The organism is Burkholderia sp. AU45388 (assembly GCF_030481585.1).
Lineage (GTDB): Bacteria > Pseudomonadota > Gammaproteobacteria > Burkholderiales > Burkholderiaceae > Burkholderia > Burkholderia sola.
In genome coordinates, this window is the sequence record NZ_JAUJPV010000003.1 from 114,246 (window position 1) to 228,518 (window position 114,273).

99 protein-coding genes and 5 pseudogenes (1 of these 104 cut by a window edge) are annotated in these 114,273 nt (G+C 68.0%); 50 read left to right on the top strand and 54 right to left on the bottom strand.

The window, feature by feature from the left end:
- The 4 genes from QZM72_RS07990 to QZM72_RS08005 form a co-directional block, all read right to left on the bottom strand.
- Positions 1–1,361: the 5' portion of an acid phosphatase gene (locus QZM72_RS07990; protein WP_089469874.1), read on the bottom strand. Its footprint begins 304 nt before the window's first position; the window shows 1,361 of its 1,665 coding nt (coding positions 1–1,361); its start codon is at positions 1,359–1,361; the stop codon falls past the left edge of the window.
- Positions 1,362–1,895: 534 nt separating this feature from the next.
- The gene (gene otsA, locus QZM72_RS07995) at positions 1,896–3,302 is read right to left on the bottom strand and encodes an alpha,alpha-trehalose-phosphate synthase (UDP-forming) (protein WP_301737764.1); all 1,407 of its coding nucleotides are present in this window, start codon (positions 3,300–3,302) and stop codon (positions 1,896–1,898) included.
- 401 nt (positions 3,303–3,703) lie between these two features.
- Entirely contained in the window at positions 3,704–5,323 is a 1,620-nt protein-coding gene (locus QZM72_RS08000) for a methyl-accepting chemotaxis protein (protein ID WP_089469872.1), read from the bottom strand.
- 460 nt (positions 5,324–5,783) lie between these two features.
- A complete protein-coding gene (locus tag QZM72_RS08005; RefSeq protein WP_089469871.1) occupies positions 5,784–7,868 on the bottom strand; it encodes a TonB-dependent receptor in 2,085 nt (694 codons plus the stop codon).
- 429 nt (positions 7,869–8,297) lie between these two features.
- On the opposite strand from QZM72_RS08005, the gene adhP reads away from it, so the two are divergent.
- Positions 8,298–9,326 (top strand): alcohol dehydrogenase AdhP, encoded by a 1,029-nt coding sequence (adhP, locus tag QZM72_RS08010; protein WP_089469870.1) that lies wholly within the window; start codon positions 8,298–8,300, stop codon positions 9,324–9,326.
- Between the two features lie 70 nt (positions 9,327–9,396).
- Here adhP and QZM72_RS08015 read toward each other — a convergent pair whose 3' ends face one another.
- The 3 genes from QZM72_RS08015 to QZM72_RS08025 form a co-directional block, all read right to left on the bottom strand.
- A complete protein-coding gene (locus QZM72_RS08015) occupies positions 9,397–10,842 on the bottom strand; it encodes a sialidase family protein (protein WP_089469869.1) in 1,446 nt (481 codons plus the stop codon).
- A 453-nt stretch (positions 10,843–11,295) separates the two neighbouring features.
- Positions 11,296–11,727 (bottom strand): MarR family winged helix-turn-helix transcriptional regulator, encoded by a 432-nt coding sequence (locus QZM72_RS08020; protein WP_089469868.1) that lies wholly within the window; start codon positions 11,725–11,727, stop codon positions 11,296–11,298.
- Positions 11,724–12,641 (bottom strand): alpha/beta hydrolase, encoded by a 918-nt coding sequence (locus QZM72_RS08025; RefSeq protein WP_089469867.1) that lies wholly within the window; start codon positions 12,639–12,641, stop codon positions 11,724–11,726. Before QZM72_RS08025 ends, QZM72_RS08020 begins: the two co-directional genes overlap by 4 nt.
- 309 nt (positions 12,642–12,950) lie before the next feature.
- Here QZM72_RS08025 and QZM72_RS35615 point away from each other — a divergent pair.
- Positions 12,951–13,675: pseudogene (locus QZM72_RS35615) on the top strand (hypothetical protein); the annotation flags it as partial.
- Between the two features lie 148 nt (positions 13,676–13,823).
- Positions 13,824–14,384: a hypothetical protein gene (locus QZM72_RS08040; protein WP_089469866.1), complete on the top strand. Its 561-nt coding sequence runs from the start codon at positions 13,824–13,826 to the stop codon at positions 14,382–14,384.
- Between the two features lie 48 nt (positions 14,385–14,432).
- On the opposite strand, the pseudogene QZM72_RS08045 reads toward QZM72_RS08040, so the two are convergent.
- The 3 genes and pseudogenes from QZM72_RS08045 to QZM72_RS08050 form a co-directional block, all read right to left on the bottom strand.
- Positions 14,433–14,608, bottom strand: a pseudogene (locus tag QZM72_RS08045) (ABC transporter substrate-binding protein); the annotation flags it as partial.
- Positions 14,609–14,677, bottom strand: a pseudogene (locus QZM72_RS35620) (GNAT family N-acetyltransferase); the annotation flags it as partial. It lies immediately after the preceding pseudogene.
- A gap of 189 nt (positions 14,678–14,866) precedes the next feature.
- Complete coding sequence (locus QZM72_RS08050; RefSeq protein ID WP_089469865.1) at positions 14,867–15,790, bottom strand: recombination-associated protein RdgC; 924 nt, start codon at positions 15,788–15,790, stop codon at positions 14,867–14,869.
- A 175-nt stretch (positions 15,791–15,965) separates the two neighbouring features.
- On the opposite strand from QZM72_RS08050, the gene QZM72_RS08055 reads away from it, so the two are divergent.
- Positions 15,966–17,036, top strand: a complete 1,071-nt coding sequence (locus QZM72_RS08055; protein ID WP_089469864.1) for a zinc ribbon domain-containing protein — start codon at positions 15,966–15,968, stop codon at positions 17,034–17,036.
- Between the two features lie 59 nt (positions 17,037–17,095).
- On the opposite strand, the gene QZM72_RS08060 is transcribed toward QZM72_RS08055, so the two are convergent.
- Positions 17,096–18,127 (bottom strand): succinylglutamate desuccinylase/aspartoacylase family protein, encoded by a 1,032-nt coding sequence (locus QZM72_RS08060; protein WP_301737766.1) that lies wholly within the window; start codon positions 18,125–18,127, stop codon positions 17,096–17,098.
- A 595-nt stretch (positions 18,128–18,722) separates the two neighbouring features.
- Here QZM72_RS08060 and QZM72_RS08065 point away from each other — a divergent pair.
- Positions 18,723–20,126, top strand: coding sequence for an OFA family MFS transporter (locus tag QZM72_RS08065; protein WP_089469862.1), 1,404 nt, complete (start codon positions 18,723–18,725; stop codon positions 20,124–20,126).
- A gap of 18 nt (positions 20,127–20,144) precedes the next feature.
- A complete protein-coding gene (locus tag QZM72_RS08070) occupies positions 20,145–20,276 on the top strand; it encodes an oxalate:formate antiporter (RefSeq protein WP_089469861.1) in 132 nt (43 codons plus the stop codon).
- 272 nt (positions 20,277–20,548) lie between these two features.
- On the opposite strand, the gene QZM72_RS08075 is transcribed toward QZM72_RS08070, so the two are convergent.
- The 3 genes and pseudogenes from QZM72_RS08075 to QZM72_RS08085 form a co-directional block, all read right to left on the bottom strand.
- Complete coding sequence (locus tag QZM72_RS08075) at positions 20,549–20,824, bottom strand: hypothetical protein (protein ID WP_301737767.1); 276 nt, start codon at positions 20,822–20,824, stop codon at positions 20,549–20,551.
- A gap of 251 nt (positions 20,825–21,075) precedes the next feature.
- Positions 21,076–22,632, bottom strand: coding sequence for a sensor domain-containing diguanylate cyclase (locus QZM72_RS08080; RefSeq protein WP_301737769.1), 1,557 nt, complete (start codon positions 22,630–22,632; stop codon positions 21,076–21,078).
- A gap of 35 nt (positions 22,633–22,667) precedes the next feature.
- Positions 22,668–23,075, bottom strand: a pseudogene (locus QZM72_RS08085) (RNA-guided endonuclease TnpB family protein); the annotation flags it as partial.
- 429 nt (positions 23,076–23,504) lie between these two features.
- On the opposite strand from QZM72_RS08085, the gene QZM72_RS08090 reads away from it, so the two are divergent.
- From QZM72_RS08090 to QZM72_RS08100, 3 genes are read left to right on the top strand one after another with little or no spacing between them, the layout of a single operon-like run.
- Positions 23,505–26,381: a xanthine dehydrogenase family protein molybdopterin-binding subunit gene (locus QZM72_RS08090; RefSeq protein ID WP_301737771.1), complete on the top strand. Its 2,877-nt coding sequence runs from the start codon at positions 23,505–23,507 to the stop codon at positions 26,379–26,381.
- Positions 26,378–27,073, top strand: a complete 696-nt coding sequence (locus QZM72_RS08095; RefSeq protein ID WP_089469857.1) for a (2Fe-2S)-binding protein — start codon at positions 26,378–26,380, stop codon at positions 27,071–27,073. The genes QZM72_RS08090 and QZM72_RS08095 overlap by 4 nt, the downstream gene beginning before the upstream one ends.
- A complete protein-coding gene (locus tag QZM72_RS08100) occupies positions 27,070–28,329 on the top strand; it encodes a cytochrome c (RefSeq protein WP_301737772.1) in 1,260 nt (419 codons plus the stop codon). Before QZM72_RS08095 ends, QZM72_RS08100 begins: the two co-directional genes overlap by 4 nt.
- Before the next feature lie 90 nt (positions 28,330–28,419).
- Here the strand turns inward: QZM72_RS08100 and QZM72_RS08105 are convergent, their stop codons facing one another.
- The 8 genes from QZM72_RS08105 to QZM72_RS08140 form a co-directional block, all read right to left on the bottom strand.
- Positions 28,420–28,584 carry a hypothetical protein gene (locus QZM72_RS08105; protein ID WP_301737774.1) on the bottom strand — a complete coding sequence of 55 codons (165 nt, stop codon included), beginning with the start codon at positions 28,582–28,584 and terminating at the stop codon, positions 28,420–28,422.
- Between the two features lie 131 nt (positions 28,585–28,715).
- Complete coding sequence (gene pal / locus QZM72_RS08110) at positions 28,716–29,207, bottom strand: peptidoglycan-associated lipoprotein Pal (RefSeq protein ID WP_089469855.1); 492 nt, start codon at positions 29,205–29,207, stop codon at positions 28,716–28,718.
- Between the two features lie 410 nt (positions 29,208–29,617).
- Positions 29,618–30,829 carry a porin gene (locus tag QZM72_RS08115; protein WP_089469854.1) on the bottom strand — a complete coding sequence of 404 codons (1,212 nt, stop codon included), beginning with the start codon at positions 30,827–30,829 and terminating at the stop codon, positions 29,618–29,620.
- 181 nt (positions 30,830–31,010) lie between these two features.
- Positions 31,011–31,616: a GNAT family N-acetyltransferase gene (locus tag QZM72_RS08120; protein WP_179233513.1), complete on the bottom strand. Its 606-nt coding sequence runs from the start codon at positions 31,614–31,616 to the stop codon at positions 31,011–31,013.
- 26 nt (positions 31,617–31,642) lie between these two features.
- Positions 31,643–33,070 (bottom strand): helix-turn-helix transcriptional regulator, encoded by a 1,428-nt coding sequence (locus QZM72_RS08125; protein ID WP_301737775.1) that lies wholly within the window; start codon positions 33,068–33,070, stop codon positions 31,643–31,645.
- 120 nt (positions 33,071–33,190) lie between these two features.
- A complete protein-coding gene (locus QZM72_RS08130; protein ID WP_301737777.1) occupies positions 33,191–34,375 on the bottom strand; it encodes a cytochrome P450 in 1,185 nt (394 codons plus the stop codon).
- A gap of 16 nt (positions 34,376–34,391) precedes the next feature.
- A complete protein-coding gene (locus QZM72_RS08135; protein ID WP_301737778.1) occupies positions 34,392–35,348 on the bottom strand; it encodes a hypothetical protein in 957 nt (318 codons plus the stop codon).
- Positions 35,349–35,407: 59 nt separating this feature from the next.
- On the bottom strand, positions 35,408–35,617 hold the full coding sequence (locus tag QZM72_RS08140) for a hypothetical protein (protein WP_301737779.1): 210 nt from the start codon (positions 35,615–35,617) through the stop codon (positions 35,408–35,410).
- A gap of 23 nt (positions 35,618–35,640) precedes the next feature.
- Here QZM72_RS08140 and QZM72_RS08145 point away from each other — a divergent pair, with 23 nt between their 5' ends.
- From QZM72_RS08145 to QZM72_RS08205, 13 genes are all read left to right on the top strand, one after another.
- Entirely contained in the window at positions 35,641–36,126 is a 486-nt protein-coding gene (locus tag QZM72_RS08145) for a lytic transglycosylase domain-containing protein (protein ID WP_301737780.1), read from the top strand.
- Positions 36,123–36,728 (top strand): adenylyl-sulfate kinase, encoded by a 606-nt coding sequence (cysC, locus tag QZM72_RS08150; protein ID WP_301737781.1) that lies wholly within the window; start codon positions 36,123–36,125, stop codon positions 36,726–36,728. Before QZM72_RS08145 ends, cysC begins: the two co-directional genes overlap by 4 nt.
- Before the next feature lie 38 nt (positions 36,729–36,766).
- A complete protein-coding gene (locus QZM72_RS08155; RefSeq protein ID WP_301737782.1) occupies positions 36,767–38,143 on the top strand; it encodes a DUF4915 domain-containing protein in 1,377 nt (458 codons plus the stop codon).
- Positions 38,144–38,246: 103 nt separating this feature from the next.
- On the top strand, positions 38,247–39,884 hold the full coding sequence (locus QZM72_RS08160; RefSeq protein WP_301737783.1) for a hypothetical protein: 1,638 nt from the start codon (positions 38,247–38,249) through the stop codon (positions 39,882–39,884).
- 164 nt (positions 39,885–40,048) lie between these two features.
- Complete coding sequence (locus QZM72_RS08165) at positions 40,049–42,466, top strand: FAD-dependent oxidoreductase (RefSeq protein ID WP_301737784.1); 2,418 nt, start codon at positions 40,049–40,051, stop codon at positions 42,464–42,466.
- 272 nt (positions 42,467–42,738) lie between these two features.
- Complete coding sequence (locus tag QZM72_RS08170; RefSeq protein WP_301737785.1) at positions 42,739–43,638, top strand: nitrilase family protein; 900 nt, start codon at positions 42,739–42,741, stop codon at positions 43,636–43,638.
- A gap of 80 nt (positions 43,639–43,718) precedes the next feature.
- Complete coding sequence (locus QZM72_RS08175) at positions 43,719–44,873, top strand: substrate-binding protein (protein ID WP_089469842.1); 1,155 nt, start codon at positions 43,719–43,721, stop codon at positions 44,871–44,873.
- Between the two features lie 72 nt (positions 44,874–44,945).
- On the top strand, positions 44,946–45,779 hold the full coding sequence (locus tag QZM72_RS08180; protein ID WP_301737786.1) for a branched-chain amino acid ABC transporter permease: 834 nt from the start codon (positions 44,946–44,948) through the stop codon (positions 45,777–45,779).
- Complete coding sequence (locus QZM72_RS08185; RefSeq protein WP_301737787.1) at positions 45,772–47,622, top strand: branched-chain amino acid ABC transporter ATP-binding protein/permease; 1,851 nt, start codon at positions 45,772–45,774, stop codon at positions 47,620–47,622. The genes QZM72_RS08180 and QZM72_RS08185 overlap by 8 nt, the downstream gene beginning before the upstream one ends.
- Positions 47,619–48,326: an ABC transporter ATP-binding protein gene (locus tag QZM72_RS08190; protein ID WP_089469839.1), complete on the top strand. Its 708-nt coding sequence runs from the start codon at positions 47,619–47,621 to the stop codon at positions 48,324–48,326. The genes QZM72_RS08185 and QZM72_RS08190 overlap by 4 nt, the downstream gene beginning before the upstream one ends.
- A gap of 24 nt (positions 48,327–48,350) precedes the next feature.
- Entirely contained in the window at positions 48,351–49,634 is a 1,284-nt protein-coding gene (locus tag QZM72_RS08195; protein ID WP_301737788.1) for an amidase, read from the top strand.
- Positions 49,635–49,680: 46 nt separating this feature from the next.
- On the top strand, positions 49,681–50,856 hold the full coding sequence (locus QZM72_RS08200) for a transporter substrate-binding domain-containing protein (protein ID WP_089469837.1): 1,176 nt from the start codon (positions 49,681–49,683) through the stop codon (positions 50,854–50,856).
- On the top strand, positions 50,853–51,473 hold the full coding sequence (locus QZM72_RS08205) for an ANTAR domain-containing response regulator (RefSeq protein ID WP_301737789.1): 621 nt from the start codon (positions 50,853–50,855) through the stop codon (positions 51,471–51,473). Before QZM72_RS08200 ends, QZM72_RS08205 begins: the two co-directional genes overlap by 4 nt.
- 124 nt (positions 51,474–51,597) lie before the next feature.
- Here the strand turns inward: QZM72_RS08205 and QZM72_RS08210 are convergent, their stop codons facing one another.
- Positions 51,598–52,701 carry a type IV pilus twitching motility protein PilT gene (locus tag QZM72_RS08210; RefSeq protein ID WP_301737790.1) on the bottom strand — a complete coding sequence of 368 codons (1,104 nt, stop codon included), beginning with the start codon at positions 52,699–52,701 and terminating at the stop codon, positions 51,598–51,600.
- Between the two features lie 161 nt (positions 52,702–52,862).
- Between QZM72_RS08210 and QZM72_RS08215 the strand changes: the two genes are divergently transcribed.
- The 14 genes from QZM72_RS08215 to QZM72_RS08280 all read left to right on the top strand — a co-directional run bounded on the left by QZM72_RS08215 (position 52,863) and on the right by QZM72_RS08280 (position 69,586).
- Positions 52,863–53,855, top strand: coding sequence for a TcpQ domain-containing protein (locus QZM72_RS08215; protein ID WP_301737791.1), 993 nt, complete (start codon positions 52,863–52,865; stop codon positions 53,853–53,855).
- Positions 53,855–55,534, top strand: a complete 1,680-nt coding sequence (locus QZM72_RS08220; protein WP_089469836.1) for a PilN family type IVB pilus formation outer membrane protein — start codon at positions 53,855–53,857, stop codon at positions 55,532–55,534. The genes QZM72_RS08215 and QZM72_RS08220 overlap by 1 nt, the downstream gene beginning before the upstream one ends.
- 22 nt (positions 55,535–55,556) lie before the next feature.
- Positions 55,557–56,822, top strand: a complete 1,266-nt coding sequence (gene pilO2, locus QZM72_RS08225; RefSeq protein WP_301737792.1) for a type 4b pilus protein PilO2 — start codon at positions 55,557–55,559, stop codon at positions 56,820–56,822.
- The gene (gene pilP / locus QZM72_RS08230) at positions 56,812–57,525 is read left to right on the top strand and encodes a type IV pilus biogenesis protein PilP (protein ID WP_301737793.1); all 714 of its coding nucleotides are present in this window, start codon (positions 56,812–56,814) and stop codon (positions 57,523–57,525) included. Before pilO2 ends, pilP begins: the two co-directional genes overlap by 11 nt.
- 16 nt (positions 57,526–57,541) lie before the next feature.
- Positions 57,542–59,176: a GspE/PulE family protein gene (locus tag QZM72_RS08235; protein ID WP_089469833.1), complete on the top strand. Its 1,635-nt coding sequence runs from the start codon at positions 57,542–57,544 to the stop codon at positions 59,174–59,176.
- Positions 59,166–60,242, top strand: a complete 1,077-nt coding sequence (locus QZM72_RS08240) for a type II secretion system F family protein (protein WP_012339980.1) — start codon at positions 59,166–59,168, stop codon at positions 60,240–60,242. The genes QZM72_RS08235 and QZM72_RS08240 overlap by 11 nt, the downstream gene beginning before the upstream one ends.
- A gap of 46 nt (positions 60,243–60,288) precedes the next feature.
- On the top strand, positions 60,289–60,897 hold the full coding sequence (locus QZM72_RS08245) for a type 4 pilus major pilin (protein ID WP_301737794.1): 609 nt from the start codon (positions 60,289–60,291) through the stop codon (positions 60,895–60,897).
- Between the two features lie 18 nt (positions 60,898–60,915).
- A complete protein-coding gene (locus tag QZM72_RS08250; RefSeq protein ID WP_301737795.1) occupies positions 60,916–61,884 on the top strand; it encodes an ATPase, T2SS/T4P/T4SS family in 969 nt (322 codons plus the stop codon).
- On the top strand, positions 61,885–62,361 hold the full coding sequence (locus QZM72_RS08255; protein WP_089469829.1) for a type IV pilus biogenesis protein PilM: 477 nt from the start codon (positions 61,885–61,887) through the stop codon (positions 62,359–62,361).
- Between the two features lie 40 nt (positions 62,362–62,401).
- Positions 62,402–64,006 carry a type II secretion system protein J gene (locus tag QZM72_RS08260; protein ID WP_089469828.1) on the top strand — a complete coding sequence of 535 codons (1,605 nt, stop codon included), beginning with the start codon at positions 62,402–62,404 and terminating at the stop codon, positions 64,004–64,006.
- Positions 64,007–64,138: 132 nt separating this feature from the next.
- The gene (sctC, locus tag QZM72_RS08265) at positions 64,139–65,908 is read left to right on the top strand and encodes a type III secretion system outer membrane ring subunit SctC (protein ID WP_089469827.1); all 1,770 of its coding nucleotides are present in this window, start codon (positions 64,139–64,141) and stop codon (positions 65,906–65,908) included.
- A gap of 178 nt (positions 65,909–66,086) precedes the next feature.
- The gene (locus QZM72_RS08270) at positions 66,087–67,256 is read left to right on the top strand and encodes a HAMP domain-containing sensor histidine kinase (RefSeq protein ID WP_089469826.1); all 1,170 of its coding nucleotides are present in this window, start codon (positions 66,087–66,089) and stop codon (positions 67,254–67,256) included.
- A gap of 21 nt (positions 67,257–67,277) precedes the next feature.
- Positions 67,278–68,027, top strand: coding sequence for a response regulator transcription factor (locus QZM72_RS08275; RefSeq protein WP_089469825.1), 750 nt, complete (start codon positions 67,278–67,280; stop codon positions 68,025–68,027).
- Complete coding sequence (locus tag QZM72_RS08280) at positions 68,024–69,586, top strand: secretin N-terminal domain-containing protein (RefSeq protein ID WP_144030149.1); 1,563 nt, start codon at positions 68,024–68,026, stop codon at positions 69,584–69,586. Before QZM72_RS08275 ends, QZM72_RS08280 begins: the two co-directional genes overlap by 4 nt.
- A 73-nt stretch (positions 69,587–69,659) precedes the next feature.
- On the opposite strand, the gene QZM72_RS08285 is transcribed toward QZM72_RS08280, so the two are convergent.
- The 11 genes from QZM72_RS08285 to QZM72_RS08335 all read right to left on the bottom strand — a co-directional run bounded on the left by QZM72_RS08285 (position 69,660) and on the right by QZM72_RS08335 (position 78,823).
- On the bottom strand, positions 69,660–70,115 hold the full coding sequence (locus QZM72_RS08285; protein ID WP_012339989.1) for a hypothetical protein: 456 nt from the start codon (positions 70,113–70,115) through the stop codon (positions 69,660–69,662).
- A gap of 61 nt (positions 70,116–70,176) precedes the next feature.
- On the bottom strand, positions 70,177–70,341 hold the full coding sequence (locus tag QZM72_RS08290) for a hypothetical protein (RefSeq protein ID WP_012339990.1): 165 nt from the start codon (positions 70,339–70,341) through the stop codon (positions 70,177–70,179).
- Between the two features lie 123 nt (positions 70,342–70,464).
- Positions 70,465–70,728, bottom strand: a complete 264-nt coding sequence (locus QZM72_RS08295) for a hypothetical protein (protein WP_089469823.1) — start codon at positions 70,726–70,728, stop codon at positions 70,465–70,467.
- A 44-nt stretch (positions 70,729–70,772) separates the two neighbouring features.
- Entirely contained in the window at positions 70,773–71,795 is a 1,023-nt protein-coding gene (hrpD5, locus tag QZM72_RS08300; RefSeq protein WP_089469822.1) for an HrpD5 family protein, read from the bottom strand.
- A 158-nt stretch (positions 71,796–71,953) separates the two neighbouring features.
- On the bottom strand, positions 71,954–72,910 hold the full coding sequence (locus tag QZM72_RS08305) for a hypothetical protein (RefSeq protein ID WP_089469821.1): 957 nt from the start codon (positions 72,908–72,910) through the stop codon (positions 71,954–71,956).
- Positions 72,907–73,170, bottom strand: coding sequence for a type III secretion system export apparatus subunit SctS (sctS, locus tag QZM72_RS08310; RefSeq protein ID WP_012339994.1), 264 nt, complete (start codon positions 73,168–73,170; stop codon positions 72,907–72,909). The genes QZM72_RS08305 and sctS overlap by 4 nt, the downstream gene beginning before the upstream one ends.
- Positions 73,171–73,177: 7 nt before the next feature.
- A complete protein-coding gene (gene sctR / locus QZM72_RS08315; RefSeq protein ID WP_089469820.1) occupies positions 73,178–73,828 on the bottom strand; it encodes a type III secretion system export apparatus subunit SctR in 651 nt (216 codons plus the stop codon).
- Positions 73,815–74,909, bottom strand: coding sequence for a type III secretion system cytoplasmic ring protein SctQ (sctQ, locus tag QZM72_RS08320; protein ID WP_179233512.1), 1,095 nt, complete (start codon positions 74,907–74,909; stop codon positions 73,815–73,817). The genes sctR and sctQ overlap by 14 nt, the downstream gene beginning before the upstream one ends.
- Positions 74,910–74,979: 70 nt before the next feature.
- Positions 74,980–75,654 (bottom strand): type III secretion system protein SctP, encoded by a 675-nt coding sequence (gene sctP, locus QZM72_RS08325; protein WP_301737796.1) that lies wholly within the window; start codon positions 75,652–75,654, stop codon positions 74,980–74,982.
- Positions 75,655–75,675: 21 nt separating this feature from the next.
- A complete protein-coding gene (gene sctV, locus QZM72_RS08330; RefSeq protein WP_089469817.1) occupies positions 75,676–77,730 on the bottom strand; it encodes a type III secretion system export apparatus subunit SctV in 2,055 nt (684 codons plus the stop codon).
- Positions 77,731–77,749: 19 nt separating this feature from the next.
- Positions 77,750–78,823 carry an EscU/YscU/HrcU family type III secretion system export apparatus switch protein gene (locus QZM72_RS08335; RefSeq protein WP_301737797.1) on the bottom strand — a complete coding sequence of 358 codons (1,074 nt, stop codon included), beginning with the start codon at positions 78,821–78,823 and terminating at the stop codon, positions 77,750–77,752.
- A 260-nt stretch (positions 78,824–79,083) separates the two neighbouring features.
- Here QZM72_RS08335 and QZM72_RS08340 point away from each other — a divergent pair, with 260 nt between their 5' ends.
- The 9 genes from QZM72_RS08340 (at position 79,084) to QZM72_RS08380 (ending at position 86,397) form a co-directional block, all read left to right on the top strand.
- The gene (locus QZM72_RS08340) at positions 79,084–79,689 is read left to right on the top strand and encodes an HrpB1 family type III secretion system apparatus protein (protein WP_301737798.1); all 606 of its coding nucleotides are present in this window, start codon (positions 79,084–79,086) and stop codon (positions 79,687–79,689) included.
- 33 nt (positions 79,690–79,722) lie between these two features.
- Entirely contained in the window at positions 79,723–80,148 is a 426-nt protein-coding gene (locus QZM72_RS08345) for a hypothetical protein (RefSeq protein ID WP_089469815.1), read from the top strand.
- A gap of 2 nt (positions 80,149–80,150) precedes the next feature.
- Complete coding sequence (gene sctJ, locus QZM72_RS08350) at positions 80,151–81,014, top strand: type III secretion system inner membrane ring lipoprotein SctJ (protein WP_301737799.1); 864 nt, start codon at positions 80,151–80,153, stop codon at positions 81,012–81,014.
- A gap of 25 nt (positions 81,015–81,039) precedes the next feature.
- Positions 81,040–81,729 carry a type III secretion protein HrpB4 gene (locus QZM72_RS08355; protein WP_301737800.1) on the top strand — a complete coding sequence of 230 codons (690 nt, stop codon included), beginning with the start codon at positions 81,040–81,042 and terminating at the stop codon, positions 81,727–81,729.
- Positions 81,726–82,604, top strand: coding sequence for a type III secretion system stator protein SctL (sctL, locus tag QZM72_RS08360; RefSeq protein WP_301737801.1), 879 nt, complete (start codon positions 81,726–81,728; stop codon positions 82,602–82,604). Before QZM72_RS08355 ends, sctL begins: the two co-directional genes overlap by 4 nt.
- On the top strand, positions 82,601–83,950 hold the full coding sequence (gene sctN / locus QZM72_RS08365; RefSeq protein WP_301737802.1) for a type III secretion system ATPase SctN: 1,350 nt from the start codon (positions 82,601–82,603) through the stop codon (positions 83,948–83,950). The genes sctL and sctN overlap by 4 nt, the downstream gene beginning before the upstream one ends.
- A gap of 55 nt (positions 83,951–84,005) precedes the next feature.
- Positions 84,006–84,524 (top strand): hypothetical protein, encoded by a 519-nt coding sequence (locus QZM72_RS08370; RefSeq protein WP_301737803.1) that lies wholly within the window; start codon positions 84,006–84,008, stop codon positions 84,522–84,524.
- Positions 84,521–85,330, top strand: coding sequence for a type III secretion system export apparatus subunit SctT (sctT, locus tag QZM72_RS08375; protein ID WP_089469809.1), 810 nt, complete (start codon positions 84,521–84,523; stop codon positions 85,328–85,330). The genes QZM72_RS08370 and sctT overlap by 4 nt, the downstream gene beginning before the upstream one ends.
- Positions 85,331–85,431: 101 nt before the next feature.
- Positions 85,432–86,397, top strand: coding sequence for an alpha/beta hydrolase (locus tag QZM72_RS08380; RefSeq protein WP_301737805.1), 966 nt, complete (start codon positions 85,432–85,434; stop codon positions 86,395–86,397).
- Between the two features lie 290 nt (positions 86,398–86,687).
- Here the strand turns inward: QZM72_RS08380 and QZM72_RS08385 are convergent, their stop codons facing one another.
- The 10 genes and pseudogenes from QZM72_RS08385 to QZM72_RS08430 form a co-directional block, all read right to left on the bottom strand.
- Positions 86,688–88,112, bottom strand: a complete 1,425-nt coding sequence (locus QZM72_RS08385) for an ISNCY family transposase (protein WP_301737806.1) — start codon at positions 88,110–88,112, stop codon at positions 86,688–86,690.
- Positions 88,113–88,342: 230 nt separating this feature from the next.
- Entirely contained in the window at positions 88,343–89,707 is a 1,365-nt protein-coding gene (locus QZM72_RS08390; protein ID WP_301737807.1) for an FAD-dependent oxidoreductase, read from the bottom strand.
- Between the two features lie 52 nt (positions 89,708–89,759).
- Positions 89,760–89,963: pseudogene (locus QZM72_RS08395) on the bottom strand (alpha/beta fold hydrolase); the annotation flags it as partial.
- A 2-nt stretch (positions 89,964–89,965) separates the two neighbouring features.
- Positions 89,966–90,973, bottom strand: coding sequence for a zinc-binding alcohol dehydrogenase family protein (locus QZM72_RS08400; protein ID WP_301737957.1), 1,008 nt, complete (start codon positions 90,971–90,973; stop codon positions 89,966–89,968).
- A 37-nt stretch (positions 90,974–91,010) separates the two neighbouring features.
- On the bottom strand, positions 91,011–91,865 hold the full coding sequence (locus QZM72_RS08405) for an alpha/beta fold hydrolase (RefSeq protein WP_301737808.1): 855 nt from the start codon (positions 91,863–91,865) through the stop codon (positions 91,011–91,013).
- Between the two features lie 44 nt (positions 91,866–91,909).
- On the bottom strand, positions 91,910–92,629 hold the full coding sequence (locus QZM72_RS08410) for a hypothetical protein (protein WP_301737809.1): 720 nt from the start codon (positions 92,627–92,629) through the stop codon (positions 91,910–91,912).
- Positions 92,626–93,672, bottom strand: coding sequence for an alcohol dehydrogenase (locus tag QZM72_RS08415; RefSeq protein WP_089469803.1), 1,047 nt, complete (start codon positions 93,670–93,672; stop codon positions 92,626–92,628). Before QZM72_RS08415 ends, QZM72_RS08410 begins: the two co-directional genes overlap by 4 nt.
- 308 nt (positions 93,673–93,980) lie before the next feature.
- The gene (locus QZM72_RS08420) at positions 93,981–94,835 is read right to left on the bottom strand and encodes an alpha/beta fold hydrolase (RefSeq protein WP_301737810.1); all 855 of its coding nucleotides are present in this window, start codon (positions 94,833–94,835) and stop codon (positions 93,981–93,983) included.
- A gap of 105 nt (positions 94,836–94,940) precedes the next feature.
- The gene (locus QZM72_RS08425; RefSeq protein ID WP_089469801.1) at positions 94,941–95,309 is read right to left on the bottom strand and encodes a response regulator transcription factor; all 369 of its coding nucleotides are present in this window, start codon (positions 95,307–95,309) and stop codon (positions 94,941–94,943) included.
- A gap of 139 nt (positions 95,310–95,448) precedes the next feature.
- Complete coding sequence (locus QZM72_RS08430; RefSeq protein WP_301737811.1) at positions 95,449–95,886, bottom strand: DUF3331 domain-containing protein; 438 nt, start codon at positions 95,884–95,886, stop codon at positions 95,449–95,451.
- A 401-nt stretch (positions 95,887–96,287) separates the two neighbouring features.
- On the opposite strand from QZM72_RS08430, the gene QZM72_RS08435 reads away from it, so the two are divergent.
- Entirely contained in the window at positions 96,288–97,529 is a 1,242-nt protein-coding gene (locus tag QZM72_RS08435; protein ID WP_301737812.1) for an ATP-binding protein, read from the top strand.
- An 18-nt stretch (positions 97,530–97,547) separates the two neighbouring features.
- Here the strand turns inward: QZM72_RS08435 and QZM72_RS08440 are convergent, their stop codons facing one another.
- From QZM72_RS08440 to QZM72_RS08480, 9 genes are all read right to left on the bottom strand, one after another.
- Positions 97,548–98,183, bottom strand: coding sequence for a response regulator transcription factor (locus QZM72_RS08440; RefSeq protein WP_089469798.1), 636 nt, complete (start codon positions 98,181–98,183; stop codon positions 97,548–97,550).
- Between the two features lie 380 nt (positions 98,184–98,563).
- Positions 98,564–99,523 (bottom strand): GlxA family transcriptional regulator, encoded by a 960-nt coding sequence (locus QZM72_RS08445; RefSeq protein WP_089469797.1) that lies wholly within the window; start codon positions 99,521–99,523, stop codon positions 98,564–98,566.
- A 528-nt stretch (positions 99,524–100,051) separates the two neighbouring features.
- A complete protein-coding gene (locus QZM72_RS08450) occupies positions 100,052–101,497 on the bottom strand; it encodes an NAD-dependent succinate-semialdehyde dehydrogenase (protein ID WP_089469796.1) in 1,446 nt (481 codons plus the stop codon).
- Between the two features lie 159 nt (positions 101,498–101,656).
- Complete coding sequence (locus tag QZM72_RS08455; protein ID WP_301737813.1) at positions 101,657–102,961, bottom strand: cytochrome c; 1,305 nt, start codon at positions 102,959–102,961, stop codon at positions 101,657–101,659.
- 15 nt (positions 102,962–102,976) lie between these two features.
- Positions 102,977–105,196 carry a xanthine dehydrogenase family protein molybdopterin-binding subunit gene (locus QZM72_RS08460; protein ID WP_301737814.1) on the bottom strand — a complete coding sequence of 740 codons (2,220 nt, stop codon included), beginning with the start codon at positions 105,194–105,196 and terminating at the stop codon, positions 102,977–102,979.
- A gap of 1 nt (position 105,197) precedes the next feature.
- Positions 105,198–105,653 (bottom strand): (2Fe-2S)-binding protein, encoded by a 456-nt coding sequence (locus QZM72_RS08465; RefSeq protein WP_089469793.1) that lies wholly within the window; start codon positions 105,651–105,653, stop codon positions 105,198–105,200.
- 145 nt (positions 105,654–105,798) lie between these two features.
- Positions 105,799–106,098 carry a putative quinol monooxygenase gene (locus tag QZM72_RS08470; RefSeq protein WP_089469792.1) on the bottom strand — a complete coding sequence of 100 codons (300 nt, stop codon included), beginning with the start codon at positions 106,096–106,098 and terminating at the stop codon, positions 105,799–105,801.
- 91 nt (positions 106,099–106,189) lie between these two features.
- Complete coding sequence (locus QZM72_RS08475) at positions 106,190–107,248, bottom strand: NADP-dependent oxidoreductase (protein WP_301737815.1); 1,059 nt, start codon at positions 107,246–107,248, stop codon at positions 106,190–106,192.
- A 234-nt stretch (positions 107,249–107,482) separates the two neighbouring features.
- On the bottom strand, positions 107,483–108,103 hold the full coding sequence (locus QZM72_RS08480) for a TetR/AcrR family transcriptional regulator (protein WP_301737816.1): 621 nt from the start codon (positions 108,101–108,103) through the stop codon (positions 107,483–107,485).
- A 284-nt stretch (positions 108,104–108,387) separates the two neighbouring features.
- On the opposite strand from QZM72_RS08480, the gene QZM72_RS08485 reads away from it, so the two are divergent.
- The gene (locus QZM72_RS08485; RefSeq protein ID WP_301737817.1) at positions 108,388–109,959 is read left to right on the top strand and encodes a hypothetical protein; all 1,572 of its coding nucleotides are present in this window, start codon (positions 108,388–108,390) and stop codon (positions 109,957–109,959) included.
- A gap of 103 nt (positions 109,960–110,062) precedes the next feature.
- On the opposite strand, the gene QZM72_RS08490 is transcribed toward QZM72_RS08485, so the two are convergent.
- The gene (locus tag QZM72_RS08490; protein WP_301737818.1) at positions 110,063–111,082 is read right to left on the bottom strand and encodes a DNA-binding protein; all 1,020 of its coding nucleotides are present in this window, start codon (positions 111,080–111,082) and stop codon (positions 110,063–110,065) included.
- A 476-nt stretch (positions 111,083–111,558) separates the two neighbouring features.
- Between QZM72_RS08490 and QZM72_RS08495 the strand changes: the two genes are divergently transcribed.
- The 3 genes from QZM72_RS08495 (at position 111,559) to QZM72_RS08505 (ending at position 114,152) form a co-directional block, all read left to right on the top strand.
- Positions 111,559–112,224, top strand: a complete 666-nt coding sequence (locus QZM72_RS08495) for a cation diffusion facilitator family transporter (RefSeq protein WP_301737819.1) — start codon at positions 111,559–111,561, stop codon at positions 112,222–112,224.
- 177 nt (positions 112,225–112,401) lie between these two features.
- On the top strand, positions 112,402–112,809 hold the full coding sequence (locus QZM72_RS08500; RefSeq protein WP_089470574.1) for a helix-turn-helix transcriptional regulator: 408 nt from the start codon (positions 112,402–112,404) through the stop codon (positions 112,807–112,809).
- A 2-nt stretch (positions 112,810–112,811) separates the two neighbouring features.
- Complete coding sequence (locus QZM72_RS08505) at positions 112,812–114,152, top strand: type II toxin-antitoxin system HipA family toxin (RefSeq protein WP_301737820.1); 1,341 nt, start codon at positions 112,812–112,814, stop codon at positions 114,150–114,152.
- Positions 114,153–114,273 lie beyond the last annotated feature (121 nt).

Genomic DNA, 114,273 nt, shown 5'->3' on the forward strand with positions numbered 1-114,273 from the left:
GGCCCGCGCCGGATATGGTCGATCACGGTCGCGATGTGACGGTCGCCCGATTCGATGTCCGCATAGCCCGCATGCATGTTCAGGTTGCCCTGCGGCTTGTAGAACGTGACGGCCGGCAGGCGGCCCGCGTCGATGTCGGCGATGAAGTGATTGGTCGACGGCTCGTCGCCGAGCCCCGCATCGCGCAGGTGCTTGCGGCGCGCTTCGGTGCCCGGCGCGTAGTTCACGAAGTAGTTGAACGGCTGGTGGTGGTACTGGAAATCGGGCACCGTGCCCGTGTCTCGATGCTCGATCGCGTACTGCCACGCGCCGCTGTACCACGCCCAGTCGACGTTCTTTTCCGACAGGCGGTCGCCGATCGTCGCGTAGCCCTGCGGCGGCATCACGCGATGGTCGGCCGGATCCGCATACGCGGCGTTGCCCGGATCGGGCGGCGGCACGTAGCTCGGCTGGTACGGCGGCGCCATCGTGTTCACGCCGTAGCCGTCCGGCGTGAGCGGGCCGTCGACCGCGAATTTCGGTGGGCCGTCGAGCGCGGACGCGGGCGAATCGTCGGCGAGCTTCAGGCGCGTGCCGGCCGGATCGTCGCCTTCGACCTTCGACAGCAGTTTCGCCGCATGCGGATGCTTGTGCGCGTCCGGATAGAGCGGCGGCTGCGCGGAAATCAGGAACATGTGGTTCATCCACGAACCGCCGAAGGCCGCCATGAAGAAGTTGTCGCACAGCGTGTATTGCCGCGCGAGATTCCACAGTCGCAACGTGTCGGCCGAATTGCGGTAATGGCCCATCACGAGGCCGCCCGAATCGGCCCAGGCGGCGAACTGGTTGTTGCGGCCGCCCGCGATCTGCATCTGGTTCTGGTAGAAGCGATGCCACAGGTCGCGCGTGATCACGCCGTTCGGCAGCGGCTTGCCTTGCGCGTCCGAAATCCGGAACGGCGCATTCGGCAGCTTGTCGATGTCGCGCTCGGCGATCGCGTAGCGCTTGCCGTTCACTTCCTGCGCCTGCGGCACGAGCCCGCCCCAGATCTTCGGCAGTACCGGCAGCGGCGTCTTGCCGTCGCGATCGAGCTGCTGCGCGTGTTCGGGCCGCACTTCGCTCAGTGGATGACGCACACCCGGGAAATCGCCGTACAGGTTCGCGAAGCTGCGGTTTTCCGCATAGATCACGACGATGTGGCGCACGCGCGCGCGCAACGCTTCGTCGATGCGCAGGTCGGCCGCCGAACGCGGCGCGTTGCCCGCGGTGGTTTCGCAGCCGGTGAGCGCGACACCGGCGCCGAGCGCGGCGAGGCCGCCGAGCACACGGCGGCGGTCGGGATCGGCGGGAAGGTCGTCGGGGCGATCGGGGGTGTCGTTCACGTCGTGGGTTCCTCGAATGGGCGGGTGGCGTTGTCGTTCGATGCGCGCCGGCGCCGCGCGGGCTGCCGCGACGCGGGACGGGATGAGACGGCCGGCCTCGCGCGGCGGTGCGAGGCAGCTGTCACAAAAATGTCATGCACGCGACTATAACGCGGCAAGGGGGCGGATGAAAACCGTTCGTCGGACGATTCGATGCTTGCGCGGCGAGCGATGCGAGACGCCCGCGGGCGAACTAGACTGGAATCGAGGGCGGTGCCACCGCGACCTCGTCGGGCGACGACGCCGGTGCGCGCGGCGCCGCGATCGAAACGGAGCCGGCGTCCACCGTCGAGCGCGATTTCGTCGCGTGCGGCCGGTCGCCCGAATCGGATCGCTGAAGCCGCCGCGTGGGCCGGCGACCTGCGCGCGCCGATATCCCGACGCCGCACGCCTTCTTTACGGTTTTCCCGCCACGGCGTCGCCATGCGCGGCGCGCACGAACCAGTCGAACGACATCGTGCTCGAACGCACGACGATGGGGGGCGTGAGCGCGCGTCAGGATTCAGTCGCGGCCGCGACTTCGGCCGCTTCGGTGAGCGCTTCGAGAAAACGCGTGCGCCACCAGTGCACGTCGGTCTTGCGCATGATCGCCATCAGCGCGGCGTGACGCTGCCGGCGCTCTTCGAGCGGCATCGTGAGCGCGCGCTGGATCGCCTGCGCGGTGCCTTGCGTGTCGTACGGATTGACGAGCAGCGCGGACTTCAATTGCTCGGCGGCGCCCGCGAAACGCGACAGCACGAGCACCCCGGGGTCGGCCGCGTCCTGCGCGGCGAGAAACTCTTTCGCGACGAGATTCATCCCGTCGCGCAGCGGCGTGACGAGGGCAACGCGGCTCGCGCGGTAGAGGCCCGGCAGGCGCTTGCGCGCGACGGTGCGGTGAATGTAGCGCATCGGCATCCATTCGAGCTCGCCGTAGTCGCCGTTGATCGCGCCGCACAGGCTGTCCATCTCGCGCCGCAGATCGTCGTATGCGCCGAGATCCTCGCGGCTCGGCGCGGCGATCTGGATCAGCGTCGCACGGTCGCGGTTCTCCGGATACTGTTCGAGCAACTCGCGGAACGCATGCACGCGCTGCGGCAGCCCTTTCGTGTAATCGAGCCGGTCGACCCCGACCAGCAGTTGGCGGCGCGAATATTCGTCGCGCATGCGTTCGAACATGTCGAGGCCGTCGCGATCGCGCGCGAGCGCCTCGAATTCGTCGACGTTGATGCCGATCGGGAACGCGCCGGCCGACAACGTGCGGCCGAACGCGCGCAGCCGGCCGTCCGGCAGCCGCGCGGCACCGGCTTCGGCTTCGACGTAATGCTCGAAGTGGAGCAGATCCGATTCGGTCTGGAAGCCCACGAGGTCGTACGCGAACAGCGAACGCATCAGCCATTCGTGTTCCGGGATCGCGGCCATGATCGGCGGCGGCGGCATCGGGATGTGCAGGAAGAAGCCGATCGGATTCGTGCAGCCCATCGCGCGCAGCTCGGCCGCGAGCGGAATCAGCTGATAGTCGTGAACCCAGATGACGTCGTCGGGGCGCAGCAGCGTGCGCAGCTTGCGCGCGAACAACTGGTTCACGCGCCGGTAGCCGTCGGCGAAACGCCGGTCGAACTGCGCGAGATCGAGCCGGTAGTGAAACACCGGCCACAGCACGTTGTTCGAATAGCCGAGATAGTAAGCGTCGTAGTCCTGCGGGTCGAGATCGACCGTCGCGAGTTGAATGCCGCCGACGTTCTGGATCTGCACGTCGTCGCCATGCGTGGGGCGATCGTCGCCGCCGCGTAGCTTGCCGCTCCAGCCGAACCAGACGCCGCCGGTTTCCTGCAGGCTGTCCTTCACGGCGACGGCGAGCCCGCCGGCCGCGGCTTTACGGGGATCTGCGATGCGATTGGATACGACGACGAGTCGGCTCACCAGCTCTCCTGACGATTGTTGGGGAAGGGTCGTGCGGCCGGGGCGCGAGAGGCATACGCCGCCATCGGCGCGCGCTGCGCGATACGACGGGGCCGCATGGCGATCGGACGGGAGTCAGGGCATGCGATTCGCCGTCCGGTCGAAAAGTGCTTTTTTAGGATACTCGTCATTCGTGCGTTTTAAAAGTCTGTGTCGACGAATGGCGCGGCCGAGCACGCGGGCCGATATCCATCACGGCGGTGCGGCAACGGGTGATGTCAGAGCGGGACCGAAAATTGCGGCACGCGACGAACGCCGTGTGCGCAAGGGCGGGCGGCGAGCGGCCGAATCGCGGGGAATCGTGCTGACGAGGGGGATGCGTCAGCACGATATGCGCATCCTCGTTTCCGTCGCGTAGGCCGTTACGCGGCAGCCGGTTGCCAGTGACGCGGGTCGGCTTCCCCCGCATGCGTGCCCGCCGACGCCCCATGTACGCCGGACGGCATCCGGAACGCGGCGACCGTTTCGGCCAACTCGCGGCCCTGCGCCTCGAGCGACTTGGATGCGGCCGCCGCCTGCTCGACGAGCGCCGCGTTCTGTTGCGTCGTCTCGTCCATTTGCGTGATCGTCAGGTTCACCTGGTCGATGCCGCGGCTCTGCTCGGCCGACGCGGCCGCGATCTCGCCCATGATGTCAGTCACGCGCGCGACGGCTTGCGTGACGTCGAACATCGTCTTGCCGGCTTCGCCCGCGAGCGCCGAGCCGTCGCGGATCGTCTGCACCGATGCGGAGATCAGTTCCTTGATTTCCTTGGCCGCCGTCGACGAGCGCTGCGCGAGATTGCGCACCTCGCTCGCGACGACCGCGAAGCCGCGGCCCTGTTCGCCCGCGCGAGCGGCTTCGACCGCCGCGTTGAGCGCGAGGATGTTGGTCTGGAACGCGATGCCTTCGATGATGCCCGTGATGTCGGCGATCTTCGACGAGCTGTCGCCGATCTCCGTCATCGTGTCGACCACGCGGCCGACCACCGAGCTGCCGCGCTGCGCGACGTCCGACGCATTCGCGGCGAGCGTGCTCGCCTGTTGCGCGTTTTCCGCGTTCAGGCGCACCGTCGACGTGAATTCCTCCATCGTCGCCGCGGTTTCCTGCAGCGACGCAGCCTGTTCCTCGGTGCGCTGGCTCAGGTCGAGGTTGCCCGATGCGATTTCGCCCACCGCATGTGCGATGCTGTTCGACGAGTCGCGCACGCGGCCGACGATGCCGATCAGCCGCTCGTTCATCGTCCGCAGCGCGTCGAGCAGGTCGCGCGTTTCGTCGTTGCCGCGTACCTCGATGCGGCTGCCGAGATCGCCGTTCGCCACCGTGCGCGCGACGTCCACGGCCGAGCCGATCGGCGCCGTGATCTTGCGCGTCAGCCACAGGCCGCCGCCGGCCGCGATCGCGACGGCGATCAGGCAGATGCCGGCCAGCAGGTTGCGCTCCACCGTGTAGCGATCCGCGAATGCCTGCGCGATCTCGATCTCGCGTTCGTGCGTATAGGTCGCATAGGCGTCGGTCGCACGCACCAGTTGCGCGAGCAACGGGCGGCAATTGTCGTCGATGTCGGCGATCGCGTCGTCCTTCTTGCCGGCCTGCGCGAGCCCGACGATGCGCAGCGCAACGGGCCCGTAGCCGGCCTCGATGCGCACGATGTCGGCCACCAGTTCGCGTGCGCGATCGGAGGTGTCGGCCGCGTTCGCCATGCGTTCCTTGAGCTTCGCGAGACGGTCCTGCACGTCCTTGTGCGCCTGGTTCACCTCGGCCAGTTCGGCTTCGATGTCGGACGGCCGGGTGACGAGCACGAGGTTGCGCGCGGCGATCGCGCGCCGGTCGACCGCGGTGCGGATTTGCGCGGACAGGTTCGCCCGCGCGTTGATGCCGTTTATGTAGCGTGAAAACTCGGTGTTCGTATCGGACAGCGCCTTGAGGGCCACGCCCGACACAATCACGACGACCGCGGCGAGCAGGCCGAAGCCGCCAAGGAGTTTTGTTTTGATGCTCATTCTGGCGATTTTCACGTTGTGCCCCTGCGCGTGTGGTTGGCAATTTGGAATTTATCGTTCGACCAGATACGGGCTCGTGCCGGCTTTAACGGGTAGTCGGAATGATTCTTTACCCTTCAAAAACCCTGATGTTCGTTTTTTTACTGAAGCGGGCTTTCCGGATAGGCATTATTGATCCAGATCAATAAGTTGCATGCATCCGTAATTCACTCGTTTATGCATGAAATTTGAAATTGTTTTTGCTGGCGAAATAAAAACCACCCCCTTTAATACAGTCATCTGGGAGTTGTGTTTTGATTTATGGATAACCGGCGGAATTTCGGGGGATTGAGTCCGGAAACCGGTATCGAGAACCGGCGTGCGCCGCCCGACGGGCGCAATGAAGGAATGAACGGCCCCCGGCGTGCCATGTCGGCACGCCGGATGGAGCCCGCGGCGGGCGCCGCGAGCCATGTGAGGGTCAGAACGTGGTGTGCAATCCGGCCATCACGCTGCGGCCGCCGGCCGGTGCGAAGCCGCGCACCACCGACGTCGAGTAGCGGATCTCCTGGTTCGTCAGGTTGTCGCCGCGCAGGTACGCGAGCCAGTGCGTGGGGCCGACGCGGAACTTGTACGTCAGCATCACGCCGAGCGACGTGTAGCCGTCGGTCGAGAAATCGTCGTCGGGCACGCGATGCTGCGACCACGCGTGCGTGACCTGCGCCCGCGCACCGAACGGGCCGTAACCGTAGTCGGCCGCGAGCGTCGCGCGCAGCGGCGCGATGCGCGGCAGCGGCTGGCCCGTGTCGACGTTGCGCGCGTGCGTGTAGTCGGCGGTCAGTTCGAGATCGACCGTGTGGCCGCGCCGTGCGAATGCGCGCCACTTGCCGTCCAGCTCGATGCCGTAGAACTCGGCGCGCACGCCGCGATAGATCGCCTCGTTCAGCGAGCCGTCGGTGCCCGGCGCGACCGGTTCGCCGTCGTCGTCCACCACGCGGCCGGTGTTGTACTCGGTCAGGTAGTTCGAGAAGCGGTTGTAGAACACGCCGATGCTGCCGCGGTTCGGCCCGCTCGCATAGCGCAGCGACAGGTCGGTCGACACGGCTTTTTCCTTCGACGCGTTCGGGTTGCCGATCAGGAACTGGCCGGTCGCATCGTGCGGGCCGTTCGAATACAGCTCGTAGAAGGTCGGTGCGCGTTCGGTGTACGCGACGTTCGCCGCGACCGACCAAACCGGCGTCAGCGAGAACAGCGCGCCGGCCGACAGGCTGCCCGCATTGAAGTCGCGCGGCTGCGCACCCGCGAATTTCTCGACGCCGGCCGGATCGGGATCGACCTTCACGTGCTCGAAGCGGCCGCCGAGGCTCAGCTTCAGCGCGGGAACGACCTGCCATTCCTCGAGGCCGAACAGCGCGACGCTGTTGGTGCGCGTGGACGGCACGAGCATTTCGTCACCGAGGGCCGAGAACGTGTTCTGGCCGAACTGCACGCCGATCGCGCCTTCGAATGGCCCGATCTTGCGATGGCGCGCCTCGATGCGCGCCTCGTAGCCGCGGTTGCGGAAGGTGGTCGCCGTCTCGCCATTGTCGACTTCCTTGTGGCGGTAGTCGGTGTACGCGAAATCGAACTTCAGCTTCGTGAACGGCCCGCTCAGGTTGCGTACCTCGGACGCGAACGCGAGGCGTTCCTGGCGCATCCGCAGCCGCACGTCGCTTTCCGCGACGGAGCCGTAGTTCGATTCGTAGCCGCTGTACGAGAGGCCGGCGAAGCCGTCCGCCCACGTGTACGACGCGCCGACCGCGCCGCCGTGCACGCGCCCGTCGCTGTTCGGCACGTTGCCTTCCGGTTGCGGCGTGTCGGGGCCGTCGATCGCGCGTTGCTGGCTGCTGCGCGCGTAGCCGGGAATCCGCAGCTTGCTCGTTTCGCGGTCGAACGCATCGACGTGGAACGCGAAGCGGCCGTTGCCGCCTTCGACTTGCGCGGCCCCCGCGCGCACCGAATTCGCGCCGCCATAGCGCGCGTCGAGCGCGCCGGTCACGCCTTCGATCGCCTCGCGCGGAATCCGGTTGTCGATCGTGTTGACCACGCCGCCCACCGCGTTGCCGCCGTACAGCAGCGCGGCCGGGCCGCGCACGATCTCGACGCGCTCGATCGACAGCGGATCCTCGGGCACCGCATGGTCGTACGACAGCGACGACGCGTCGTAGGCCGCGACGCCGTTCTGCAGCAGCCGGATCCGGTCGCCGTCCATCCCGCGGATGATCGGACGGCCGACCATCGGCCCGTAGGTGGTGGTCGACACGCCGGGCAGCCCGTTGAGCGTTTCGCCGAGCGAATCGGCCTGGCGGCGCGTCAGCGCATCGCCCGAAAGCTGGACGGTCGGCGCGATCAGTTCGGTGTCGCCGAGCGGGTTCGCGGTCACGAAAATCGGCGCGAGCGGCGCGGCGGCCGGCGTGGGTGTGCCGGACGCGGCGGGCGCATCGGCCTGCGCATGAGCCGCGGCGGCGAACAGGATCAACGACAGGGACGAGAGCGGGCGAAGCGGTAAGCGAGGAAGGTCGCGCATGGTCGGTGAATCGGTTGGAATCGGATCGGATAACGAGCGAGGCGGGTCACCGCTGGATACGATATATTGTTGCGCCTGTGACGCGCAATGACCCGTTGGAACATCGCTCGGCGAGGCCCGGCCACCTGGGTTCGGACGGCGTCAGGCGGACGAGCACGCGAAATGATATGTTATATCATTTCAAATTCCAAGCCGAATGGCGGGATTCCGTCGGCTTTCTGTCGGATCGGTGAAATGGTCGCGTGGGCGGCGAAGCGGCGTGCGTGCGCCGGGTCGGGCTTTCGCGCCGCACGACGCCGCACGACGCCGCTCGTGGCGAAGCCATGTCGGCCGTTGCATCCGATCCGTTCCGATGCGTTGACGCGTATCAACGTGCGCCGATGCCGAAACCGGATACTGGGTCGCTCATCGACCAGACAGGAGCAACGCATGACCCAGACCATGAAAGCGGCCGTGGTACACGCGTTCGGCGAGCCGTTGCGCATCGAGGAAGTCCCGATCCCCGCACCGGGGCCGGGCCAGATTCTCGTCAACATCAAGGCGTCGGGCGTCTGCCATACCGATCTGCACGCGGCCGACGGCGACTGGCCCGTCAAGCCGTCGCTGCCGTTCATCCCGGGCCACGAAGGCGTCGGGATCGTCGCGGCGGTCGGCGCGGGCGTCACCCACGTGCGCGAGGGCGATCGCGTCGGCGTGCCGTGGCTCTACACGGCTTGCGGCCATTGCGAGTACTGCAGCACGGGCTGGGAAACGCTGTGCCATGGCCAGCAGAACACCGGCTATTCGGTGAACGGCAGCTACGCGGAATACGTGCTGGCCGATCCAGATTACGTCGGCCAGTTGCCCGCGCAGGTGGCGTTCGACGAGATCGCGCCGATCCTGTGCGCGGGCGTCACGGTCTACAAGGGCATTCGCGTCACCGACACGCGGCCGGGCCAGTGGCTCGCGATCTCCGGCATCGGCGGTCTCGGGCACGTGGCCGTGCAATATGCGCGTGCGATGGGCCTGCACGTCGCCGCCATCGACATCTCGCCCGACAAGCTCGCGCTGGCGCGGCAGCTGGGCGCGCACCTGACGATCGATGCGTCGGTCGACGACCCGGCGAAGGTGCTTCAGAAGGAAATCGGCGGCGCGCATGGCGTGCTCGTCACGGCCGTGTCGCGCAGCGCGTTCGCGCAGGCGCTCGGGATGGTCCGCCGCGGCGGCACGGTGGCGCTCAACGGCTTGCCGCCGGGCGATTTCCCGTTGCCGATCTTCTCGACCGTGCTGAACGGCATCACCGTACGCGGGTCGATCGTCGGCACGCGGCGCGATCTGCAAGAGTCGCTCGATTTCGCGGCGGAAGGCCTGGTGCGCGCGCACATCCATCGCGACCGGCTCGCCAACATCAACGACGTATTCGCGAAGCTGCGGGAAGGGAAGGTCGACGGCCGCATCGTGCTGACCGACATGCATTGATGCCGTGAACGTGCGCACGCCGCCGCGCGACGCATGGCATCGCGGCGGCGGCGTGACGGTCATCCTCGCATCACGGCGCGAAGAATACGTCGGTGCGGTTCGTCAGGTTGCCCGCGTTGGTCTGGACGAAGAACGGATGGAACGACGATGACGGCAGCACGTCGAGCCCCTGGTAGTCGCCGATGAAGAACCCTTCGGCGTTGGGCGCGAGCTTCATGTCGAACGGGCCGCCGACGCGCCGCTCGTCGGCGAACGTGGCGCCGGCGTCGTGCGAGATCTTGCGCCAGAAGCCGGTCGGCAGCGTCGTCGTGTTGCCGGCCTGCAGGTCGCGGAAGTCGTAGTACGTGACCATGACCGCCCCCGTGTTGTCGACGCGCACCGACGGATTGAACGCGGGGCGCCCGGTCGGCGTGTTCACCTGTTGCGGCGCCCTCCAGGTCGCGCCGCCATCCTTCGACGTCGATAGCGCGATCTCGTCGTACGTGCCGCCGTTGAAGCGGCTGTCCTGCCACGCGACGTAGAGCTGCCCGGATGCCGGGTCGATCGCCGGCTCCGGAATGATGTCGCCGGTGCGCACGGGTTCGCCGGTGTTCGGATCCGTGACGCCGGCCGTCTGCAGCCCCGCGATGATCCGCGGTTTGGTCCACGTCGCGCCGTCGTCGGTCGACTTGACGAACGCGACCTTGCCGGCCGCCTTGTTGAACGGCGGCTGGATCAGGTCGAAGAAATCGTATAGCGTGCCGCTCTTTGGATCGACGACGATCTGGTTGCCGATCGTCTGCTGGCGCGACGGCACGTCGACGATGACCTTCGCGGCGCTCCACGTCTTGCCGCCGTCGGTCGTCTTCGAGAACAGCGTCGGCCCGCGGTACGCCTGCGTGTGCAGGTTCGCGTACGGGTTGCCGTTCGGCAGTTCGAGGCGGTCCCATACCGCATATGCGGTGCCGGCCTTCACCGGGTTGGCCGTCACCGATTCCTTGTCGTTGAAGAACTGCGTCGTCGGCTCGTCGTTCGCGATCAGCACGGCCGGGTTGCTCCACGTCTGCCCGCCGTCGGTCGACACCGACGCGCCGACCGCGTTGGCGTTGTTCGACTGATTGAACGAGATCGACACCGAGTAAGCGGTGCCGTCCGGCCCGAACGAGACCCACGGATCGGACGCACGTTCGTACTTGAGTCCGCCCGGCGCGCAGGCGCTGAACGGCTGCGGCGTGCGCGCCCAGGTTGCGCCCGCATCGAACGTGTAGCCGGCGACGAGCCCGTGGGCGCCGCCGTTCGACCAGCGGTCCTGCTGCCACACGCCGATCATGTTGTTCGGGTTCGCCGGGTTGACCGCGAGCCACGGTTCGACTTCTGCATTCACGTAGTTGGTGCCGGGGCCGCCGACGGTGCACGCGGCGAACGGGCTCGGGCCGGACACGACGACGGGCTCGGCATGCGCGGCGGCAGCGGCGGCCAGCGCCATCGCGGCGGACAGGCGGGTGACAAGCGGATGGGACACGATCATGCGTCGCATGGACGACTCCTCGGTGAGGTGCGAATGCGATGGCGGGGCAAGACGAGACGACGCGAGCCGGGGCGCGGTCAATCGTGCCGCGCACGTCGTGACGTGCCATTCAGCGTGCCGCTTCAGTCATCGCCATCCGCGTGCGCTGGATGCCGCCAGCGCTTCGGTTAAGACTCCTCTTCGTTTTCAATGCTTGTCGGGTGTGTCTGCGATGTCGACCCGACGGGAACGCCAGTGCGGGCATGCGACGAATGTGTCGAAGTGGATTGCAATGTAGGCGATTCGAATGTCGCGCGACAGGCGGTTTTTTGTAACAGGACGTAGCCGGAAAGCGTTGCCGGAAGCCGGTGGCCGGCACGCAAGATTTGCCGTTGCGGCGGCATGAAAGTCGAATCGAAGACGCGAATCGCAATCGCTTGCGATGGAGGCCGGCGCGCGCCGGTCGCGAGCGCGATGCGCTGTTCAGCGCTCCGCCGGAAACCGCTCCTGCAATGCGTGCAGCCAGCGTGCGACGACGTCGAGTTCGTCGTCGGAGAAGCCGTCGCACAGCTTGCCGTTGAGTTCGCGCAGCAGCACACGCGCACGCTTGAGTGCCGCGTGGCCTTCGTCGGTCAGGTACAGCCGCGTTGCGCGGCCGTCGTCCGAATCGGCGTGACGCGTAATCAGGCCGGCCTTCGCCATCCGGTCGGCGAGCCCCGTCATCGCGGAGGGCGCAAGCTGCAATGCGGCGCCGACTTCGCCGATCAGCGCGCCGTCCTGCTTCGCGAGACAGAACAGCGCACCGGCCTGCGCGGCGCTCGCGCGCGTGTCGGCCTCGGCCTTGCGGTCGATCCAGCGCTGCACGCGCCGCTGGCCGATGTTCAACAGGAAAAACAGTCGTCGGTCTTCGCTCAAGCTGGGTTCCCGGCTGCAACGGAAAGGGAGGGACGGCCCGCGGTGCGCGGCGTGTCGAGCGCCTGCGCGAGCCAGTCGGCGACGTCGGGCCACAACACGGCGCCGGGCCGGCTGCGAAAGAAGCCCATGTGCCCGACCGGGCCGCTGCCCGCCGCGCGCGGATCGATCTGACGGCGCTCGACCTTCGCGCGGGTCAGATAGCTTACCAGCAGGCCGATCGCGGCCGGGTTCGCCCACGGATCGTCGTCGAAGCCGAGCGCGAGGATCGGCAACTGCTGCTTCGAGAAGCGTTCGGCCGCGCCGAGCGTCGGATCGTCGAAGAAGTAGTGCGGCAGCGTCGTCCAGTGGCTCCATTCGCGGAACACGCCGGCCGGCAGATCCTCGCCGAGCCCGAGCCGCCTGCCGGGCACGTAGCCGAGCAGCGCGGACGTCAGCGGGCCGAGCACGCGCAGGATCAGCCGCACCTTCAGGCGTTCGGCCGCGTGCGCGATCAGCCGCGTGCTGCCCGCATGCGCGGCGACCAGCACGGCCGCGCGCAGATGCGTCGTCGCGCCGGACAGGCCGATCGCGTGCCCGCCGACGCTGTGGCCGACCGCCAGCAGCGGCAACCCTTCATAGGCGTGCCGCGCCCACGCGGTCGCGGCGCCCACGTCGAGTTCCATCCAGTCGCGCATGCGGGCCCGCAGCGCGCCCAGGCGCGCGGGCCGCGATGCGCCGATGCCGCGATAGTCGTAGGTCAGCGCCGCGAAACCGCGCTCGGTCAGGAACCGCGCGAAGCCCGCGTACAGCCGCTCGGGCACGGCCGTCGCCGGATGGATCAGGACCAGCGCGCGCGGTGTCGCGTCCGGCGACCACAGCGTGCCGTGCAGCACGTAGCCGTCCGCGGCGGAAAACTCGATAGGTTGGGAGGGCATGGTCGTGCTCGCTCGGGCAGTTATTTCGTATGCGAAATATAGTCGGGAATTTATTTCGCGCGCGAAATATCTATCGAGAAATCCTTCGAACTTCACGGGGTGGCGGCCGGCGGCGAGCACCGGGCATGCACCCGTACTTCATAAAATATTTGCATCTTTGCAGAGAAGAAGATTGCATTTGTGTCATGTCGTGGATCGACAGATCTTCACCGGTTCCATCCATCTCGCCGGCGGTTTCGCACGGCGGACAAAACGGACAAAAGGGCGTCGCCGCCGTCGCGCGGCTGCCCGCCAACTTTCCGGAGGATCATGTTGCTGAGCCGAATCGTCACGGCGCTCTTGCTGGCGCTCGCCGCGCAGCCGGGCATCGCCAAGGACACCGTCACGCTGCGCGTCGGTGAACAGAACGACTTCAACACCCAGGCGTCGATGGAAGCGTCCGGCGTGCTGAAGGACCTGCCGTACACGATCGAATGGAAGCACTTCCAGGCCGCCGCGCCGGTGGCCGAAAGCCTGAACGGCAACGCGATCGACCTCGGCTTCCTCGGCGATTCCGCGCTGCGTACCTGATGCCGATCGACGCGGCCAACGCGCTCGCGAACGGCTCGGTCGATGCGGTATCGCGGTGGGAGCTGTTCGTCAGCACGCTCGCGTTGCGGCAGGGCGCGCGGCCCGTGACGACCGCGCAGGGGCTGATGCCGGCGCTGAGCTTCGTCGCCGCGAACGAGCAGGCCGCGTCGCGCAAGCGCGCCGAGATCACCGATTTCCTGCGGCGCGTGGTGGCCGCGCGCCAGTGGGTCGACAGCCATCCGCGCGAGTACGCGGACCTGTGGGCGAAACGCGCGAATCTCGAAGCCGACGTCGCGTATCGCTGGCTCGACAACGCGAAACAGCGCGTGAGCCCGGTTGACGAGACGGCCGCGAAGGATGCGCAGAACACGGCCGACTTCCTGCACAAGTCAGGCGTGATTCCGGCTGCGTACGACACGTCGAAGCTACTCGACCGCTCGTATGCGGGCGCGTTCGCGGCGCCTCCCCGAGTCGGGGCTGAACCGCCGCCGGTTACAATCCGCGAATCGGACCATGGGCCATGGCCGACGAGAGCGGGATCGCGAGGCGCCGCACGGGTAGCGCCGTCTTACGATTCGAAATCAGAAATCGAATAACGAAGCGAAGCAATCGATGCGAAAGATGGCAGGGGTTTTACTGGCATGCGGGGTGCTGGCCGGTTGTGCGAATACCGGGGCGAATCGTGGTGGCGCGTACGATCCGGCAACGGAAGCGCGGATTCGGGTGTATCTGGGCGCCAGTTCCCATTTTTATTTCAACACCACCTGCGAACCGACCGACGACTGGTTTCTCAAGGGGCCGCCCGGCATGGATGTAGCCGTGCCGGGTTTTACGCGCGCACTGGCGGGCAACACGACGATCGGCATGCCGCTGCCGGATGACGCATACAAGTACTACGACGAGTACGTGGTCAAGGCGAACCTGCCGCTCACGATGACGTTTCAGATCGGCGGACAGCGGATCATCGACATGGGCGCGGCGGGCACGACCACCATCAGCCAGCGCGTCGAGCATGTTGCGCGGTCGTTCGTGCCGCAACCCGGTCTCGACTATGAAGTGTTCCCCTACGAAGCGAAATGGGGAATCGAGGCCAAGCTGCGGCAACTGCATGTGAACGGCAAGCAGGTGTCGACGACCGACGTGGACCTGGCTCGCGCGCCGCGCTGCCCGTGACGGACCTCGCCGAAACCTGGCCGGATTGGCGCGCCGCGCTGCCGCGCGTCAGAACGACGGCAACCCCGGCGGATTGGTCTGCGCCCGTGCGATCGCCTCGCTCTGCAATCCCCAGCGCGCGAGCGCCTGCCCGTCGCGGCCGTTGCCGATCAGCGCATTGGCGCGAGCGTCAGCGCGGGCGCGAGCCCGCTGCCGCGACGCGTCGCGATCGCGACATCCGCATTTAGCACGAACGCGCCGTCGGGCGGCGCGAACAGTTCGGCCGGGTAGCGCGCGAATTCGCCGCGCGCCGATAGCGCCTCCCCGCCGGCACGCCGCTCCCATCTGGTTACCGGCTCAACGCGCCATGCCGCTCACGCGACATTCGGCACGTGGCCGTCAGGGGCGCGAGTGCCAGGCCGGAGTCCGCCGCCAGCGTGGCGACGGATGTTCCTCGAATTGTCGCGTCAGCGCGGGGCGACGATCGTCAACGACGACGGCGTTCAGGCTGCCGCCGCCTGAGGAATCGCGTCCTGCCGATCGCCGCCCAGGATCTCGACAAGGCTGGTCAGCATCCGCGCCAATTCACCCGTCATCAGCGTGAAATCCGAATCGAAGCGTTCATCGTCGTTCTGCGCGGTGGGATCCGCCGCCTCCTTGATCACGTCGAGCGGCGTGACGCGCTTGATCGTCAGCGACGGTGTCAGCACGAACGAGATCCGGTCATCCCAGGTCATCGCGAGGCGCATGCACTGTTTGCCGGCTTCGATGTGCCGGCGCATGTCGTTCGCTTCCAGCGCGTGGCCGACGTATCGCACCGTGGCGCCGCCTTCGCCGCTCGAGCGCAGCTCGGCGTCCTGATCGACGGTGAATCCGCCCGGCGCGTCGCCGGACAGCAGCCAGTCCGTCATCGCGGCGACCGGCGAACGCGCCACCTGAACGCCGGCGAGCGGCAACGGGTCGATCGATTTCACGAGCAGGCTGCGAACGTCGTCGGCAAGCGCCTGGGCCGCCGCATCGATGACGAGCCAGCCGTTCGCCGTGTCGATCCACACGCGGGTATCGCGGCGAATGCTGAATGCGCGCGGCAGCAGTTCGTCGGTCACCTGTTCCTTGAGTTCGCGCAATTGCTTCCGGCCGACCTTGAAGCCCTGCTGCTCCTCGACTTCGAGGGCGCGCGCTTTGGTCACCTGATTGACGACCGACGCCGGGAGCAGCTTCTTTTCGGCACGAAACAGCAGCAGCATCTGCCGGTTGTTCGAATACACGAGCGCGCCGTCGTCACGCGGCGACGCCCATCCGGCACGCTGCATCTCGACGCTGCCGCCCGGCTGGAACGCGTGGGGCGCCAGCCATTTTTCCATCTGGTCGGGGGTAACGGCCCAGGGTGCGGGAAGACGATGAAGCTGAAGGTTCTTGAACCACATAGGCGTACGGGCAAAGCGCGTCATTCTAGCTGACGAGGCGGTTAGCGGCCAGTTGCGGACATTTGATGCATCGATCCACGATCGTGGGCAGTCCCGCTATCGGAAAAGAGAGACCATCGACGGCTGCGTCAGGATTGATGACAATGAAAGCCATTCCAACAAGAGGGCAAAAACAATGATGACTTCCGGCGACGGCCTGACCAGCCCGGCGCGGCTCCTGCGACTCGCCTCCTGGGCGATTGCGATCATCTTCGCCGTTTTTCTGAACATGCTCGGCAGTCTCGTGATCCGCGACATGGCGTTCGCCCCGAGGGGCGGTCCGCCGGTCGTCGAGCAATTCGCCGATGCGCCAGCGAAAGCGCGGCTGGACGCGGCACGGCGCCAACTGCAGACGCAGCGCGACGCGCTTGCCGAGAAGGCCGACACGATGGAAGTGGCGCGCGGCCGCGCCGCGAAGGAATACGCGGCCGAGAAGGAAAGCTTCCGCAACTGGCTGGCCACCCGCGCGGTGACAGGGGATGGGGCGAGAGATCCGGACATTCTGGCGAGAACCCGCAAGCTAGATGCGCTCCAGGCCGTGGTGGTCAACTGGCAGCATCAGATCGACGCGATCGGCGACCAGCAACGGGCACTGGCATCGCAGCAGGCTCGAGTCGACACGCAAATCGCCGAAGCGGACGCAGCCGCCGAACGGCGCTTCGACGACGCGACGCGGCGCTACGAGATGCAGGTGTTCGGGCTGCGGCTCGCGCTGACGCTGCCGATCCTGCTCGTCGCGACCTGGCTGTTCATCCGCTACCGGAAGGCGCGCTACTGGCCGTTCGTGTACGGTTTCGGCCTGTTTGCATTGAGCGCGTTTTTCATTGAACTGGTGCCGTACCTGCCGAATTTCGGCGGCTATGTGCGGGTCCTGGTCGGCATCGTGCTGACGGTATTCGCCGGCCTTTACATGATGAAGGCATTTCAGCGCTATGCCGAACGCAAACGGCTCGAGTTGCAGCAGGACCAGGGCGAACGGGCGCGCACGATCGGATACGAAAAAGCCGTCCGGTCGCTCGAGAAAAAGCGCTGCCCGTCATGCGACAAACAATGGAATCTCGGCGGCGACGACTCCACGTTCTGCGTGCATTGCGGATTAAGGCTTTTCAACGTATGCGAATGCGGCGGCCGGAATTTCTTCTTTTTCCCGCATTGCCATCAATGCGGCGTTGCGCAGGGGAGCGAGTCGCCGGCGTCGTCCGGCTGACGGCAGCGTGCAGCATCGGCATCCGCGCACGACGGTCATGAACGCGTCAGTCGGCTGCCTCACTCGATGACGCGCGGCGGCGTCGACAACTCCGCCAGCTGAAACAGGCAATCCCCGCGCTGGACCTGTGCCGGCACGCGCTTGCACACCACCTCGCCATCGCCGTTGAACCGGTGCAGCACCGGTTCGCGCAACGGCGTATCCGGGAAATGCACCCACGCGGCAGGCTGCCCGGCCTTCACCTGATCGCCGAGTTCGACGAGCGGCTCATACAGCCCGCGCTCGTACGCATAGACGAAATGGCGATCGCCGTCGACGCGCATGAAGCGCGTGACGGTCGGCGGCGCGTCCGGCACGAGCACGCCGTGCAACAGCCCGATATAGCCGAGGTAGTGCAGCAGCCCCTGGCGGCCGAGCCGGATCAGCGACGGATCGGCCATGCCGGCGCCGCCGAGTTCGGTCACGATCGAGATCGCGCCTTGCCGGCGCGCGGCCGACGCCGAATGCACGGGATTCGGCGCGTGCAGCAGCGCGTTCTGCAACCCGAACGCGACCAGCAGCCCGTGGAGCTTCTCCGCTTCGTCGGCGTCGAGCGGATCGATCGCGAGCATGTTGCCGCCCTGGTACAGCAGCGAGCTGCCGCCCGAATGCAGGTCGACCAGATACTGCGCGCGCGACAGCAGCGCGTGCTCGATGTAGTGGGCGATCATCTGCGTCGGCGTGCCGGTCGGCTCGCCGGGAAAACTGCGGTTCAGGTTGCCACCGTCGAGCGGCGACACGCGCAGGCCTGCGTCCGCCGCCGGGAAATTCGCCATCGGCAGCAGGATCAACTGCCCGTTGACCATGTCGGCCTCGATCTCGCGCATCAATTGCGACACGATGATCTGGCCTTCGTACTCGTCGCCGTGGTTGCCGGCCATCACGAGCGCGACCGGCCCGTCGCCGTTGCGGATCGACACGATCGGGATCGGCAGCCAGCCGTACGCGGAGCGGTGCACCGAGTGCGGCAGCCGCAGGTAGCCCGCATGCTTGCCTTGCGCGTCGAGATCGATTTCGCAGTGAATGGGATTTCGGGGGGAGGAGGAAGTCATGGCAGCGTCGTTCGATGAACGGAATCTGCCATCTTATAGAGGAAACGAGCGCTGCGCGCCGCGCCGGGCGCGTTCAGTGTCGAACGCCGGCACGTGTCGATCGAAATACGGTTCCCATACCGGGCTGATCCCCATTCATGCGTGCACGCACGCGCGGCGGAGAGTGTGCCGATGGCCGCGATGCACGACACGGGAGCCGCATCCGATGGCCCGTCGCGCCCATCCGTCGCGTGATTTAGAGGACCACATCGGTCGCGGTCACGCGACAAGCGATATCCCGTGAGGCCGCTTGCCGATGCCGCCGCCGCGGCCGGTCGGGCGGCGGCCGGCAGGTATTCAAGCATATCCCGATCCGCGTCGCCCGCCGGGTCATCGCGAATAGGATAAAAAATTGCATATTGAACATGCAGTTTTGATGCACTAAGTTCATCAAGGCCGATGCCAAAAACGGCCGGCGAATTGACCTGGCGCGACGTTCAATATGAACGCATGTTTCATATAAGGCGGCGCCCCCGCCAGCGAGCGGCGACAGCGTCCGGTCGAGACGCCGACATACAAAACGGATCGCACACGATCCCCAACGGAGACACCACTGATGAGCAGCGTTATCGAGCCAGGCGCCCCTGCGGGCGCCGCGCCTTTCTTTTCGAAGGAAGCCACCATCGCGCAACCGGGTTTTTCGCGCTGGATGGTGCCACCCGCGGCGCTGGCCGTGCATCTGTGCATCGGGCAGGCCTACGCGTTCTCCGTATTCAACGGCCCGCTCACGAAAGTGATCGGCGTCACCGACTCCGCGCCCGGCGACTGGTCGCTGACGACGCTTGGCTGGATCTTCTCGCTCGCGATCTTCTTCCTCGGCTTGTCGGCGGCCTTCGCCGGCAAGTGGCTCGAACGGGTCGGCCCGCGTCGCACCATGTTCACGGCGGCATGCTGCTTCGGCGGCGGCTTCCTGATTTCCGCGCTCGGCGTGAAGACGCACCAGATCATGCTGCTGTACATCGGCTACGGCGTGGTCGGCGGCATCGGACTGGGGCTCGGCTATGTGTCGCCGGTCTCGACGCTGATCCGCTGGTTTCCCGATCGCCGCGGGATGGCGACCGGGATGGCGATCATGGGCTTCGGCGGCGGCGCGATGATCGCCGCCCCGCTGTCCGTCGCGCTGATGAATCACTTCAAGAGCGCGACGAGCGTCGGCGTCGCGGAGACGTTCATCGTGCTCGGCATCGCGTACTTCATCTCGATGTCGATCGGCGCGCTCGCGATCCGCGTGCCGCCCGCCGGTTGGAAGCCGGCCGGCTGGACGCCGCCCGCGGTGACGAAGAACAAGATGATCACGTCGAATCACGTGCACATCGACGAAGCGCTGAAGACGCCGCAGTTCTATCTGATCTGGCTCGTGCTGTTCCTCAACGTGACCGCCGGGATCGGCATCATCGGGCAGGCGTCGGTGATGATTCAGGAAAGTTTCAAGGGGGCGGTGAGCGCGGCTGCCGCGGCCGGCTTCGTCGGGCTGCTGTCGTTGTTCAACATGGGCGGGCGCTTCGTTTGGGCGTCGGCGTCGGACTGGGTGGGCCGCAAGAACACGTATTTCATTTTCTTCGCGCTCGGCGCGGTGCTGTATTTCTGCGCGCCGCTGTTTGCGTCGTCGGGGCAGATCGCGTTGTTCGTGCTGACGTTCTGCCTGATTCTGTCGATGTATGGCGGCGGGTTCTCGACGGTGCCGGCGTATCTCGCGGACATGTTCGGGACCGCGTACGTCGGCGGGATTCATGGACGCCTGCTGACCGCGTGGGCCGCGGCGGGTATCGCGGGGCCGGTGCTGGTGAACTACATCCGCGCGTATGAAGTTGCGCACGGCGTCGTGAAGGCCGACGCATACACGATGACGGTTCACATCATGGCGGCGCTGCTCGTGATCGGTTTCGTCTGCAACCTGTTCGTCAAGCACGTGAACGAGCGCCATCACATGACCGATGCGCAGCTCGAAGCCGGCAAATAAATTCTGGAGACGCTCGAAATGAATCAAACCGTGACTGCCGTTCGTCCGACCAACAAGGCGATGCTGGCCGTGTTCTGGCTGTACGTGCTGGTGCCGCTGGCTTGGGGCGTGGTGAATACGTTGACGACGGCGATGAAGTTGTTCGGCTGAAGGGAAGGGCGCGCGGCAGCCGGATGGGGGGCGGCGTCGGGCATCCACGTGCGGTGCGCGCTGGGGTGACCCTGTCGGGATCGGCTGATGATCGATGTCGTTGCATCCAACGCCGATCGCGATTGCCCGCGTTCTTCTCGACCGGCGAGAGGCCCCGTCAGACGACGCGGATGTTGCAGCGGTGACGCACGCCGGCGCTCAGGCCGGCAGCATTCGCGCATCCGAGTTCGCGCCGAGCCCTTGTCGCGTCGGGATCGGCGCGTCCAGCCGGCTCACCGGCCGGATGTTTCAGCTTCGAGACGTCCTTCTTCCCACAGCGCCCAGAAACGGCTGCCGGCGCGATACGGATTCGCGCGCCGCGCGGCGTGGTCGGCGACGCCCTGGCGAAATGCGCCGTACAGCGTGAGCGGCGGATTGTCGACGCAGGCGGTTTCGTACGCGGCCGGCATCCGGCGGTCGGACACGAGCCGGCGGATCAGCGATGCGCCGTCGATCACCGCCTGTTCGTCGATGATGTCGGTTTGCGCGAGGACGTCGACGGTATTCATGTTGGGCTCCCTGAAACGTTCTTTCCCGTCAAGAAGCAATAAGAATGCCAGCCGGTAAATGCCGCTCTCTGCTTCGATCGTGCGGGCTTCTGCCGTCATCGTCCCGGGTGCCGGACGGCGATGTTACGGAACACGTCACGTGACATGCGAACGCGCGGCGCCACGTGCGAAGCCGCAAAGCGTTTCGGAATTGAATCGTCGGGAAGCGGCGGCAGGCCCGGAAAGGGCGGATGCGCGGCGCGCGCGGCGGCTCAGGTCGCGGCGGCCGGCGCCATGCGGCGGCTGCCGCTGCCGCTCGAATAGAAGCAGTAGATGCCCTTGCCGGCCGACTTCGCGTCGTACAGCGCGCTGTCGGCCTGCCGGATCAGCTCGTCGGGCGAGCTGTGCCCGTCGTCGAGCGCGATGCCGATGCTGATGCCGATACAGACGGTCTCGCCGATCGACAGTACGTACGGCGCCGAAATCTGCCGGATGATCCGCGCGGCGAGGATCGAGCACGCCTGCATCGTCGTGTCGTCGATCGCGATGACGAATTCGTCGCCGCCGATGCGTGCGGCGAGCTCGCCCGGCGGCAGCGTCTTGCCGAGCCGCTCGGCGACTTGCGTGAGCAGTTCGTCGCCGGCCTGGTGGCCGAAGCGATCGTTGATCGACTTGAAGCCGTCGAGGTCGAGATACATGACGGCGAGCGCGGGGCTCGGCAGTCGCGGCCGGCGCGCGAGCATCCGCTTGAGCGCCGCATGCAGTTCGTGGCGGTTCGGCAACCCCGTCAGCGCATCGTGCCGCGCGAGGTGCCGGATATGCTGTTCGGTCTGGCGGCGCGCGGTGACGTCCTCGACGATGATCACCGCGTTGCCGTCCGGCACGCGGTGGCGCGTCAGTTCGAGCTGGCGGCCGTCGGCGAGCGCGATGTCGAACGGCCCGGGCTCGGTGCGGCTCAGCCAGACATCGCACTGCGCGGCAAGACCGGCGCCGTCGGGATCGGTCGCGGTATTCGCGCCGAGCACGGCGATGACGGCCGGCAGCGGCGTATCGAGCATGATCTCGCGCGGCGAGCCGAACAGTTGCGCGGTGCGCCGGTTCGCGACGATCACGCGGCTGTCGCCGTCGATCATGCACAGGCCGTGCGGCATGTAGGTGAGGGCCGCGTCGAAGCGCGCGACGAGTTCGGCGTTGCGCTGGCGGGCGGCGATCAGCGCGACGAGCACGCGGTAGTGACGCTGCACGACCGTACGCATCGCCGCCAGGTAGATCGCGAGCGGCGGCAACAGCAGCCACGCGCCCGGCCGATGGGCCAGCAGCGCACCGACGCCGATCGGCAGCACGCCGAGCGCGACCTGCGTCATCGCGAGCCGCGGCAGCGCCGAGTTGCGCGACGCGATCCCGCCGAACACGCCGCCCGCGACCATCACGGACAGCGTGCCGAGTTCGACGTCGGTGGCCTGCACGCAGCCCATCACGCCGAGGCCGAGCACGAAGCAGGCAACGAGCGACACCGGCGCATAGCGCATCGCCCAGTATTCGGCGCGATCGTCGCCGGCGTTGCGCCGCACCGTGTAGGCCCGTGCGATCGACAGGCGCGCAATGAGCAGGCCGACGTCGGCGACGAGCCATGCGAGGCACCACAGCTGCTGCAGCCGGATCAGCGCGACGGCCGCGACGAAGCCGCTCGCGAGTCCGGACAGCGCCATCGGGCGCACGTCCTCGAACAGCGTCACGAGCATCGACGGACGCAGCGCGGCCGTCACGCGGTGGTTGCCGGAGGGTGGAGTGGCGAGAACGGAGTTCAGGAGAGACGCGCTGACTGCCATGATTGTCGACCTCGACACGATGTCTCGATGGCTGGCGACCCATCCTTGATCTTGCCTTCGGGAAGCGGTCGGCTGTTGAACACGCGGAAGGTGTTGCCGGCAAAACGGAACGCGTCACCTTCGCGCTTCAAATCACGCCCCTTCAGCGGCACCCAGCCCAGCGATTTCCTGCCGCGATAGCGCAGGTAGGGCCGACGGTGCTGACCGCGCGAGTTCGCATATTGCTCGCACGTCGCGTTAATCGTGCCGGAGTGGATGTCGAGTTCCTTGCTGCTACCGGTCGTCAGCACGTTCAGGTCGAAACCCGTCGGCCACTTCTTGCTCCACTTGAGCGCATGCTTCTGCGTGTCATTGCAGAAGTTCCAGACGTAGTTCACCGCACGGCTCTGCTTGTTGAGCAGTCCGTTGAGCGATTTCACCCGGTAGCGGTAGACAAGGATCATGCCGGCCATTTTAACGGTGGAATGCCGCTGTCAAACAGCGGCGCTCCTTTCCTCCCCGTTCTGAAGGACGGCGTTTCTTGGAGCAACTGATGAAAAAACGGCGGCGGCGCGGGCCGCCCGGCGGCACCGCGCATTGCGTCGTGCGCGGTCGTCAGTCCCGGCTGCGAGCGGCTTGCGGATTCGGCGGCGCAAAGGCCGGGTCGTTGCGAACGGAACGATGTACGACGGCATCCGGCCGCATGCAAACCGCCAGCGAATCGCCCTGCGACCACCCGCCGCAGCCCGGCTGAACCCCGTTATAAGAATTCCAATAAGTATTTCATGCGGGAAATACTATAGGCGATATATCTAAAACAATGCCAGAATGCGCGCCGCTCCGAACGCCGCGACACCCGATCGCCGTCCGAGCCGCCTCAGGAGGTTCCCCCAATGAAAAACCACGGCCTGTCACGGCGGGGTTTTCTGAAAGCCAGCGTGCTGGCGGGTGTCGCGGTGTATGTCGCGCCCATCGGCAGCCGCGCGTTCGCGGCGCTCTTCGAAGAAAAACTCCTCACACCCGTCAAATGGGATAGCGTCACCGGCATCCCCCAATTCCGCATCGACGGCATCGCGAAGGTCACGGGCTCGAAAGTGTTCGCCCGCGACGTGCGCGCGGCCGACATGCCGCACTGGCCGCAGCAGCAATCGCACGCGCTGATCCTGCGCGTCACGCAGGCCGACCGGACGTACGAAGGCTTCGACCTGTCGCTGCTCGGCGACGAGCTGAAGCCGGACCGCGTGGTCACGGCCGACGATCTCGCGCGCGACGGCGTCGCGTTCCCGGCGTTCTACGGCGACGACATGCTGTTGCCGGCCGGCAAGACGCCCGCGTATCTCGGCCATGCGGTCGCGATCCTGATCTATCACGACTTCGCGCGCTTCCGCTTCGCGAAGAACGCATTGAAGTTCCGCGACGACGTGATCCGCTACGGCGCGGTCACGGGCCCGCTCGAGCGCGATCCGTGGGGCACCTTCCGCTACGTGCGCGTGGGCGGCAAGACGGCCTATGACGACGACGTCTATTCGAGCCTGAAGGACGCGCCGATCTTCCCGAGCATGATGCGCAAGCACCTGCCGGTCTGGCCGGACGGCCAGGAGCACGGCAAGCTCGACGAGCAGGGCATGTTCCTCGCCGGGCAGATCGCCGCCGAACTCGATCATCCGTCGGCCGACTGGCTCGTGTTCGACCGCGAATACAACACGCAGTCGGTGGATACGGCCGCGCTCGAGCCCGACAACGCGAACTGCTGGTACGACGCCGCGACGCAATCGCTGCATCTCGTCGTGCCGACCCAGTCGCCGCTCGAAGTGTCGGAGAACGCGGCCGCGATGGTCGCGAAATGCCGCTTTCCGGTGAAGAAGCTGTTCGTGCATCCGTGCTACACGGTCGGCTACGGCTCGAAGGATCACTTCAACGTGCCGTTCTACGGCCTCGTCTGCGCGCTGTACGCGGGCGGCCGCCCGGTACGGTTCGCGAACGACCGCTACGAGCAGTTCCAGACGTCGCTGAAGCGTCACGCGTTCAAGATGCATTACCGGATCGCGGTCGACCGCAACACGGGCCTGCTGCAGTCGTTCAAGGGCGACTTCGAGGCGAACGGCGGCGGTCGCTCGAACTTCTCGCCGTCGGTGGCGATGGTCGGCGCAACCGCCGCGCAATCGATCTACTACTTCCCGAAGAGCGACCTCGCGGCCGTCGCGATCGCGTCGCGCGCGATCGACGCCGGTTCCGCGCGCGGCTACGGCACGCTGCAGAGCATGGCTGCGACCGAGATGGCGGTCGACGAGATCGCCGCGCAACTGAACCTCGATCCGATCGACTTCCGGCTGCGCAACGCGCTGCGTTCGGGGATGAAGAACACGCAGGGCGCGATTCCCGCCGGCGCGCTGCGCGTCGACGAAGTGCTCGAGCGCGCGAAGCAGCATCCGCTGTGGACGCGTCGTGCCGCGCGCAAGGCCGAATTCGAGGCCGCGCATCCGGGCAAGCGCTACGGGGTCGGCTTCGCGTGCGTGCAGAAGGACTTCGGCACGGGTGCGGAAGCGTCGTTCGCGAAGGTCGAATTCGACGCGCACGGCAAGGTGTCGCTGCAGCATACGGCGGCCGAGATCGGCACGGGGATGTCGACGTCGCAGGCCGTCGCGGTCGCGAAATGGCTCGGCCGTCCGGCGACCGACGTGCGCGTGGCCGTCACCGAATGGCCGGACCTGCCGGTCGAGACGAGCGGCGACCCGTACCTGATGTCGCAGGCCGATCAGGACCGCCTGAGCGCGAACCCGCGCTGGTCGCCCGGCTATGCGTCGCCGTCGAGCGCGACGAACTCCGCGTACTACTTCACGCACAGCACGCGCGAAGCCGCACGTGCGGTGTTCCGCTACGGGCTGTGGCCGGCCGCGATGTCGATCTGGACGCGCGGCCTGGGCGGCGGCCAAGCCGCGCCGTATGCGATCCGCATCGAGGATGCGCGCTGGGTCGACGGCAAGCTGACCGCCGACGGCCTCGAGCCGCTGACGTTCGAGCAGCTCGCGAAGCAGGCGCATGCGCTCGGCCTGCCGACCGGCGCCGTCGTGCACGTGTTCAACCGCTGGCAGTGGACCGACGCCGAATTCGAAGTGGGCGGTGCGGTCGAGCGTCTGCCGATCGACGGGCTGTCGCTGCGCGTCGGCGCGCCGAAGACCGGCGACTACGGCCCGGTGCCGGGCACCGCCGCACCGGCCGGCGCGACCGCGCTGCGCGGCACGCTGCCGCCGACCGCGAACGGCTATCGCGTGCTCGACCGCAAGCGGGTGTTCATCCCGCCGACGAGCCGCAACAACGCGGCCGTCACCTACTACACGGCGGTGGGCACGCTCGTCGAGCTGGCCGTGCACGAAGCGACCGGCAAGGTCGAACTGCTCACGCATCACTCGATCATGGAGTGCGGCAACCAGATTTCGCCGCAGCTCGTGTCGGGCCAGTTGCAGGGCGGTCTCGCGATGGGCATCGGCCATGCGCTGCACGAATACCTGCCGCTCTACGAGGACGGCCCCGGCAACGGCACGTGGAACTTCAACCGTTACCAGCTGCCGCGCGCGTCCGACGTCGCCGTCTGGACGCAAACGGGCGACGTGCTGCCGCCGCTGTCCGAGACCGATCCGCCGAAGGGCGTCGCCGAAGTGGTGATGATTCCCGTCGTCGGCGCGATCGTGAACGGCATCGCGCACGCGATCGGCCATCGTTTCACCGACCTGCCGGTGACCCCGCAAAAGATTCAGGAGGTGCTCGCATGACGACCGCCCAAACCGCGGCTTCGGCCGCGAGCGCCGGCGCGGCCGCGACCGGCGCTTCCGTGCCGAATGCGGCTTCGGCCGCTCCGGCATCCGTACCCGCTGCACCCGCTGCGGCTTCGGCCGCCGTCGAGCGTCCGCTCGTCCGGTTCCAGCAGAAGCCGCTGTCGGTCGACATCAACGGCAAGTCGGTCGGCCCGATGCAGGTGCCCGAAGGGCTGATGATGATCGAGTTCCTGCACGAGTACCTGGGCCTCACCGGTTCGCGGCTCGGCTGCGGACAGGGCATCTGCCACGCGTGCGTCGTGATCGTCGACAAGCCGGACGGCACGAGCGAGGAAATGCGCACCTGCATCACCGGCGCGTACTTCTTCCACGGCCGTTCGATCCGCACGATCGAAGGGCACGCGAAGCGCAACGAAGCCGGCGAAGTGGTCGAGCTGTCGCCGATCCAGCAGAAATTCCTCGAGCACTTCAGCTTCCAGTGCGGCTACTGCACGCCGGGTTTCGTCAACGCGGCGACCGTGCTGATCGAACGCCTGAAGCGCGAGCCGATCGCGAAGTCCGACGTGGAACGCACGATCACCGACGCGCTCGACGCGCACCTGTGCCGCTGCACGGGCTATGTCCGCTACTACGAAGCCGTGAAGGACGTGGTGCTGACGACGCAGGGACTCGTGAAGGAAGCCCCATGACACGCACACTCGCTCATCGTGCCGCGCGGGCGGCGGGCCTGCCCGCGCTCGCGGCGGCCTGCGCGTTGCTGCTCGCCGCCTGCGGCGGCCACGACGCGCCGGCGTCGAGGGCGGCGTCCGGCGCGCCCGGCGCCGACCAGATCGCGCGCGGCCGCTATCTCGTCAAGGCCGCCGACTGCGCGGCGTGCCACACCGCGAAGGACGGCGCGCCGTTCGCCGGCGGCGCGGCGCTCGAATCGCCGTTCGGCACGTTCTACGGCTCGAACATCACGCCCGACAAGGAGCACGGGATCGGCAACTGGAGCGCGGACGATTTCTACGCCGCGCTGCACGACGGCAAGGCGCCGGGCAAGCGCCTGTATCCGTCGATGCCGTACACGTCGTACCGGCAGCTCACGCGCGCCGACGCCGATGCGATGTACGCGTACCTGATGACGGTCAAGCCCGTCGCGCAGGAAAACCGCGCGCACGATCTGAAGTTTCCGTACGACCTGCGCTTCGGCATGGTCTTCTGGGACATGCTGTTCCTGAAGGACAGCCTGCCGGACGCGTCGGCCGGCCAATCCGCCGACTGGCGGCGCGGCCGCTATCTCGCGGGCGCGCTCGGCCACTGCGCGGAATGCCACACGCCGCGCGCGTTCACGGGCCAGCTCGACGGGGCGAAGCCGTTCGCGGGCGCCGCGCTCGGCCGCGTGGCCGCGCCCGACATCACGCCGGCCGGCCTCGCCGCGCGCGGCTGGACGGGGAGCGACCTGCAGACGTTCTTCGGCGTCGGCATCGCGCCGCAAGGCTCGGCGTTCGGCGAGATGTATCCGGTCGTGCACCTGAGCACGCAGTACCTGACGAAGGACGACCTGCGCGGCCTGTCGACCTACCTGCTCGGCGATACGCCGCCCGCGCCGCAACCGGTGAAGCCGGTGTCGGCCGATGCGGCGCAACTGGCGGCTGGTCGCTCGGTGTATCTCGCGGTGTGCGCGGGCTGTCACGGCTTCAACGGCGAAGGCAAGCCGCACGTGGCGGTGCCGATGAACGGCAATTCGACGCTGCGTCAGGCCGACTCGCGCAACCTGCTGGTCGCGATGCTCGACGGCATCGACGAGCAGAAGTTCGCGGGCTTCGAAAACCTGCAGCCGATGCCGGGTTTCGCGAAAACGCTGAGCGACGATGAACTCGCGCAGCTCGCGAACTACCTGCGCGCGACGTGGGGCGGCCAGCCCGCGAGCGTCACGCCGGCCGACGTGAAGGCGATGCGTTGAGCCGTGCCGTGGGGTAGAGCGTCGCGCGCGAGCGGCCGGCTTTCGGTGCTCGCGCGCGATTTCGTCACTCATTTTCGTTGCGGCGGCGTGTCAGTAGCCGCCGCCCCCTCCGCCTCCGCTTCCACTGCCTCCCGCGCCGCCGTACCGGCTCATGCCCGGTCCTTGCGACGTACCGCTGCCCGACGACGTACAGCCCGCCGACAGCACCAGCATCAGCGCCGCGATCAACGCCACAGCCAACGTTGCCGATTTCATTGTGTTCTCCTTGCCGCGCGCAGGCCACAGGAAAGGCGGTTCGCGTGAACCGCGCGTCTGCGCGATGACAAGACGGTTCGGCCGGGCCGCTTATTCCATGCTTTTTGCGTATCGCCGCGGCGGCGCCGGGATCAACGATAGACGAGATCGGCGCGGCGATTCTGCGCCCATGCTTCCTCGTCGTGGCCGAGCGCGACCGGCTTTTCCTTGCCGAGGCTGACGGCCTCGAGTTGCGTGGCCGGCACGCCGAGCGTTTCGAGCGCGCTCGCCACGGCCTGCGAGCGACGCTGGCCGAGCGCGAGGTTGTATTCGGAGGTGCCGCGCTCGTCGGTGTTGCCCTGGATCAGCACGTGTCGCGCGGGATGGCTGCGCAGGTAGTCGGCGTGCGCCTGCAGCAGCGACTGGAATTCGGGCTTCACCGAGTACTGGTCGAAATCGAAGTAGATGCTGCGCTTGGCGAGCGGGCTGTTCGGATTGTTCAGATCGTCGGCCGTTACCGTCGCGACGGTTTCGCTCGACGGGGCCGGCGCCGCGGCGGCGTTTTCGGGCGTTTTCGCCGCGTGATGGCAACCGGCCAGCAGGACGAAAGTTGCCAGGACCGCAATTCGGTTCATTTTGCTCATCGTTCTTCTCCAGCGGTTGACTGCGTTGAAAGCGGGGCGCGTGCCGTTCGCACGCGGCCGTCCGGCCGTCATGGCGCGAAAGGCCCGGCGTCGTTGCCGTGATGCAGGTTCGTAAGCCGGTGGTGCGCCAGATGAAAGAATGTTGCGGCCGGAACGCCGGATCGCGGCGTCGCTGCAAACAGATTAGGAAAAATGTCACAACGTGCCCAGTATCTCCGGATTTTTTGCGCAGACGCGACAGGCGGGAGGCATTCTTGCTGCCGCGGGTGGGGGTATGCGACGCCATTGTGATGACGACGCTGCGCACGGGCGCGGCCTCGTCCGTGCCGGTCATGGCGATCGTGCGACAGGGGAAGCGTGTGCCGCATGCACTCGGTCGCCCGCGCGACGGCGCCGCCCACGCCGCATCGTCAGAACTTGTGCCGCAGCCCCAGCGCGACGACGGCCTGGTTGCTGTTCGCGGAAGGCGTCATGGTCCAGACCGTCGCGTTGAATGCCGGATTGCCGTTGCCGCCGCTCACGCGCTGGTACGTGCCTTCGAGATACGCATCCGTGCGCTTCGACAGCGCATAGTCGGCCTGCGCGACGACCTGGTTCCATTTCGGGCGCGCGTGGCCCGTGCGGGTGTCGAAGCGGCCCATGGTGTACGTGTATGCGGCGGCGACGCTCAGCGCGCGCGTGACGAGGTAGCGTCCGTCGATCGAGAAGTTGTCGAACACCAGCGATTCGCCCTTCAGCGGCGCGATGTTGCCGCCCTGGAGCACGCCCGTCACGCCGTCGGTGGTCGAATGCGACCATGCGGCGCCGACCGAATGCGGCCCGAACGCATAACGGCCGGCCACCGCCCAGATCTGCTGGTTGCCGCCCGTGATCGTCGCCGAGCCGTCGACCGTGCTCAGCGCGCCGTCCGGGTTCGGCGCGTTGCGGTCGCGGCTGATCTTCAGGTAGCCGGCGCCGAGCTTCAGCGGCCCGTTCGCATACGACACGCCCGTGCTCCACACCGCGTTGTTGGAGAACTGGCCTGCCGCGTTCGAGAAACCGACCATCGCGCCGAACCTGAGCCCGCGAACCGTCGGGCTCGTGTATTTCACCGCATTGTTGATGCGCAGGTTGCGGTTCGAATCGTCGTTGTCGTACGGGTGAACCGCGAGGTTGCCGCCCCAGCCGGGGCCGGACGCGCCGAGCGGCGTCACGAAATCGAGGATCAGGTCGTACTGGCGGCCGAAGGTCAGCGCGCCCGCCGTCCGCGAGCTCACGCCGAGCCATGCCTGGCGGCCGAACAGATCGACGCCTTTCTGAGACAGCTTGCCGGTGGTGCCCGAGAAGCCGTTTTCGAGCGTGAAGACCGCGGCCATGCCGCCGCCGAGATCCTCGCGGCCGCTCAGCCCCCAGCGCGACGCATTCAATGCGCCGCTCGTCATCGCGATGCCGCCGCTGCCGGGCGAGCCGGCGCCGCGCGTGCGCTGGTGGGTGGAATAGGTGATCGACGTGTCGATCAGGCCGTACAGCGTCACGCTGCTCTGGGCAAGCGCGACATCCGGCACGAAGCCGCTCAGGCAGGCGGCAATGAGGGTCCCCGCGACGCGTGCGCCGGCATGCTGGTTCGTTTGGCAGGAATGCATAGGCGTTTTGTTGTTGTTGGACCGGCCTGGCGGCTCGGTGGATCGAGCGGCCATTATTGGAGATCGTGCGGCGGTCGATTAAGGCGCCGCACAGGAAAGGTCCTCTGCGGAATCGCTCGGAATCGCGGTGGGTCGACTGGCGGGGAGGCGGCCGGGCAGCGGCGCGATTGCCGCGCCGCGCTCAGGCGTCGACCAGCCGGTGCATCGACGGCGCGGCCGCGCCCGGCTCGCGCGTGATCGCGAAAAGCAGCGCATCGGCGGCGGCCAGCCCCTGGTTGGGGCGCGGCTCCCAGTTCGTGAGCCGGCCTTCGAACCGGAAGCCGAGCCGCGTGAGTGTGCCTGCCGCCGCGCCCTCCGGCGCGCAATACGCGTGAATGCGGCACAGGGCAGGCCGCGTCAGCAGCCAGCGCAAGAGCTTGAGCAGCGCGGCGAGACACGCCCGCCGACGCCGGTGACCGTCGAGCCGGCTGATCACGACACCGATCTCCGCGCGCGGCGGCTCGGGCCGCAATTCGATCGCGGCGAGCAGCGTGCCGCTGGCGGCGTCCTCGAGCGCCCACGTGTAGCGGCATCCGGCGCGCCATGCCGCATCGCAGCCGGCGATGAACGCCTGCGTTTCGGCGACGTTCGCATGGGTGCGCATCGGCAGCCACGCCGTCACGCCGGGATCGCCGAGCAGGACCGCGAACAGGGCCGGCGCATCGTCCGCGCGAAACGGGCGCAGCCGCACGGTGCCGGCCTCGATGACGCGCGGAACCGTGAAGCCGGACGTGGCGGGTTCCGGCATGGGCGAGCAGGGCGCGCACATGGGCGTCAGCGCGCGAGCGTTTCCGACGGCGCTTCGTTGAACAACTGGCGATAGCCGTTCAGCAGCGTCGAGCGATGCTGGACGCCCCAGCGGTTCGCGATGCGCAGCACGCTCGACGTGTGCGCGTCGTCCTCCAGCAGGTCGTGGCGGATATGTTCCATGCGCCGCGTGCGGATCAACTGGCTCGGCGTGTAGCCGAGATTGGCCTTGAATGCGGCCTGCAACGCACGTTCCGTGACGCCGATATGGCTGGCCACTTCGCGCACCGACAGATCCGGCCGCTCGAGATGCTCGACGAGGTAACGATAGGCGCGCCGGTATTTGCCGGGCAGCCGCGCGGCGATGTCGTCGGCGGCGGGCTGCGCGCGTTCGGCGGCCACCGCCGGCACGGCGGCGCTGTCGGCGCGCACGTGGCGCAGCGACTGCAGCGCATAGCGCGCATACATCTGCGCGTAGTCCTGCAGGCGGCCCTGTTGCTGACGGAGTTTCGACTGGCAATAGAGCAGCTCGTTGTACCAGTGCGCGTGCTGGTTGCCCTGGAACGCGCGTTCGCCGAACACGTGGAGCGTGGTTTCGGCCACGTGCGTGAGGCGCCCCGCGAGCGCGGCCAGCGTGACTTCGAGCCGCAATTCGCGGTGGTATTCCGCGAGTCCCGCGCCCTGGCTCCAGCGCAAGTGCGTTTCGATGCGGGCGAGTGCCGATTCGGCGCCGCCCGCGAGCGAGCGCAGATGATTCAGATAATCCGCGTGGCGCGACAGGACGCCGATCGGCGGCGTGTCGTCCGGTTGCGCGGGCAACGTCTCGTCGAAGGCCTTCGAGCGCGTTTCGAGCGCCGCCGAATGCCAGTAGATGTGATCGGCCAACTGCGCACTCGACCGCAGCTTGTACTGATCGACGATGTCGCGGTTCAGCATGTAGGCGACGCGCGTCCAGCGCGCATCCTGCGCGCGGCCCGCCTGTCCGTGCAACGCGGTCAGCAGCGCATGCACGCCGTCCAGGCGGCCGAGCCGGAACAGCACCAGCACCGAGCCGACGAGGCTTTCGAGCCGCTGGCCGGCGCTGGCGTCTTCGTCGTCGCTCACGCGCTGGAAGCATTTGAGCGCCGTCCCGAGATGATTCTGGAACAGGGCCTGCCAGCCGGCGTTGCGCGACAGCGCGGCGCGGGCCGTCCGGTGCTCGCCGCGCACGGCCTTCTGCGCATGCCGGTATGCGTCTTCGGCTTCTTCGTACTGCCCGAGCACCAGCAGCACGTCGGCGTACGTCTGCAGGCTCGTGTAGTCGGCCGGCGCGCCCGGCACGGCCGGCTCGGCGCGCGCCGCCGCGGCCACCGACGCGTCGCGGAACTGGCCGTTCAGCATCATGGCGAACAGCGGCGATTCGGCGGCGACCGACGCGAGGGTCGAAGCCACGGCGAAGTAGATCGATGAGGACATGAGGCGCTCCCGTGATGGATGACACGAACGTGTCGGTGAACGCATCGTGGCACCGTCGCTTCGCCGCGGCCGGCATTTGTGACGTTCTGTTACTTTCGACGGCCCATGCGTCCGCGCCGCTCAGGCGCGGGCCGCGTCGTACACCCGCAGCGAGCGGTAGCCGCGGAACGCCCCTTCCTGCAGACGCGGATGCGCGCCGGGTTCGAGCATGAGGCCGGGCATGCGGGCGAGCAGCGTTTCGAATACGACGGCCAGCTGCATGCGCGCGAGCGCGGCGCCCAGGCAGCCGTGCGAACCGGCGCCGAATACGAGGCCGCCGTGCGCACGATCGAGACGGATGTCGCCCGGCGCGGCGAACGCGTCGGGATCGCGGTTCGCGGCGGCGGCGACCACGGCGACGACATCGCCTTTCGCCATCCGGAGCCCGTCGAGCTCGACGTCGGCGCGCGCGAAGCGAATCATCACGTGCACGGCCGGTTCGATCCGCATCAGTTCGCGGAGCGCGAGCGGCACGTGCCGCGGCGCCTGCACGAGCGCTTGCCATAGAGCGCGGCGCGTTAGCGCCTGCGCGAACGTATTGCCCAGCGACAGCATGGTCGTGCCGTAGCCCGCGATGAACGTCAGCAGCACGTTGGCGAGCAACTGACGGCGCGCGAGCGCCGGGCGCGTGCCGCCGGCCTGCAGCACGGCGCACACGGTATCGAGATGCACGTCCAGCTCGTCGACGAAACGCCGTGTCTGGGCGACGGCCAGCGCGTGGTCCGCCGGCCCGATCGGCATCGCGCTGATCAGCCGGATCGGCCCCATGGACTGGGCCTGCAGGCGTGGCGCGTGCACGGGGTCGATGCCCAGTAGCCGGCACGCCGCGAGCGCCGGCAGGCGCTGCGCGAGGTGCTCGACGAGGTCGAACCGCCGCGGGTCGGGAACCTGCTCGAGCAGTGCGTCGAGGTCGCTGGCGAGGTGCGTGCGCAACGCCGCCAGGCGCGGCTTCGCGAACAGCGGTGCGAACGTCTTGCGCATGCGTTCGTGCATCGAATCGTCGGCAAACAGCATCGTGTCGAGAAGGCCGGCCTCGTCGCGCACGACGTCGCATTCGACCAGCGGCGAACGGGTCGTCAGCGCCGGGTGGTCGAGCACGGCGCACGCGAGCCGGTAACGGCCGACCATCCAGGTGCCGCTGACGTCGCGATAGGCGGCGGGCAGCGCCGGCATCGCGTCGTAGAACGCGTCGCGATCGTCGGCGGCGTCCGTCAGCAGCTCGAAGAGCGTCTTGTGCGCGCAGGTTTCGTCGAAGATGGGCGTCATGATGAGGTCGGTCCGGTCAACGGCGCGTCAGCGAAACGAGCGCGTCGCCCCATTTCTCGAAGATCTGCGCGATCGACTGCACGACGTTGATGATGGTCCGCGCCATCATCGCCATCACGCTGGCTCCGCCTTCGATCACGTTTTCCCACGGCCGCAGCCGCGAGGTCCAGCGGTCGTCGGGCCCGTTCATGCCGGGGCGGCGCGGCTGCCCGGGGCGCTGCATGCCCGGCGTGAAATCGTTCTGAAACGACGGATCCTGCCAGTTGTTCGACGCATCGTACGTGGCGCGATCGGTGAACGCGAACGTACCGGCACGGCTATCGCGATCGCTCGCGTCGAACGTCGTCGACGGGGTGACCGGCCGCGACGGGAATGGTGTATGCCGCGGTTCCGTACGGAAACCGTCGTCGTCCGACAGCAGCGGGACGCGGCCGTCATCGGATGCCGAGGCGCGGCGCTCGGGCGGCACCGCGTGCTCGTGCCGGGACGACATCGGGCTCACAGGACGCGACGGCGTGGGCATCCGTGATTCGCCCACGCGGAAATCGCCATCGTCGGGCCGCCACCGCGCATCGTGCGCGTCGTCGTCGTTTGCCGTCGGCCGATGATGATCGAACGGCGCCGGCCGGGGATGCGACGACGTCGCACCGATCGGCCGGCGTCCCGGCGGTGCCGATGCCAGCGGAGCAGGCGAACCGGGCAGCGGCGGCGTCATGTCCGCCGATCGGGACGGTTCGGGACGCGATACCCACGTCGAAGGCGAGCGGTCCGCGCGCGTCGCTTGGCGGACCTCGTCGTTCCATTGCGCAATTCGCGACCGAAGGGGCGGCTGGGGCTCCAGCGCCTGGAATCGCGCACGGTCCAGCCGCGACGACGTGATGTGCCCGTCGGCGCTTTCGGTGTCATGCGCGAGCGCATCGTGGCCGAACTCGGCGGGATGAAGGCTCGGGTCGCGTTCCTCGGTTCTCGGCATGGCGTTCTCCAGACGGTCCAGGTCGCCGGCCGAACGGCGTCGGCGCGGGGATGAAGGTTTTATACCGGGCCGCCTCGGCCGCGCGGCGTGGGGCGCGAAGCGCTACGCGCGAGCGCGAAGCGGATGCGTGGGCCGCGTTCGCCCGCGCCGATGCGTGCCGAAGCGAACGGTGCCAATCCGAAGCGCGGCACCCGCAGCCGCCGCTCGACGCTCGACGTGCCCCGCGATACGTCGCTAAGTTTCGCTTCGACGCGGTCGCTGACCGCCATTCCCGATCGTCTCGAGGTCGACCATGAACCAACGTCATTCGGCGCCGCCACGGCCGCGCCACTGGGTACCGCGCGCCGCGCTGTGCGTGTCGCTTGCCTGCGCCGGCACGGCCGCGCACGCCGATTGTTTCGAATCGGCCGCCGAGTATCACGGTGTCAACCCGATGATCCTGCGGGCCATCGCGAACGTCGAGTCGCGCGGCAATCCGCAGGCCATCCACCGTAACAAGAACGGCACGACCGACATCGGCGAGCTGCAGATCAATTCGATTCACCTGCGCGAGCTGGCCGCCTTCGGGATTCGCGCCAAGGATCTGCTCGACGAATGCGTGAACGTCTACGTGGCCGCGTGGCACCTGCGCAAGCAGATTGCCGCCTACGGCAATACCTGGGACGCGGTCGGCGCCTATCATTCGCGCAGCCCGCGCCTGCGGGACGAATACGCACGGCTCGTGAAGGCGACGCTCGTGAAGTGGGGGGCGATGACGATCGACGGTGCCGCGCAATGAACGCGCGCGCGAGCGGCAGGCTCGACGTGCGGCACGGCGTCGCCGCCGTGCCCGGCCAGCGCGCCGTCACCGTATGGCTGACCGGCCTGAGCGGCGCGGGCAAATCGACGCTGTCCATGCACCTGCGCACCGCGCTGTCGGCGCGTGGCGTGGTCGCCGCGACGCTCGACGGCGATGTGCTGCGCGGCGGCGCGAGCCGCGATCTCGGTTTCACCCCGTCGGATCGCACGGAAAACGTGCGACGCGCGGCCGAGTTCGCGCGGCTGCTCAACGATCAGGGGCTCGTCGTCATCGCGGCGCTCATCACGCCGTATCGACGCGAACGCGCGCTGGCTCGCGCCATCGTCGGCGCATCGCGTTTCGTCGAGGTGTTCGTCAGCACGCCGCTCGCGATTTGCGAAGCCCGCGATCCGAAAGGGCTGTACCGGCTCGCGCGGGCAGGCGGGCTCGACGGCCTGACCGGCGTCGGTGCGCCGTACGAGCGCCCGACTTCGCCGGCGATGGTCGTCGACACCGGCGGCCGCACGCCGGCGCAGTGCACCGACGACCTGCTGCGCCGCCTGGCCCCGATGATCGTCCGTGCACCGCGACCCGCGCGGTAGCGGCGCATCCGCCTGTTCCTCCACGACCCGATGCCTTCATGACCCAACTGCTATTGAGCTTCTGCTACGCCAAGCCGTCCGGGCACGTGCTCGCGCGCTTCGACGTCGATGCCGACACGTTCGAATGGATCGATCTGGGCGACGTCGCCGCGCAGGTCGTCGGCGCGACCGGGCTGTGCCGCGTCGACGCGAGCTGCTACGCGGCGCTGCAGATCCGCGTGCCCGGCACGGTCGGCACGCTGCTGGCCGAAATCGATGCGTGCGCGCGCATCCGGCGCGTGGCGCGCCTCGCGCCGGTGCTGGATGCGCACTCGCTGCTGGCGTGGCATGGCGAGCTGCTCGTCGTGAGCAGCGGCACCAACCAGGTGTTCGCGATCGACTGGCCGCGCGACGGTGCGCTGCATCTGCGCGTGTTCTTCGAAATCGAGCCCGGCGCGGATACGCTGCACATGAATTCGCTGCAGGCATTCGGCGGACATGTGTATCTGTCGATGTTCGGCTGCAAGCCCGGCGCGTCGTGGCGCGACGCCTGCGATGGGCAGATCCTCGATCTCACCGATGCGGGCCGCGTCGTCAGGCGCGGGCTGCGCCATCCGCACTCGCTGTTCATCGATCGCGGGACCTTGCTGTGCGTGTCGTCGCGCGACGGCAGCCTCGTGCATGTCGCGGGCGCGCCGCGCGGCGCCGACCGGCCGCTCGACGGTTATGTGCGCGGCGCGCTGGCGCATGCCGGGCGATTGTTCGTCGGCACCAGCATGGCGCGCACGCGCAGCAAGAGCCGGGGCGCGGCGTGGCCGTCCGCCGCCGCGCCGGCGCCGCGGGAAGCGGGCACCGGCTGCGGGTTGCACGTGATCGAAGGCGGGCGGCGAGCGCCGCGCTGGATCGACCTGAGCCCGTTCGGCGCCGAGCTGTACGACATCGTCGCGTGGGACGGCGAGCCCGTGCGCGGCGCGCGCGCGGATGCGATGGCGAGCCGCCTGCGCGCGGTCAACGCGGAATTCGGCGAGCTGATCGTCGAGTTGTACCGCACGCGCAGGCACCACGGCATCGTGGGCGACATGGTGCGCTCGATGATCGACGCGGGCGTCGACCCCGGCTTCGCGCGCGACGCGCTGTCGACCCTCGCCAACGACGTGCCCGCGCTGCCCGAATGGAGCTATCTGCATGCGCGGCTGCTGCTGGCGGGCGGCGACGACGCGAACCGGCGCGCGGCGCTGCCGTTCCTGATGAGCGCGCTCGAAGGCGGCTACGACAGCTTCGACGTGCTGAGCCGGCTGGCGGAGATCTACGACGCGCTCGGCGATGCCGTCAACGCCGCCGCGCATGCGCGGCGCGCCCTCGCGACGGCGCCGGCCACGCTCGATACGCCGCTGCGCGACGGGTTGCATACGATCGCGCGCCGGCCCGAGCGCTGAACACGTGGGCCGGCGCGGCGGCGCTTCGCGCGTCGCGCGACGGCTTCGCGCAAGCGGGGTGGCCGGCCGCGACAAATCCTATTCTCGTATCCGGAACGACCCCATGCCGCGCATGCCGGCCCGCCTGGGCCCGGCATGCGAGCGCCTCCCAGCGGCGCGCACGGCATTCGTCGCGCCGACTGCAAACCGATCTATCAGGATAGCTATGGAACCGTCCACGATTGCACATCGCGAAGCGACCGGTGAACTGCCCGAGGAAACCGAACGGACTCGGGAGGATGCGACGACGTCCAGACCGGAGTCGACGTCGATGGCCCATCACACGGCGGGGTTGCCGGCCGCGCGCACTCGCCCGTCCGGCGCTTCCGACCACGAACCCGTCACGACCCTGCGCCAACGGCGCATGCAGGTGCCGCGCGACGTCGATGCCGAAGTCGGACACGCGACATGCGAACACAGGCTGGCCGCGCTCGGTGGCCCGGGCGTGCCGGCCGCGCATGTCAGGATCGCGGCCACGACCGCACACGTGCTGTACGGCCCGCATGCCGACCGCATGCCCGACGACGTGCTGCGCAGCCTGCTCGAACGCGCGCCGCTGTACGAACGGCATGGCGTGACGGACGAGAAGGCGCTGCGCGGCTTTCTGAAGCAGTCCATCGCGGAGCGGGCGGCGCCGCTCGTCGGGCGTTCGGGTTACCTCGTCGCACTGTCGCTTGCCGGCACCTACGTGGGCAAGCACGTGCCGTCGCCGGCCACCGGTTTGCCGATCGGTGCGACGGTCATGTTCGCGACGACCAACTCGACCGGCGCGCGCGAAGGCCTCGAGACGCACTACATCCCGCCGCTGGAAGCGACCTCACTGCCGCCCTCCGTGCTGCGCCGCTTCGACTGGTACGCGGAAGAAGCCCTGCCGCCGGGCGTGCGGGCCGAGATGGAGCGTCAACTGGTGCGCGCGATGGTGACGCTCGTGCCCGTATTCCATGCGCTACGGACGGGCGGTTCGCTCGACCTGCAACTGACGGTACTGAACGACGTGTATGCCGACGCCACGACGTTCTTTGGCGCGGAGACGCTCGAAAGCGCGCTGAGCGCCGTGGGCGGCGCGGTGAAGTCGGCGCTCGGCCGGTTGCGGCAATCGGGCGATGCGATGCGGGAAAAAGGCCTCGAGGCGCCGACGCACGGCGAATTGATCGCGCATCAACCGCTCGACCGGCTGGAAGCGAGACTCGTCAACCACAACAAGAGCCTGCTCGAATCGGGCAGCGACGCCGCGCGCGCGATGGGGCAGGGCATCAAGACGCTCTGGACCGAAAAGTTCGGCCGGCTGGTCGGCGTGCCGGCGCACGCGGGTCTTGTCATCGCGACCGCGCTCGTGCTGACCGCGCACCTGATCGAACAGGATCCCGACAACGCCGACCTGCCGAAAGGACGGATCTCGCCGCGCTCGGCGCTGGCGGTGCCCGGCGCGCTGATGATCATGGAGTTCCTGGCGACCGAGGCGTTCGGCACGCTGATCCAGACGTGCGACGCACTGATATCGAGAAGGCCGGCGTTTCTCCATGACGAGGACGACATGTCGTCGCGCATCGAGGAAGTCGACGAACACAGCGGCAGCGAACCCGACAGCGCGCCGGTCGCATCGGGTGCGTTGCCCGCGCCTGCGTCGTCGTCCGCCGACGTGTCGCGCGCACTGCCGCCTGCGGAGTCGCCGCGGCGAACGTCGACGGGCGAGACGTCCTGACGCCGCCGTCGCCGCCCGGCGCATCGCGACCCGCGCGTCTCGGCGCGGTGCGCCGGGACCCGATTCGGGCCGCCACGCAGCCGCATGCGACACGCAGCCGTCGCGGCCCGTTTCACCCCATCGTTGTCTCAATCCCCTTCTGCAACCCGAAAGGAAACGTCGAAATGGAATCGGTCAATCCCAACGTTCACACCGCCGAAAGCGCGGAACACGCCACGCTCGAGCGTCCGGCATCGCCTTCGTCGCCGGTCGGCCCGTCGAGTTCGACGCTGCCCGAAGTCACGGGCGTGACGCGCCGCAGCGCGCTGCCCACGCAGGGCAGCCCGCGCGCGTCGGCCGCCGAACTCGAGGCCGCCGCCAAGCGTTCGCGCACCGAGACGTCCAGTGGCTGGCCGTCGAGCCGCATCGATACGGCGGCCTTCAGCCTGGGCGCCGAATCGTCCAAGAACAGGGCGCGGCCGGCACGCGAGCAACTGTCGTCCGAAGGGCGCGAGATTCCGCCGCTCAAGCCGCAGTCGCTCGGCCACTACTTCTCGCAGGCAGCAGGCAAATGGCCGTCCGCGGACAATCGCGCCAAGCTGCTCGAAGCGATGACGACCAACCTGACCACGCTCTCGACCCTGAGCGCGGCGCCGCAGATCAAGCAGATGCGCCGCGAGCTGACGCTGCACTGGCACGCCCTGTCCGAGCGCGAGAAAAGCGACGTGCTCGACACGGTCGGCGCCGGCAGCAAGCGGCTCGCCGGCAAGCCGAACGTCGCGACGTGGCTCGAACACACGGCCGCCCACATGCCGACCGCGGATGCGGAGCGCCTGCTCGCGGCGTGCGGCACGTCGGCGCGCACGGCCCTCGAAGGGTCGTTCGGGAAGGCGGCCACCGACGAAACGCATCGCGGCGCGGTCCGCGCACGCGATGCCGACATGCGCATGACGTTGCCGCTCGATCACATGTACGACTACAAGGGCTTCTACTGGGACAACGGCCGCAAGGTCGGCACCCTGCCGCCGGACGTCGCGAAAAAGCTCCGGGTGTGCGTGATCGGCGCGGGCCCGGCGGGGATCATGGCGGCCGACAGCCTGAACCGCATCGGCGTGACGTCGACGGTGCTCGAGGCGGAGGATCACATCGGCGGCCGCCTCGCGACGCACCATCGCCAGCTCGACGACGGCACCCAGAGCCCGACCGCCACGCATCCCGGCGGCATGCGTTTTCACACGACGCACGGCAACTTCTACTGGAGCTTCGCGGAGCACTACGAACTCCGGCATATCGATTTCACGAACCCGAGCCAGGTCGGTGCGCTGCTGCTGCTCGAGGAAAGCGTGCGCAAGGCGGAGCCGGGCAAGGAGCCGACCGACCCGGTGTTGAAGCAGGTGAAGTCCGACTTCGACAAGGCGATGGGATCGTTGACGCAGCCGATGCGCGACGCACGGGACGCGGGCGATACGGCGAAATTTCGCGAGTTGTGCGAGGCCGCGAAGAACCGGTTCGATCCGTTCACGTTCAAGGAAGGCGTGGAGCATCTGCTGAAGGAAAACGGCATTCACTGGGACGACAAACACTGGGAAACCTTCGGCGCGGTCGGCATCGGCGTCGGCGGCTACAAGGGCTACTACAACACGGGTTTCCTGGAGGAAATGCGCTTCCTCGTCGACGAACGGCTCGAAAACCACCAGTTGCTGGTCGATGGCGCCGACGAACCGCTCAAGCGCATGATCGCGGATACCGCGGGGCTGCCGCCCGGCCGCCAGTCGCTCGAGGCTCAGGGCGCGATCCGGTTGAATGCGCCGGCCATGGGCGTCGAAAAGACGACCAACGAAACGACCGGCAAGGACGAGTACCGCGTGTCGTGGGAGGAAAACGGCGAAACGAAGACCGAAACGTACGACGAAGTCTTTTTCGCGGCGAGCCCGAAGGTCGCGACGCAACTGGGCCTGACGAAGCAGGGCGAGGGCAGCCTCGTCTCGGCGGAACTCGCCGTGGCGCTGGACAGCGTCAACATCGTCGGCGCGACCAAGATGACGATGACCGTGCCGGCCGACGAGTTCCATCCGGAGGCATTGCCGAAGAACCTGCAGTCCACCGCGGAGTTCCAGCAACTGTATCTGCACGCCCCCGCGAAGGAAGGTGACAACGCAGTGATCTACCTCAGCTACACGCTCGGCGACAACGCGAAGAAGGTCGAGGGCAAGACGAAGAAAGAGCAGATCGAGAACCTGGTCGGCACGCTGCGTGAATCGGCGAAGCGCGCCGAACCCGAGGACGGCGCCAAGCTGCGCAATCTCGCGGACCTGATCGACAAGCACTGGGAAGCGCGCAGTCATTACACGCACTGGACCGAGGTGCCGACCCAAGGCGGCGCATTCAAGATGGACGCGCCGAACGATCTCGACAATACGCGCACGCTGTACGCCAACACGCTGGAGTCGAGCGGGCTGCATTTCATCAACGAGAAGGTGACGGCCGAGGCCGGCTTCGCGAGCGGTCCGTTCGCCGCGGCGATCAACGCGGTGCAGAGCATGGTGAAGCACTACGAGGGCGCGTTGCCCCCGAACTCGCCGTGGGAGCAGCAGATCCTGTAGTCGTGCGCGTGCGGCCGCGACAGGGCGGCAGGCGTCGCGGCCGCACGCGACAAGTGCGTCGAAAACCGGGGTGGCATGACGCGGCAACGACGCCGGAGGAATCGCTTGACACGTCGAAAATGGCTTCTTATATTCGGCCGGACTGAGGCGCCAAGCTCGACGGCGCCTCCGCGGCAACGTTGCCGCGCCACATATGGACGGCTACGAAGCCCCCGAACTTGCGTCGCACGACGCCGGTCCGGGGGCTTTTTGTTTTTCGGGAGAAAAGACAGATGGCGGAATACGGCCCGGCGAAAGGGGATGCGGCGCACGCGCGCGCATTCATGATCGCCTGCGTGCAGATGGAGCCGCGGATCGGTGCGGCGCAGCACAACCTCGCGACCGCGCTCGAGCGAATCGAGACGGCCGCACGCAACGGCGCGGCGCTGATCGTGCTGCCCGAGCTGGCCAACAGCGGCTACGTGTTCGAGGATCGCGACGAGGCGCTGGCGCTCGCGGAGCCCGTGCCCGATGGCCCGACGGCGCGGGCGTTCGAAGCGATCGCGCGGCGCCTGAATGTTCACATAGTGAGCGGCATCGCCGAACGCGATGGCGCGCGGCTCTACAACTCGGCGCTGTTCGCGGGGCCCGGCGGGCATCTCGGCGTGTACCGGAAGCTGCATCTGTGGGACAACGAAAAGCGCTTTTTCGAGCCGGGCGACCGCGGTGTGCCGGTGTTCGACACGCCGCTCGGACGCATCGCGATGGCGATCTGCTACGACGTGTGGTTTCCGGAGACGTTTCGACTGGCCGCGATGCAGGGCGCCGATCTCGTCTGCGTGCCGACCAACTGGGTGCCGATGCCGTCGCAGCCCGACGACCGTCCGGGCATGGCGACCACGTTGACGATGGCCGCCGCGCACAGCAACGGCGTCGCGATCGCGTGCGCGGACCGGGTCGGCATCGAGCGCGACCAGCCGTTCATCGGCCAGAGCCTGATCGTCGGCGGCGACGGCTGGCCGGTCGCGGGCCCGGCCAGCATCGATCGCGAGGAGATCGTCTACGGGACGATCGACGTGGCCCGCACGCGCGCCGGCCGCGCGCTGAACGCGCACAACCACGTGCTGCGCGACCGGCGCGCGGATATCTACGACCCGATGCTCGGCACCGGCTGGCCGGTGTCGCCGCCATGACCGCGTCAGCCGTTGCGTGCCTCACCCGGCGTCATTCACCCGCGATGCGCCGCGATTCACCCCCACTACAAGGAAGCATCATGAGGTCGTTGAACAAGACAATCGCCGCCGCCTTCATCGTCGCGGCATCGATGGCCGCATCGGCGGCCGAGCCGATCCGGATCGGCGTCGCGGTCGGGCTGTCGGGCGCCAACAGCGTCGTCGCGCCGGCCGTCGTGCAGTCGTCGCAACTGGCCGTGGCCGAGATCAACGCGGCGGGCGGCATTCTGGGGCGTCCGGTCGAACTCGTGATCGCCGACGACGGCTCGGGCGCGGTGGGCGCGCAGAAGGCGTACGACACGCTGGTGTTCCAGAAGAACGTCGACGCGATCATCTCGATGGAAACGAGCGCCGCGCGCAACGCGGCCCTGCCGATCGTCGCGCGCGGCAAGAAGCCGTTCATCTATACGTCGTTCTACGAAGGCCGCTCGTGCAGCCCGTGGATGTACGTGAACGGCTGGGTGCCCGAACAGGTGGTCGCGCCGATCGTCGATTACTTCGACAAGCGCCGCGGCGCGAAGACGTTCTACCTCGTCGGCAACGACTACGCGTTCGGCCGCGGCATGCTCGACTTCACGAAGCAGTACATCGAACGGCACGGCGGGAAGGTGATCGGCGAGACCTACCTGCCGATCGACGGCACCGACTGGACGCCGGTGCTCTCGAAGATCCGCGCGGCGAAACCCGATGCGCTGATCAGCGCCACGGCGGGCGGCGCGCCGAACGTCGCGCTCGCGAAGCAGCTCAAGAGCTCGGGCCTCACGCTGCCGTACGGCAACCTCGCGATCGACGAAGGCACGGCCAAGGGCATGGGCGACGTCGCGACCGGCGTGTTCATGACGGCGTCCTACCTCACCGGCATCGATTCGCCGCAGAACCGCAAGTTCATCGCGGCGCTCGACAGCAAGTTCGGCAAGGACGTGAAGACGCCGAACGAATTGTCCGAGCCGCAGTACGAAGCGTTCTTCCTTTACAAGGCGGCGGTCGAGAAGGCGGGGTCGACCGATTCGTCGAAGGTCGTGAAAGCGCTCGGCGAGGTGTCGTTCGACGGGCCGCGCGGAACGGTCGCGATGAACCGCAGCCGCCACGTGCCGCTCGCGATGCGCCTCGGACAGATTCAGCCGGACGGTTCGGTGAAGGTGCTGCAGACGTTCGCCGACGTCGACCCCGGCATGCAGTGCCCGAAGCTCAAGTAGCGCGCACCGCGGCGCACACGGGTTCGCCGGCGGCGAACCTCACCTGAACCAGACCTGAATCGGGAGGCAGACATGGGACTGGCATTGGACATCTGTACGACGGCGGCCGTGCTGTTCATCGTGACCGTCGGCCTGATGGTGATCTTCGGCGTGATGCGGATCGTGAACTTCGCGCACGGCGCGCTGCTCACGCTGGGCGCCTACGCGAGCTTCGTCGTGACGCGGCTGGGGCTCGATCCGTGGGTGAGCGTGCCGCTCGCGATCGCGGTGGGTACGGTGGTCGGCATGGCGGTCGAATGGATCATCGTCCGGCCGCTGTACAAACGGCCGCTCGATGCGATTCTGGCCACCTGGGGGCTCGGCATCGTGATCGGGCAGATCATCGTTATGGTGTTCGGCCGTGAAGTGCAGTTCGTCGAAACGTCGATGAAGGGCGCGGTATCGATCGCGGGCACCGAATACTCGGCCTACCGGCTGGTGCTGGTACCGATCGCGCTCGGGCTCTGCGCGGGATTGACGCTGCTGCTGTCGGGCACGCGCTTCGGCGTGAAGACGCGGGCCGTCATCATGAACGAAGGTCTCGCACGCGGGCTCGGGATTCATTCGGGCCGCATCCGCTTCGTCACGTTCGCCCTCGGCGCGGCGCTCGGCTCGCTCGCCGGCGCGCTGATCACGCCGTTGTCGAGCGTCGATCCCGACATGGGCGTCGGGTGGATCGTCAGCGCGTTCATGCTGGTGATGGTGTCGGGGCATTCGATGACGAGCCTGCTCGTCACGTGCATCGTGTTCGGCGCATGCCAGGTGCTCGTCAGCACGTTCGTCAGCCCGGTGCTGGGCGGGCTGACGATCGCGGTGCTCGCGGCGCTGACGCTGCGCATCCGACCGCGGGGGTTCGCTCATGGCTAAGGTCGACGCCTCGTTCGAGCCGCATCGCGCCGATTCGACGGCGCAGGGCGCGCGTGCACCGCGTGCGCACGCGTGGCGCGGCCTCGCGATCGTGGTCGCGGTGGCGGCCGTGCTGCTGGTCGCCGGTCCGTTCGTGTTCGGTGCGTATTTGCTGAACGTCCTGATCCAGGCGTTCTTCTTTTCGATCGTCGCGGTGACGGTCGACCTGTTGTGGGGCTATACCGGCTACCTGACCTTCGGCCAGTCGGCGTTCTTCGGCATCGGCGCGTACGCGGCCGGGCTCGTGTTCACGCACGGCGGTTTTTCGGCGCCGCACGCGCTGCTCGCGATCGGCGCGGCGCTCGCCGCGACGGCGGCCGTCGCCGCGGTGTTCGGCTGGCTGTCGTTCTATCGCGGCGCGTCGCCGTTCTTCGCGACCGTGATGTCGCTGGTGCTGCCGATCGTGCTGACGCAATCGCTGCTGTCGGGCGGCGAATGGACCGGCTCGAGCTCGGGGCTGACCGGCTTCGAGACCTTCGACCTGTCGCTGGGCCAGTGGTACGGGATCGCCGGTGCCGCGCTGCTGGCCGTCGCGGTGCTGGCCTGGGTGTTCGTGCGCAGCGATGGCGGCCGCCTGCTGGTCGCGATCCGCGACAACGAGGCGCGCTGTGCGTATCTCGGCATCGATACGTCGATCGTCAAGATCGTGCTGCTGGTCGCGACCGCGATGATCGCCGGGCTCGCCGGGTTCGGTTACGGCGCGTTCAGCGGCGTGGTCGCGCCCGAGCTGTCCGGTTTCGTGCTCGGCACGCAACTCGTCGTGTGGGTGGCGCTCGGCGGGCGCGGCACGTTGTGGGGGCCCGTGCTCGGTTCGTTGCTGATCAACGTCGCGACGGCCTACCTGAGCGGGAGCATGCCGTTCGCGTGGCAACTCATTCTCGGCGCCGCGTTCGTCGTCGTGATCGTGCTGCTGCCGAAGGGCCTCGTGCCGCTGCTCGCGCGGCCGGTGCGCCGCTTCATCGCGAGCGGACGGCCGTTGCCGGTGCTCGTGGAGCGGCCGGTACGCGCACGCGACGCCGCGGCCGGCACCGCGCCCGCGCTGGACATGCGCGCGGTCGAGCGGCATTTCGGCAGTCTCAAGGTACTGCAGGGCATCGACCTGCAGGCCGGCGGCGGCGAGCTGGTCGGCCTGATCGGCCCGAACGGCGCGGGCAAGACGACGCTGATGCGCTGCATGAGCGACGGCGCCGAGCGCTCGTCGGGCACCGTCGCACTCGGCGGCACGGAGATCGGCCGGATGCCGCCGGAGCGCTGCGTGCGGCTCGGCCTCGGCCGGAAGTTCCAGAACGCCAACGTGTTCGACAGCCTCACCGTGGCCGAATGCCTGCGCATCGCCGGCACCCTCGTCGAGCGGCCATCGCTGGTGCGTTCCGCGACGACGCTCGCGCTGCCGCCGTACGCGCTGGAGGTGATCCGGGCGACGCGCCTAGATCGCAAGCTCGATGCCGTCGCGAAGGATCTGTCGCACGGCGAGCAGCAGGCGCTCGAACTGGCGATGGTGCTCGCGCTGGAGCCGCGCATCGTGCTGCTCGACGAGCCGACGGCGGGGCTGACCAAGGTCGAGCGCACGCAGATCGGCAACGTGCTCGCGGCGCTCGCGCACCGGTACGGGCTGTGCTGCCTGCTCGTCGAGCACGACCTGGATTTCGTCGCGGAAGTCGCGACCCGCATCGTCGTGCTGCATCAAGGCAGGATCGTGATGCAGGGCAGCTTCGCCGACGTGGTGGCGTCGGAACTGGTCCGAACCATTTATGCCGGCAGCGCGCAGGGCGGCGCCGCGGCCGTGCGACAGGAGGCGCCATGAGCGGGATTGCGCTCGACGTGAACGCGGTCACGAGCGGCTATCGCGATGCGATCGTGCTGCGCGGCCTGACGATGCGCATCGCCGCCGGCGAGGCGGTGGCGCTGCTCGGCAAGAACGGCATGGGCAAGACGACGCTGCTGAAGACCATCATGGGCTACCTGCCCAAGACGGGCGGCTCGATCCATGCGCACGGCGCGGACATCACGCGGCTGCCGCCGCACCGGATCGCGCGTGCGGGGATCGCCTATGCGCCGCAGGAGCACGCGCTGTTCCACGACCTGAGCGTGCGCGACAACCTGAGGCTCGGGCTGGCGCAGGCATCGACGTTCGACGAACGTTTCGCCGAGATCGAACCGGTGTTTCCGGTATTCGCGAGCCGGCTGAAGCAGTACGCGGGAACGCTGTCCGGCGGCGAGCAGAAAATGCTGCTGGTGGCACGCGCGCTGATGATGCGGCCGTCGACGATCCTGCTCGACGAAATCACCGAAGGCCTGCAGCCGTCGGTGATCGACCGGCTCGCCGACGTGTTGCTGTGGGAGCGCGAGCGCCGCGGCACGACCTTGCTGCTGATCGAGCAGAACGTGCCGTTCGCGCTGAAGGTCGCCGATCGCTATGCGGTGCTGAAGCAGGGCGCGCTGATCGACGACGGCGATGCGAAGGCGCCGTCGGCTGCCGCGTCGGTCTTCGCGCACCTGCGGGTCTAGGGTCTGCTTACACACGGAACGCACATGCACGAAACCGGTTTTTATCGCCCGCGCTCCGCGCTGCAGATGCTGGCGCGAATCGACGGTGCGCACGCGGAGCGCAGTCGCGCGATGCACGACGCGTTCGCGCGGATCGACGCTGTCGAGGCGTCGGTCCGCGCGCTGACGGCGGTGGTGTCGCGGGAGGCCGCGCTGGCGGCGGCCGGCGCGGCGCACGGGCCGCTGGGCGGCTTGCCGGTCGTCGTCAAGGACATCTTCGACACGCAGGCATTGCCGACCTGCCACGGTTCGCCGATCTATGCGCGGCACCGGCCGGCCGCCGACGCGGCCATCGTCACGATGCTGCGGCGCGCGGGCGGTGTCGTGATCGCGAAGAGCGTGACGAGCGAGTTCGCGTACATGGCGCCGACGGTCACGCGCAATCCGTGCGACCCGGGCCGCACCGCGGGCGGCTCGTCGTCGGGATCGGCGGCGGCGGTCGCCGCGGGCTACGCGCCGTTCGCGATCGGCTCGCAGACGGGCGGCTCGACGATCCGTCCCGCGTCGTTCTGCGGAATCGCCGGCTACAAGCCGACCGTCGCAATGCTGCCGACCGCCGGCATGAAGGGCTTCTCGTGGACGGCCGACACCGTCGGCCTGTTCGCGGCGACGGTGCGCGACGTCGCGTACCTGGGCGCGGCCCTGGCCGCGCGGGACCCGCGAACCGTCGACGCGGCGCCGCTCGAAGGCCCCGTGTTCGGCGTGCCCGAGTCGTGGCCGTGGACGCAGCCGTCCGACAACGCGTGCGCGGTGCTCGACACGGCGATCCGCGCGATCGAGCGGGCGGGCGCCCGCGTGCGCCGCGTGCGCTTCGCGCCGTGGATGGCGCGCATGACCGATGCGCACGAGACGATCCAGCGTTACGAGGCATACCGGACGCTGGGTTTCGAGTACGATCGTCATCGCGACGCGTTGACGCCGATGCTCGCGACGTTTCTCGAGCGCGCGTCGCAGGTGGATACGGCGAGCTATCTCGCCGCCTGTGCCGAACTCGCGGCCGCGCGCGACGCACTCGGCGGCTGGTTCGACGGATTGAGCGCGCTGCTGACACCCAGCGCGCCCGACGAGGCGCCGGACGGCCTCGCGTCGACCGGCGATCCGGCATTCAACCGGAACTGGACCCTGCTCGGCGCGCCGTGCGTGAACGTGCCCGGCTTGCGCGGCGCGCGCGGCGCGCCGATCGGCGTGCAGGTGATCGGCCCGCGCGGCGACGACCTGCGCTGCCTCGCGGCGGCGCGGTTCGTCGAGCAGGCGATCTCGGTCGCGTAAGCGGGCGCGTGCCGGCACGATGAGCACGGACACTGGAGGAAACGACATGCAGGCGAAGTCGCAGCAGTCGTCGGGACAGTCGGGCGCGGATGCCGGATGGCGCATCGGCGTGCTGTATTCGCGCACGGGTGTAACGGCGGCGACCGAATCCGAGCACTTTTTCGGCACCGTGCTCGCGATCGAGGAAATCAACGCGGCGGGCGGCGTCGACGGACGCCCGCTCGACCCGGTGGTCTACGATCCGCGCGGCGATCCCGACGAATATCGTCGGCTCGCGTCGCGCCTGATCCAGGACGACGACGTCACGGTCATCTTCGGCTGTTCGACGTCGTCGAGCCGCAAGGCGGTGCTGCCCGTCATCGAGCGCAACAATGCGCTGCTCTGGTATTGCTCGATCTACGAGGGCTTCGAATATTCGCCGAACGTGATCTATACGGGGGCGGTGCCGAACCAGAACAGCATGCAGCTGGCGGCCTATCTGCTGCGCAACCGCGGGCGGCGTTTCTTCCTGGTGGGCGCCGACTACATCTACCCGCGCGAATCGAACCGCATCATGCGCGACATGGTCGAGCAGCACGGCGGCGAGATCGTCGACGAAATCTACCTGCCGAACGACGCCGATCCGGAAGCGCTCGCGGAGGTGGTTCGCCAGATTCGCGCGGCGCCGCCGGACGTCGTGTTCTCGACGCTGATCGGCCGCAGCGCGCGCGCGTTCTATCGGCTGTATCGCGAGCACGGCATCGATCCTGCCCAGGTGCCGATCGCGAGCCTGACGATGACCGAGGGCGAGACGCGCATGATCGGCCCGGAACTGTGCGGCCACCATATCGTGTCGGCCAGCTACCTGAATACGCTCGATCTCGACGGCAACCGGCGCTTTCTCGCATCGTGGCGCGCGCGCTTCGGCGAGCAGCCCGCGAGCATGTGGTCGGAGATGGCGTACAACCAGGTTCGCCTGTTCGCGCTCGCGCTGGCGCGCACGCGCAGCCTCGACACGGCGAAGCTGGTCGACGCGGTGCACGACGTCGAATTCGATTCGCCCGAAGGCATGCTGCGCATCGACCGCGACAACAATCATGCGATCCTCACGCCGCGCATCGCCGTGTGCCGGCCCGACGGCGCGTTCGACATCGTTTGGGAGGGGAGCGGGCCCGTCAAGCCCGATCCGTACCTCGTGTCGTACGGATTCGCCGAGTTCTGGCTCGATGGAGAACGGCCATGACCACGTGGGCGCATCGGCTGTTCGACGATCTGCGCACGTTGCGCGTGCTGGTGATCCATCCGCCCGGCGAGGATCGCAACGTGCTGGTCGAGCAACTGGGCCGGATCGGCTGCCCGGTGACGGTGCTGTGGCCGTTTCCCGCGCAGTTGCCCGACGATGCCGATGCGGTGTTCTTCCTGGTCGGGCCGGAGACGCGCCGCGCGGGCAACTGGTGCGCGGCCGACACGCGGGCGACGCTGATCGCGCTGGCGGACTATGAAAACCCGACCGTGCTGAAGATCCTCGTCGATACGCAGGCGCACGGCGTCATCACCAAGCCCTATCGCTCGACGGGCATCCTGAGCACGCTGGTGCTCGCGCGCGCGTCGTCCGGCTATCAGCAGCGGCTGCAGAGCAAGATCGGCAAGCTCGAGGACGCGATCAAGGCGCGCCGCCACATCGAGCGCGCGATGCGCATCCTGATCGAATCGCACCAGTTGAGCGAAAACGACGCTTACGAACATCTCCGCTCGCGTGCGACCCGCCTGCGCGTGACCGTCGGCGAAGTCGCGACGATGGTGATCGACGCGCACGAGGCAATGGAAAAACTCGGCCTCGACAAACCCGCCCGATCCTGATCGAAAACGGCAGTACATCGCATACGGCGAGCGGGCGGGCGCCCCGGCTGCGGCCGGCGCGGCGCGAATCGTAACAGATTGTCAAAGATTGTCTTCGCGCGTTGTCCGGCTGGCGAGAATGACTTCAACGCAGGCCGGTTTGCTGAAGCATTTCGTTGAGTTCGATGCGGTTGTAGGTCGCACGTAATGCATCGCGCGCGGTGATGGCATTCCGGGCGACGAGTTGCGCGAGGCTTTCGTTGAGCGAGCGGGACATGTTGTCCTCCTTGCGCCGGACGAATTCCGCGAGCATCGGGATCTTCGACGGATCGGTGAGGAACGCGCTGATCTGCTGATTGTGGTTGAACAGCAGTTCGCTGGCGAGCACGAGCTGATCGCCGCTTTCGCTGGGCACGAGGCTCTGGCAGATCACGCCGATCAGCGCGTTCGCGAGCGATGCCGAATGACGTTCGCGCTGCTCGGCGGGAAAGAACGAGAGCAGGCGCGTGACGGTGGTGAGTGCGCTGCCGGTATGCATGGTCGCGAATACGAGGTGCCCCGATTCGCTGGCCTGCAGCACGGCCTCGGCGGTTTCGATGTCGCGGATCTCGCCGACCATGATCACGTCGGCGCGCTCGCGCAGCACTTCGCGCATGCCGGCGGAGAAGCTGCGGGTGTCGGTCGGCACCTCGCGCTGGGAAATGATCGACTGGTGGCTGTCGAGCGCGTATTCGATCGGCTGCTCGATCGTGACGATATGGCAGTTGCGGGTGCGGTTGAGATGGTCGAGCAGCGACGCGATCGTGGTGGTCTTGCCCGAGCCCGTGACGCCGGTCACGAGCACGAGCCCCATGCTCGCGGTCTCGATCGTCGAGCGGATGTACGCGGGCAGGCCGAGCTTGTCGAGCGGCAGCGGGGCGAGCGGCAGGCGGCGGATCGAGATGACGGTCTTGCGGCCGTTCGACGTGCGGTAGACGTGCGCGCGCAGGCGGCAGCCGGTCAGCACGAACTGGCGATCGATCGCGCCGTCGCGCAGGCGATTGTCCCAGTCGTCGTCGACGGCATCGAGCATCGGCGCCATTTCGTCGAGCATGATCGGACCGCCTTCGGTCTCGACCCAGCCGCGCGGCGTCTTGATCATGATGGGCCGGTCCTGCTCGATGTGCAGGTCGGTGAAGAAGCGGCGCTGATCGACGAGGTCGAGGATCTCCTGGGTCAGGTCGCGCGGTTCGGACGGGTGACTGTGCATATCGTGTGTCGATTGCAGCGAAGGGGGTAACGCGATCCTCGCAGGCCGCCGCGCGATTGTCCAGCGCGGCGGCGGGGACGCGGCAACCGGCAGGCAAATCATCGGGCGTCGGCGACGCCCTGGCTGGAGGAACGACCTGAATGCGTACGTTGAAGGCATGCATGGTAGCGCTCTGGATGGTCGGAGGCTGGGGGGCCGCGCATGCGCAGGCCACCGGCCCCGGCGGCACGGCGCTCGACGATCAGGTTTCGGTGGCCGGCGAGGCGCACGATACGCCGCGCGTCACGACGCAGGGCGCGGGCGTGCCGTTGCGCGCCGCGCTGCGCAGGATGGTGCCGGTCACGTACAGCATCAACCTGCCGAATGCCGGCGCATGGGCGGCGACACCGGTGTCGTGGAGCGCGGGCCATTCGCTCGCGCAAACGCTGCGCGAGATGCTCGCGGGGCATCCGGAGCTCGCCGCGCAGGTCGACACCGATTTCCAGCTCGTCACCGTCCGTTACCGGCAGCCGTTCGGCTCCGATACGGTGGGTGCGCTGATGCCGCCGCCGGTTGCGCCGATGCCGTCCGCGACGCTGCCGGGCGGCGTGGCCGACGGCGGCTCCGCGCCGGGTGTCGTGGCCGGCGGCCCGATCGGCGGCGCGGCGCCCGCGAGCCCGATGCCGGATCGCGCGGGCCCGGCCGGCAAGCCCGGCGCGTCGCGGCTTGCCTCGCGGCCGTCGGCGCCCGGCGCGTCGCGCGCCTCGGCGGCGACGCCTGCGGACGCGCGCCCGGCGACTCAGGCCGACCGCACGCCGGACACCGAATTGCCGCTTCCGGGCGCGCGCGGCGGCGCGGCCGATCGTCATCCGGTCGCGGGCGCGCTGCCCGCCGGCGCGGGGCCGTTGCCGCCGCCGGCGCGGACGTGGCGCATCGAGCTGTCCGATCGCACGGTGCGCGGCGCACTCACGCGCTGGACCCAGGAGGCGGGCTGGCGACTGATCTGGGAAGCGCCGGTCGATTTCGCCGTCGACGCGCCCGCGACTCTGACCGGCACGTTCGACGAAGCGCTGCAGTCGGTGATCGGCGCGCTGTCGGCCACCGACGCGCCCGTGCAGGCGATTCTCTATCGAGGCAACAAGGTGCTTCGCATCGTTGAAAAGGGAGCCGGTTAATGCGCCATCTCGCGATCACTCTCGCGCTCGCCGCGACCCTGACGGCCGGCTGTACCGGCCTGTCGGAGAAATTGTCCGCCGCCGTCGACCACGATCACGCGCAGTCGAAGCAGGCGATCGATGCCGCGTTTGCCGGCGACGTCCGCCCGCGCTCGGGCGCCGACAGCGTGATCGTCAAGGACACGCTGTGGCTGTCGGGCACGACGATCAAGCTGAATCACGCGGACGTGCTGCCGCCGGTGTTCCTGCAGCCGGCCACCTTCGACAGCGACGTCGGCTCGCTGGCCGAATTCTCCGAGCGCATTTCGCGGCTCACGCATATCCCGACGCGCGTCTCGCCGAACGCGACCGGCGATGCGCCGGCGAGCGCCCGCGGCATGTCGACGCCGGTGCTCGGCAACGTGCCGCCTCTGCCGCCGTTGCCGACGTTGCCGGGGCTTGACGGGTCGCGCGGCGGCGCGCCCGGCGCGAACGCGATCGCGGGCCTCGCGGCGCCGACCCACATTTCGTATCGGCATGGCGACCTGCGCGGCCTGCTCGATGCCGCCGCCGCGCGCTTCGGCGTCTCGTGGAAGCTGGTGAACGGCGCGATCCTGTTCTATTTCACCGACACGCGCACGTTCCAGGTCAACGCGATTCCGGGCGACGCATCGGTCGACGCGCACGTGATGAGCGGCGCGACGAGCGACAACCTCGGAGGCGGCAACACGTCGGCGGGCGGCTCGGGTGCGAATTCGAACCAGCCGAGCGTATCGGCCACCAATACGGCCAACACGGTGGTCAACTCGCAGCTGTCGGTGTTCAACAGCCTGAGCGCGTCGATCAAGGCGATGCTGTCGCGCTATGGCGGCGTGGTGTCGTCGCCGGCGACCGGGTCGATCACGGTCACCGACACGCCGGACGTGCTCGATCGCGTCGGGCAGTTCATGGAAGCGCAGAATCGCTCGCTGTCGAAGCAGGTGCTGATCGACGTGACCGTGCTGTCGGTCGACCTGTCCGACGACGACAGCTACGGCATCAACTGGCGCGCCGTCTACCAGGCGCTCGGCACGTCGTTCTCGCTCGCGAACACGTTCTCGACGACCGCGACCAATCCGGTCTCGTTCACCGCGCAGGTGATCACGCCGAACAGCCGCGCGTCGGGCACGCTCGCGATGATCAGCGCGCTGTCGCGCCAGGGCAAGGTGCGGCGCAAGACCTCGGCGTCGATCACGACGCTCAACGATCAGCCGGTGCCGGTGCAGGTGGCGACCCAGCAGGGCTACCTGGCGTCGGTGTCGACGACCAATACCGCGAACGTCGGCTCGCAGACGGCGCTGACGCCCGGCACCGTCACGACCGGGTTCAACATGACGCTGCTGCCGCACGTGCTCGACAACGGCACGGTCCTGCTGCAGTTCTACACGAACATCTCGGCGCTGCTGGAGCTGAAAACCATCGAGAGCGGCGGTCAGAAAATCCAGACGCCGCAGATCGACACGCGCAATTTCCTGCAGCGGGTATCGATGAAATCGGGGCAGACGCTGGTGCTGAGCGGTTACGAGGCATCCAACGACAACCTCACGAAGTCGGGCATCGGCACGCCGAACAATTACGCGTTCGGCGGCGGATACGACGGCGCGCGCGACCGCCAGGAAATCGTGATCCTGATCACGCCGATCATGATGAACGGCGCCTGACGCGCGCGAAACGGATTCCGCCATGGCCACTCACGTCATCCAGATCGGGCATCAGCGTTTCGTCTGCGGGCTGTTCTGGCAGTCGCTGTCGCGGCGCCACGAATTGCGCAAGGAGGCGATCGAACTCGGCAGGAAGCTCAGCTTCGACCTGATGGTGCTGCGCATGGATCGCAGCGTCGCGGCCGCGGGGTTCGCGAATGCCGGCGACGGCGTGCAGTCGGGCGTGGCGTCGCTCGGCATCGTCGTCGCGAAGGCGATCGCGAAGCAGGGTGCGTTCTACAACGGCCGTCAGCAGCCCGCGCCGAACTGGCTGGGCGCGTTCAGGCTGCCCGACGGACGCTGGGCCTTTTTCGCGATCCGCGACGGCTCGTTCTTGCCGAACGGCGATTTCATCGGGTCCGCCGACGAGGTGTTCGAGCGGCTGAACTCCGACTACGCGCTCGGCGGCTGGAACACCGTGATCGGCGACCCCGAGATCGAGCCGATGGGGTTCCACAATTTCTACGCGCGGCGCATCGACGACCTGCTCGACAGCCGGCGCGGCCGCGTGCGGGCGCCGCAATGGACCCGCCTGCGTCCGGTGCGGCGCGGCCTGCCGTGGCAGGCGCTCGGGCTCGCCGCGGGCGTCGCGGTCGCGGCGACGGGCGTGTCGGTCTGGTATGCCCATCACCGTGCCGCCGAGCAGCGCGAGCGGGACCGCGCGCTCGCGCTGGCGCGTGCGGGCCTGCGCGCGGGCGCGTCGGGGCCCGCCACCCACCCGTGGGCGAGGTTGCCCGATCCCGGGCAGTTCGCGCAGGCATGCCAGCGGCATTTCGCGCTGCTCGCGCCGGGCGGCTGGACGCTCGATCGCTATGTGTGCGACCCGCAGGGCGTGCAGTACGCGTGGTCGCGCAACGGCTCGACGGTCGCGCTGCTGCTCGCGGGTGCGCCGTCCGCGCAACTGGATGCGAGCGGCGAACACGCGTCGTTCAGCGAACCGTTCGAGATGGGCACGCCGCGCGACGAAGCGTTGCTGCCGGGCGCGGACCTGAAGGCGGCGCTGCTCGCGCGGTTCCAGGCGATGAACGTGCCCGCGACGCTGTCGCCGGTCGCGGCGCCGCAGCAGGACGCACTCGCGCCGGTGGGCAGCACGCCGCCGCCGTGGCATCAGTGGCGCTTGCTGGCGCGGCTCGGCGGCTTGCCGCCCGAACAATTCACGCCGCTGCTGAGCGCGGCCGGCGTGCGCCTTGTGAAGTTGACCTACCAGGCGGGCGACTGGTCCGCGGAGGGAGTCGTCTATGCGAATTGATACGAGATCGTGCGCCCGTGCCGGGCTGATCGTCGCTGCGCTGATCCGGGCCGGCTGCGCGTTCGCCGCCGCGTCCGAGCCGGCCGCGACCGTGCCGAAGGCATCCGCGGGCGTCGCGGTGGCGAAGCCGCTTCGCGCTGCCCCCACGACCGGTGCCGCGCAGGAGGCGCCGCCCGCCGGCTGGTCGAGCGGGGCCGCCGCGCAACTGACGCGGCTCGAGGAGCAGACCGTGTTGCTCAAGGCCGAGATCAGGAAGCTCGACGCGCAGGCCGAAGTCGCGCAACGCACGGCGGCGCTGGCCCGGCTCGGCAGCGCGGCGACGATCGACCCGGTCGCGCAGAACGTGCGCGTCATCGCGATCGAGGGCTTCGGGCATCGCTATACGGCGATCGTGCAGACCGGTATCGGCGAGCGTTTCGACGTCGCGTCCGGCGACGAATTGCCGAACGGCATGAAGATCGTGTCGATCGGCGCGAACGAGGTCGTCGGGCGCTGGGGCAACGGGCAGAAGATGCGCATGGTGCCGGTGCTCGCGTCGCGCAGCGGCGCGGTGTTCAACGGCGGGCCGAACCCCGCCGCGAACGGCGCCGCCAATACCGGTGTGGCGATGGGCGGCGGCGCACCCGCCGGCACGCTCGTGCCCGCCGCCGATCCCGCGGCGGCGGCGGCCGGTTTGCCGCCCGCGTACCAACCGGCCCAGTAGCCAGGCGAGGCTTCCGATGAGCTCACTTCGATTGGGGCGCCCGGGCGCCGCGGCGCCGCAGCGGGGCGCCGCCGGCGCCGATACCGCGCATCCGTTGTCCGGCGAAGGCCCGTGGGCCGCGAGCGCGGAAGAGCGCAAGCTGCTGTGCCTGCTCGACGACGGCCGCCTGCTGATCGCCGAGGGCCACGAACTGAGCCCGTACGTGCTGTCCTATCGCGCGCGGCTCGACCGGCTTCGCCATCATTACCGGATGCAGGCGGTCGGGCTCGACGAGGTGCGGCGCGCGTACGAGGGGATGCGCTCCGACGGCACCGGCGAACGCGTCGATCACACGGCGATGCAGATCCTCGCGAAGGAACTGATCGCGCACGCGTGCCGCGAACGCGCGTCCGACATCCACATCCGCGTGAAGCGCTTCAGCACGGAGATCCTGTTTCGCATTCACAACGAGCTGGTGCGCGTGAGCGAGCAGACCCGCGAGCAGGGCGCGCGCCTGCTCGCGACGCTCTATGCGGCGATGGCGAGCGTCTCGGACAACACGTACAAGCCGCACGAACGCCAGGACGCGGCGATCGGCGACCGCGACAAACTGCCTGCCGAGCTGTTCGGCGTCCGCATTGCAACGGCCCCCACCAGCACCGGCAACGTGATGGTGCTGCGACTGCTCTACAACGATGCGGGCGATTCGATCGACCTGCGCCTGCTCGGATTCTCCGATGCGCAGGCCGCGGAGATCGACGAATTGCGGCGCCTGCCGCACGGCATGAACATCATCAGCGGGCCGACGGGCTCGGGCAAGTCGACCACGCTGCAGCGCGTGCTGGCCGGGCAGATCGCCGAGACCCACGGGTCCGTCCACGTCATTACCGTCGAGGATCCGGTCGAGTATCCGATCGCGGGCGCGGTGCAGACGCCGGTCGTCAACGCGCCGACGGAGGAAGCACGCTCGCTGGCGTTCGCCGGCGCCATCGCCAACGCGATGCGGCTCGACCCGGACACGATCATGATCGGCGAGGTGCGCGACCGCGCTTCCGCGCAAAGCGCGTTGCGCGCATCGATGACCGGCCATCAGGTCTGGACCACCGTCCATGCGAACGGCGCGCTCGCGATCATCGACCGGCTCGTCGATCTCGGCCTGCCGCTCGCGATGGTGACCGACGAATCGCTGATCACGGGGCTCGTCAGCCAGCGCCTCGTCAAGCTGCTGTGCCCGCATTGCAAGCAGCGGCTCGCGGGTTCGCCACAACAGGACGACGCGTTGGCGGCGCGCGTGCGCCGCGCGGTCGGCGCGTCGTTCGACAAGGTCTTCGTGCAGGGGCCCGGCTGCGAACATTGCAGTGGGCGCGGCACCATCGGCCGTACGGTCGTCGCCGAGGTGATCCGGCCGGATGCGCGGTTGTTCGCCTATCTGCGCGAGGGCGACAAACAGGCGGCGCGCGCATATTGGCTCGACGAGCTCGGCGGGCGCACGACCGTCGAGCACACGATCGAGAAAGTCGCCGCGGGGCTGGTCGATCCGCGCGCGGCCGAACGCATCGTCGGCCCGCTCGTGGCGCGCAACGAGCCGGTGCGGCTGCGTCCGGTCGACACGACGGAAGGCCGGCGCGGGCACCCGGGCGGCGCGGTCGCGGGAGCGGGCCATGAATCTTGATCCGCACCTGCGGTGGGCCAAACTGCAGGCGACGCCGCAAGCCCGCCTGCGGCACTATCGCAAGATCGAGAAGATGCTCTCGAACGGCCTGCCGCTGCTGAAGGTGCTCGAGGAACTCGAACTGCGCGCGTCGCACGACGGACGCAAGCCGACGCTGCCCGAAGCGATCCTGTTCGGCGAATGGCGCCGCACCGTGCAGAACGGCGGCAGCCTCGCGGAGGGGATGGACGGCTGGGTGCCGCAGGCCGAACAGATGATCGTGCTGGCGGGCGAGCAGTCGGGCCGCCTCGAAGGCGCGCTGCGCTCGGTGACCGGCATCGTGACGTCGGGGCGGCGCATCCGCAACGCGATCGCGCAGGGCCTCGCGTATCCCGTCGCGCTGCTCGCGATGATGCTGGCCTATCTCTACCTGTTCGGCGCGCGGCTCGTGCCGCAATTCGCGGCGATCGAGGATCCCGAACGCTGGCACGGCTCGGCACGCCTGCTGTACGACCTGTCCGTGTTCGTGCAGGCGTGGCTGCCCGAATGCCTGATCGTCGTCGTCGTGCTGGTCGCGCTGCTCGTCTGGTCGATGCCGCGCTGGTCCGGGCGCCTGCGCAGCCGCTTCGACAATTACGCGCCGTGGTCGCTGTACCGGCTGATGGTCGGTTCGAGCTTTCTGACCGCGTTCGCGTCGATGCAGGCGGCGGGCTTCACCGTCGAGAAATCGCTCGCGCAACTGGCCGACCATGCGAAGCCATGGCTGCGCGAGCGTATCGACGACACGCTGTTCGGCGTGAAATCGGGCTTGAATGTCGGGGAGGCGATGCGCATGAGCGGGCACCGGTTTCCGTCGCAGGAAATCGTCGACGACCTGTGCGTGTACGCGCAATACAAAGGCTTCGCCGAGTCGCTCAAGACGCTCGCGGACGAATGGATCGAAACGGGCGTCGAGCGGGTGTCCGCGCAAATGCGCGTGCTCAACGGCGTCGCGATCGTGGCGATGGCGATCATGCTGGGGATGCTGATCGTCGGGTTCTTCGGCATCCAGCAGGAACTCGCCACGATGAGCAGGGCGATGCATTAGCGGTACTCCGGTCAATCACGCAGGTTCATCAACAAGGGGAAAGGCGATGAAAACGGTCATCACGCACCATGGGATGCCGAGGCGGACGAAGCGGCGCGACGTCGCGCGCATGCCGCCGCCGGCATGGGGGCCCGCGTACCCGGGCGCCGCGCTGCAGCGCGGCGCGTCGCTGCTCGAGGCGATTTCCTATCTCGGCATCGCGGCGATCGTCGTGATCGGCGCGATCGCGCTGCTGGCCGGCGCATTCAGCAGCGCGAACACGAATTCGATCACGGAGCAGGTCAACGCGATCCAGAGCGGCGTGAAAAAGCTGTACATGGGGCAGTCGGCGAGCTACGCGAACCTGTCGAATTCGGTCCTGGCGAGCGCCGGCGTGTTTCCGTCGACCCTCGCGCCGGCGTCCGGCAGCGGCGCCATCACCAACATGTGGAACGGCACGATCACGGTCGCGGCGGCCACGAACAACAGCAACCAGTTCACGATCACCTATACGAACGTGCCGCGCAGCGTGTGCGTCAACAGCGTGACCGCGGGCGGCAGCTGGATCTCGATCACCGTCAACGAGACGGCGCTCACGCTGCCCGCGACGCCGGACAGCGCGGCGACCGCGTGCGCGAGCGGCGACACGAATACGGTGGCCTGGACCTCGACCTGATGCCGGTGAACCGACGCGATGACCCTCGAAACCGAATCGTTGCAGCGGCTGGCTTTTTCCTACCTGTACCTCGGGCATGCCCGCATCGGCGACTGCTTCATGGACGGGACCGCCCGGCGCGTGCAGGCGCTGCCCGCGCATCCGACGCTGCGGGCCGAGCTGGATGCGCTGAAGTCCGCGTGCGGCAGCGCCCGGCCCGGCGCGCGGGCGTTCCGGCTCGAATCCGGCGGCGTGTCGTACCGGGTGCGCGTGATGCAGACGCCGGACGGGCCGATCTACGTGCTGCGCCGTCTCGACCCGACGCTCGCGTCGCTCGCGGGGCTCGGCCTGCCCGGCGCCTACGTGCGGCGGCTGCTGCGCGCGGACCTCGACGGCCTCGTCGTGATCTGCGGTGCGGCCAAGAGCGGCAAGACCCGCACGGCCGGCGCGCTCGTGCGCGACCGGCTGACGCTGCACGGCGGCATCGCGATGACGATCGAGGAGCCGATCGACGCGGCGCCGGGCGGCGCATACGGTGACGGGGTCTGCATCCCGACGCTGACCAGCGCCGACCGGCAGGAGGATTTGCGGGCGGCGCTCGGTTGCGGCGCACGCGTGATCTTCGTCGGTAATCTCGACGATCCGGCGCTCCTGATCGACGTGCTGCTGGCGGCTCGCGAGGGCCACCTGATCGTCAGCACGGTACTGGCCGACGACGTGGGCCGGGCGATCGCGCGGCTGCATACGGTCGCGGCCCGCGTGCTCGACGCGCCGTCGGTGCGCTCGCTGCTGGCCGACGGCGTGGCGGCCGTGCTGCACCAGCGGCTCGCCTGCCCGGCGCCGGGGCAGCAGCGATTCGAGGCCCGGTTGCTGATGCTCGCGGACAGCGCGCCGGCGCGGGCGCAGGTGCGCGACGGGCGCTACGACGAACTCGGCGACGCGCTGCGTCAGCAGATGATGTCGTTGATCGCATCCGACGCGCTGGCGTCGCTGAGGGGAGGAGGCTGAATGTTCGCGCTCTGGATCGCGGCTGCGATGATCGCGCTCGCCGGCGTCTACGCGCTCGTCGATGCGCGTGCGGTCGATGCCGCACCGACCGTCACGGCGACGTCGATGGGGCAGAGCATGGCGGCCTACCGGCTCGCCGGCGTGCGGTACGCGCTCGCGAATCCGGCCGCGGCCGGCACGGTATCGGACGGCGCGCTCGGGCCGTATCTCGGCGCGGGCGCGGCCAATCCGCTCTGGCGCGTCTATGTCGCACCGAACACGACGGTCGCGGGCAGCATGGTCGTCGTCTATACGACGTCGACGGCGGCCGGCGCGGCGATTCCGGTGATCGAGGCGCTCGCGTTCCATTCGGCGCTGGCCGGCGCGGCGCACGCGGGCGCGATCGTGTCGCCCGGGAATCCGGCCGTCGTCCTGCCGGCAATCGTCGCCGCCGCCGTTCCGGAGGGTGCGCCCGTCTGGATGGCACAGGCGTATTGACGGGCGGCGCGGCGCCGCCCCTGAACTCGTCGACTTCATCATGAGCCCATCACGGAAACGTCAGCGCGGCTTCACGATCGTGGAGATGCTCGCGGCCCTCGCCATCGCCTCGCTGATGATCGTCGGCGTCACGGCGATGATCGATACTTCCCTCGCGGACGCGAAGGGGCAGCAGGCGGCGGCCTGGCAGGCGCAGATGACGCAGGCCGCCGCGCAACTGATCACGCAGAACCAGAGCGCGCTCGCGAGCGCGGCCACGCCGACCGTGCCGGTCGTCGTGCCGCTCGCGGGCGGCGGCTACCAGCTCGCGCGCTATCTGCCGCCCGGCGTGTCCGGAAAGAACGCGTACGGGCAGACGCCGTGCCTGCTCGTCTACGGCATCGACGCGACGACGGTGCAGGGGCTGCTCGTGACCGAGGGCGGCGCCACGATCGGCGACGTGCAGCTCGGCTACATCGCGGCGAATGCGGGCGCGGGCGGCGGCTCGATTCCGCGCACGAACAATGCGGCCGGCGCGGCGTTCGGCGCGTACGGGGCGTGGAGCATCGCGACACCGAACCCGTCGCGCAAATCGTGCTCGGGCAACGCGACCGGGTTCGGCCATCTCGTGAGCCAGGTGTTTCCGGCCAACGCACAGGCGCAGAACGGCGATTTCCTCTATCGCGTCAGCGTGCCGGGCAATCCCGCGCTGAACACGATGCAGGTGCCGGTCACGCTCGCGCGGCAGCAGGACTACGCCGCGTGCACGTCCGCGACGGGCTCGATCGCGGCGGATGCGTCGGATCATGTCGTCACCTGCAGCGGCGGCATGTGGAAACCGATCACGTCGCTGCACTGGCGCGACCCGGTCGCGTCGGCCGCGGCGCTCGGCAGCCTGCCGAATCCGCTGCCCGGCGACGTCGCGGTGACGCTCGCCACCGGCCGCGCCTATACGTTCAACGGCACGGCGTGGCAGGCGCTCGCGGTCAACGAGGCCGGCTATCTCGACCTCGGCAACGGGCAGACGGTCGGCGCGCCGTGCGCGCAGGACGAGGCGAACACGACGCCCGTCACCACCGATGCGTCGGGCCGCGTGCTGTCGTGCCGCGACGGCACGTGGCAGACGCAGGCGGAAATCGAACCGGTGACGAACCAGACGGGCTGCACGATCCTGATGGCGTCGCCGAACGCCACCGACTATGCGGGGTGCGGCGGCGTGCCCGGCGGTGCGTGGTCGAGCGGGCCGTTCACCTACAACGGCGCGAACGGCACTTATTCGTACTACTACTATGTGCCGGTGACGATGGCCAAGCCGGGCATCATCGCCGTGACGACCTGGGGGCACCTGAACGACGGCGTGAGCACCGGCAAGCGCGGCGCGCAGGCGCAGCTCTCGCAGGCCGTCGACGTGATGAACGATGCGCTGTCGGCGAGCTACGGCCATACCGAAGCGCAATCGCCCACGCTGATCGACGATTCGGGCGGCATCACGACGTCGCTCACGCAAGCCGTGAAGCCCGGCACGTACCGCGTGCGTATCGTCACGAGCTGGGCGACCTACGCCGTCATCACCACGCCGTGGACCAGCAGCCTGCTCGGCCAGCAGAACCAGGCGATTCCCAATACGCCGGTCGTGCACGGATGGACGATCAATACCTACTACTGACCGGGCGCGATGCGAACGGACATGCATGCACCGGAAGCGGAGGCGGTGCGACGGGGCGGCGGCCGTTGACGCGACGGGGCGGCCGGCCAATCATCGATCCCACGACCAGCCTTTCGTGCGAGCGAGACGATCATGCCCACCTTCCGCTTCGGCCTGTTGTTCATCCTCGTCGCCGCGTGCGTGGCGGCGACGGTCCACGCCGCGCCCGTCAACTGGCATACGCGCATGGTCGACTACACGGCCGACTCGAAGGACATCAAGGACGTGCTGCGCGATTTCGCCGCCAGCCAGGGCATTCCGGCCGATATCTCGAAGGACGTGCAGGGCAGCGTCACGGGCAAGTTCCACATGCCGCCGCAGCGCCTGCTCGACACGCTCGCGTCGTCGTTCGGCTTCGTCTGGTACTACGACGGCCAGGTGCTCGACATCGTGACGCCCGACGAAATGAAGAGCACGCTGATCAAGCTCGATCACGGCAGCACCGCGCAACTGCGCGGCACGCTCGCGGCGATGAACGTAGCGGATCCGCGCTTCAGGATCACCTACGACGACGTGCAGGGCGCGGCGATCGTGAACGGGCCGCCGAACTACGTCAAGCTCGTCGGCGACGTCGCGCAGCGCCTCGATACGACGACGCGGCACCGCGCCGGCACGGTCGTGCAGGTCTATCCGCTGCATCACGCGTGGGCGATGGATCGCTCGGTGGTCGCCGACGGGCAGAACATGACCCTGCTCGGTGTCGCGACGGTGCTCAACAACGTCTATCACCCGCAACAGGGCGGCGGCGGCAATTCGGGGGGCGGCGGCGGGCGCGCGCCGAACGTCCAGCGCACGCAGCCGATGGGCAACGTCGGCGGCGCGCGCATGCAGGCGGGCGGACCGTCGGCGCCGCTGCCGCCGGGCACGACGCTGGCGAACGGCGAGTCGTCGCTGGGCCTGCTGTCGGGCCTGTCGGGGCGGCCTTCGCAACAACTGTCGTCGGCGGTCGCCAGCTCGGGGCCGAATGCGGGCGGGCAGGCATCGGGCGGCGGCGACGAGGAAGCGCTGCCCGTCATCGAGGCCGACCAGCGCACCAACTCGGTCCTGATTCGCGACACGCCCGACCGGATGTACCAGTATCCGGCGCTGATCCAGCGGCTCGACGTGAAGCCGCGCCTCATCGAGATCGAGGCGCACATCTTCGAGGTCGATACGTCGTCGATCCGCCAGCTCGGCGTGAACTGGACCGCGCACAACAGCCACGTCGACCTGCAGACCGGCAACGGCCTGGGCGCGCAGAACACCTACGGCGGCACGCTGACGCAGAATTTCGGCAACACGACGCTGGCCGGCAACGTGACCGCCGCGGCGATGCCGGTGGGCGGCGTGCTGTCGGCGGTGATCGGCAACGCGGGCCGCTATCTGATGGCGAACGTGTCGGCGCTGGAGGAGCGGAACCTGGCGAAGATCGACGCCAGCCCGAAAGTGACGACCCTCGACAACATCGAAGCGGACATGGCGAACCAGACGCAGTTCTTCGTGCGTGTGAGCGGATACACGTCGGCCGACCTGTACAGCGTGTCGACCGGCGTGTCGCTGCGCGTGCTGCCGATGGTCGTCGACGAAGGCGGCCGAACCCAGATCAAGCTCGACGTCGCGATCCAGGACGGCCAGCTCACGTCGCGGACCGTCGACAATATCCCGGTGATCTCGAGCACGAACATCAATACCTCCGCTTTCGTCAATGAGGGCGAGGCATTGTTGATCGCCGGCTACAAGAACGACGGCCGCAGCGATACGACGACCGGAGTGCCCGTTCTTTCAAAAATCCCCGTGATCGGTAATTTGTTCAAATATACGGATCGCGAGAACACCCGGATGGAACGTCTGTTTCTGCTGACGCCCCGAATCATCGAGCTATGAGCGCGAAATGCTAAAACGAAAGCATTTCGTTTTCTAAACATGGCAACTCGAATTTCGATCGCGATTTACATCGGCATTTGACGCCAATTTCCCGGCATAAAGAAATTTAATATTATTAGCTTTATATTACTGATGATATGCTCGCCGGACTGCCCGCTTCTGATAAACGGAAACCTGAATGGCATCGATGTCGACGAAGCCTGGATCCGATGTGCGCCCGCCATCCGCGATCGACTGGGCGCGGGTCCTGTTCGACGCACAGCCGCAGGGCGCGATTGCCGTCGACGGGCACGGCGCGATCCTGTTCGCGACGCCGGTCGCCGCGCGCCTGCTCGACCGGCCGCTCGACGCCGGCGTGCCGCTGTTGCCGCTGCTGCGCGCGTATCGGCAGGATGACGAAGCGGCCGACGATACGGCCGCGCATGGCGCGCTGCAGCGCGATCTCGAGCGCGGCATCGAGCTGCAGGCGGCCGACCGCTGGCTGTGGGTGAAGCTCGAGCCCGCCCGTCCGGGGAATCCCGCCGCGGCCGTCGCGTGGCTGCATGACGTGACGGACCTGCATCAGGCGCTCGACCGCCGTACCGAATCGCTGCGTTTCCTGTCGCACGACCTGCGCTCGCCGCAGAATTCGATCGTCGCGCTCACGCAGCTGCACGAGCACGATCACGCGGCGTTCGAAGCGTGCGGCGGCATGCAGCGGATCGCCGAACTCGCGCGTTACGCGCTGTCGCTCGGCGATCAGTACATCTTCTCGTCGGTTGCCGATGTCGTGCGTCATCGCGATTTCGTGCGCTTCGACCTGCGCCGCGCGATCCGCAGCCTGATTCCGAAACTCGAGGTGGCCGCCGTCTATCGCGACGTCGCGCTGCGGCTATGGCTGGCCGACGGGCCGGCCGTATGGATCAGCGGCGTGCAGGTGTTCGTGATGCGCGCGCTGCAGAACCTGATCGACAACGCGATCCAGGCGTCGCGTGCCGGGGCGCGCGTGACGGTGTCGCTGCGGGTCGAGGACGGCACGGCGGTCGTGGTGGTCGGCGACGAGGCGGGCGGATTGCCGGGCCTCTCGCCCGATCGCCCGATGACGGACTTCGACGCGCTGTCGCCGAAGGCATCGGGCGGCTACGGCATCGGCCTCAAGCTGGCCGCGCGCATCGTCGTGCTGCACGGCGGCACGCTGCATGCCGAGGTCAATCGCGAGTCCGGCACGGATTTCGTGTTGCGCCTGCCGCGGCTCGTGCTGCAGGCAGGTATCCGACACTCGCCGGACGGCCGGCGCACTGGCCCCGCGGCGCTGGAGCGCCCGCCGCTCGACCAGGCTCCTCGTCAGCGGCGCTTGACACCGGGCTGAGGGCCCGAGCGGATCGTAACCATGCTCAATCAGACGCGAATCATGTTGTTGGAGGATGACCGGATCCAGCAGACGATGCTGGTCTCGTGGCTCAAGGCGGAGGGATATCAGGTCGAGGCGTTCGACAACGGCATCGAGGCACGCAACCATCTGTCGGATCACTGGGCGGACCTGATGATCCTCGACTGGGACGTGCCCGGCCTGTCGGGCGACAAGCTGCTCAGCTGGGTGCGCGGGCGATCCCGCTCGACGGTCCCGGTGATTTTCCAGACCGTGCATTCCGACGAAGAGGAAATCGTCCGGATTCTCGATACCGGGGCCGACGACTTCCTGATCAAGCCGGTCGACCGGATCGTCTTTCTCGCGCGCATCCGCGCGCTGCTGCGGCGCTTCCAGACGGCGGGCAGCGAACGGCGCCGGATGATCGTCGGCGACTACATCCTCGACCGCGCCAACCTGAACATCAGCCGCGGCACGACCTCGCACTCGATCGGCGCGAAGGAGTTCGACCTGCTCTGGCACCTCGCGTCGCATCGCGGCATCGTCGTGCAGCGCCAGGATCTGTACTCGGTCGTCTGGGGCTGGGACGGCGGATCGCAGAGCCGCTCGGTCGACATGTACGTGAGCCGCCTGCGCACGCGCTTGAAGAACCTGAATGTCGACTGGGTGATCCAGTCGGTGTACGGCCGCGGCTACCGGCTGAACCTGACCGACATGCCCGTCGACCAGGAAGTCGAGCAGGGCGAAGGGGCGATCGAGTACAAGCGTTGAGCGGGTTTTTCGCCAGCGTCTGCATGCTGCTGCATCTCGCATGCGGCGAACCCGAGCCGGCCGCGCCGGCGCCTCGGCCCGCGCCGGCATCGGCCGTGTCCGCGCCGGCGGCGACCGCGTCGCCGCATGCGCGCCGCGCGACGCGCGGGCACGCCGCCAGCAAGGCCGCCGGCGACGGGCATGCCTTGGCGCCGCCGCCGCGACGCAGGTCGCCCGACTGCCGCGCGCATGCGTGTGCGCTGCCCAACGTGCCGCCGTGGTCGTCCGCGCCGTACCGCTATTCCACCAGCGGCGCATCGCTGCCGGACACGCTGCGTGCGCTGTCCGCCGCAACGCATGTGCCGATTGCGTTCGACGCCAGGCTCCCCGGCCGCGTCGAAGGGCGCTTCGAGCTGCCGCCGCAGCGCTTCGTCGAGATGCTCGCGCACGGTTACGGGCTCGTCTGGTATTACGACGGCACGGTGCTGCACGTCGATGCGGCAGGCGCGCAGACCACGCTGATCGTCCGTCTCAACTACGCGCGCCCGGCGGACCTGCATGCCTTGCTCGCGCAGACCGGCATCGACGACGTGCGGTTCGTCGCGCGCGATGACACGCCGGCCCGCGGCCTCGTCACGTTTCGCGGGCCGCCGGCGTGGATCGCGCTCGTGGGCCGCGCGGCGCAGCGCCTCGATGCCGACGCGCGTGCGCGCGTGAAGACGGCGGTGCGCATCGTGCCGCTCCACTACGGCAACGCGGCGGACCGCACGGCGTTCGCGAACGGCCGAACGAACGTCGTGCAAGGGGTCGCGAGCCGCGCGGCGCGCGTGCTCGATCCCCACGACGGCCTGCGCGCGACCATCACCGAATACGAGGCGCCGCTGCCGGTGCTCGGCGCCGATGCGGGCACGAACGCGGTGCTGGTGCGCGATCGCCCCGAGCGGCTCGACGCCGACGTGCGGGCGATCGTCGCGCTCGACCGGCCCCGGCAGCACGTCGGCGTCGCGCTGCTGGTGGCCGAAGTCGATGCGGATGCGCTGGGCGCGATCGGGCTCGGCGCGCAGGGCGCCACGGTGATGCGGGCCCGCGCGGCGCGCAACGTGAGCGCCGCGCTACGGGGCATGGCAGGGGTGCGCATGCTGACCGATAGCGCGCTCCAGACGGACGACGGCGTGGCCGTTGCATGGGAACGGCACGCCGAACGACCCGTCGCGCCGACGGGCGGCCAGCGGGACACGGCCGCATCGGACGGCACGGTCGCGGCCACTGCGGCAGCGTCCGATCCGGGCCCGGCCGCGGACGACGCGCTGCGCATCGTGCCGGCGCTCGACATGCGGACCGAGCCGCCCCGCGTGGTACTGGCCGTCGAATGGCGCGGTGCGGCGATCGACGTCGCGCGCGCGTCGCTCGGGCCGGGCGAGATGCTCGCGATGGTGGAACCCGGTGTGTCCGCGTCGGCCGCCGGGCGTGGGTCGATGCGGGTGATTCTGCTCGCGCCGCATCCGGTCGACGGCTGTGCGTCGCTCGCCGATACGGGTGAAAGGGCGGTGCCCGGTCAGCCGGCCGCGGCGTGCCGATGAGCGCGGCCGGCGCCGCATGCGCCGGCCGCGACCGTGCGATCGCGTGCGGCCGGCACCCACGCCGCCGACGACGCTACGCGCGCAGCCACGCGTAATCGCCGTTGACGATGTTCTGGAACATCTCGTCGGTCGACTCGATGATGTTGCGCCGCCAGTAGCGGCCGTGTTCGGTGTAGTGCGAGACGGTATCGGCGACGACGGCGCCGTCGACGTCAGGCGTCAGCGGCAGCCTGAGGATGAGGATGATGCCGCCGGTATCGGCGTCGAGCCCGAGCTGCGCCTGGTCCTGCGCGTAGATCAGCAGGTTCGCCTCGAGCATCAGGCGGAAGATCACGAGCGTGCGCCCGGCGGTGACGGTGCCGTAGTGGAAATTCACGTACATCGCCTCGGGATCGTTCTCGAAGTGATCGAGCCGCACGTCGAAGCCCTCGACTTCGATCGTGCGCGTCTGCAGTACGTAGTCCGCATCCGGCAGGCCGACGACGGCACAGGTGTCGCGGACGATTTCCGCGAAGCGTTCGATGCTCATGACGGCGACGATCCGGCGCGGGCGAACGCGGCGCGCGCCGCGTCCGCCACGCCCGACGGGATCAGCCTTTCTTCGAATCCTCCTCGGTATCCTGCGCGCCCGTCTTCGCGATGTTGCAGACCGACTGGATCATCGACATCATCACCTGGATCATGGTGGCTTCGATCATGGTGCTGACCATCGTCTGCATCATGCCCATCATTGCCGCGCTGGCGCCAAATGACATAACTTCCTCCGGAACAAGTTGAATGACATGCGGATCGGCACACGAAGCCCCTGCGGCTTCGCATGCCGGCCGATTACGCCGGGCATCCGCGCCCGGCGGCTGGACGAGACGCCCAACACCGGTTCAATGGCTGACGGTCGAATCGTCCGCGGCCAGTTCGTTCAGCCGATGCACGAGGCGCTGGCCCGCGATCATCCCGCGGTAGATTTTCTGCAGCGCCGCGCGCTCGTCGGCATCGGCGCACGCGGCGGTCGCGTCCGACACGCGCTGCGCGCAGTCCTCGAACGCGGCCGCGATCGCGCCGATCCGCGCGCCCGCATGGCCGCCCGCGAGCGTCTGCTCGAGGCCCTTCATTTCGTCGATCATGGCTTCCAGTGCGTCGTACATGGCAACTCCTTCGATGGCCCGCGACGGGCCGGGTTGACGGGGAACTAGCGGATCGCATCGCGCCCGGGCACGATCGATTCGCGCAATATCCGCGGACCGCCGACGGCGTCGCCGGTCGTCGACGTGAACACGTGCTTGACGCCGTCGATCGTCTGGACGTAACGCGTGGCGCCCACGTCGAGCATCGCGCTGTACAGCACGCCGCCGGACGCGGGCGCTTCGGTGACGTTCACGTCGAGGCGCCGGATGTTCGCGTTGAGATCCGCGCGCAACTGGCCAAGCGCTTCCTCGAGGCGCGCGATCGACGGCGCGACGCCCGTCACGTCGAACACGCCGTCGCCCGCATAGCGCACGCGCACGCCGTCGATGCCGATCGACTCCTCGATGCTGGCGACGTCGTCGTGCGCGACGTCGTACTGGCGCGCGATCGCGTGGTAGTCCGCGCGGGCGAGCAGGGCCCGTGCGGCGATGTCCTGCGAGGTTTCGTCGACGATGCCGTCGACGACGACCGTGTCGCCTTGCGCGCGGACCCGCAACCCGGCGATGCGCGCGTCGCGGAACTGGCGCTCGAGCCGCGCTGCCACCGAGCGTGCATCGGGCGGCGGCGGCGCGTTGCCGCGATCCGGCCAGACATTGGCGATCACGGAACCGCCGGCCGCCAGCAACGCGACGACGGCCGCGGCCGCGAGCAGCAGCCGGGTGCGGCGCTTCGCACGGGGCGCCCGGTCGCCGGCAGCCTGCCGGTCGCCGGTGCCGTGGTACAGGCCCGCGAGCAATTCGATGTCGGGCGGCCACGCGGCGTCTTCGTCGCCGAAGCACAGCACGGTCGTTCCGAACGGGAACGCGACGAAATCGGGAATCCATACGATCGACTGATCGGGCGCGGCCGCGTCCGCGCGCCGCGCGCTGACCGCGCCGTGTGCATCGAGCTCGACGAACACGTCGTCCTCGTCCCAGTCGGTAATGCAGATATCGGTGTCGTCGGCTGCGCCGATCCGGTAGCGACCCGGCGTCAGGCGCGCCTGAATCCCCGCATGGGTGCCGGTCAGGATGCGCAGTGTCTTCATGGGATGAGAGCAGGTCCGTTGGCAGGCAGGGATTCGGTGATCGGCGCCGCGGATGCACGGCGCCGCCGCTTACCGCATGTTTGCGAGTGTAGGCAGCGGCGCGCCGCGAGCCGGCCGCGATCGCGAACGCATCGCCCGTGCCGCGAACCGGCGTGCATTCACGGCTCATTGCGCCCGGCTACGCTGCCGGCTACGCCGTTGCGCACGCGCACGATCGCGTCGAGCCGGACCAGCGAACGCGCGCGCAGCGCGGCAGTCGACGGGCGCAGGTCGTGGAAGGCCAGCAGCGGAGTGAGCGCGCCGCGTGCGCCGGTTCCGGCGCTCAGTCGCTTGAAGTCGACGAGGAAGCGCAGCAGGTCGTCGTAGCTGCTGGACGCGTCGTCGCCGGCCAGCTGACGGGCTTTCAGGACGTCGGTTGAAACCGCGAATGCGTCGTGCCCCGCGCAACGCTGCCGGATGACCGCTTCGCGCATCGCGTCCGGGTAGACGAGCGGCTGGTCGGCGGTCGATGCCGCGAGCGCCTGGAGTTCGGTGCGGGCGGCCGCGGCCACGCGCCGGATCGCGTCGATGCGCCGCTTGCCGTCCTCCGGCGCGTCGCGACGCCCGCCGTTCGATTGCGACCCGCCGTCGCTGAACGACGGCATGCGCGCGCCGGGCGTCGCATCCCGGCGCGACGTCCAACTGCCGTGCGCGGGATGGCGGGACGGGCGACGTTCGTGCTTCGGCGTCTGCGGCGGGTTTTTCGGATGGCGTGACTGCTGCTGTTGTTGCCGATGCTTCTGCTGCGGGTCGGGCCGCGCGGTCGATTGTCGTGGCCGCGGCGCACCGTTGCCGCCGTGGCCGTCGTGGCGGCCCGGCAGGTGCGACGTGTGCGACGTGTGCGACAGGCCGCCGTGTGCGGCGAGCAGGTGGCGCAGGTGATCGGCCGCCACCTGTCGCGCGTGCGCGGCGCCGTGCGAGGGATGCCATGCGCGCGCCGCGTGCCGGAAGATGCTGTTCCGGTACAGCCGCGCACGCTGGTCGATGCGCGCTCGCGCATGCGCGGCCGTGCCCGCCGCGGCCGGAGCGACCTCGTGCGGGCCGGACGCGCCGGGGTCGTGACGGACGGTCGTCATGTCGGCACCGCCGCGCTGAGGAGCCGGAGGGCGAAGCGCAGGATGGTGGTGCCGCCCCAGCCGGCCGTGAGCAGCAACGTCCCGATGACCGCGAACAACTTGACGCTGTGCGAGATGGTCTGGTCCTGCAGCGACGTGATCGCCTGCAGGAACGCGACGATCAATCCCGACAGCGCCGACACGATGATCGCCGGCAGCGAGATGTAGAGGCAGAGCAGCAAGCCTTGCGAAGTCAGTCCGATCAGGGTGTCCGTATTCATTGCGCGCCTACTTGTACGTGAGGATCAGGCCGTGAATCAGCGCCGACCAGCCGTCCATCGCCACGAACAGCAGCAGCTTGAACGGGATCGCGACGTTGGTCGGCTGGATCTGGTTGAGGCCCATCGCCAGCAGCACGTTCGCGATCACGAAATCGACGATGATGAACGCGATGTACAGCAGGAAGCCGATCTTGAACGCGTCGGCGAGCTCGGTCAGCGTGAACGCGGGCGCGAGCACGATCAGGTCGTCTTCGTGCAGCGCGTTCGCGAGGCTCTCCGGCCAGATCACGTGCGCCGAGCGCATGAAGAACAGGCGCTCGCGTTCGCGCGAATGCGCCTTGAGGAAAGTCCGGAACGGCGCCTGCGAGGCGCCGAACGCCTGGACCATGATTTCCGCCGGCGAATTCGCCAGTTGCTCGTGACGCATCGTGTCGGCCGCGCTCATCCCGATCGGCGCCATCACGTAGAGCGTGACGAGGATCGCGATGCCGTTGAGCACCATGTTCGGCGGCACCTGCTGCACGCCCAGCGCGTTGCGCAGCAGCCCGAGCACGACGACGATCTTCGCGTACGAGGTCACGACCATCGCGACGAACGGGATCAGGCCGATCGCGATGACCGCGACCAGCAGCGCGGTCAGTTCGTTAATCTGCGTCATGGCTGCCGAATACGTCGATGACCCGCACGCCGAGCTGCTCGCCGACCGTGACGAGTTCGCCGATGCCGATCAGTTGCCCGTACGCGAGGAGCCGGATGCGCGCGTCGCGCAGCGTGCCCCGCAACTCGATCACGTAGCCCGGCCGCAGCGCGGACAACTGCGCGAGCGGCAGCGTGACCGTTTCGATTTCGAAACTGACGGGCAGCTCGAGTTCGTCGAGCGAGGTCTGGGTGTCGGCGTCGGGGGCGCCGGGCACCGGGTGGTCGTGGCGGTCGGTCATGGCAGGTTCCGTATCGAGAACGAGTCGGGGGCCGTCGAGCGTGGCGTGCGCGACGTACTGATGCATGCCGGCCACGCCCCAGCGCAGCGCAAGCGCGTGGGCCGGCGCGGCGCCGTCCGAACCGGCGAATGCCGGATCGGCGAAGCGCAATACGACGTCGCCGGGACGCAGCCGCCTGAGCGTCGCGATCGGCAACGCCTTCTCGCCGACGATCAGGTAGCCGGGCACGCGAATCCGGCCGAGCCGCGCGGGCAGCGGCGCCGGATGGCGGGCCATTCGGCGTTCGATCAGGTCGATCCAGCCGGGATCGGCCGGCCCGATCCGGCAGGCATGGCGGTGCGCGCCGTGTACGCAGAGCATGCCGACGGTCGCCGCGCGGCGGCCGTCGCGATGCAACGGGGCATGACGCCCGATCGCCGCGACGCTGACGTTCACGGCGCCAAGCGTGTCGAGCAGATCGATCAGCGGCGTGAGCAGCAGGCCCGCGATCGCGCACGACAGCGGCGAGCCATCGTCATCCGCGAGCGCCGCCAGCGCCGGGTGCGCGTCGGCGTTCAGCCCGATCCAGGCCAGCGCGCCGTCGTACTGCAGCGCGACCCAGCACAGGTTGCCGTCGGCCACGTCGCCGGGCACCAGCCGCCAGTCCGCCGCGCCGTCGAGTCCGGCAACGCACGCATCGAGACGCGCATCGCCCAGCAAACGGGCGACGCTCGCGAGTTCCGCATCGATGCGCGGCAGCCCGTTCGGGTCGTCGCGCAACGCGCGGACGGTGTGGCGAGCAGGTTGGCCGGTGGCATTCATCGTGTCGTGTGTGAGCGGTTCTTTCGACGGGGCAGTGGGTGTGCGCGCAACCATTCGTATCGGCTGGCGGTCACGCGACTTCGATCGACACGTGGCGCGCAACGGCGAGGCGATGCAGCAGGTTCGCCAGTTGTTCGTGCAGCACGTGCACATGACGAAAGACTAGTTGGCGGATCTCGGGCGCGTCGGCGTCGAACCGAAGCGCGAGGTCGAAATACGAAAGATGCAGTTCGAGCGTGCAGCCGGGCAGCAGGTCGAGATCGAGTCTCAGGCGGATGGTCCAGTTGCCGTTCTCGAGCACGGCCGCGTCGCTGCAGAAATCGGCGACGTGCGCGGCAACGAAGCGCATCAGCTCCACCACGCGTATCTGTTCGGCGCCGAGCGCCGCGACGAACGGCTGGACCTGTGCGTCGAGCCGCCGCGCGCGCTCGGCCGGCGGCGCGTCGGCGTCGAGATCGTCGTCCGCGTCTGCATCGGTGTCGGGGGGGGCCACCGTGTCGGCCAGCGTGTCGTCGGATGCGTCGGCGTCGGTCGGTCTGCGGGGCGGCTCGCCGCACATGCGCCGGCCGTGCGCGCGCAACGCGTCGTGCAGCGCCGCGCGCTCGCCGCGTTCGCGCGCATCGCGAACCAGTTCGGCATAGTCGATGCCGCGCCGGCCTCGCGTCGGGCGCGGCGCGCGGTGCGCGGCGTCGTCCGCGTCGTCGTCAGGCGCGTGGATGCGCGGCGTGATCGGGTGGGTCGTCATGGCTGTCCCCGCGCGCGGCCGTCACGTCGTGACGCGACCGAGCGGGCGCAGTTCGACGTAATCGCCGAGTTCCTGGTACGAGTACACGCGCAGCCACGGCAGGTGTGCCTCGACCATGCGCCGCACGTAGCGGCGGATGTCCATCGACGTGACGAGCGCGACTTCGTCGTGCGGCACGTCGCCCACGTAAGCGCCGATCCGCTCCGCGAGCGTGCGAACTTCGTCGGGCGAGAGCGCGAGATAGTTGCCGGTCGGCGTCTGCTTGATCGACTGGCGAATGTGCTGCTCCAGGTCGCTCGTGAACAGGACGGCCTGCAGCGACGCGGCGCCGCCCGTCGCGCTGTATGCGATATAGCGGGAGAGATCGCCGCGCACGTATTCCGTCAGCAGCAGCATGTCCTTCTCCTTCGGCCCCCAGTTCACGAGGCTCTCCATGATGCTGCGTGCGTTGCGGATCGGAACGTTCTCTTCCAGCAGGCGCCGCAGCACGTCGGCGATCCGCTGCAGCGGCAACGCCTTCTGCACCTCGGCGACGAGCCCGGGGAATTCGGCGCCGAGCTGCTCCAGCACCCACTGGGTTTCCTGGATGCCGACGAACAGCTTCGCGCGGGCGCGCAGCAGCGCGATCGTGTCGTTGGCGATCACCTGTTCCGCGCGCCACACCGTCGCGCCGCCGGGCGGCTGCCGTTCCGGCGCCCAGTAGCTGTCCGCCTGGCCGCCTGCCGCGCCGGCCTTCTCGCATTGCGCGGCCAGCGCCGGGTCGGTCGCCGCGCCGGGCACCATGACCTTGCCGGGCGGAATCGTCACGGTCAGCGACGGGACGTCCAGCACGAGAATCTCGAACGTGCCGGCCGCCAGGTCGGACGCGGTCCACATCGTGATGCCCGGGAACGGCAGGCCGACCTGCTCCTGGAGCAGCATGCGCTGCGTCTCGAACGCGTCGTTCAGCGCGGTGGCCGACAGGCGGTCGGCGAGATCGGGAGCGAGCCGCACGCCGAGCGCGCTGGTGAATTGCGGCGCGTGCCGGAGGATCGTCGGCGCGTCGCCTTTCGAGCCCGCGCGCTGCAGCGCCGCGACCGTCTTGCCCGGCGCGGCCGACGACGTGCCGTCGCCGCGCCGCGCGAGCCGGTAACCCGCGAACCCGAGCAGCGCGGACAGCAGCAGGAACAGTTCCCATGGAAAGCCAGGCACCATCGCGAAGCCGAGGAGCAGCACGGCCGCGAACAGCATCGCGCGCGCGTTGCCGCCGAGCTGGCGCAACATGTCCTCGCCGAGCGAGCTGCCTTGCTTGGCCGACTCGTCGGATACCCGCGTGATCATCACGCCCGCGGATACCGCGATCAGCAGCGACGGGATCTGCGACACCATCGCATCGCCGATCGACAGGATCGAAAAGCGGTTCGCCGCGTCGCCGGCCGTCATGTCGTGATAGGCCACGCCGACCGCGATGCCGGCCGTCATGTTGACGAGCGTGATGATGAGTCCGGCGATCGCGTCGCCCTTGACGAACTTCATCGCGCCGTCCATGCCGCCGTAGAGCTGGCTTTCGACGGCGAGCCGCGCGCGCTTGCGGCGGGCCTCGTCGGGCGTCAGCAGGTTCGCGCGCAAGTCCGCATCGATGCTCATCTGCTTGCCGGGCAATGCGTCGAGCGTGAACCGCGCGCCGACTTCGGCCACCCGTTCCGAACCCTTCGCGATCACGATGAACTGAACGGTCGTGATGATCAGGAACACGACGAGGCCCACGACGAGATTGCCGCCGACCACGAGTTCGCCGAAGCTCTCGATGATGTGCCCCGCGTCGGCATGCAGCAGGATCGACTTGGTCGACGCGATGTTGAGCGACAACCGGTAGAGCGTCGTGAACAGCAGCACCGACGGAAACGCCGACAGCTGCGTGATCGACGGCACGTACAGCGTGACCATCAACAGCACGACGCTGATGCAGATGTTGACCGACAGCAGCATGTCGATCACGACCGGCGGCAGCGGCAGGATCATCAGCGAAACGATGGCCGTGACGAGGGCGGCGATGCCGATTTCGCCGCCCGCGGGCAACTTCAGGTTCTTGAACATGTCGCGCTCCAGGTGCGAATCAACGGGGTTCGGCAGCGGGCGTGCCGGGGCCGACCGCTTCGACCCAGCGCAGGATCGCCGCGACGACTTCGAACAGTTCGGACGGAATCGGCCGATGCTCGGCCACCTCGTAAAGCGCGCGCGCGACCGGCGGGTTGGCGACGATCGGTATGCCGCGTTGCGTCGCCAGCGCACGAATCTCGCGTGCCGCGTCGTCGATGCCCTTCGCAAGCACGACCGGCAACGGCGTTTCGCCGCGCACGTAACGCAGCGCGACCGCGTAATGCGTCGGATTGACGACCACCACGTTCGCGCGGCCGACGGCCCCCGACAGGCTTTCGCCGCCGCCGTTGACGAGTTCCTTCGCGCGCTTGCGCCGCTCGTGCTTGAGCTTCGGCTCGCCTTCGCGCTCCTTCAGTTCGCGCTTGACCTCGTCCTTCGACATGCGCTGCGCGCGCATCATCAGCCAGTGCTGGATCTTCCAGTCCACCACGCCCACCACGAGGAACAGCACGGCAGCCGCGAACAGCAGCTTCAGCAGCGCGTGCCACAGAATCTGCGAGAGCGCCGCCAGCGGCTCGGCCATCGCGGACGTGATCAACGGAAACAGCGACACGATCACGTGCCACAGCGCGGCGGCGATCACCACGGCCTTGACGCTCATCTTCAGCAGGTCGATGAGCGCGCGCTTCGAGAAGATCTGCTTGAGCCCGGCCGCCGGCGAGAGCCGGTCCATCTTCGGCATGACCGGGTCGAACGAAACCTGCAGGCCTACCTGCGCGCCGATCGACAGCGCGGCCGCGAGCGCCGCGGCCACGCTGATCGCGCTGCACGCGATCGCGCCGTTGGCCAGCTCGTGCACCAGGATGGACCACAGCGCATGCATCGAACGTGCGGACGCGCAGAAATCGATTGCGCGCGCGATGTTCTGGTGGAGGGCGTCGAGCAGCGGATGCCATGCGAACGTAAAGAGCGCGAGCGAGACGAGCACGAGTACCGCCGCGACGAGATCGACACTCTTCGCCACGGTGCCTTTCTTGCGCGCCTCCTTGAGCTTGCGTCGCGTGGGCTGTTCGGTTTTCTCGTCGCTCATGAACGCTCCGTTCGCGTCGTCATGCGTCGTCGCACGGTAGCGCGGCCGCCGCCCGACAGCGCGCATGCACGCGAAGGCGGCGCGGCCGGCCCGAAGCGCGCGGCGTCGGTGCCGGCGAGGCGCCGCGTGCGCGATGCGGCCTTCGCCGCGCGGCAAATGCCTTCGCGCGCATGGCGTTGCCGCCGTGGCGGTTTGCTAACTTGGGAGCGTGGACGGCAGCCGCGTCCCGACAATCCCGTTACCTGAAGGCGGACACGAACATGGACGGCAAACCCGAATACATGCAGTGCAGCAACAGGCTCGTCAGTGCAATGCGCGAGATCGTGCGCCTTGCGCTGGTCGACAAGTTTCCGAATCCGCGCATGACGAGCGACGAAGCCGAACATCTGCTCGATGCGCTGCACGTGATGCGGCCCGCGCGGCCGGAGCTGATCCTGTACGACGGCTACGTGCACATCGTGCATCGCAACTGGATCGATGCGATCGCGGTGTTCGACGGGCTCGCGTCGCGCGGCGAATGCATGCCCGGCGCGCAGGCCATGCTCGTCTATTGCCTGGCGGCGAGCGGCAATCCCGACTGGCGCATCGTGGCCGCCAAGATGCGCGAGGACGAGGCCAGCCTGACCGACGACGCGCGCGCGTTGCTCGATTCGGTCGAGTTGCGCGACGAACTCGAGCGCGCGAATCGCGATGCGCAGGCCACCGGCGTGTTCCACATGACCGACATGATGAAGCGCCTGCGCGACCGGCTCGGCATCAAGACGCCGGCGTTGCACGACGCGAACGGGCCGGATGCGCATGCCGACGGCGCCCAGCCGTCCGCGGCGGCGCCGACCGCGGAAGAAAGCCAGTACCTGCGTCTTTGAACGCGTCCTCGCATCGTCGAAAAGGGGCTTCCGATGAATCCGATTCCTCCCGTACCCGATTTTCAACTGGCGCTCGCACGCGGCGGCGGTGCGGCCGGCTTGCCCGACGCGATCGATCCGGGCGTGCCGGCATTGCCCGTCGTCGTGCCGCCGCACGAGGTCGCGAGCTTCGAGCAGATGATGGCGGGCGGCGTCACGGCGCCGCCGAAGCCGCAGGGGTCCGAGGCCGGATCGCTCGCCAGGCACCTCGTGCTCAGCGAGGACGAGGCGCTGCAGACCGTCTCCAACGACGCGCTGTACATGCTGCACAACGCGGGCGACATGTCGTTCAACCAGATCGCGGCCGCCTCCGTGCAGATGCAGATCGAGACGGCGAGCCTGCAGGTCGACATGTCGATGAAGATCAGCGTGGTCGAATCGTCGAAAGGCGCGCTGGAAACCCTGATGAAGAACCAATAGCTATGAACGCCCGGATCCGGATCGTCGGCCGCGCGAGCGTGCATGCGTGCGTGGTGTTGTGCGTCGCGCTGTGCATCGCGCTGGCCGGCTGCAAACAGGAACTCTATGGAAACCTCAGCGAGCAGGACTGCAACGAGATCGTCGCGGCGCTGCTGCAGGCGGGCATCGACGCGAAGAAGGAGAGTGCGGACGGCGGCAAGACGTGGAGCGCCAAGGTCGACGATGCACATATCGTGCAGGCGATGAACGTATTGCGCGAGCATGGCCTGCCGGCGCACAAGTATGACGATCTCGGCGATCTCTTCAAGAAGGACGGCCTCGTGTCGACGCCCACCGAGGAACGCGTGCGCTTCATCTACGGGGTGTCGCAGGAGCTGTCGAAGACACTGTCGCAGATCGACGGCGTGATGGTGGCGCGCGTGCATATCGTGCTGCCGGACAACGATCCGCTCGCGATGCACGTGAAGCCGTCGTCCGCGTCGGTGTTCATCAAGTACCTGCCGACGGCGAATCTCGCGACGATCGAACCGCAGATCAAGAACCTCGTGGTTCACAGCGTCGAAGGATTGTCGTACGACAAGGTCAGCCTGACCGCCGTCGCCGGCAGCCCGCTCGACGTGATGCCGCGCGCGCCGTCCGGCGGCGGGGTGTGGCGCGCGATCGCGATCGCCGGATGCGTGCTCGCGGCGCTCGCGCTGCTCGTCGTCGTGGCGCGCAAGCGAGGCCCGCGCGCGAATGGCGCCGACACGCCCGAGGCGTCCGGCGCGCCGGGCGCGCCCGGTGGACACGCGGCGGGCGGCCTGGCGGCGAAGCTGCCGGTGGGCCCGTTCCGCGGCAAGCCGGCCGGCGACGGCGCGGGGCGCTGACCGGCGCGCGGCACGGCGGACGATCATGGATATCGACAAGCACGGCAGTGTCGCCTTCGGTCTCGCACGGCGTCTCGTGCAGTACCAGGCGAACCGTACCGGGCTGCCCGACTGGATCGCGCCGGGCTGGTTTCCGGACGCGTGGCGCCGGGCGGCCGGCACGGGCGGGGCGCAACTCGCCCGGCTGCGGGCCGGGGCGCTGGAGGGCTGGCTCGCACGGGAGGGGCTGCCGGTGCCGGCCTACTGGACGTTTCGCGGCGACACCGGCCGGCTGGGCGCGCTGGCGCTGGACGATGCGCTCGCCGTGCTGTGCCTGCGCGCGCTGTACGGCCGGCGCGCCGAATTGCGTTACTGGGTCGATCGCGAGAGCCGCGACAAGGTCTGCGCGTGGCTCGGCCGGCACGGCGCGGCGGCGTTGCGCTGGCTGATGGCCGAGCCGCGCGTCCAGCCGGTCGACCGCTGGATCCGCGACTTCGGCATGCATCCGCTCGATCATCTCGACGAGCGCACGCTGAGCTGGGAAGGGTTTTGCCTGTTCCGCGCGAGCGGCATGTGCGAACCCGATGCGCCGGCCGGATTGTTGCGCCTGGCATGGGCGCGCGATGCGGTGGCGGCGCCGTGGCTGCAGGCGAACGACGCGGACGCGACGCGCGACGACAGCCGGCGCGTGCTGATGCGGCTCGACGATTTTTTTGCGGAGGAGGAAACGCGATGATCATCTGGCTCAGACAGCCGGGCACCGAACAGGCGGCGCGCGCGTGCAACACGGGCGTCGGCGTGCAAGCGGACGTCGTGCCGCGCGAGGCCCTGGCGTCGCTGGTGCAGCTCGACGCGGGCTATCTCGCGTTGCAGCGCCAGCACGCGGAAGTCCTCGCTCAAGCCGCGCGCGATGCCGACAGCATGCTCGCGGCGGCCCGCGCGGACGCGGACGCGCTGCGCGCCGAAGCCCGCGGCGAGTACGACACCGCGCGGCAGCGCGGCTACGACGCAGGCAGCCGCGATGCGCTTTCGCAGTGGTATGCGCGCACCGCGCAGTTGCTCGATCAACGCTGCGAACTGCAGATGTCGTTGAAGCAGCGCATCGCCGGGCTGGTGGTATCCGCGGTCGAGAAGATCGTCGTCAACGAACAGCCGGCGGCGCTGTTCGCCCGCGCCAGCGACGTGGTCGAACGCATCATCGAAGGCAGCCGGACCCTGCAGGTGCGCGTGCATCCGGACGAACACGACGCGGCCGTCGAAACCTTCTCGCACGCGGTGGCGCAGTGGCGCGCGCGCGGCCAGCCGGTCCAGCTGACGGTCCATGCGGACCGTACGCTCGACCCGGGCGCGTGCGTGTGCGACACCGACATCGGTTCCGTCGACGCCAGCCTCAAGGTACAGATCGACGCGGTCCGCATGGCGGCCGACGCGGCGCTGCGGCGCGACGCGAACGCGCCGGGCGTGTCGGGCGTACCGGATACGCTCGCCCCGGAGGCGTTCGCCGAAGTCAGGACGCATGCGGCATCGGCCGGATTGCCGGAACCGCCGGAACAGGAACTGGAGTCGGCAAGCGGCGCGGGGCCGGCCGAGAGCGTCGGGGGGCAGGCATGAGCGACGTGTCGCGAGACGCCACCGGCATCGATGCGCTGATCCGGCTCACCGACACGCTCGAACAGGAGTTCGACCGCGCGGCGCACCTGTCGACACGCGGCAAGGTGCTCGACGCGCTCGGCACGCTGATCCGCGTGAGCGGCATCGACGTCCGCTACGGCGAGCTGTGCGAACTCCGGACCGGGCAGGGAGAGCTGATGCAATGCGCCGAGGTGGTCGGTTTTTCCCGCGACACGGCGTTGCTGTCGCCGTTCGGGCGCCTCGACGGCCTCTCGCGGGACACCCAGGTGGTTGCGCTGCGTCGGCCGCTCGCGATTCCGGTCGGTTCCGCGCTGTTCGGCCGCGTGGTCGACAGCATGGGCCGGCCGATCGACGGCCGCGGCCCGATCGACACGACCGAGACCGCCGCGCTCTACGCGGCGCCGCCGGATGCGATGAGCCGCCCGCTGCTCGAGCGTTCGCTCGACACCGGCGTGCGGGTCGTCGACGGGCTGATGACGCTCGGCGAAGGCCAGCGCGTCGGCATTTTCGCGCCGGCCGGCGTCGGCAAGAGCACGCTGATGGGCATGTTCGCGCGCGGCACGCGCTGCGACCTCAACGTGATCGCGCTGATCGGCGAGCGGGGCCGTGAAGTGCGCGAGTTCATCGAACAGATCCTCGGCCCGGAAGGCATCGCGCGGTCCATCGTGGTGTGCGCGACTTCCGACCGCTCGTCGATCGAGCGCGTGAAGGCCGCCTATTCGGCCACGGCCATCGCGGAATACTTTCGCGATCGCGGCAAGCGCGTGCTGCTGATGATGGATTCGCTGACGCGCTTTGCGCGCGCCCAGCGCGAGATCGGGCTGGCCGCGGGCGAGCCGCCCGCGCGGCGCGGTTTTCCGCCGTCGATCTTCGCCGAGCTGCCGCGCCTGCTGGAACGGGCGGGGCTGTCGGAGCACGGCTCGATCACCGCGCTCTACACCGTGCTCGCCGAGGACGAATCGGGCAGCGATCCGGTGGCCGAGGAGGTGCGCGGCATCCTCGACGGGCATATGATCCTGTCGCGCGAGATCGCCGCACGCAACCAGTATCCGGCCATCGACGTGCTGGCGAGCCTGTCGCGCGTGATGCCGCAGGTGACGGACGACGCGCATCGGGAGGCGGCCGGTCATGTGCGCCGGCTGCTGGCCAAGCATCGGGACATCGAAACCCTGCTGCAACTCGGCGAGTACCGGGCGGGCGGCGATCCGGTCGCCGACGAAGCCGTGCGCAAGATCGAGGCCATCCGGCAATTCCTCTGTCAGCGCACCGACGAATTCAGCACGCGCGAAGCGACACGCGACGCGTTGCGCGGCCTGCGTGCGTGAGCGCGGCCGCCGATGCCACGGGCGAAGGGTGACGACGATGAAAGACAGGCGCGTCATGGCATTCTCGACGATACGGAATCGCCTCACGCGGGCTCGCGCCACGCTGCGCGACACGCTGGCCGAGCAGCAGCGCGAACGCGACGAGGCCGATGCTCGGTTGGCCGAGCAGCAGCGCGTGCTCGCGCACGCCGCGCAAGAGGTCGACCGGCGCACCGCGCGCATCGACCGCCTGCTCGACGGCCACGGGCCGGTGCGGATCGACGAACTGCTCGACTGGGAGAAGCTGCTGGCCGACGCGCACGCGCGGCGCGCACGCGAACTCGACACGCTGCAGCAGTTGCGGGACGGCGTTGCCGCGATCGACCACGCGATCGGTACGACCCGCACCGCGATTCTCCGCTACGACGTGCGGATCGACCTGTGCAGTGCGCGGCTGGATCGCCTGAACCGTCTCGCGGAGGCCCGCGCGGACGATCTGCAGGACGAGGAGAGCGAGGAAACGTTCGTCGCGCGTCGCAGTGCCGCGCCGGCCGCGCACACGCCGCGCCGCGGCGCCACCGAGGGCTCGCGATGATCGATCCGTTCTCGACCGGCATTCCGCAGCTCGGGCGCGCGCTGCTGTCGTTCATGATCCTGGTCGCCGTCTGCGGTGTGCGTCTGCTCGTGCTGATGACGATCTTTCCGCCGACGGGCGGCGAACTGATCACGAAGCGCATCCGCAATGCGATGGTCGTGTTGTGGTCGATCTACGTCGCTTACGGGCAGCAGGCGCTGATGACGCAACTGCATGGCGGATTCCTGCTGGCCGTCGTCGTCAAGGAGGCCGTCATCGGGCTGGTGATCGCATTCGTCGCGTCACCGGTGTTCTGGGTCGCGGAAGCCGTCGGCACCTATATCGACGATCTCACCGGCTACAACAACGTGCAGATCACGAACCCGAGCCTCGGACAGCAGACGACGCTGACCTCCACGCTGCTGATGCAATGCGCGACCGTTGCGTTCTGGACCCTCGGCGGCATGACCTTCCTGCTCGGCGCGGTGTTCCAGACGTACGTCTGGTGGCCGCTGGGCAGCCTCGCACCGGTGCCGCGCGCATTCATCGAGGCGTTCGTGATGCAGCAGACCGATTCGCTGATGGTCACGATCGCGAAGCTCGCCGGCCCGGCAGTGCTGCTGTTGCTGCTCGTCGACGTCGGGGTGGGGCTGCTGTCGCGGATTGCGTCGAAACTCGATCTCGTCTCGCTCGCGCAGCCGGTCAAGGGCGCGCTGGCCGTCCTGTTGCTCGCGCTGATGATCGGCATGTTCATCGGACAGGTGAAGGACCAGGTTGCGTTGCTGCACGTCGGCGAGCAGTTGCGCGCGCTCGCGCTGCCGAGGTAAGGCAAGGCCCCGAAGCAAGGCCCCGAAGCAAGGCCCCATTCGCGCCCGATGCGCCGCGCGGGACGACACGCGGCGCCAGGCACCCGTCGAGGAGACGTCCCATGCCCGTCGCACCGAGTGTCAGACAGTTTCTCGAGCGTCGCGCGCGGCCCGGCGCGGTATCGCTCGACCGGTTGCCGCTGGAAGAGGCGCGCCGCTATTTCGCGTACTACGTACCGCTTGCCGATCTCGCGCCGCGCGGCGTCGACAGCATCGACGAATGCGTGATCGAGATGCGCGACGGGGCGCACATCGCCGCGCGCATCTACTATCCGCGCGCCCCCGACTGGAGCGCGCCGCTGCCGGCGTTGCTGTATTTTCATTCGGGCGGCTATGTCGTCGGCTCGCTCGATACGGCCGACGCCGTTTGTCGCATGCTGGCGGCCGACGCACGGTGCGCGGTCGTGTCGGTGTCTTACCGGCTCGCGCCCGAGCACAAATTTCCGTGCGCGGTGGACGACGCGCTGGACGCACTGCGGTGGCTGCACCGCAAGGCGCTGACCTACGGTCTGGATGCATCGCGGCTGGCCGTCGGCGGCGAAAGCTCGGGGGCCACGCTGGCCGCGGTGGTCGCCGTTCGGGCCCGCGAGATGGGCATCGCGCTGGCGATGCAACTGCTGATCTATCCGGCGCTGTCGGCATCGCTCGGGAGCGCGGCGCACCGGCGTTACGGCGAAGACCATTTCCTGACGCACGACGTGATCCGCTGGATCCATCGCAACTATCTGCGACATGCGGCCGATGCCGCGGACTGGCGCTTTGCGCCGCTCGACGGCGAGCGTCACGCGCCGGCCGATCTGCATGGCGTCGCCCCGACGTGGCTGGTTTCCGCCGAATACGATCCGTTGCGCGACGAGCATGCCGGTTATGCGGACAAGTTGCGACGGGCCGGAAATCGCGTGGAGGCGCGGTGCTACCGGGGGATGATCCACGGATTTTTTTCGATGGGGCGCGTGATTCCCGAAGCCGCGCATGCGCACCGGGAGGCCGCTGTCGCGCTGCGGGAAGCGCTGGGCAGCACGGATTGATGTAATGGCCGCGAGGCCGAGAGGCCGCGCGAACGACGACGGCTCGCGGGTGCCGGCCCGGATGACCTATGCGCCAGTGGTGCGTGCACGCGGCAGCCGGTCGATTCGGGCCGGCGGTCGAACAGCTTATGCGGCCAGAAAGCGGACATTTCTAAATAGCCGTCACACAAAATGTCATACCCGGATTCAGATGTCGTAGCGCCAGCTAAATACAGATGTCGCATGTTTCATCGGCCTTTCCATCCCTTTAACGTTGAAGCGCCGAGCTTGAAGCAGCAGGGCGCTTACGTTCACCCGCGGGCCTTCGTAGACCGCCGATTCGATTCCGTTTGATGTGTTTGTGAAGCGACCTGCAGGATGGCTGCTTCGATATCAGTTTCCGTGAACGCACGCTGTTTCTTGGCACCTGGCAACGATGCCTTGGCTCGTACCGGTAGCCCTCGATTGGCGCGCGACGGGGAACCCGAAATCCGCCGGTTATCGCGCTGCGCTTGAATCGCTTCAGCCACTTGCAGCGCGTGGCTCAGGCGCTTGTGTTCGATGATCGCGCCTTGATCGACCTCTGCCAGTTTGTCGTAAAGACGACATCGCAATACCTCGCCATCAGCCTGGATCTCGATCCGACCATCCGGATACTCCCAGACGTCGATGTAGCGATGAATCAACTTCCGATTCTCAAGCGTATCGTCCAGCAAATACAGCACCCGGTCGTACAGCACCGTGAGCGACTTCGAGACCCGACGCGTTTCGCGCCAGGTCATCACCCGGTCCAGATTCTCGTCGTCTCGCAGCGGCCGGTGCGCATTGAAGTCGCTGCGCGGCGGCTTCGCGAAGCGACGGTTGAAATCAGCGATGAAGGAGGGCGCATACGCGTTGGCGTCGGCTACCGTGCTGATGCCGCGCAAGCGCATTTCCTTGACCAACCGGTCCTGCAGCGTCAGGTTGGCCCGTTCCACTCGTCCCTTCGCCGAACTGCTGTTCGCGCAGAACGTGTCGATGTTCAGCTCGTACATGGCCCTGCCAAACTGCGTCACGCTGCTGCCGGTCTTGCCCGCGGTCGGGCTGCGGAACACGCTGTACTTGTCGCTGTAGAGCGCCACGGGCTTGCCATGGCGCTCCAGATACGTCCACGTCGCCTCGAAGTAGCTGAACGTCGATTCGGTCTGCGTGAAGTGCAGCATCATCAGCCGGCTCGTCGCGTCGTCCACATACACCAGCAGCGTGCAGGCCGGTGCCCGTTCCTCGAACCACCGATGATCGCTGCCGTCGATCTGGATCAGCTCGCCGAGGCAAGCCCGGCGCGCTCGCGGCTGATAAACCTTCGGCGGTCGTTGCCGGCGCGGAATCCACAGCCCGGCGTCCGTCATCAGCCTTCTGACCGTTTCCTTCGACAACTGCAGCCCGTGGCATTCCCACAGCTTCTCGCAGGCCAGCGTCGGCCCGAAATCGGCGTAGCGCTCACGAATCAGGCTCAAGGCACGATGCGCCAAATCCTCGGGCAGTTGATGGTTGCTCGCGTGACCACGACGCTGCGAAATCAGCCCGACCGGGCCAGCAGCGCGATACCGGGCGACCAGCCGTTCAATCTGCCGGCGACTGATCCCGAGCCGCTCCGCGGCTCGCCAAGGCATCAGATGCTGCTCGATCACGGCTTCCACGACCTTTAGACGGTCCAGCTCCCGCATGCTCATGGTGATCAGTCCAGGTTGGCCCACGATGCGCTCCGGCAGTTCAAACCGCCGCCAGCATGCGCCGAAACCCTCGAACTACGACATTTCAACTTTGCCCAGATACGACATTACAACTTTGCTCTTACAATTTGAAGTTCGATAATTCACGTTATGTTAAATTTAGCCGGGTAATCGCACTAAACAAAGATCCGCTGGCACCGAAGTGCCTGCAGACTGGTAATCGCCGTCGCTTCGCTTGCTCGCTTACATCACATTCAACGTAACGTAGCGAACAGCAGGTTCAGCCCTTCCGAAACAATCGGATGACCGATGATCGCGTCGCGCACTGCCGTATACGGCAGTCCACCGAGCATCGCCATCTGGACAGCGGTCGTCACGTCTCCGGCGCCCGTGCCGACCATCGTGAATCCCAGGATCGCGCCGGTGCCCGGGTGCACGAGCGCTTTCAAAAATCCCCGCGTGTTACCGTCGGTGCGGGCACGCGGCACGGCCGTCATCGGCAGTTTCGCGACCCGGACGTCGATGTTGCGCGCCTTCGCATCGACTTCGTTCAGGCCGATGCGGCCCAGCTCCGGGTCGATAAACAACGCATAAGGGACGATGCGTCCGGCGGTGCTCGCCGATCGGCACTCGATACCGGCCTTCAGCACGCGGTAGTCGTCGAACGACGCATGCGTGAACATCGGCGTGCCCGCAACTTCGCCGATCGCCCAAGTGCGTTCCGCGGTCGTCGCGAGCTGATGATCGACCTTGATGAATCCGCGCTCGGTGGTCTCCACGCCGGCAAGCTCGAGCCCGATGCCGGCCGTCTGCGGCACACGCCCGGTCGCAACGAGCAGATGCGAGCCGTCGACGACGCGGCCGTCGGCCAGCGCCACCGTGACACGGTCGCCGCTTTTTCCGCGCACGTCGACGAACTTGGCAGCCAGCTCGAGCCGAATGCCGTCGTCGGTCAGCGCCTGCTGGATGACCGTGCTGACGTCGTCGTCCTCGCGCATCGCCACGCGCGGCGTATCGCTGATGAGCGTGACAGCACTGCCGAGCCGCCGGAATGCCTGCGCCATCTCGAGCCCGATATAGCCGCCGCCGATGACGACGAGGTGCGCCGGAAGCGTCGTCAGGCGCAACGCTTCCACGTGCGTGAGCGGCTGCGCATCTATCAGGCCGGGCACGTCCGGAATCGACGCGACCGTGCCAGTGTTGATGTAGACGTTCTCGCCCTCGTAGATCGTTTCGGTCCCGTCCGCTGCACGGACGGCGATGGTTCGCGGCGCGACGAACCGCCCTGTCCCGATCACCAGTTCGAGCCCCGACTGCGCGAATGCGCGGCGATTGAGGTCGACCATCCCGTCCACAACCGACGAAATGTACGAGGAAACGGCAGTCATATCCGCGGTCACGTCTTCCCGCCTTGCCGCTTCGCGCCATGCGTGCATCGCGCGCGCATTGTGAATCAGCGCCTTGCTCGGGATGCACGCGACGTTGATGCACGATCCGCCGATCATCCCCCGCTCGATCACCGCAACGCGCCTGCCCTGCCGGGCCATGTCCATCGCGAGCGATTTACCGCCCTTGCCGCCGCCCAGAAACAGGTACTCAACTCGTTTGACGTCCGCCATTCTGGCCTCCAAGTTCCATTCGTCCAGTTCGATGCCGGTGAATCCCGCGCATTCCATGGCCGCGCCGGTCGTGCGCGATCACGCGGTAGCCGTTCTGCACGGGGAACAGCATCTGCGCGTCCCATGCGTCGGCGTTCAACGGCCAGCCGCGCGAAAACACGACCGGGCGGCCGACGTCCCAGTCCTTGTAGAAAATCCGCGTGCCGTCTTTCGTGGTGGTGGTCACGGTGTTGTCGTCGGTGTTGTATCGGAGCATGCTCAGAAACCATCCAGCACGATCTTGCCCTTCGCACGCCCCGCTTCGAGCAATGCGTGCGCGCGTCGCAAGTTCGTCGCGTCGATCTTGCCGAGGTGCTCGCCGACGGTGCTCTTGAGCACGCCGCCGTCGATCAGTGTCGCCACACGTGCGAGCAGCGCGTGCTGACGGTCCATGTCCGGCGTGCGGAACATCGAACGCGTGAACATGAACTCCCAATGGAGCGAGATGGATTTGCGCTTCAGCGGCATCGCGTCGAGCGTGTCGGGATCGTCGATCAGCGCGAGCTGGCCCTGGGGCTTGAGGATGTCGACAATCTGCGTGTAGTACGCATCGGTATGGGTGAGACTGATCACGTGGTCCACCTGCTCGATGCCCAGTGCATGCAGTTGCGACTGCAACGGGTTTCCATGGCCTATCACGTGGTGCGCTCCGAGCTCGGCAACCCATGCGTGCGTGGCCGGCCGCGATGCCGTGCCGATCACGGTCAGCGCGGTCAGATTGCGCGCGAGTTGCACCAGGATGGACCCAACGCCACCGCCCGCGCCGATTACCAGCAGGCTCTGCCCTGCACCGCCGCGCTCGGCGACGTTCAGTCGATCGAACAGCAGCTCCCACGCCGTGATGGCCGTCAACGGCAGTGCCGCGGCGTCGGCAGCGCCAAGCGTCGTGGGCCGGCGGCTCGCGATGCGCTCGTCCACGAGACCGTATTCCGCGTAGCTGCCCGGGCGCGTGATGTCGCCGGCATACCAGACCTTGTCGCCCGGTTCGAACAACTCGACGTCGCTGCCAACCGCCTCAACCGTTCCGGCCGCGTCCCAGCCCAGAATGCGCGGGGCGCTCGGCTGAACGCCGAGCCGCAGCTTCGAGTCGACCGGGTTGACGGCGATCGCGTCGATCTTCACAAGCAAATCGCGCGGGCCGGGTGCCGGCACCGGGAGGTCCGTTTCGTACAACGCATCGGGGTCGTCGATCGGCAGACCGGCCTTGGCATAAACGATGGCTTTCATGAATGGCTCCTTGAAGGGGCGAACGATGGCTTTCCGGTCACGCGCCGCGCAGGAATTCGCGCACGTGCGACACATACGCCGGCGCGTACTGGAAAAGCGCGCCGTGTCCGGAATTCGGGTATACGATCAACGTCGCGTCGGGCAGACCTTGCGCCAGCACGAAACTGTTGGCGGTCGGAATCATGCGGTCGTCGTCGCCGTTGGTGACGAGCACTGGCTGCTTGATTCCGCTCAACTTGCCGGCCGCGTCACCGCGCGAGTTCGCCCACGCGATCATCGCGTGCAGCTGCGCAGACGCGACTTCGGGCCCGGCCGGCCGATCGCGCTCCGCGCCGCGCGCGTCGAGGCGACCGACGAATGCGTCGGCCGCCGCCTGGCCCGCCGGCGTCGCCGGAAAAAACAGGCGCTTGAGTTTTTCGCTCATCGGCATCTCGTCGTCCGTAAAGATCGCGAGCAATTCCGGCCGGTCCATCCCCGCGCCTTCGCCGCCTTCGGGCGCGGTGCCCGACAGGATCATCCGCTCGACCAAGTCGGGCCTGGCAAGTGCGATGTCCTGTGCGAGAAACCCGCCGAGCGAGAATCCGAGGATATGCAGTCTGCCGATAGACAGCGCGTCGACGAACCGCAGCACGTGCTCGGCCATCTGCGCGATCGACGTCGGAACCTGTCCGCCGGAGCGGCCGACGCCGGCATTGTCGAACAGGATGATTTCGCGGTCGCGCGCGAGCGCGTCGACGATCACGGGATCCCAGTTGTCGAGCGTGCCGGTGAAGTGCTGCAGACAGAGCAGCGGAAGACCGCCGCCTTCGTTGCCGAAGCGACGATACGCGTAGCGCACGCCGGATGCATCGACGTAGCGCGTCGGTGCGATGGATGATGCAATTTCAGTCATGGTTCGGTCCTCGATGGCCATGCGATGCGCGACGTGGTTCGCGCTCAGCCGAGCGCGATGTCGTGCAGGTCGATCGATACGACGAGCGGCTCGGGAACCGCGTGTCCATCCGGCGTTCTCGGGTAGATGCGTCGCTTCGTCGGGAAACGGATGCCGGACACGGTCGTGTAATCGCTGACGTAATGCGCGCCGGGCGTGTTGCCCGCGATTTCGACGTCGTAGTCCAGACGGCGGATCAGCCCCTCTGGCCCGACGTAGATCGTCTGCGCTTTACTGAACACTTCGAGCGTATTCGGGTAGTGGACTCGAATCCTGCGCCACGTTTCGCCCTGCTCGTTCCAGATGCCGTCCTCTTCGCAGCTCACACCGTCCCACGCGAGCACGAACGGTGCGTTCAGATACGTCCACATCGCGCATCCGGCGAAGAATGCGAGCTGCAACGCGTCCCAACCTGTTTCGAGCGTATGTCCGTCGAACGATTGGCGCGGCTGCTCACGCTGCGCGAGCACGTGCCCTGACGCATCGAACAGAGCGATACGCTCGCCGGTGAACTCGCTGCGTGCGGCCAATGCGCCGACCGGCGCATGCGAAGCCCATTGGCGATCGGTCGCGACCGTTACGGTCGTGTCGTCGAGCACGCCGGCGTGCCCCTTGAGGCCCCAGAGTGCGCCGCCCTGAACGAGCCGGGCCCGAACCTGCCGAAACTTGCGCCACTGCTCGAGCCCACCGTGGGCGTCGATGACGGTTTGAGCGATTGCGTTCATGCGCTAACTCCTGTGGGGGCGGAATTCATCGTCAGTACCGCGCGGAAACGGACGTCCGCGCGCATCATTCGGTCATATGCGGCTTGTGCCTGCTCGAGCGGAAACGTCTCGATCATCGGCCGCACGTTCTGCAGCCGTGCGAACGCGAGCGTCTCTTCGTTATCCGCCACGGTTCCGGTCAGCGCGCCGACGACAGAGCGACCGCCGAACACGAGGTCGACCGCGTTCACCGCGATCGGCTCGCCGGGCACGGCGACGACGACCAGCCTGCCGCGCGCGGACAACCCCGCGACGGTCTCGGCCATCCCGGAGCCGGTCGGCGCCGTGCCGAGCACGACCTTCGCACCGCCCATTGCCCGCAGCGCGGCGGCGACGTCCTCGGTCCGCGCATCGATATAGCGATGCGCGCCGAGCTGCGCGGCGAGCGCGGCCTTGTCCGCACCGCGCGCGATCGCGACGGTGTGGAAACCCATCCGGTTCGCGAACTGCACGGCAAGATGGCCGAGACCGCCCAGGCCGTGGATCGCGACCACGTCGCCCGGCCGCGCGCCCGCATTGCGCAGCGCGTTGAACGTAGTGAGGCCAGCACAGAGCAACGGTGCTGCCTCCGCCGCGTCGAGATCGTCCGGCACACGAACGAGACCGCGCGCTTCGGCCAGCATGATCTCCGCGTAACCGCCGTCGGTCGTCATCCCGGTGATCACGGGGTTCTCGCAGTTCACGACGTCGCCGTGCCGGCACGACGAACAGGTACGGTCCTCGCCGGCCAGAAAGCCGACGCCAACGCGCTGGCCGATCCGCCAGCCTTCGACGCCGTTGCCGACCGCCTCGATGCGCCCGACGACCTCGTGGCCCGGCACGCGTGGCGGTGCGCCGTCCGGCGCCTGGCGTTCAACGGTCGCGCTGTCGGAATGGCACACGCCGCACGCTTCCACGCGGATACGCACTTGTCCGTATGCGGGCTCTGGAATCTGCCGCTCGACCAGCTCCAACTGGCCGGGCGCCTTGACTACCGCCGCGCGGTAGGTCGTTGAATGAGTCATGTTTTCCTCGTTACACGAAACGGAAGTTGGACAAATCGACGCCGACGATCAGGGGTGCACCGTCACGTGCGAATCGGTCAGCACGCCGTCGCGCTTTTTAAGCGGTCAGATCACGCCCGTGTGATGCAATTGCGCCGATACGCTGCGGAAACTCATGAAGCGTTCCATGCCACCTGCCGCGCGAATCGCCAACTCGACCAGATCTTCCATTTGCATTCCTTATCAATAAACCAATACGTCTTTCCGCCATTCATTACAGGGTTCGATCGGCAGCGTGCCGACGTGTCCTGTTTCTTTTGCGTGCGCGCTTAGCCGGCGCGCGTGCCGACGAACGCCGCGATATGTTTCGCGCAGGCCACCGGATACTCGAGCTGCGGCCCGTGTCCGGTGCGCGGCAGCGTCACGACATGCAGCGTCGGCAGTTGGCTGTTGAGCGCATACCAGTTCTCGACCGGAAACACGATGTCGTGATCGCCGCCGACATGGAGAACCGGAATCGACGTCGTCCTGAGTGCATCGAGCACGGCGTCGGCCGGGAAAACGGGATTCCGCGGGCCGTCGCCGACCTGCTGCCCCGCCCATTCGATCGGCACGGCCGGGCTAGGGTCGAGCGTCCGTTGTGCGATCCGCGCCGCGGCTTGCTCGGCCGCCGCACGACTCGCCGGCGAGGTCGGCTCAAAGAACAGGGTGACGAAATCGTCGAAGTCGTTTTCGCGCTTCGCCATCGTGTAGAACAGCTGCTCGCCGGGCTTGACCAGCGGCCCCGGCGGCGTGGTCGCGATCAGGACTGCATGCGTGACAAGCTGCGGCGCCGTCGCGACCACGATCTGAGCCGCCATTCCGCCGACCGACCATCCGCCAATGACGACGTTCCCGAGCTTCAGCTCGACAATCAGATCGATCGCGTCCTTCGCGAGCGAGGCCGGGTGGTACGTGCGCTCGCCGGTCGATTGCCCGAGCCCGCTGTAGTCGAAAATCGTGACCTGAAATCCCTGTTCGACAAGACTGTCGAGGAACAGCGGGTCCCACGTGTCCATGGTTCCGCGAAAGCGCACGCATAGCACGAGCGGCGTTCCCGAACCGAACGTTCGATACGCCAGGCGCCGCCCATCGACGTCGACGAACTGCGTTCTCGCGCCCAGACTGGGCTTATCGTTTTCCATAAATGATCCTGTCGTTTTAAATCGAAACCACGCAGTCAAAACGCGCAACCGCGGCGACGCGACCCGGGCACCGTTGTTCTAGCCACGTGCTTGCCTGCCAATCCTTCAGCATCCCGCGAGCGCTCGCATCAGCCACTGCACAAGTTCGCGCGGATCGAACGGTTTCTCCAGCACGCACAATGCGCCGAGACGTCGCGCTTCAATCAGGCGGCGCGTACTCGGATGCGCAGTCACGAAGATGAGCGGCACATCACAACACCCCGCGCGCAGACAGTCGAGCAATTCGATGCCCGACATGCCGGCCAACTGGATATCGCATACGATGCAGTGCGACGGCCCGTTCCTTCCATATTCGAGAAACGCTTCGGCCGACGCGTACAGCCTCACGCGGACGCCCATCGATCGCACGAGCGATTCCAGCGACTGTCTCATCGCCACTTCATCGTCGATGATGCAAACCGTCTTGTCGTGCACTGGGTGTCTCGCGTGACGTCGCACTCGCCGGCTGAAGCCGGCAACGCAACCGGATTTCGGACAGCGTATCCGCCCTACCGTGCCGCGACAATCATGCCGAGGTATGGTGCCGCCCATACCGGCAGCATCCGTTCGCGCTTCACTCGTTGTCGTCGCGGCGTAACCGGGCCTGCGTGACGGCCGCCGCATGGATCATCCTGTCCCAGTTGCACGGAATGGTGCGCCCACGCCCCTGAGGCCGATATACCCGATCGCCGCAACGGATCGGCAGGCCCGTCAGCACGCAGCGCGACGACGTTCGCGCAGTCACGCATTGCCACACCTGTTCGCCGAAATGCCCGAATCTCGGATCGCTCCAGCGCACGCTGACCGACGTATCCGACAGAATCTCTACGATCCTGATCCGCGCGGATGCCGGCGACGCCGCGGCGGCGTCCGCCCCGTCGTTGCGTATGCCGCGCCCTCGCCGCCTGTGTCGGTCTGCCGTTCCCGGCAAACCGTCGCGCGGGCCGGGCATCCTCGATGGGTCCAGTAGGCGCAGCAAAGCACTTTCGAAAACATCGTCGTGTGCGAACATTGGCTGTGTCATATCTACGGTTCCCCTCGCATCGAACGCGCATGTGCTGCGAACATGACGGCGAATTCTGTCGCAAAGCCGCGCATTTCGCGGCTTTGCGACGCCCTGCGCCACACACTTCGTTCACGTTGAAGCGCAGTCTAGGGGAACTAATTTCCGCGATCCATCAGCCTGTGGTCGATGCACGCCCATACCAAGGTGTGCACCATTGCACCCGTCATGCGTACGAGTGGCAGGGCGGCCGATTCAAGCCAGCGAGACTCGACCGATCTGTCTTATAGTTGAAGCTGCATCGAACGCGCACGCAATGCGTCGTCCGTCGTCCCGATGCTTCAGATGCTTCACTTACGGTCATCCGGTCTCGCGCATCGCGCGAGGCCCAGCGCGAGCACCACGTCCCCATGTCAACGTCCGCAATCGTCACGCTCGACCAGCCCGCCGATCTCCACTCCGCGGAAAGCGAGCTTTTCATGTCGGCGCCAATCCCGATCCTTATCGAGGACTGGTCGCGCGTCTATCGGGCGGTGAGCGAGCTCCGGCGCGCCGGCATCGACGACATCGACCGCTATTTGGACGAGCATCCGCAGGCCGTCTCGACCCTTCGCAGCCTGCACGCGTTCGTGGCGGCCAACGACGCAGTGGTGAGCCTCTTCGAAGCGGAATCGAAAGAGCATTTCCTGCAGCATGCGGAGATACTGTTGCCGGCCGACAGGCTCAGCAACCGCGCGGTGCTGCGCGCAATCTACGAAAATCGCGCAGCCTGCCAGGGCGAGCGCACGCTGGTGACATTCAAGGGTCGCCGTGTGCCGATCGTATGGCGCTGCTCCCTGCCGAAGAACGAGGACGGTTACCGGCGGCTGCATTTCTATGCGTTCGATGTGACCGAACAGAAGGAAAACGCCGACAGGCTCACCGCATTGCGCGCCGAAGCGGCACGTGCGGCGCGCATTTCGCTGTTCGGTGAGATGTCAGCCTCGATCCTGCACGAGGTCAGCCAACCGCTGTCGGCGGCCGGCTCGGCGGCCGAAGCGGCGTTGCGCTGGCTCGCACGCGACGAGCCCGACATCGCTGAAGCGGCGGACGCGATCGCCCAGGCAGCGCGCTGGACGCGCGACGCGACGGAAATTTGCCGCAAGATCCGCGGCTTCGTCGGCAAGGCACCGGTCAAATGCGTCGACTTCGCGGCCGCTGACGCGGTGCAGGCCGCGTTGTTCCTGATCGCACCCGAAGCCGCTGCGCGGGACGTTCGTGTCGACAGCGCGATCGATCCGGGCGCGCACGTCTTTGCCGATCCGCTGCAAGTCCAACAAGTGCTCGCGAACCTGCTGATGAACGGCATTCAGGCGATCGGAAGCGGCCCGTCGCCAGAGCGAACGCTCACGGTCTCGGTCAGGCAGGACGGATCCGATGTCGTATTCGACGTGCGTGACACCGGGCCAGGTATCGAGCAGCAATCGATCGATCAGCTTTTCCAGCCATTTTTCACGAGCAAGCCCGACGGCATGGGGATGGGCCTCACGGTCGCTCGCTCCATCGTCGACGCGCACAACGGACGAATCTGGGCACGCGGTGAGCCGGGTGCCGGCTGCTGCTTCTCGTTCGCCCTTCCCGCGCATCGACTGGAACCGGACCTCGATGCATGACGGTCGTGGTGTGCTACGTCATGTCGACAACGACACGCCGATCACCTCGGACTTGCGCACGAGATCGGCGAGCGACGATGCGTTCATCTTGCGCATCACCGACGCGCGGTGCTGCTTGATCGTAATCAGGCTCAAGCCGAGGTGCGACGCGATCTGCTTGTTCAGTGCTCCGCTGACGACGTAAGCCAGCACTTCGCGTTCACGGCGCGTGAGCAACTCGAACGATTGCTGCAGTTCGTGGCGCGTGTCGTTGCGGACGCGCCGCGCCGCATCGAGCGATAGCGCGAGATTCACAGCGTCGATCAACTCCTGATCAGTGAAGGGTTTGACCAGAAAGTCGACCGCCCCGCCCTTCAGCGCCTTTCGGCACACGTCGACATCGGCGAACCCGGTGATGACGACAATCGGGATCGGCGGCCGGTCCTGCGCGTGCTGGAACATCAGTCCGCTCTCGCCGCGCAACCGCACGTCGAGAAGCAGGCAGCTCGTGACGTTCTCCCGCTGCGTTGCGCGCAACTCCGCGGTAGTCGCGAACGTCACGACACGCAAGCCCACCGATCGCAACAGCGTATCGAGCGATGCACGCATGGCCGGATCGTCGTCGACGACGTATACCACCGCGGTCGAATCGTCTTGCGTCGCTGCATCTGACATATCCTGCGCCCCAACCATTCATTCAATTTCAGCTACACCGTCGCGAAGCGCCTCTCGTGCGCTAGGACGACGGGGGCGTTCGACTTCTCGTCGGGCTTCGGGCGGCAAGGGTGGCCCCGGCCATGGCGGGCCGGCGGAACACTTGCGTTCGGCTCACGCGGCCGGCGAGGTGACGGAAACGCTGCATGAGGCGGTTCCGCGAAAACGCCGACCGCCACCCGTGCGACCCGTTGGCAATGGGTCGTCGTCGGTTCGGCATGCGGAATGCGGTGCCCCCAACAGAGAACATTCTATTGACGAAGGCCGCGCGCGGAGGGACGCAGTTCCCTCGTTTCGGGCCATGCTGTTGCAGCGCGGAATGCGGTAACGGACGGCGCCGCTCAGTCGGCGCCTGTTTGTTCCGGTTTGCGTTGCCGACGCAACGCCTGTGGCGGCTGGCCGAAGGCGCGCATGAACGATCGCCGCATCCGTTCGGGATCGGCGTATCCGGTCTCACGCGCGATCGTGTCGATGGTCCACGATGAGCCCGTCACGAAATCCCGAGCGGTTTCGAGACGGATGCGCTCGACTGCCTTTGCGGGCGTCAGCCCTGTTTCATCCTTGAAGCGGCGCGTAAACTGGCGCCTGCTCATTCTCGCCACGTCGGCCAGCTTGTCGACGGTCAGGTCGGTTCCGAGATTCGCTCGGATGTGCGTGATGACGTCGTGGATCCGGTTGGTACGCGCCGGATGTTCAATCAGCACGGAAGACTGCGGCTGCGACCCTGAACGTCGCCAGCGCTCAATCACGAGATCCTTCGCCACCTGGAAGGCGGCGTCTGGGCCCAGATCGTCTTCGAGCATCGCGAGTGCCATGTCGATGGCCGTACTCATTCCTGCCGAGCTCCAGAGCGTGCCGTCGCGCACGAAGATGCAGTCCCGCTCGACCGTCACGGCCGGATAGCGGTCGCGGAACTGGTCGAGAAAAGCCCAATGCGTCGTAGCGCGGCGCCCGTCCAGCAGCCCCGCCTCGGCGAGGAGGAATGCGCCCATGCAAATCGACGCCATTCGCTCGACCTTGCCGGATAATTCCAGGAGCAGTTCGCGCATGCCGTCCGTGAGCCCTTGCGGCGGCGTCGATAGCGATGCGCCGACGAACACCGTATGCAGGTCCGACATTCGCGCCGACTTCGTCGACGCAGACATGCCGAAAGACGCTGCAACCGGGCACCCATCTTCCGAGATCACGCTGACTTCGTATACGGAACGGCCAGCACGGAGATTGGCGATATCGAATACGGACAATGCGAGCAGACTCATCACTTGAAACTGCGGGACGAGAACAAGTCCAATGCGACGCATACTGACCTCACGCGAATCGGCATCGGCGGTGATTGCCGGCGATACCGCGACAGACGAAAAAAGCGGGCATGCGGCATCAGCGCGACATGCCGGCGGGCACGCTCGCGATGCTACAGGATTACGCAATAGGTCGGAGCGGGCCTATTAAACTCCGCGGCTGCGAATCAAAATGATCAGACAGAAGAATTTTTTGATTCCGGTAATCCGGAAGTGACGCCCGGCTACTGTGCTGCCAGCTGCTCGAGAAATGAGCATCGACTCGTTTCAGATTTCACGCGATCACGCCGAGGCATAGCGCAACCGCGTGTCGCTAACGACCGCGACACGCGGCACACACCTCGTCGGTCTTGCTGCCGCGGCCGCAAGATGCGGCGCTCGCCGCGCGGCGAGCCAGTGCTGTCTCAACTTTCCGCAAACCGCCAGTCCCGTGAGCTCGCCGTCCCAAACGCGACAGTAGCTCACCGTCGTTCGCATAAATCCGCCAATCGGGCGCGCCCCAACAGCAGCGCGCCCACCCTCAACCGACCATCAAACAGCCATCACCGTCACCGACTTCGTGACGAGATACGGCTCCAGCGCTTCCGGCCCGCCTTCCGACCCATAGCCCGAATCCTTCACGCCGCCGAACGGCATTTCCGGCCACGGCGTCGCCGGCTGGTTGATCCACAGCATCCCGACTTCGAGGCGCTGCGTCAGCAGGTGCACGTTCGCGAACGACCGCGTGAACGCGTAGCCGGCCAGACCGAACGGCAGACGGTTCGCCTCGGCGATCGCATCCTCGAGCTTGTCGAACCCGCGAATCGCGGCAACGGGGCCGAACGGCTCGTTGTTGAACACGTCCGCTTCGAGCGGCACGTTCGCGATCACGGTCGGTGCGAAGAAGTTGCCTTCCGCGCCGATCCGCTCGCCGCCGGTCTCGATGCTCGCGCCGACCTTGCGCGCGTTGTCGACGACCGACGCCATCGCGGTCAGGCGTCGCGGGTTCGCGAGCGCGCCGAGCGTCGTGCCTTCGTCGAGACCATTGCCGACCTTCAGCCCTTGTGCATGCTTGACCAGCGCGCGCGTGAATTCGTCGCGGATGCTGTTGTGCACGAGGAAGCGCGTCGGCGAAATGCAGACCTGCCCCGCATTGCGGAACTTCGCGCCGCCGGCGGCCTTCACCGCGAGCGCGACGTCCGCGTCCTCGGCGACGATCACCGGCGCGTGGCCGCCCAGTTCCATCGTCGCGCGCTTCATGTGCTGGCCCGCGAGCGCGGCCAGCTGCTTGCCGACCGGCGTCGAACCCGTGAACGTGACCTTCCGGATCACCGGGTGCGGAATCAGGTACGACGAGATTTCGGCGGGATCGCCGTACACGAGGCCGATCACGCCCGCCGGCACGCCCGCGTCGACGAACGCGCGCAGCAGCGCGGCCGGCGATGCCGGCGTTTCTTCCGGCGCCTTCACGAGGAACGAACAGCCGGTCGCAAGCGCCGCGCTCAGCTTGCGCACGACCTGGTTGACCGGGAAATTCCACGGCGTGAATGCCGCGACCGGGCCGACCGGCTCCTTCACGACCGTCTGCTGCGCGCCGAGGTTGCGCGGCGGCACGATCCGGCCGTACACGCGGCGGCCTTCGTCCGCGAACCATTCGATGATGTCGGCCGCCGACAGCACTTCGACGCGCGCTTCGGTGAGCGGCTTGCCCTGCTCCTGCGTCATCAGCTGCGCGATCGCGTCGGCGCGTTCGCGCACCAGCGCGGCCGCCTTGCGCATCGTCGCCGCGCGTTCGTTCGCGGGCACCTTGCGCCATGCTTCGAAGCCGCGTTGCGCGGCGGCGAGCGCACGGTCGAGATCGGCGATGCCCGCGTGGGCCACCTTGCCGATCGCCTTGCCGGTCGCCGGGTTCACGACGTCGATCGTCTTGCCGCTCGCGGCGTCGACCCACTCGCCGTCGATCAGCAGTTGCGTATCCGTATAAGTCACGTTAGCCATCCAGACACCCCTACATTGCGTCGATAAAACGCGCGCTGCCGCGAACGGCCGCACGCGGGTTGACAGAAACAGAAAAAGCCACGCCGCCGGGGCAGGCACGCGCCCGACGGCGTCGACGGCAGGCACGCCGGCCCGCCATCGTTGCACGGCGCGCCGCGCTCAGTGCGCGGCCGCCGTCGCCTTGCGGAGTTTCGCGACGTCCGCCGCCTGCACGGCCGGCGCACCGTTGTTCCAGCCGGCGCGCATGAACGTCAGCACGTCGGCGATCTGCCGGTCGTTCAACTGGTTCGCGAACGCCGGCATCGGATACGCGGACGGCACGCCGCCGATCACGAGCGTGTCGCTGCCGTTCAGCGTCACGTTGATCAGCGACGACGCATCGGCCTCGAGCACGTTCGGATTGCCGGCGAGCGGCGCGAGCAGCGGCGCGTAGCCGCGCCCGTCCACACCGTGGCAATGCAGGCAGTAAGCGTTATACACCTTCGCGCCCGGATCCGTTGCCGGCCGGCCCAGCGCGGCCTGCGTCGCCTTCGGATCATAGCGGTACGGCGGCGCGCCCGTGCCGCCTGCCGCCGGCAGCGATTTCAGGTAGCGCGAGATCGATGCCAGATCGTCGTCGGTCAGCTCCTGCGTGCTGTGGTTGATCACGCTCACCATCGAGCCGAACGCGGTCGCGTGCTGGTTCGCGCCGGTCTTCAGGAACTGCGCGACGTCGGCCTCGTTCCAGCGGCCGAGCCCGGTGTTGTGCTCGCCGGTCAGGTTCGACGCGAACCAGTTGTCGATCGCGGCGCCCGACAGGAACGCCGCGCCGCTTTCGTCGAGCGCCTTCTCCTGGAAGCCGACACCGCGCGGCGTGTGGCACGACCCGCAGTGCCCGAGCCCCTGCACGAGATACGCGCCGCGGTTCCACATCGCATCCTTCGCCGGTTTGTCGGCATAAGGCGTCGTGTCGAGGAACACCATGTTCCACAACGCGAGCGGCCAGCGCATGTTGAGCGGCCACGGGATGTCGGACGGCCGGTTCGCCTGCCTCACCGGTTCGACGCCGTGCATGAAGTACGCATACAGCGCCTTCACGTCGTCGTCCTTCAGCTTCGCGTATGACGGATACGGCATGGCCGGATACAGGTTGTGACCGTCCTTTGCGACGCCCTTGCGCAACGCGCCGGCGAACTCGGCTTCGGTATAGCCGCCGATGCCGGTCTCCGGGTCGGGCGTGATGTTGGTCGTGTAGATCGCGCCCATCGGCGTGACCATCTTCAGGCCGCCCGCGAACGGCGTGCCGCGCGGCGCGGTGTGGCACGCGACGCAGTCGCCGGCTTTCGCGAGATAGGCGCCGCGCGCGACGAGCGCGCTGTCGGCGGGCGTCGTTTGCGCGGCCTGCGCGGCCGTGCCGGCCATCAGCGCGGACAGCGCGAGCAGCGACGCGCGGAGCGCATTCGGGTTCAGGATGAGATGTCGCATGGTCGTTCCCTCCCCTCAGGCCGTTTTCAGCTGGTTGCCGACCGGCAGCTTGCGCAGCCGCGTGCCGGTCGCCGCGAAGATCGCGTTCGCCAGCGCCGCCGCGGTCGCGGCCGTGCCCGGCTCGCCGATGCCGCCCGGCGCCTCGCCGCTCTTCACCAGATGGACTTCGATCGGCGGCACCTCGTTGATTCGCATCATCCGGTAGTCGGTGAAGTTGCTCTGCACGACGCGGCCGTCCTCGATCGTGATCTCGCCGTACAGCGCGCCCGTGATCCCGAAGATGATGCCGCCCTGCACCTGCGCCTCGATCGTGTTCGGATTCACATACATCCCGCAATCGACCGCGCACACCGCGCGCTTGACCCGCACTTCGCCGCCGTCCACCGCGACGTGGATGACGATCGAGAAGAAGCTGCCGAACGCGTGCATCACCGATACGCCGCGCCCTTGCCCCTTCGGCAGCGACGCGCCCCAGCCGGCCGCCTTCGTCGCGACGTCGAGCACGTTGCGCGCGCGCGGCGTCTTGTCGAGCAGCGCGCGGCGGTATTGCACGGGGTCGGTCTTGGTCTGCGCGGCCAGTTCGTCGATGAAGCTTTCGACGACGAACGTGCTGCGCGTGGGCCCGACGCCGCGCCAGAACGCGGTCGGCACGTGGCGCGGCTCCTGGCGCACGTAGTCGACGAGCTGGTTCGGCAGGTCGTACGGCAGCTCGGCCGCGACTTCGACCGCGTCGGGATCGACGCCGTCCTTGACCGCGGGCGGCGCGAAGCGCGCGAGAATCGACGAGCCGACGATCCGGTGCCGCCACGCGACCGGCTTGCCGTTCGCGTCGAGGCCGGCCGAGATCGTGTCGTAGTAGCACGGCCGGTACATGTCGTGCTGGACGTCTTCCTCGCGCGTCCAGATCACCTTCACCGGTGCATTGACCTGTTTGGCGACCTTCACGGCCTGCCCGATCATGTCGGTTTCGAGCCGCCGGCCGAACCCGCCGCCGAGCAGGTGGTTGTGCACGACGATCTTGTCCGGCGACAGGCCGGTGAGCTGCTGCGCGGTATCGCGCGCCCGCGTCGGCACCTGCGTGCCGACCCAGATCTCGCAGCCGTCGCCGCGCACGTGCACCGTGCAGTTCACGGGCTCCATCGTCGCGTGCGCGAGCAACGGCTGCTCGTAGACGGCATCCACGCGCGTCTTCGCGTTCTCGAACGCCTTGCTGACGTCGCCTTCCTTGCGTGCGACCGCGCCCTTGCCGTTCGCCGCGGCCTGCGCGAGATCCGCGAACAGATCCTTCGTCGACACCTTCGCGCCCGCGCCTTCGTTCCACTTCACGACGAGCGCCGATGCGCCGCGCTTCGCGGCCCACGTGTGGTCGCCGATCACCGCGACCGCGTTGTCGACGCGCACGATCTGGCGCACGCCGGGGAGCTTCCTCGCGGCCGTGTCGTCGACGCTTGCGACCGTGCCGCCGAACACCGGGCTGTTCACGATCACCGCGTACAGCATGCCGGGCAGGCGCACGTCGAGCCCGAATTGCGCGGTGCCGTCGACCTTCTCCGGCGAATCGAGGCGCTTCGCGGGCGTGCCGATCAGCTTGAAATCCGCCGGCTGCTTCAGCACGACGTCCTTCGGCACCGGCAGCTTTGCGGCGGCGTCGGCCAACTGGCCGTACGATGCGCGCCGGCCGCTCGGCGGATGCTGCACTTCGCCGTTCGCCGCGCGGCAACTGGCCGGATCGACGTTCCATTGCTTCGCGGCCGCCGAAACCAGCAGCGTGCGCGCGGTGGCGCCCGCGCGGCGCAGCGGGTCCCACGCGTAGCGCACCGACGTCGAGCCGCCGGTGAGCTGCCCGCCGAGCAGCGGATCGAGGAACAGCTTCTCGTTCGGCGGCGCATGATCGAGCGTCACGCTCGACAGCGGCACTTCGAGTTCTTCCGCGATCAGCATCGGCAGCGCGGTATAGACGCCCTGCCCCATCTCGACCTTCGGCATCACCAGCGTGACCTTGCCGGCGCGGTCGATCTGCACGAAAGCGTTCGGGGCGAATACGCCCGACGGTGCGGGCTCGGCCGCGTCGCCGCCGATCACCGAGCGGCGCGCGTCGTCACCCGCGGCCGGCAGGCTGAAGCCGAGCAGCAAGCCGCCGCCGGCCGCCGCGCCGAGCGACATGCCGAGTTTCAGAAACGATCGGCGCGACACGCCCGCGCCGGCCCGACCTGCTTCGATCAGTCCTCGCGACATGTCATGCCTCCTTCGCGGCTTGTTTGACGGCCGCGCGAATCCGGTGGTAAGTGCCGCAGCGGCAGATGTTGCCGGCCATGGCCGCGTCGATGTCGTCGTCGCTCGGGTTCGGGTTCGACGCGATCAGCGCGGTGGCGGCCATCACCTGCCCCGACTGGCAGTAGCCGCACTGGACGACGTCGAGCTCGCGCCAGGCCTGCTGGACCTTGTGGCCGGCCGGCGTCGCGCCGACGGCTTCGATCGTCGTGATCTTGCGGCCCGCGACGGCGGCGACCGGCAGCACGCACGAACGCGCGGCCACGCCGTCGAGATGCACGGTGCACGCGCCGCATTGCGCGATCCCGCAGCCGAACTTGGTGCCGGTCAGCCCGACGACGTCGCGCAGCACCCAGAGCAAGGGCATGTCGTCGGGGGCGTCGACCGAGCGGGTTTCGCCATTGATGTTGAGGGTGATCATTCAGCCTCCGGGGCCGTTGTATTGGGGGAGCGGCGCGAACGATGCGCGCTGCGTCATGAGGTCGTCGCCGTTGCGTCGTGCGCAACGGGCGCCGCGCGGCCCGGGTGCGGGCGAGCCGCGGCGGTGGTGTTGCGGGCTTGCGTCGTTACTCGGCCACGTCGATGGCCGACAGCACCTTGATCACCGACGGTGCGGTGAACCAGTCAGCCGACTTCGTGCGGAATTCGCCGAAGTACGGACTCGCGAGGTGGGCGTCGAACGCCGCCTGGTCGTCGAAGATCTCGTACAGATGCAGGTTCGGCGAACCGTCCTGCTCGCGGAACAGGTCGTAGCGCCGGTTACCCGGCTCGGTGCGCGTCTTCGCGACCATGCTGCGCAGTTCGGCCTCGGCGGCCTGCGCATGTTCGGGTTTCGGGAACAGCGAAGCAATCACGTGAAGCGCCATTTTCTACTCCTTTGAAAACGGAAACGAGCATGCCACAAGCGGGCGTCTCGCGACGCCAGCGTGCAGCGGTTGTCTGTCGCCGAGCGGCGGGTCAGGCCAATTCGTCCGGACCGACGCGCACGACGACCTTGCCGAAATTCTTGCCGGCGAGCAAGCCGATCAGCGCTTGCGGTGCGTCGTCGAGATCGGGCACGACGTCCTCGAGCGTCTTGACCTTGCCCTGCGCGACCCATTCGCTCATGTCTTTCAGGAACGGCGCGTAGTCCGTTGCATAGTGATCGAGGATGATGAAACCCTGCACGCGGATGCGCTTGCGCAGGATCGCGCCCATCAGCGCCGGCACGCGGTCATGGCCGGTCGACACAGCCTTGTCGTCGTAGGCCGCGTCGTTGTAGTGCGCAATGATCCCGCAGACGGGCACCCGCGCATGGTCGTTCAGCAGCGGCCACACCGCGTCGAACACCGCGCCGCCGACGTTCTCGAAATACACGTCGATGCCGTTCGGGCACGCGTCCTTCAGCTTCGCGGCAAACGCCGGATCGCGATGGTCGATGCACGCGTCGAAGCCGAGCGTACCGGTCACGTATGCGCACTTGTCGGCGCCGCCCGCGACACCGATCACGCGGCACCCCTTCAGCTTCGCGATCTGGCCGACCACCGCGCCGACCGCGCCGCTCGCGGCCGCGACGACCACGGTTTCGCCGGCCTTCGGCTCGCCGATCTTCAGCAGCCCCGTGTACGCGGTGAAGCCCGGCATGCCGAGCACGCCGAGCGCATACGACGGGTGCGCGAAGTCGCGGCCGAGCGGAATCAGGTCGCGCCCGTCGGACAGCGCGTAGTCCTGCCAGCCGGCGCCGGCAACGACGAGATCGCCTTCGCGAAACGCCGGCAGGTTCGACGACACCACGCGGCTGACCGTGCCGCCGACCATCGGCTGGCCCAGTTCGGCGGGCGGCGCATAGGACGGTGCGTCGCTCATGCGGCCGCGCATGTACGGATCGAGCGACAACCAGACGGTGCGCAGCAACACCTGGCCGGGGCCGGGAACCGGCACGTCACCGGTTTCGGCGCGGAAGTTGTCGGGCGTCGGTGCGCCGACCGGGCGCGAATTCAGGACGATCTGGCGGTTTGCGGTCTTGCTTTGCGGCATGTGAGCCTCCGTCAACAGGAATGAGCGTGCTTCGTGGGCACGATCGGATCAGGGATGAACCAGCGGGAAATGCGCGCCTGACGCGGCATCGGCCGTCGGGCCGGTGCGGTCGCACGCAGGCGGTGGAAACGATCGGGACAGCGTAACGCGGCGGGAAGCGTTCGTCATGGGTGATTGAGTAGACCAGTCGTCTAGAGTCAACGCAAAAACAAGGCGCGCCGATGCGCGCCCGGGCTACGACTGCGCGCCGCCGGGCGCGGCCGGCGACAGATTCAGCATGCGCCGCGTTTCGGCCATCGCCCTTTCGAGCGGCTGGCGGTTGCGGTGAATCTTTTCCAGCAGCGTCGCGCCCAGCCACAGCTCGTACAGGATCGCGGCCGTGTGCGACGGATCGTCGACGCCGCTCAGCGAACCGTCGGCGAGCCCGGCCTCGATGCCGCCCGCGAGCCGCTCGATGATCCGGCTGGTGCCGCGCCGCAGCACCGCGCGCATCGCTTCCGACAGATCCGACACTTCCGCGCCGAGCTTCACCGCGAGGCACTTGCCTTCCAGGTCGTCCGCGCATTGCGTGTGCAGCCAGTTGCCCCAGTACGTCATCAGACGCTCGGCGCCCGTGCCGGCCTGCTGCGTGAGCAGCTTGTCGAGATGCGCGAGATAGCCTTCGAAATACGATTCGAGCAGCGCTTCGCCGAATGCTTCTTTCGAGCCGAAGTAATGGTAGAACGAGCCCTTCGGGATGCCCGCCGCGGCGAGAATCTCGTTCAGACCGACCGCCGAAAACCCCTTGTGGAGCATGATCGGCTTCGCGATGTTCAGGATGTGCTGGCGGACTTCGGCGCCTGAAGATGCATTCATGATGGCGTATGGTAACAACGATTAGACCGGTCGTCTAGTAACGTCGAGCCGGCATGTTGAGCGGCACTTTACCCGATCCCTGTCTCCTGCCCAATGCCTGCCCGGTGCTTCGCGGGCCGCGTCACATCGGCGACTCGAATTCGTCGCGGGCATTTCATCGATTTCCCGCATAAATACGCGCGGCGCGTGTGCCGACGACCCGCAAGGATGCGGCCGGCATTGCACACGTGTGCAACGCGCCGAACCGTCGTTGCCTCCTCTCGACCCGTGACCAGGAACGCTCCATGACCGCTTCGAAACCCGCCCGACCGACCGCGCCGAATCGCCGCCGCTTCATGCAGCGCGGCGCCGCGCTGACCCTGTCGCCGCTCGTCGGCACGCTGGCCGCTTGCGGCGGCGATGGCAGTCCGGCCGCCGCGTCGTCGTTCGCCGCCACCGGCGCCGCGAATACGTCGGCACGCAGCTACGGCATTGCCGATCGCTCGATCACGATCAACGTCGTCAATGCGATTGCATCGACGACGCTCACGTTCGGCAATGCGTCGAGCCAGAGCGGCTCGACGCCGCAGGCATCGCGAGCGTCGGTCGCGACCGGACAATCGACCGCCGTCAGCGCATCGAACAGCTGGGGCGACTGCACCGGATCGTTCAGCTTGGCCGGCGGCGATGCATCGTTTGCGATCGCGTATACGCATCCGTTCGGCTCGCAGCCGACCACCGTCAGCGTCACGCCGTCGGCCGGCTACGTATCGGGCGCCGACGCCGCGACGTTTCCGGGCCACGACTCCGTCGCGAATCTCAACCTGTACCGCGGTGTCGCGACCGCGAACGGCGCATGGGTCGTCCCGCTCGCGCAGCTCGCGACGCCGCCGGCCAACAACTGCCAGGATTTCGCAAACAGCATGTTCGGCAGCAACGTGCGCACGGCCGCGGCGATCCGGTCCGCGTATCAGGGCACCGGCGCGCTCGGCTACGTGCCGCCCGCCGATTTCACCGGCGGCCAACTGGCGGGCTTCGTCGCGCAATGGGTGCGGCGCTGGCAGAGCGGCGCGTCGTACACGGTGCTGCCCGGCGCCGATGCGCAATTGATCGATGCGCTGAAACAGTACGTGTCCAGCGCGTCGAACGCCGGCCCGCTGACGATGTGGGTGCCGCAAATCGCATGGCAGGCCGGCTCCGATCCGGCGGTTTTCTCGCTGACCGGCTATCGCGCGTTTCCGTTCGTCGATGCGCAGGGCAACTGGAACGCCGCCACGCTGTCTGCGTTCCTGACGCTGCTGGCGGCCGGGTCGCACCTCGTCGCGATCAGCGCGAGCAGCGACCTGCCGGCGGGCGTGACGATGCAGGCGTTCGACAGCTTCATGGGCGCGAGCGGGCTGTCGACGTCGACGGATATCGGCAATTCACACTACGCATCGGTCGTGAACACGACGGGGCGTTATTACCTGAGCGTCGGCAACGATTTCGCGCCGGCGAACTGCGGGCTGATCCTGTCGTTCCTGTACGGGCGCACGGTGAACGACCTGCTCGCCGGCGCCGGCACGTACAACACGTTCATCCAGCTCGAAGGCTGGCAGGCCGGCGGCTCGCGCCACAACGCCGACTACGCGACCTATCGGCAGACGCTGTGGAACATCTCGACGTACGGCGCATCCGCGTATAGCGAGAAGCGCGCGACGTCGATCTTCCTCGCGCCGGCGGGCTGGACGCCGCAGGTCTATCAGACGACGCGGATGATGCCGTACGTCGGCGCGTATGCGCAGTCGAATGGCACGCCACAAGGCTGGTTGAATACGTCGCTCGTGACGATTCCGGCGGACGCGCCGCCGCTGCCGGCGCGGTATGTGCTGAGTTGAGTCGAACGGACAGACGGGCGTTCGGGGGCGGCAGACATCCCGCCTGCGTTGCTTCGTGCGGGCGTGCGTCGCCGACGGTCGGCCCACGCACACGGTTTCACCGTCAGCGCGGCGCCTCGTCGGCGCGCTTTCTCGTGCGCGCCCGCCGCTCGCTCCGCTCGGCGGCCGAGATGGTCTTGACGCCGCGCAACGGCGGCCGGCGCACCAGCGCCGCCATCTCGCGTCTCAGCGCATCGAGCTCGGTGCTGCGCGCCGAGCCGGTCGCCAGTGCGCCGTCGAGCTGCCCTTGAAGCACGCCACAGCGATGCAGCGCGCCGCCGAGTTGTGCCTGCAGCGCGGTCATTTCCTTCCGCTGCTGCGCATCGCGCTGTTCCGCCCGCGAGGTCGCCGCGTCGAGTTCCTTTTGCAAGCGCGCGGCCGCGAGCCGCTCACGATCGATTTCCTGAAGCGCCCGCTTCTCCGATGCGCGCAGCCGCTCTTCCGCGCGGCCAGCGTCGTCGCGCAACCGGTCGAGCTGGATGGTGAAATCCGCACGGGCCTGCGCAAGTGCACGGTCGCCCTCCGCGTTGTCGGCCTTCAGGCGCGCGATATCCGCTTGCATGGCTTGCCGCGAGGCATCGTCCGCCGCCCTCGCCTGCTCCAGTTCCTGAATGCGGACCTGCGCGGACAGCAGCGCGGCCGTGCGTTGCTCCAGCGCGGTTTCGGTGCGGGCGAGTTCGGCTTGCAAGGTCGCCACTTCCGTTCGCGCCGCTGCCCGCTCGGCCTCGACTTCCGCGCGCAGCGCGTCGAGTGCGGCGGCCGCGTCGGTACTCGACCGGTTCCACAGCGCCGCGATCAGTTCGCCCGCTGCCGCCTGCAGATCGGCCGGCAGGTCCGGATGCTCGATGCGCATACGGCTCTTTTCCCGCAGCTCGGCCCAGAACTCGCCGAGCACGGCGGTCGGCGTGCTCATGCTGCCCTTGCGAACGAGCTGGTACAGGCGATTGGCCGTCGGCGTGATGCCGAAACGGAAGAACAGCAGTGCGCAGGCTTCGCGGTACAGCTCGCGGGTTTTGGGGAAGTTGGCCTTGAGGCGCTCGATTTCGGCGGTCAGGCGAGGTTCGTCGGCGGCGAGATCGGACATGGCAGGCTTCGAGTGGAATTTCGTAAATAATATAACGTAAACCGTTAAATATCTAATTTCATTCTCGCTTTAATTTGACATTATTTCTATAATGTTGAGAGTTTGTAGGCAGAGACGTGCAAATCCGTTCCGCTTGTTACGGCGGCGTGGCACGGTGCGGCAACCAAGCGTTGGAATCCTCTATCGGGTCATGGGGCGTAGATTCGCCGAGGGTCCCGGGGAATCCGCCAGATCGGGACGGCGCCCTTTGCGCGGCGGGCCACCGAGTGCGATGGCGTTACGTGTTACACGCCCCGCCCGGCAACATAGGCATGCATGCGATGGCCACTCCGGGCGCGCGCCGTGTTACGGGAGTGGCGTTCAGCCCCCCCCCCCGGGCGGCCTCCCTGAAGAAATCGATCACCCGGCTGTCATTCGCGTGCCACCGTCGGCCGGTAGCGTTCGAAGTCTTCCCCGATTCCGACAAGCGATCCGCCATGCAGCGCCCGTCGCGTGCCAAGTCCCACGTTTACGCAGCCACGTCTCGCGCCCTCGCCGTCAGTCTTGCGATCAACCTGCTGCTGCTCGCCGCCGAGGCGACGGCGGCATGGTTCGCGCATTCGTCGGGGCTGCTCGCGGACGTCGCGCACGCCGCGATCGATCTTGCGGCCGATGCGCTGCTCCTCGTCGCCTGCCGGTTGGACGCACGCCTGCCTCCGGAGCGCCGCCCGACCTACGAGCCGCTCGCGCTCGCGGGCCTCGGCGCGTTGCTGGCCGTAACCGGCGCGCAGATGATCTGGCATGCGCTGACGCGGTTCGATACGCCGCCCGCCGTGCAGCCGGGCGCGACCGCCTTCGTGCTGGTCGTCGCCACGCTCGCCGGCAAGGCCGCGCTGTCGTACTGGATGCTGCGCAAGGCGCGCGAGACCGGCTCCGCGCTGCTCGAGGCGAGCGGCTGGCACGTGCGGACCGATGCGCTGTCGTCGTTGGTCGCGGCGCTCGCGATGAGCGCGGGACTGGTCGGCTTCGGCCGTCTCGACGACCTCGCGGCGCTCGCGATCGGCGCGCTCGTAATCCGCACGGGCACCGGGTTCGTCCGGCGCGGCTGGGCGCAGTGGCCGGCATGGGCGGACTGGGCGAATCGCTCGACGCGCGGGTCGTGAACGCCGCAGGTCTCGCCTGACGTCCGGTTCGCGCCGCTGCCTGGACGATCGGCCTCCGCGTAACAGGCTATCGCTTGTTTTTCGTTAATACAGGCTATGATTTGTATTTTCACAATACATGCCATAGACTGTATTTTCCAATTACAAACGATCGCCTGTCATCTCGCGGAGCGCCCGATGGCCTTTCCTGTCCAGACCCTGACCCAGTTGCGCCCGATACTCGTCGGCTTTCGGAAATCCGCGGGGCTCACGCAGGCGCAACTGGCCGCCCGCCTAGGCATCACCCAGCAATCCTATGCCCAGCTCGAAGCCAACCCGTCGGCGGTCAGCATCGAGCGGCTTTTCAAGGTGCTGAACGCGCTCGGCGTTCGCATGATGCTCGGCCTGGACGAACGGGATGCACCGGCGGAAGCGGCCGATTCGACCTCCAGCGCCGAGCCGGCGGCGCGCCGCAAGCCGGTCGCGAACAAGCGCGGCACCACGGCCGCCAACGCCCCGACCGGAGCCGCGGCCGACGCCGCGCGAAAGCGCCCGGCCGCGACGACTCGGGGCAGACCACGCGTGTCGAAGCGGGAGGACTGGTGACGATGGCCGCACGCGCCCGCCACGACCGGCTCGACCTGTGGATGAACGGCATTCCCGTCGGGTACTGGGAAATCCGCCGCGGCGTCGAGCGTCTCGTCTATCTGCCGGACTGGCTCGACGATCCCCAAGGGCGGCCCCTGTCGTTGTCGCTGCCCTTCACGCCCGGCAACCAGCCGCACCAGGGCGCGATCGTGGCCGACTACTTCGACAACCTGCTGCCGGACAGCGAGCCGATCCGCCGCCGCATCGCGCAGCGTTACCGGCTCGGATCGACGGCGCCGTTCGACTTGCTCGCGTCGATCGGCCGCGACTGCGTCGGCGCGCTCCAGATGCTGCCGCCAGGCGAGACGCCGGTCGATCTCGAGGCCATCGAAGGCACGACGCTGGACGACGCAGCCGTCGCCGACGTGCTGCGCCACGCGACTGCCGCGCCGCTGCCCGGCCGCGCGGAGCCGGACGCCGACCTGCGCCTGTCGATTGCCGGCGCGCAGGAAAAGACCGCGCTGCTGCGTCGGCGCAATCGCTGGCTGCGGCCGTCGGGCAGCACGCCGACGACGCACATCTTCAAGCTGCCGCTCGGTCGTGTCGGCAACATGCAGGCCGACATGCGCACGTCCGTCGAAAACGAATGGCTGTGTTCGAAGCTCGTCGCCGCGTACGGCCTGTCGGTCGCGCCGTGCGAGATCGGCCGGTTCGACGACCAGAAGGCACTGATCGTCGAGCGCTTCGACCGGCGTCCGTCGCGCGACGGCTCGTGGATCCTGCGACTGCCGCAGGAGGACATGTGCCAGGCGACCGGCACGCCATCGGGGGCGAAATACGAATCGGACGGCGGCCCCGGCATCGAGACGATCATGGGCATCCTCGCGAATTCGGCCGATGCGTCCCGCGACCGAATGAATTTTTTCGTCGCCCAGCTCGTGTTCTGGGTGCTGGCGGCGATCGACGGCCACGCGAAGAACTTCAGCATCGCGCACCTGCCCGGCAATGCGTATCGCAGCACGCCGCTGTACGACGTGCTGTCCGCGCATCCGATCATCGGTACACGCCGCAACCAGATTCCGCCGCGCCGCGCACGCCTCGCGATGGCCGTCTGCGGGAAGAACCGGCACTACGTGATCGGCGAAATCCAGCCGCGCCACTGGATTGCGCAGGGCCGCCGCGTCGGCCTGACCGAAGACGACGTGCGCGCCGCGATGGCGGCCGTCGCCGCACGGACGGAGCCCGCGATTGCCGAAGCCGCCGCGCAGATCCCGGCGGATTTTCCGGCGGACGTGGCCGACGCGATCTTCGACGGCATGCGTCGGCACAGCCGCAAGCTCGCGGCGGCCGATCCCGCGTGACGAATCGACCGGCAGCAACGGGGCGCCGGTCTTGGCTGCGCGAGTTCAATGGCTGTCGGGTCGGTTCCTGTCGCCGCTGTGCAATCGCCGCCGCGGTGCGTACTGCGAGGCCGCGCACCGG

Excerpts from the sequence above, each read along its gene's own strand:
- QZM72_RS08120 (WP_179233513.1), bottom strand. The coding sequence starts at position 31,616 with ATGCCGGAACCCGCCACGTCCGGCTTCACGGTTCCGCGCGTCATCGAG.
- QZM72_RS08500 (WP_089470574.1), top strand. The coding sequence starts at position 112,402 with ATGGCCTTTCCTGTCCAGACCCTGACCCAGTTGCGCCCGATACTCGTC.
- QZM72_RS08440 (WP_089469798.1), bottom strand. The coding sequence starts at position 98,183 with ATGTCAGATGCAGCGACGCAAGACGATTCGACCGCGGTGGTATACGTC.
- QZM72_RS08100 (WP_301737772.1), top strand. The coding sequence starts at position 27,070 with ATGACACGCACACTCGCTCATCGTGCCGCGCGGGCGGCGGGCCTGCCC.
- QZM72_RS08215 (WP_301737791.1), top strand. The coding sequence starts at position 52,863 with ATGGTAGCGCTCTGGATGGTCGGAGGCTGGGGGGCCGCGCATGCGCAG.
- QZM72_RS08135 (WP_301737778.1), bottom strand. The coding sequence starts at position 35,348 with ATGCCGAGAACCGAGGAACGCGACCCGAGCCTTCATCCCGCCGAGTTC.
- QZM72_RS08485 (WP_301737817.1), top strand. The coding sequence starts at position 108,388 with ATGACCGCTTCGAAACCCGCCCGACCGACCGCGCCGAATCGCCGCCGC.
- QZM72_RS08470 (WP_089469792.1), bottom strand. The coding sequence starts at position 106,098 with ATGGCGCTTCACGTGATTGCTTCGCTGTTCCCGAAACCCGAACATGCG.
- QZM72_RS08465 (WP_089469793.1), bottom strand. The coding sequence starts at position 105,653 with ATGATCACCCTCAACATCAATGGCGAAACCCGCTCGGTCGACGCCCCC.
- QZM72_RS08025 (WP_089469867.1), bottom strand. The coding sequence starts at position 12,641 with ATGCCCTCCCAACCTATCGAGTTTTCCGCCGCGGACGGCTACGTGCTG.
- QZM72_RS08055 (WP_089469864.1), top strand. The coding sequence starts at position 15,966 with ATGATGACTTCCGGCGACGGCCTGACCAGCCCGGCGCGGCTCCTGCGA.
- QZM72_RS08155 (WP_301737782.1), top strand. The coding sequence starts at position 36,767 with ATGACCCAACTGCTATTGAGCTTCTGCTACGCCAAGCCGTCCGGGCAC.
- sctL (WP_301737801.1), top strand. The coding sequence starts at position 81,726 with ATGATCATCTGGCTCAGACAGCCGGGCACCGAACAGGCGGCGCGCGCG.
- QZM72_RS08095 (WP_089469857.1), top strand. The coding sequence starts at position 26,378 with ATGACGACCGCCCAAACCGCGGCTTCGGCCGCGAGCGCCGGCGCGGCC.
- QZM72_RS08475 (WP_301737815.1), bottom strand. The coding sequence starts at position 107,248 with ATGCCGCAAAGCAAGACCGCAAACCGCCAGATCGTCCTGAATTCGCGC.
- adhP (WP_089469870.1), top strand. The coding sequence starts at position 8,298 with ATGACCCAGACCATGAAAGCGGCCGTGGTACACGCGTTCGGCGAGCCG.
- QZM72_RS08125 (WP_301737775.1), bottom strand. The coding sequence starts at position 33,070 with ATGTCCTCATCGATCTACTTCGCCGTGGCTTCGACCCTCGCGTCGGTC.
- QZM72_RS08070 (WP_089469861.1), top strand. The coding sequence starts at position 20,145 with ATGAATCAAACCGTGACTGCCGTTCGTCCGACCAACAAGGCGATGCTG.
- QZM72_RS08210 (WP_301737790.1), bottom strand. The coding sequence starts at position 52,701 with ATGCACAGTCACCCGTCCGAACCGCGCGACCTGACCCAGGAGATCCTC.
- QZM72_RS08050 (WP_089469865.1), bottom strand. The coding sequence starts at position 15,790 with ATGTGGTTCAAGAACCTTCAGCTTCATCGTCTTCCCGCACCCTGGGCC.
- sctP (WP_301737796.1), bottom strand. The coding sequence starts at position 75,654 with ATGACGACCCACCCGATCACGCCGCGCATCCACGCGCCTGACGACGAC.
- QZM72_RS08060 (WP_301737766.1), bottom strand. The coding sequence starts at position 18,127 with ATGACTTCCTCCTCCCCCCGAAATCCCATTCACTGCGAAATCGATCTC.
- QZM72_RS08405 (WP_301737808.1), bottom strand. The coding sequence starts at position 91,865 with ATGACTGAAATTGCATCATCCATCGCACCGACGCGCTACGTCGATGCA.
- QZM72_RS08250 (WP_301737795.1), top strand. The coding sequence starts at position 60,916 with ATGACCCTCGAAACCGAATCGTTGCAGCGGCTGGCTTTTTCCTACCTG.
- QZM72_RS08090 (WP_301737771.1), top strand. The coding sequence starts at position 23,505 with ATGAAAAACCACGGCCTGTCACGGCGGGGTTTTCTGAAAGCCAGCGTG.
- QZM72_RS08420 (WP_301737810.1), bottom strand. The coding sequence starts at position 94,835 with ATGGAAAACGATAAGCCCAGTCTGGGCGCGAGAACGCAGTTCGTCGAC.
- QZM72_RS08205 (WP_301737789.1), top strand. The coding sequence starts at position 50,853 with ATGACCACGTGGGCGCATCGGCTGTTCGACGATCTGCGCACGTTGCGC.
- sctV (WP_089469817.1), bottom strand. The coding sequence starts at position 77,730 with ATGTTCAAGAACCTGAAGTTGCCCGCGGGCGGCGAAATCGGCATCGCC.
- QZM72_RS08185 (WP_301737787.1), top strand. The coding sequence starts at position 45,772 with ATGGCTAAGGTCGACGCCTCGTTCGAGCCGCATCGCGCCGATTCGACG.
- QZM72_RS08065 (WP_089469862.1), top strand. The coding sequence starts at position 18,723 with ATGAGCAGCGTTATCGAGCCAGGCGCCCCTGCGGGCGCCGCGCCTTTC.
- QZM72_RS08410 (WP_301737809.1), bottom strand. The coding sequence starts at position 92,629 with ATGAACGCAATCGCTCAAACCGTCATCGACGCCCACGGTGGGCTCGAG.
- QZM72_RS08000 (WP_089469872.1), bottom strand. The coding sequence starts at position 5,323 with ATGAGCATCAAAACAAAACTCCTTGGCGGCTTCGGCCTGCTCGCCGCG.
- QZM72_RS08170 (WP_301737785.1), top strand. The coding sequence starts at position 42,739 with ATGGCGGAATACGGCCCGGCGAAAGGGGATGCGGCGCACGCGCGCGCA.
- QZM72_RS08255 (WP_089469829.1), top strand. The coding sequence starts at position 61,885 with ATGTTCGCGCTCTGGATCGCGGCTGCGATGATCGCGCTCGCCGGCGTC.
- QZM72_RS08390 (WP_301737807.1), bottom strand. The coding sequence starts at position 89,707 with ATGGCGGACGTCAAACGAGTTGAGTACCTGTTTCTGGGCGGCGGCAAG.
- hrpD5 (WP_089469822.1), bottom strand. The coding sequence starts at position 71,795 with ATGAAGACACTGCGCATCCTGACCGGCACCCATGCGGGGATTCAGGCG.
- QZM72_RS08450 (WP_089469796.1), bottom strand. The coding sequence starts at position 101,497 with ATGGCTAACGTGACTTATACGGATACGCAACTGCTGATCGACGGCGAG.
- QZM72_RS08305 (WP_089469821.1), bottom strand. The coding sequence starts at position 72,910 with ATGACGACCGTCCGTCACGACCCCGGCGCGTCCGGCCCGCACGAGGTC.
- sctR (WP_089469820.1), bottom strand. The coding sequence starts at position 73,828 with ATGACGCAGATTAACGAACTGACCGCGCTGCTGGTCGCGGTCATCGCG.
- QZM72_RS08445 (WP_089469797.1), bottom strand. The coding sequence starts at position 99,523 with ATGCGTCGCATTGGACTTGTTCTCGTCCCGCAGTTTCAAGTGATGAGT.
- QZM72_RS08200 (WP_089469837.1), top strand. The coding sequence starts at position 49,681 with ATGCAGGCGAAGTCGCAGCAGTCGTCGGGACAGTCGGGCGCGGATGCC.
- sctC (WP_089469827.1), top strand. The coding sequence starts at position 64,139 with ATGCCCACCTTCCGCTTCGGCCTGTTGTTCATCCTCGTCGCCGCGTGC.
- QZM72_RS08080 (WP_301737769.1), bottom strand. The coding sequence starts at position 22,632 with ATGGCAGTCAGCGCGTCTCTCCTGAACTCCGTTCTCGCCACTCCACCC.
- QZM72_RS08075 (WP_301737767.1), bottom strand. The coding sequence starts at position 20,824 with ATGAATACCGTCGACGTCCTCGCGCAAACCGACATCATCGACGAACAG.
- QZM72_RS08140 (WP_301737779.1), bottom strand. The coding sequence starts at position 35,617 with ATGGCGGTCAGCGACCGCGTCGAAGCGAAACTTAGCGACGTATCGCGG.
- QZM72_RS08285 (WP_012339989.1), bottom strand. The coding sequence starts at position 70,115 with ATGAGCATCGAACGCTTCGCGGAAATCGTCCGCGACACCTGTGCCGTC.
- QZM72_RS08015 (WP_089469869.1), bottom strand. The coding sequence starts at position 10,842 with ATGCGACGCATGATCGTGTCCCATCCGCTTGTCACCCGCCTGTCCGCC.
- QZM72_RS08235 (WP_089469833.1), top strand. The coding sequence starts at position 57,542 with ATGAGCTCACTTCGATTGGGGCGCCCGGGCGCCGCGGCGCCGCAGCGG.
- QZM72_RS08415 (WP_089469803.1), bottom strand. The coding sequence starts at position 93,672 with ATGACTCATTCAACGACCTACCGCGCGGCGGTAGTCAAGGCGCCCGGC.
- QZM72_RS08380 (WP_301737805.1), top strand. The coding sequence starts at position 85,432 with ATGCCCGTCGCACCGAGTGTCAGACAGTTTCTCGAGCGTCGCGCGCGG.
- QZM72_RS08175 (WP_089469842.1), top strand. The coding sequence starts at position 43,719 with ATGAGGTCGTTGAACAAGACAATCGCCGCCGCCTTCATCGTCGCGGCA.
- QZM72_RS08240 (WP_012339980.1), top strand. The coding sequence starts at position 59,166 with ATGAATCTTGATCCGCACCTGCGGTGGGCCAAACTGCAGGCGACGCCG.
- QZM72_RS08180 (WP_301737786.1), top strand. The coding sequence starts at position 44,946 with ATGGGACTGGCATTGGACATCTGTACGACGGCGGCCGTGCTGTTCATC.
- QZM72_RS08295 (WP_089469823.1), bottom strand. The coding sequence starts at position 70,728 with ATGTACGACGCACTGGAAGCCATGATCGACGAAATGAAGGGCCTCGAG.
- QZM72_RS08430 (WP_301737811.1), bottom strand. The coding sequence starts at position 95,886 with ATGTTCGCACACGACGATGTTTTCGAAAGTGCTTTGCTGCGCCTACTG.
- sctJ (WP_301737799.1), top strand. The coding sequence starts at position 80,151 with ATGAACGCCCGGATCCGGATCGTCGGCCGCGCGAGCGTGCATGCGTGC.
- cysC (WP_301737781.1), top strand. The coding sequence starts at position 36,123 with ATGAACGCGCGCGCGAGCGGCAGGCTCGACGTGCGGCACGGCGTCGCC.
- QZM72_RS08400 (WP_301737957.1), bottom strand. The coding sequence starts at position 90,973 with ATGAAAGCCATCGTTTATGCCAAGGCCGGTCTGCCGATCGACGACCCC.
- sctN (WP_301737802.1), top strand. The coding sequence starts at position 82,601 with ATGAGCGACGTGTCGCGAGACGCCACCGGCATCGATGCGCTGATCCGG.
- QZM72_RS08270 (WP_089469826.1), top strand. The coding sequence starts at position 66,087 with ATGGCATCGATGTCGACGAAGCCTGGATCCGATGTGCGCCCGCCATCC.
- QZM72_RS08145 (WP_301737780.1), top strand. The coding sequence starts at position 35,641 with ATGAACCAACGTCATTCGGCGCCGCCACGGCCGCGCCACTGGGTACCG.
- QZM72_RS08040 (WP_089469866.1), top strand. The coding sequence starts at position 13,824 with ATGCGAAAGATGGCAGGGGTTTTACTGGCATGCGGGGTGCTGGCCGGT.
- QZM72_RS08480 (WP_301737816.1), bottom strand. The coding sequence starts at position 108,103 with ATGAATGCATCTTCAGGCGCCGAAGTCCGCCAGCACATCCTGAACATC.
- QZM72_RS08245 (WP_301737794.1), top strand. The coding sequence starts at position 60,289 with ATGAAAACGGTCATCACGCACCATGGGATGCCGAGGCGGACGAAGCGG.
- QZM72_RS08355 (WP_301737800.1), top strand. The coding sequence starts at position 81,040 with ATGGATATCGACAAGCACGGCAGTGTCGCCTTCGGTCTCGCACGGCGT.
- QZM72_RS08275 (WP_089469825.1), top strand. The coding sequence starts at position 67,278 with ATGCTCAATCAGACGCGAATCATGTTGTTGGAGGATGACCGGATCCAG.
- QZM72_RS08105 (WP_301737774.1), bottom strand. The coding sequence starts at position 28,584 with ATGAAATCGGCAACGTTGGCTGTGGCGTTGATCGCGGCGCTGATGCTG.
- QZM72_RS08290 (WP_012339990.1), bottom strand. The coding sequence starts at position 70,341 with ATGTCATTTGGCGCCAGCGCGGCAATGATGGGCATGATGCAGACGATG.
- QZM72_RS08435 (WP_301737812.1), top strand. The coding sequence starts at position 96,288 with ATGTCAACGTCCGCAATCGTCACGCTCGACCAGCCCGCCGATCTCCAC.
- sctQ (WP_179233512.1), bottom strand. The coding sequence starts at position 74,909 with ATGAATGCCACCGGCCAACCTGCTCGCCACACCGTCCGCGCGTTGCGC.
- QZM72_RS08460 (WP_301737814.1), bottom strand. The coding sequence starts at position 105,196 with ATGTCGCGAGGACTGATCGAAGCAGGTCGGGCCGGCGCGGGCGTGTCG.
- QZM72_RS08220 (WP_089469836.1), top strand. The coding sequence starts at position 53,855 with ATGCGCCATCTCGCGATCACTCTCGCGCTCGCCGCGACCCTGACGGCC.
- QZM72_RS08195 (WP_301737788.1), top strand. The coding sequence starts at position 48,351 with ATGCACGAAACCGGTTTTTATCGCCCGCGCTCCGCGCTGCAGATGCTG.
- QZM72_RS08345 (WP_089469815.1), top strand. The coding sequence starts at position 79,723 with ATGAATCCGATTCCTCCCGTACCCGATTTTCAACTGGCGCTCGCACGC.
- pilP (WP_301737793.1), top strand. The coding sequence starts at position 56,812 with ATGCGAATTGATACGAGATCGTGCGCCCGTGCCGGGCTGATCGTCGCT.
- pal (WP_089469855.1), bottom strand. The coding sequence starts at position 29,207 with ATGAGCAAAATGAACCGAATTGCGGTCCTGGCAACTTTCGTCCTGCTG.
- pilO2 (WP_301737792.1), top strand. The coding sequence starts at position 55,557 with ATGGCCACTCACGTCATCCAGATCGGGCATCAGCGTTTCGTCTGCGGG.
- QZM72_RS08260 (WP_089469828.1), top strand. The coding sequence starts at position 62,402 with ATGAGCCCATCACGGAAACGTCAGCGCGGCTTCACGATCGTGGAGATG.
- QZM72_RS08495 (WP_301737819.1), top strand. The coding sequence starts at position 111,559 with ATGCAGCGCCCGTCGCGTGCCAAGTCCCACGTTTACGCAGCCACGTCT.
- QZM72_RS08370 (WP_301737803.1), top strand. The coding sequence starts at position 84,006 with ATGGCATTCTCGACGATACGGAATCGCCTCACGCGGGCTCGCGCCACG.
- QZM72_RS08505 (WP_301737820.1), top strand. The coding sequence starts at position 112,812 with ATGGCCGCACGCGCCCGCCACGACCGGCTCGACCTGTGGATGAACGGC.
- QZM72_RS08335 (WP_301737797.1), bottom strand. The coding sequence starts at position 78,823 with ATGAGCGACGAGAAAACCGAACAGCCCACGCGACGCAAGCTCAAGGAG.
- QZM72_RS08490 (WP_301737818.1), bottom strand. The coding sequence starts at position 111,082 with ATGTCCGATCTCGCCGCCGACGAACCTCGCCTGACCGCCGAAATCGAG.
- sctT (WP_089469809.1), top strand. The coding sequence starts at position 84,521 with ATGATCGATCCGTTCTCGACCGGCATTCCGCAGCTCGGGCGCGCGCTG.
- sctS (WP_012339994.1), bottom strand. The coding sequence starts at position 73,170 with ATGAATACGGACACCCTGATCGGACTGACTTCGCAAGGCTTGCTGCTC.
- QZM72_RS08340 (WP_301737798.1), top strand. The coding sequence starts at position 79,084 with ATGGACGGCAAACCCGAATACATGCAGTGCAGCAACAGGCTCGTCAGT.
- QZM72_RS08115 (WP_089469854.1), bottom strand. The coding sequence starts at position 30,829 with ATGCATTCCTGCCAAACGAACCAGCATGCCGGCGCACGCGTCGCGGGG.
- QZM72_RS08455 (WP_301737813.1), bottom strand. The coding sequence starts at position 102,961 with ATGCGACATCTCATCCTGAACCCGAATGCGCTCCGCGCGTCGCTGCTC.
- QZM72_RS08005 (WP_089469871.1), bottom strand. The coding sequence starts at position 7,868 with ATGCGCGACCTTCCTCGCTTACCGCTTCGCCCGCTCTCGTCCCTGTCG.
- QZM72_RS08165 (WP_301737784.1), top strand. The coding sequence starts at position 40,049 with ATGGAATCGGTCAATCCCAACGTTCACACCGCCGAAAGCGCGGAACAC.
- QZM72_RS08190 (WP_089469839.1), top strand. The coding sequence starts at position 47,619 with ATGAGCGGGATTGCGCTCGACGTGAACGCGGTCACGAGCGGCTATCGC.
- QZM72_RS08130 (WP_301737777.1), bottom strand. The coding sequence starts at position 34,375 with ATGACGCCCATCTTCGACGAAACCTGCGCGCACAAGACGCTCTTCGAG.
- QZM72_RS08160 (WP_301737783.1), top strand. The coding sequence starts at position 38,247 with ATGCCGCGCATGCCGGCCCGCCTGGGCCCGGCATGCGAGCGCCTCCCA.